We start from the raw sequence: 115343 nt of genomic DNA, 5'->3' as shown, positions 1-115343 counted from the left end.
ACAGTAAATCATACCTATGAAAGTGCGAAGATTGGTTGAATGGGCCAGGTGCGCCATAAAGAGTAGGATCTAAAAATCTCCCGCCAAGAGGAGAAGGCAAAGATGCCGGCTCATAGAAAAATTTTATCTCGTTGAAATCCGCTGGTTTAGAGAACTCTAAACTATGCTTTAATAGAGATGATTTCGAATTATCTTTACTATGTAAGTATAGATTAATCACATTTGTTTCCGCAGTAGGAGGCCAAGTTGTAAATTCACGCCAACTATTTTCCCCCATGATAAAAACTCGGGCACCTCCTTTGACTGGCTTTTTTTCTAAAGCGGCCAACAGCCACTCATGTATTTCATTCATCGTATCGCTAAAAAACCCATCAGCATTAACTCCAAAATCTAGTTGACCCACAATAGGTGAATATAATTGGGTATGTGACCATGGGCCAATGACTAATCTCTGACTTTCTTGAGCATAGCCCTTCGGAAGCTGGTTTCTCATCAAGGAATAATCTTCCAAGCTCCCCTCACAAAAAATATCGTACCATCCAGCTAAGTGAAATGCGGGAATAGACGGTATTTTTTTCTCAATGCTTGGTAATTGTTGCCAAAATGGATCATCGGATGACTTTAACCAATCATTATAAGGTTTAAAAAACTGCCTAAGCGGTGAACAATCAGGCGCATACTCATAGAGTTTTTCCAATTTATAAACATACTCTTGCATCTCTTTAGTCTCTTTATCAGACTTAGACGAAGCAGTGTATGCAAAGCTTAATCCCCAAGATTGTGCGAAAGCATGTCTAAATGCTCCATTTTCAAAAAACCATTGCTTATAAATATCACTTGCTGTTATTTGCGGACTGATTGCCCCTAATCCCGGAATATCTTGATGGGCACAACACCATTGGACATAACCCACATAAGATGTGCCTGACATTGCTATTTTTCCATTACACCATGATTGTTTCTTGAGCCACTCAATAGTGTCTTTGCCATCATTCATCTCTTGCATAAATGGCAAGAAGCTTCCCTCAGATTCGATCCTTCCGCGAACATTTTGCACAACCACCGCCCAACCTAGTCGCGCTAAATTAATCGCATCTATGTGTGACAATGCATCCTGACGCATATAAGGTGTTCGCAACAAAAGCACAGGATGAGGGATACCATCCGATTTAATTAAAAAGTCAGCAACAAGCCGCAGACTATCTCTCATAGGAATATAGAGTTTATCTACGACTAAAGGATAAGAATGTTTTTTATTCAATTTCTTGGAGCCTTTTTAAAACAAATTTAGACGAAATTGAAATAATATCACCCACTTTATTTGCTGGAAGCCCAAATATCTTCCGTAAAAAATAAAATCGTTGTTTTTTATTTCTTAGGAGAAGATCGCAAAAAAAGTATACTAAAAGCAATTTAGATATAGACTTGTTTTTTTTAAAAACATAATAAATATCTTTCCATTGATTTTTCTTAGACGTGATGGAAGTCAAGGAAAATTCATTTAATGACTTAAATAGAACTGATTTCTCAAGAAACTCACAATCAAAATCAAAGGCATGCCTGAATAAACGCAGAGTTACATCTAAATCTTCACCATAAGTTATATTTTCGTCATAAACTACAGGAAATAAAGGTAACGAATTTAAAAAGTCGCCTCTTACAAAAATTGCAGGATGGGCTGCAGCATAGGCGCCTTTTTTTAGCATTCCCTGCTTTGTTCTAAATTTTATTTTTGTTCCATAAAGTGTTGAAACATACGTTTTTTCATCAAAAAATGTTAATACTCCACAAATTATTTTATTATATTTTCCAATCTGCAATGAGTGACTAATGATATATTGATCGACTAAAAAGTCATCTGCATCCAGTCGCATTATCCAGCAAGAATCATCAAGCAAGTAATTTTTTTTAATATAAGCATAACCTGCATTTAATGGCCTGGAGGCACTTGGCCTTTCTTGAGGTATTCTTTTTAATAGGATATAGATAACCCGATTTTCTTGTCGAAAGTTAGTAGCTATAACATCACCGGTCCCATCTGATGATCCATGATTAACAATTATTATTTTTATATCGATTTCTTTTTGATCAAGCACACTCATAACAGAGCGTTTAATGCACTGCTCTACGTTATAAGCGGGAATAATGATATAGACAGTAGGTTTAGCAGGTGGTATTAACATAGTCTCTTTTCTCAGTTTTCTGAGCACTCGTTGTAACTTTTACGCTCTTTTTTATTAGATGTCCTCCAAGATAAAGAATATCAATAGGTACTTGTAGGAATGCCTCAATTGCGTCATCGGGTGTTTCCACTATTGGTGTTCTAATGTTAAAAGAAGTATTTAACACACACCCAACACCTGAGATTCTCTCAATAGTGCTAGTAATTTTTCCCAAAGAAGATTCTTCTGTAACAGTCTGGACTCTAGCTGTGCCATCAATATGTAACCCAGAAGGTATTAATTGCTTAGCCTTTTCATGACTTTTCACAATGTACATCATATAGGGGGATGATTCTTTCGTATCAAAGTATTTTGATAGATTCTTTTCCATAACAACAGGAGCAATCGGGCGAAATGATTCTCTAAACTTAATTTTTTCATTCAAAATATCTTTGCTTCGTTTGGCATGAGGTAATGCTAAAATACTCCTGTTTCCTAAAGCTCTTGGCCCATGCTCTGAACGTCCTTCATACCAAGCAACGATACGCTCATCTAAAATGGCTTTTGAAGCCAATTCAATAGCTTCTTCCTTCTCTATTTTGTTACCAGTCAAATTATATTTTTTTAATGCTTGTAAAATACTCTCTTCTGAATATGAATACCCTAGAAAAGCAAGTTCATTCTTAATGGGTCGCCATGGCATATCGAAAACATGATATGTTGCAAACAAGGCACAACCTACTGCAATGCCACCGTCATGAACAGATGGCGGTACAAATACATTTTCGAAGAAACCACTCTCTCTTATCCGAGTATTTAAATATCCATTAAGTGCGACTCCTCCTGATAAAGCAAGATTCTTATAACCAGAAATCTTTGCAAATTTTTCAACCATTGATAATCCTGCTTCTTCTGTTATGTACTGTATTGCGTAAGCAACATCTTTTGAAATTTTCTCTTTCCATGATATGCCCGCTGATATAAATGGCGGCGAAAAATGATCTGGCCAGCAATTTTTTATGGTAAAGGCTCCTTCCAAAATATTACGAACAGGTGCATAAAAACGCTCTCTAAATTGATCGACCATTACATCGGAACCGTAAGCAGCTAACCCCATTAGTTTTCCTGCCATATTTCCATCGCCAAATAGTGTGTTCGCGTAGGTAAACCAGAGTGAACCAAAATCAGAGTTATCTATACGTTTTAGCCACTCTAATTTGTTATCTTTCCAAGAAGAAATAGTTGTAGAGGAATAAGCATCTTCTGTATAGAAATCGCCGCCTCCATCCCATGTGATAACGGAGGTATTGTCAAAATCGCTGGTATAACGCGCATACGATGCGTGCGCTAAATGATGCGGAATGGATACAGCAGGTAAAATTTTATTGAATATTTCAACTGTATGCATTTCCCACTGCTCAGGGTTCTTGTATTTTTTACCGGTTAATGTCAAAAATCCAGGTTCTGTATTTTTATGGACAGGTTCGCTTGTAGCAATGCAAGCAATATCATTCACTGTCAAGCCAAGATAGCCTAGTGAACGTGCAATGAAGGATACTATTTCGCCTGAATCATGGCGCTTTTTCGTGAAACGTTCCTTCTCAAAAGCACCCAACAACTTTCCATCTTTAACGATACACCAATTAGCATCATGTCCCCCAGAAATGCCTAAAATGATCATCAAAGAGCTCCTATAAAATAGTCAAGCGCATTGAGACGACGCTGCCAAGTATTACTCTGCCTAAATTTATCCATATCAGCCTTGTCTTTTTCAGCGATATTTTGTTTATGCGCTTTCGCAAGGCTCTGAGCAATTTCATCAAAGTTATTTCCTGTATAAACTTGTGGGTACCCTGTAATTTGCGTTAGATTTGGAGAAACAACCGGTAATCCCGCTGCTAAATATTCGAATACTTTTAGCGGGGAGCAAGCTAGTGTTAATTCATTCACTTTAAAGGGAATGATCCCAACATCAGATTTAATTAACCATTGCGCTAAATCCGTATGTAATATTTCAGGTAGCATTGTGACATTAGAATGAGAACCTAACTCTTCAGCTAACTTAACAGTATCAACCCCATCATTTTCATCAATAGTCGATGTTACAGCGCCAATGAAAGTAAAATTATATTTAGGAAACTTCCGTACCAAATATATGCTTAAATCCCAATCAAACCAGGATGGCCAAATTGCGCCGATATATAAAACATTTTTACTGTTGTTATTAATTACCTTTTCATGTTTTGACTCATCGATTCTCTGTATGAATTGATTACTAATTGCATTTTCTAACAGTAATTTTGGTTTCTCTTTCGGTAGTAAATTTATTAAATACTGGCTGATAGTAGTGATATGGGTGGCTGATTGTATGTATTGTTCTTCTACATATTTATCTCCCCATGGCTGAACAGAAAATGCTTCCCAATAGTCCATCTGATCATAAATAAATGGGATATTTTTTTTATTGATGAACTCTAGATATCCCAAGTATAAATCAACGGGATTATGCGCACGTATATAATCTGGTTTAAAAGTGACTGTTAACTCCTCTAATGAAGAAAAGGAATTATTTTCATTTTCCGAAAAAGGTTTTAGACACCTTAGACAATTTCCAGATAAAACATATAAAGAAAGATTTTTATAAATATCGTTAGCATACCATTTGCTGACATTTTCTATATCGGTATCACTTGCACATACAAAAATTATTTGACGAAATAGACCCAAATCCTCAACTAATAATTGATGTGGCCTATGTCCACCCCCTGCAATCCATAAGTGATAATAGCTTAAGACAAGTATTTTTTTTATAGCTAACTTCATATAAATGTTCCATCCTGGAAAAGTTACTTAGGCTGTAATTTACAAGAATATAACTAACAAGCAAAGCATTATTTTTTTTTATTTTGGTAACTAATCAGAGAGAGTGTACTAGCGATAATTAAAAAAACACCTACAAAAGCTATTGATTTTGGTATTTCTGACCAAATAATAAATCCAAAAAGTACCGTCCAAATAAGAGAAGTATAACCTAATGGGGCAACAAGATAAGAAGGGGCATCCCTATAAGATTGCGTCATAAGTAGTTGACCTAAACAATCACCAATCCCTAGCAAAATTAATAGCAATAGATCGTACTCGCTTGGAGTGGTCCAGTGTATCGGTAAAATAGGAAATAAAGCCGCAGTGGTTATTAGGGTGTAATAAAAAGTAGTGGTAATACTATTTTCATATTTTCCAATATAACGAATAGTAATCAAAGCTAATGCGGTAAAAATCGCGCTTAACAAAGCAAATATTGAGTTTAACTGCAAAATGCTTGCGCTGCTACGTACAACCATAAGCGCACCAATTAATCCAACCAAAACACAACTCCCATCTTTAAAACCAACCCTTTCTTTCAAAAGAATCGATGAAAAAATAATCACAAATAAGGGAACCGAGAACAAAGTTGCAGTAACATCGGCAATGGGTAACTTAGAAAGTGCAGTATAGAAAAAAAACATTGCACTCAACCCTAAAAAAGCATGCAAGAAATGCCATTTAAGGTGAGAGCTTGTATATTTAATTTGTTTTTTAGATAGAATTCCCAAGCACATAATGACAGCAATGGCATTTCTAAAAAATATAATCTCAGTAATCGCATACGTTGCGCTTGTCCATTTAACTAATACAGAAGTAAGAGATACAAAAAAAACAGCAGTTAACATATATACTACTGCAATTAGCGACTTTTTTTCCATGGATATAGTATCGCGCAAGTTTGTAATTTTAAAAGCTATTGTCACGTGATCGAATATATTGCTCGCTGTGAGTTCGCATCAAGATTAATCATGGCGCTGAAATCATATTGATCTTTTATAATATTTTTTAAGCTATTAACAATCCGTTGGCTAGCCTTTCCATCGCCAAAGGGATTTTGTAAAAAGCTCGTCTTATTATAATACGTTTCATCTTCTAATAACTTTATCGCCTCGGCATATATTCTTTTTTGACAGGTTCCGACCAATTTTATAGTACCCGTAAGCAACGCTTCATGTCTTTCTGTATTATCGCGCATAACCAGTACAGGCTTTCCTAAACTAGGCGCCTCTTCTTGTATCCCACCTGAATCTGTCAATATCAAGTAAGATTTTTTCATCAAAAAAACAAATGATAAATAATCTTGGGGTTCTATTAAGAACATATTTTTTTTATTTCCTAAGGTTTCTCGCACATAGTGGTTAACGGCAGGATTTGGATGAACCGGATATATCACCTCAACATCATCGCGCGCCCCTAACAAAGCAATCGCCTCACAAATAGATTTAAATTTTTTGATATTATTTTCTCTCCGATGTCCGGTTATCAAAATCAGTTTTTTCTGATTATTCAAATAAAAAAATTTGGCATGTAAACTAGCACGTAACTCACGCTCATTTTCTATCCTGCGTACAACATATATTAAAGCATCAATAACCGTATTCCCTGTAACAATGATTTTTTTATGCTCAATACCCTCTCGTAACAAATTCATCTTCGCATTTTCTGTTGGGGCAAAGTGTATGTCCGCTATCGCTGTCGTGAGTTTCCTATTTATTTCTTCTGGCCACGGAGAATACATATCTCCGCTGCGTAAGCCTGCCTCAACATGAACAACAGGTATTTTTTCATAAAATGCAGCCAATGAAGCAGCAAATGTTGTCGATGTATCACCATGCACAATGACTTTATCCGGCATACAATCTCTTAAAACTATTCTGAGTTTATTAAGCACATTGACTGTTATATCGGTGAGATTTTGACTAATCTTCATTAAATTCAAATCATAGTTTGGCTTTATTTGAAAAAGATCTAAAACTTGATCAAGCATGCCTCGATGCTGTGCCGTTACACAAGTCATGGAGTTACTTCCAAACTCCGTTGCTAAAGCTTTCACAGTAGGAGCCATTTTTATTGCTTCTGGACGTGTCCCAAATATAGAAAGAATTTTCATCGTGGTATCTCTAAGGCTTCGCCCCATTTCATTTTTTTAGCCGTCTTAAAGACACTACCTTGTTTACGACTAATAGTTATTTTTTTTATATTATCTGATGCACAAACATCAAATAGAATGTGACCTGAATGTTTTGAAGGGGACTTTAAAATCCGATCTCCTTCTCTATCGACAACTTCTTTTGTAATAATTAAATAAGAATAGGGTTCATCTTCATAACCAAGAGTTCCTTTTTTAAGGGATTTCTGCCAGAAAGATCTTTCAATCCGCTCAGCAAAATGACACCAATCATCATTATTATTGTGTATTGGGCACCTTCCATGATGTGAACAAGGTGCCGCTATAAATCCTCCCTTCGATAGAAAAAAGTCACGAGCCTCCATGCAATTACTAAATCCTCTTGGAGTTCCAGGCTCAATAATAACTATTGCTTGATTGGCTAACACCCATACTTTCTCAAAAAGGGTTTGTCTCAAATCTTTCTGTTGCTCTATAAGGAAATAAGAGAGAGTTACAAGATCGTGGGAAGGCAGCTCAAGATTTTTATCAATGTTCATATGCTTCCAATTAACTCGCTGCCAAAATGGATTGGTACTATAACCAGCTACTTTTTGAGCAAGTTTAATCATTGCTGCGTCTTGATCAAGCGCACTCACCTTACTAAGGTTTGTGTTTTCCATTGCTGCCCATAAAACAGCTCCTGTTCCTGTACCAAGATCAAGAATACTTTCAATTTTTTTGGATAGCTTAAAAGAAAAAATTTGCTTTAATATTTTATTCGCTACTGCAAAGGTTGCGGGCATACGAGTTCGTAAATAAGCGGCAAGCTCCACTTGAATTGACAACAAAAAAGTGGGAAGTCCCATGGACAAATCTTTTTTTCTTAAAGCAGTATGCTTTAACCCTGCATACATTTTTTGTAGATTTTTATAGGCTTCCGCCAACTCTATGTGGCTATAAGCCATATCACCTTCAGCCATGGTTTTTTCTATAGCGGCTAATAACTCAAAATCGGTCTTATTCATTTTCACGGGAAATCCATTTAAGAATATTAATGGTAAAAATAGGGCTGAAAAATATAAAGAGAAATCTAATTTCAGTAAGCAAAAGCTCTGCTTTGGACAGGAACCTCGATATCCGGCGATAAAAGATCATGATCCCAATCTTCTGCATCACTCCTCCTACTTGGCCCGCTCGTTTCACTGTATGAGCGGATATGAGAAGGATCTAATATATACGATTGATAATGCGCATCTACTTTTTTTAACCACTCTGCTATACAATTTGTTATAAATGGAATATAGAAACTACCCATAGAAATACCACTTGAAATAGCCAGAGTAAACGCCAACCCATATGCTATATCATCCGTCATAAACGATTCAACTTTTTTTGATGCTCTAGCTGTTGCATATGAGGTTTGAAATGCTTCAATGCTAGCAGCAGTGGTCCATGTTACTTGCATAGCGATAATTACTGCGGGTGGAACCAGCTTAGCCAACCTATAACAAATAGTACTTTTAGTATAAGATCCATTACCATCTTCTAAGCTTTCAGTCGTACTTTTCGAGAAAAAATGCGCTTTCAAAGAACCCCAGCAAGTCCCCACACAAGCAGTATAAGAGCCCATATGTTTAAATGGAAAAAGAGTACTTAACCGTTTAATAATCCTTAAGTTATCAATTTTTTTTCCATAGCTTGACAAAACAGTCGGGGCGTCAGAATAGTTATATGTGAGTATGGCCATCGTAAATGCAATGAGTGACATCGGAATAGCATATTTTCTACCTGATGATTTCTCATCACCAGTCGCCATTTCTATCGAAAGTATTTGCACTCCCATATTTGCTAAGGCAGCTACAAAATTAATGCTACTTCCTAACGTCCCCAAATTTCTCTCAAAAAAACCTAGTTTAACATCTACCTCAGCCATCACAATTTCAAAATGATCGTACTTCCCCAAATTCTTTCTATTTTTAGGCGGATCAATTTTTTCAGGCCAATTAAAACAGGGATCTTGACTTAAAATATTTTCAATATGTTCTTTAAGGACAGCGGAAATATAAGACCGCCAATTTATCTCAATATCTTCCTTTTTCTTTTCTATGAGTGGTTGTTCTTCCTCTTTTTTATCAAAAAACGAGTTACTTCCAACACCCGATATACGCATTTTGGTTCTTATTCTAGGAAATAAGTCAAAATTACCAAGCTCTGTGATTAGTAGCTGAGATAATTTACCTTCGGAATTATATCTGACTAGAATAGAATATGTGAACTGCACTGGACACCTTTCGTTTTAGTTATACAATGAACGAATCCCTGGCGAATGAATGTTAAATTTTTTATTACAATTAAAAAAGATAAAATGTAATCAGGTAATATACTATGAACCAATATAGAAAAAACTACAAACAAAAAATTAAATTCATGTCTGGTAGTTGTTCTTCAATTTTTAGTAAAACATAATTCGATACGCAACCACAAATATCTTCAGTAATAAAAAAATCCATGCGTATTTCGACATCTTGGACAAAAAACTCAAAACGAACATATTACACTCGGAATGAATTCAAGATTAGATATTATTCAAGCTATCATTTTAAATAGAAGATTAGAAAATTAAATGATTGGAATAAAAAACGTCGTGAAATTGCAAATAGATACATTTTTGAATTTCAAAATTTACCATTTACTTTTCAAGTAATTTCAAGCCATAGTGAGCATGTGTATCATTTATTTCAAATAAAAACGGTGCAACGTAATCAATGGTTACGCTATTTAATTAGCAATGGAATTGATGCCGTTATTCGATATGCTTATCCTATCCACTTACAAGAATCATTTGCTTATTTAAATTATCAGATTGAAGATTTCCCTGTCGCAGAAAATCTTGCAAAAAACTTATTATGTCTTCCCTTACATCCCTACCTTACAGAAAAACAATTTTTGTGGGTTGTTTCTTGTGTAAAAGATTTTTTTTCATAACTTAATGAAGATAATGCTTGAAGGATAAATGTAACTGATTACGCATAGCAGAAGAGATTAAATCGATTTCTCAGAATGGTTTAGCATATTGTAAAAATCCATCCCAGATTCCTCACGCACATAAGGCTGTGTTTATTTGCACTATCACCGAAGGAATATCTAAAACAAATCATGAGACAAGTGATATAGGCTGGTATAAGATTAACGCCCTTCCAGATCTTTCCTTGCATCGAGTAATGCCAAATCAAATTGTAAGATTGTATGAAAATTCTGCAAAACCTGATATTCCCACAGATTTTGACTAATTATTTGAATTCAAAAATAATCTTCGAGTATGCAAGCTTCAGTCCTTGGCTTGCTAGATGTATTTTCAATTAGGAATTTTTATATTGTTTTACCTGCGCGCTCCCTACTTTGAAAAATGATTATGGGGAATGTTTTTAGGTTCAATAACAATATGCATTCCCATAGCGGAAAGAATTTCACTAGTATTTTTAAAATAAGGATTGCCTTTGGGAGAAAGTGTTTTATATAAGCTAGTTCGGCTTTTATGCGCTTTATTTGCTAATTTGTTAACCCCACCTTGAGCCTTAACAACATTGGATAAGGCCAATAAAAAAACTTTGGTGTCACCTTCGCTTAAAGCAGCATTTAAATAACCGGCGGCTTCTTCAGGCTTTTTGAGAGACTCAATTAAATATTTTTGGTAATCAATCTTTTTTTTCATACGCTACTCAGTTAAATAATCATTTAAGTAACTCATCGCCTTTTTTATATCTCTTTTTTGCGTTGATTTATTACCACCTGAAAGAAGAAGGATAATTTTGCTATCTTCTTCGTAAAAATATATTCTATATCCAGCTCCGAATGTTAATCTTAGCTCGAAAATATCTTTATTAATTTGTTTATAATCACCCAAATTACCTAGAGCAATACGATCTAATCGTTCTTTTACACGGAACCTAATGGGTGGATCTAGGCCTTCTAGCCAATTAATGAACGGGCTTTGGCCAGTGCTTTCAGTATAAACTTCTATTTGCTTTTTTAAAGCTATTTGCATGGTTATTGTATCCTTAAAGAGACTTATTGGCAATAGTTACGAAACCAAGAAACATGCGTGTGACTCAAATTATAAAAAATGTAGTTTTGACACGTCATATTTCAATCTACTCGTTTGATAGTCATTCAAACTCAATGCCTTAAAATGAACGGTTAACGACATTGCTAGGTATTTTTTTATAAGTGATAATTCAGCATGTAATTCATAATAATCTTCTCTCATTGAGCGTTGTATGCCAAACAGTTTATCTTTGTTTACCGTCATATTAACCCCCCAAAATTTAGGTATTCAAAAAGATAAAACACCATAAAACATTACATACATATGATTATTATGAAGATATAAAAACTTAGATGGAAGTCCTTAAATTAGAACTCAAAATACAGGAATGCAAAAAACAGATATTGGCAATTTTAAAAGTGTAGCTAGGGTTTCAAAGGAACAATAAGGAACAATATGGCATAATAAGCAAAGAATATAAGATTGATGCTTATTGAATTAACCTACAAGAAATCCCTTCATGAGTCCAATTTATAAAATGAACTTACCTAAAGAATTGATTAAAAATCTCATCAATATTCACGGTGTACAAGGTAAAAAATGGTTGGATGATTTACCGTCTTTTTTATCTTCTTATGAGAAAAAATGGCAATTTACATTTGAAAACTTTTTTAATAATGCCAGTTTTAATGTTGTTGCAGCAGTTACTTTAACGAATGGAAGTTCAGCTGTTCTAAAATGCAGCATTCCAAGCAAAGAATTTACCAATGAAATAACCGCATTGCAGCATTTTAATGGGACGGGGGCTGTAAAAATACTTCGCTCAGATCATCATGCAGGCATTATGTTATTAGAAAAGTTAACGCCCGGAACATTCTTAGAAGAATCCTCTAATGAAATGCAAAATACGCTCATTAGCGTAGAATTAATGAACAAGCTACACAAGCCAATTCAAGAACAAGAAATTTCTTTATTTCCTAGTTTAGCGAATTGGTTTCAAGGATTTGATCGTCTTTATCAGTACTTCCAAGGTGAAACCGGCCCTTTCCCCAAGGGGGTAATTGACCGAGCCCAAGCTATAAGCAAAGAATTATTAGCCTCTATGGGCTCCCTAGTCTTACTGCACGGAGATTTACATTACGCTAATATATTATCATCCGATAAACACGGTTGGTTGAGCATTGATCCTAAGGGTGTAATAGGCGAACGAGAATATGAAATTCCTTTTCCCCGTATTTCCGAAGCTGGAAACGTTAATAAAATTTCCATTAAACGCCGACTCGACCAATTTATTGAAGTTTCTGGATTTGATAGGCAAAGAATCTTGGGCTGGGCTTTTTCTAAAGCAGCACTAGCCGCGTGGTGGTCATTTGAAGATAATGGAGAAATTTGGCAACCCTTCCTCGATTGCGCAGAAATATTAAAAATTTGAAGAATAGACTTCATATGCTTATCTAGACTAAGCAAAGAGGCATACCTTTAAGCTCATCGAAGTTATTATATGGATAATAGATTAAGGGTTTATTAAGCTGTTGAGGTGTTTTGCCTCTCGGGCAAAGTATTAAAAACATTCCAGATAATAGGTAAAAAATATGCAAAGAACATTATTAAAATCAAAATTGCATCAAGCCAAGGTCACACAAGCGGACCTAAATTACGAAGGTTCATTTAGCATTGATGCCGAAATCATGGCCGTATGCAATATCGTTGGGCATGAACAAATTCATGTCTACAACATTACCAATGGTCAACGTTATATAACCTACGCCATCGCGGCGCCTAGCGGATCAAAAATTATGTGCGCAAACGGTGCTTGCGCGCGGCTCACTGCGGTCGGGGATCGAGTCATTATCTGCAGTTATGTACAACTTCAGGAAAACCAATTAAGCACATTCAAACCCATTATTGCTTTACTCAATGAAAATAATGATTATGAACTTTCACCTCAATCTTTAACTATTGACGATAAACAGGTTTTACCTGCCTATTAAATTAGTTTACGATCAAGATACTAGAGTTAAAGGTAAAAATTTATGCGTTATTCGCTGAACCCAGAGCTAGAAGCACAAATGAAACTTGAATGGGAAAAAATCGGTTTATCCAAGGAAATCCAAGCGGCTTTACTGCAGTTTATGGATGCAGCAGCATTGACAATTTTAACTAAAAAATGTCGCCAAATTGCACAATGCCTTGCCGAAGAAGGGCTTGCCCCAGAAACAATAGAACGTATTACCGGGTGTTCGGTTAATGAAATAGCCACTAACATTACTTACCATTAAACCTAAACTTTTTAACAGCACGCTGTGTAACCTCATAGGAATTATGCGCAGCACCCACTAAATAATCTGGAAAACGACGCTGTACCCTATATATCTGGCAATGAGTGGCGTAAAATAGACCTACCAAGATTGACCCCAGAGGTGTATCTATATGTCTGTAGCATTGAATTCAGATAGCACACACCGCCCTTCTCATTCTCAACAATATACCTGCCCCATGCATCCCGAGATTATTCGCGATCAGCCGGGCAGCTGCCCCATTTGTGGTATGTCACTAGAAGCTCGAACCGTTTCAGGCAAGATAACTGATCAACATGAGCATGAATTAGATGATTTATCGCGCCGATTTTGGTTAGGTGTCCTATTAACACTCCCCATTTTATTCCTGACCATGGGTCTACATATCCCAGGAATCAAAACTATCGTAGGCGCTATTCCTGTTATTTTTTCTTCTTGGTTACAATTCATTTTAACTAGCATTGTGATACTTTGGGGTGGCTACCCTCTTCTAAAAAAAGCTTGGCTTTCTGTTAGACATCGGCATTTAAATATGTTTACGCTGATTGGTTTAGGAATCAGCATTGCCTATATATATAGTATTATTGCCCTATTATTTCCAAATCTATTTCCAGCCGCATTTCAATCAACGCCTGGCCACGCTAATCTTTATTTTGAAACGGCTAGTGTGATAACGGTTTTGGTATTGATGGGACAAGTTTTAGAGTTAAAGGGTCGCGAACAAACCAGTGGCGCTTTGCGTGCTTTACTGGATTTATCACCAAAAACAGCAAGAAGAGTAAACGATCAGATAGAAAAGGAAATTCCTTTAGACGAAATCCAAATTAATGACGCATTAAGAGTACGACCAGGAGAAAAAATTCCTACTGATGGTGAAGTGATTCAAGGTCATAGTTCTGTTAATGAATCTATGATTACTGGTGAAGCCATGCCGGTTGAAAAACAAGTCGGATCAAAAATAATTGGCGGTACGTTAAATATTTCAGGAAGCTTTGTAATGTGCGCCCGACATATTGGAAAAGAAACCATGTTGGCCCAGATTGTCCAATTGGTTTCTGAAGCACAACGATCTAAGGCACCTATCCAAAAACTTGCCGATCACATTGCCAGTTATTTTGTACCTATTGTTTTAGTAATTGCGATCCTTACTTTTATTGTTTGGTCAATTTGGGGGCCCAATCCGGCTATGACGTATGGTCTAATCGCCGCAATTTCCGTTTTAATTATTGCCTGTCCTTGCGCCTTGGGTTTGGCAACTCCGATGTCGATTACGGTCGGTATGGGCAGAGGTGCGCAAGCAGGCATTTTGATAAAAAATGCCGAAAGCCTAGAACGGTTTGAAAAAGTTACCGCCCTGGTTGTCGATAAAACCGGTACGTTGACCTTAGGGAAACCTATCGTCACTTACATCATTGCCATGCCTGGCTTTACTGAAACTGATATTTTAGTATTAGCCGCGAGCTTGGAAAAACATAGTGAACATCCCCTAGCCAGCGCTATTGTTCATGCTGCTGAAAAAAAACAGCTTCAATTAAAAGAAATTGAAAATTTCTCTGCAGAGGTTGGAAAAGGTGTAACCGGCATGTGGCAAGATAAAGCGATTGCTTTAGGTAATTTACGGTTATGTGCGGATCGTAAAATTTTAACCACACCTTTAGAAGATGAAGCTGAAAAATTGCGCCAAGCGGGCGAAACCGTGATGTATTTAATACTGGAAAAACAATTAGCTGGATTAATCAGTGTCAGTGATCCTATCAAAAACTCAACCTTTTCAGCGCTCAATCGTTTAAAAAGCCTAGGCTTAACTATTATTATGGTCACAGGGGATAATCATGTGACTGCTAAAGCCATTGCTAAAAAATTAGCTATTAATCAGGTAGAAGCGGGAATATTACCCTCGCAGAAAAGCGTTATTGTGAAACAGTTACAAAAACAAGGCTATATCGTTGCTATGGCGGGTGATGGGATTAATGACGCCCCTGCGTTAGCACAAGCAGACATCGGTATTGCCATGGGAACGGGGACGGATGTGGCTATGCAAAGCGCCGGTGTCACTTTAGTTAAAGGTGATTTAATGGGAATAGTCCGCGCGCAACAACTCAGCAAGCAAGTCATGAGAAATATTCGTGAAAACTTATTTCTAGCATTTATTTATAATATTATTTGTATTCCTGTCGCCGCAGGTATTCTATATCCTTGGAATGGACGCTTACTTGATCCGATGCTCGCTGCTCTGGCTATGAGTTTAAGTTCAGTGTCGGTCATCGGTAATTCTTTACGATTACGCACACTAAAATTGTTCGATAAAAATTAGTTCTTATAGATTTGCAACGAAAAACTTGACATAATGCCTGCCCCTTTAAAAGCTTTTCTTAAAAAACAGAGGGAATGTTCAATTTCTAACAAGGAATGTCATGGTTTTACCACTTACCAAAAAACAAAACGACTCTCAAACAATTTCTCAGCTCTATCAGCATTTTAAATCCCCAAGACGCTCGTCGCGAGATAGTTTCCAAAAAATGCTCTATCAGCTCAGCTCAAATCCATTTGATATTGCTTTAGCGCTCGCCAATATCCGGGATAAAAATATTCTTAATTTAGAAAATTTTTCTCTTATTCTCATACACCCCTCTCCATTTGAAATATCCATGGCCTTAATACAGCTACATGATGTAAAACTTTTAAATACTCAAAACAAAAAAGCGCTAGAAAGACATAACTGCCCTACAGGAATTGCCTTAGTGTTACGTTTACTTCACAGCGTTAAATTATTAACTCCAGCAAATCGATCCGCTATTCAAGAAAAAAATGATCCACATTCTGTAGCCAACGTGCTTTTTAAACTTTTTTATGCCGATCTTTTTACGCAGAAAAATTTTGAGCAGGTGTTAGCTCATCCTCATCTGCTATCTATCAACAACTTAGTGCGTGCCTATGATAGACAGCATATCCTGACACAAACGATATTTGAAAAACTCATGGGATCTCCACAAGAAAAAAACTTTCTATGCCGTGGCGAAAACCAATTAAAAAAATTCGCTATTCTTCCTAAGCAAATTTCAAACGCATTGATTTATCATTGTGGAACGCATACGGGCTTTTTTCTCACGCACAAACATCAAAGCGACCCAGAATCCCCTACTAAGACTGAATTGCGACAAGTTTGCAAAAATTAGGCTTATTTAGAGGATTGCGAATTAAGCGACAACACAGGCAAAAATTCGAGGGCGAAGAGTTATCAAAATTTTTTACTGACTTCTGAAAAGATGTGTATATCCAATTTTTTTAACTCGGCCAAATAACTTTCCAGTGAAATTAAATTCATAGCAGTGATTGCCCCAGTTTCAACGATTTCCTCTTGTAATATTCTTTTTGCTAAAAGAATGGCTGGAATGGTGGGGATATAAGGGCCATCACCACTTTTGGCTATCATAAACCATTTAATATCCTTATGATTTCCCTTATGATCGGTACCCGACATGAGCATATGCATACCACCTGCATCAGTGCCAAACGAATCAAAATAATGACTGAATTTTAGCAAGGTTTCGGCATGGTTTGCTAATTTAATCGGAAACTTTAGTCGGATTAACCAAGATAAAAACCATAAACCCAGATGTGACATACTACTTTCTATTCCCGCAGAAAATCGGATCGATTTAATAGGAAAAAAGCCTGGTAATAACTCTAAATCTGGAACATCACAGTTTGCCATCCAACGTTTTCCTAACAGAGGATACTCTTGTCGATATAAATCTTGCCATCCATACACTTTTTTGGGTATGCCAGGAAAATCTTGTAAACGGCGCCCAACATAACTTAGGATGCCTTTGAAGGTAGCCAATCCTCTTTCGGTTTTTTGGCCAAGCGTAATTCCATAGACTAAAGAATCTATTATCTTAAACTCATCTTTATAATAGTCTAAAACTGCTGATGACAAACAAGGTAAAGTGCTAGCACCGGTAATAGCGATACAATTTCTCTTGTTCGCTTGTTCATCTAAAATTGAAAAATCATTCACATATTCACGGGCATCCGCTAGATCAATATAATTTATGCCTAAAAGGATACAATTAATTGCTGTGGTAAAATCCGCGGTTTGAAAAGGACCCGAGGCATTGATAACCAATGGTGGCCTAAGCCGTAATAACTCTTGGGATAATCTCTTTTTAAAATCAAAACACAGTATATCAATACAGGTGTCGACAGCCACTTTAGAAAGTTGTTTTTTTAAAGCCAATAAGGGTTCTTCATGGCGACCACTAATAATAATAGCAACATTTTTTTTAACTAATCCTTTTGCTATTTTCCTACCAAAATTTCCAGTAGCACCTAAGATTAAAACTTTATTATCTTCATCAGGTTTCATAAATCATCATCCCTCATATTGGTAGAGTCAATCAATTATCTTTTTATACTAGTGAATTTTTTAATTTTTAAAGCTGCTTGGTTATCATTATAAAAATGTTGAAATTGTAACATTATTTTTTCATAATTTTGCTGATTAATGGAAATTTAATCTTGTATCACTTTAAAAATATTCTCAGCAGGCTTTTCGTTAGTCTGTAGAAAAAAATAATTAAATTAATCAGTAAATCAATTTTTCCAGCGGTTTTTTTCTTGTATCCAGATTCACTCGCCTAGAATTCCTTTATTTTTTTTACATTCCAAACATTTATCTTCTCAAATTTGTTTTAATAAAAATACTGTATTTTTTGATAAATCGACGAACAGACCTAAGGTAAAAATTAATAGAAAGCGAATAGCTTTAAACCAATACGGCTTTAAAAGATTAGAAATAGCACTCAGCATGGAATGAGTAAACGCAACCAAAATGCTTGCAAACTCAGGGGTCGAGTCAGTATTTTCTAAGTTGTTTTTCAGGAAAGCTTTTGCGGTAGCCATTATTATTTTAATAATTATTAAGGACCGTTTAATACAGATTTATATTGTTAACTCATTTAAATAAATTATAACATAAATATCATTTTTGATAATACTCTACTTAGAAATCGGATGATAGGTTATTTAGAATTAAAGTTGATGAGTAATTTTCTAGCAGCACCTATTAAGCTATGACGCTTGAGAAAAAGCTGCCAGCGCGAACCACCCAATTGACGCCATAATACCGCCGAGCGTACGCCGGCTAATAAAGCGGCACGAATTTTGCTGACGGTTTCGGCATGCGCTAAATATTTGCCTTGTCCAATGACATGCAAACGAAAAGGTAATGCACCTAACGTGGTGACATAGATATCCGCTAAACTATCAATAATAAGCTGAGGTGAAGAGGCAAAATAGTTAGCTTGAGCAATAGCATGTTTAATGCGTCGAGTTAAATTTCTTTTGGTTTCGGGAGAGTGAACAAGTTTTCTTTCGAGATGCATTAAACCAATTAAATACCGGGTTAATTCGCGATCCTGTTTAATTTTAGTGTAAGCGAGCAAATTAACTAACTCCTGCAAACCTAAACGTAAACCGCTAATCGTACCACCATAAACTTGCTCCACCGTGCTAACATCTAGCGTGTAGATGCTTTGGATACTGGTATCAAATGCCAGCTGTTCAGTCTTCCCCGTCCTAGCAAGATCGCGAACTAAAGCAGCCGATTGAAAAACACCGGCCAAAGCCAAACTGCGTTCAACATTTTTTTTTTCTTTGTTTTGCATGACACATTAAAATAATTAAGGGATATTTACTCACAGCAGATTTTTGACCATTGCCGCGAAAAAAATTATGCGATCAACGACCCTATTCAAGGGCGAAGCGTACATCAACGTAATTTCAAAGTGGCTAAACCAAATAACACCAATATAAAGGTAATAATCCAAAACCTTACAATAATTCTCGGTTCTGGCCAACCTTTTAACTCAAAGTGATGGTGTATGGGGGCCATACGAAAAATTCTTTTCCCAGTTAACTTAAAAGATGCGACTTGCAGGATCACCGAAATAGTTTCCAGCGCAAAAACACCACCCATAATGAGTAATACAAACTCTTGTCTTACCACGACGGCAATACAGCCTAATGCCGCGCCCAAGCCTAAGGCACCGACATCACCCATAAATACTTGGGCAGGATAGGTATTAAACCATAAAAAACCTAGACCCGCGCCGACTATAGCGCCACAAATGACCACCATTTCGCCGGCACCAGGAACAAAAGGGATCGCTAAGTACTTGGCGTAGGTAATATTTCCAGTGAGATAAGCAAAAATGCCTAAACCACTTCCCACTAATACGGTCGGCATAATCGCTAAACCATCTAAACCATCGGTTAGGTTTACGGCATTACTGCTACCCACGATGACAAAGTAAACCCAGGGAATATAAAATATACCTAAAGGAATCAAGAGATTCTTAAAAAAAGGCACCACTAATTGGGTTTCTACCGGTAACTCTGCATTCATATAAAGCAGTATGCCAATGCTTAAGCCTAATATGGATTGCCATAAATATTTCCAACGTGGGATAAGTCCGCGACTATTTTTTAGCATCAGTTTTAGATAATCATCGGCAAATCCTATCAAACCAAATCCTACTATACCTAACAGCACTATCCAAATCAGATGATTGTTAAGATTAGCCCACAGTAAAGTTGTCATCACTATAGCGATTAAAATCAAGGCACCGCCCATGGTCGGCGTCCCGGCTTTGCTTAAGTGCGCTTGTGGTCCGTCAGTACGTATAGATTGGCCAATTTGTCGATGACTTAACGTACGTATCATCTTAGGTGCTAATAAAAGTGAGATAAGAAATGCAGTGAGAGAAGCTAAAATCGCTCTTAACGTTAAATATTGAAAGACATGAAAAGCGCGATAATAATTTGATAGAAAGGCAGTTAACCATAACAACATGTGTTTCGTTCCCAATTAAAATTAATGAGTCCGTCAGGCGAGGCCGATACGCCAGCGGGGCAATGACAATCCATGGATTGCCATGCACCTACGGTGCTCGCAATGACGATTAATATTTTACGTGTTCGTCAATAGACGATTAAAGTTTACGCGCTCGCAATGATAAAAAATGCTTAATCCGTTAACGCAGCGGCTACTTTTTCCATTTGCGCACTGCGTGAACCTTTAATTAAAATGGTCACATTCTTTTGCAAGTGCGGTTTCAGCGCCAAAATTAATGCTTGATGATTAGAATAATGCTCTGCGTTAGCGCCAAATGCTCGGGCTGTTTCTATACTTAAATCACCGTAAGTAAAAACAGCATCGATATTTAATTCTTTGGCTAATTGTCCCATTTGACGATGATAGTCTTCGGCATTTTGACCTAACTCTCCCATATCACCCATAACAAAAATTCGTTGCCCAGCATAATGCGCCAATAATTTTAAGGCCACTGCGACTGAACTTGGATTGGCATTATAACTATCATCTATTAATGTCGCACCTGTTTTTGTTTTGCTCACTATGACTCTTCCCGGCACCGGCTGCATTTTTTCTAAACCGGATTTAATATGGGATAATTCTATGCCTACTTGACTGGACGCCGCTGCCGCCGCTAGCGCATTCAATACATGATGTTGCCCAGGCAAACTTAAACTCACCATCATTTCCTTAGCATTAGGCGCATGTAACAAAAAGCTCGTTTTTCCATCCGCATCCATTTGCATATTCGTTGCAGAAAAATCAGCCGTATCGGATAAACCAAAACGCACAATGCGGAAATTAGCCGATTTTTTTTGTAATGTATCAGCAAACTTATCATCGGCATTAATGATTGCCACGCCGTTTTTGACTAAACCAGAAAAAATCTCAGCCTTAGCCTCTGCAACACCAGACATGGACCCAAACCCTTGCAAGTGCGCCGGCCCAATATTGGTAATCATCGCAACATTCGGTTGCGTGAGTTGCGTTAAATATTCAATTTCTCCGGCGTGATTAGCACCCATTTCGATCACAGCATAACGGTGCTGCGTATTTAAATTCAGTAATGTTAAAGGTAAGCCAACATCATTATTGAAATTCTTAAAATTAGTTAGCACAGGACCCGCTTCGGCCAAAATAGATCGGATCATTTCCTTGGTTGTGGTTTTGCCAGAGCTACCGGTTAAGGCGATGATAGGAATAGAAAATTGACTGCGGTGGTGTTTGGCCCATTCGCCTAAGGCCTTTCGTGTGTCCTGCACGAGTACTAAAGGCAAATCAGTATCAATAGCATGGTCAACTACGGCAGCTGCTGCACCGCGCTGCTTGGCAAGCTCGATAAAATGATGTCCATCAAATTTCTCACCGCGAATTGCAATAAAAAGCTCATGTGGTTTTACGCTACGCGTATCAATACTCAGTCCGGTATAATTCACATCTGGACCTAAGCATTTACCATTAAGTATGCTAGCGAGTGTTGATAATTTCACTAGATTGGCCATAAAAAAAGATAAATATATAGTAATCGATAGCTATTAATATTGCACTGATAAATAAGCTTTACTTAGAATTGTAATTTGAATTGAATTTACTGGTTTAATAAACGTTGCACTTCGCTAGCATCATCGAAAGGATACTTGACACCTTTAATCAATTGATAGGCTTCGTGTCCTTTACCCGCCACTAAAATTACATCAGACGGCTGAGCAGTCGCTAAGGCGTAGGCAATCGCACGCTGTCTATCCGGTTCACGATATACGGCTTTTTTACCGGTGAAACCGTGTTGAATATCCTGTAAAATTTGCAATGGATCTTCATAGCGCGGATTATCATTGGTTAATATGATACGATCGGCTTCCTGCTCGACAATCTTGGCCATTATTGGCCGTTTTCCTTGGTCTCTGTCGCCCCCACAACCAAATACACAATACAACTCGCCTTGGCAATGGGGGCGTAAAGCACGCAGTACTTGCTGCAAGGCATCCGGTGTGTGCGCATAGTCGACAACCACTAAAGGCTTTCCTGCGACATGCAACGCTTGCATGCGTCCTTTTACGCCCTTTAATTTAGATATCACTTGTGAAATTTCTGCTAAAGAAAAATGTAAACTTTTCAACAGCGTCAATACCAACAGCAAATTACTTAAATTAAACTTTCCCATTAAAAATGGATTTTCGATAAACACTTCGCCCCAAGGCGTATCGATCTCTGCCTGCAAACCTTGTCGATTAAAATTGAATTTTTTTACGGTGACATGCGGAATATGTGACCAGGCCACTTTGGGTTTATGTAAAGAATAAGCATACACCGGTAATTGTTCGGCAAGTTCAGTTAACCATTGTTGCGCATAAGCATCATCCGCATTTAATATCGCTTGCTGCACGCCGGTTAAATCGAAAAAAGAACGTTTAGCCTGCGCATAAGCCTCCATGCTGCCATGGTAATCCAGATGATCGCGCGTCAAATTAGTAAATGCTGCAACAGAAAATTCCGTTCCATTTAAACGCTGTTGGGCTAAACGATGTGAAGACACCTCCATCACCACTGCTTGTGCTTGCCGATCCCGAAAACCTGCCAGTAATTGTTGTAACTCTATAGCATCGGGTGTCGTTAATTGACCTGGCTTTAAGTCGCCATAAAAACCATTACCTAAGGTGCCAATGACACCACAAGGTTTTTGTAATTGCTGCAAACTATCCGCTAAAAAATGCGTACAGGAAGTTTTACCATTCGTGCCGGTAATACCTACCACCGGCATATAACGACTTGGATAATCATAAAATCGCGCCGCAATCGGTCCTAATTGTGCCGTTAAATGACGAATAGGTAATAGTGGGATAGGTGTTGTAGTGAGATCAATAGAACTCTCCACATCCGGTTCAAATAAAATAGCCGCCGCTCCTTTGCTTATCGCCTCCGGTATGAAGTGACGTCCATCACTACCCAATCCTGGATAAGCAAAGAATAAATCTCCCGCTTGCAGTTGACGGCTATCTTGGGAAAGTCCTTTAATGACCGCGTCCGTCGTTACCGGAACGTCCAAACCCATTAATAATTGACTTAACTGCATAAAAAATACTCGCCGAATAATTTTATTTTATCCTCCACTAAGGCTTGCTTCGTCACTAAAAAACCTCTATCATAAATAGTAATGATTCTCATTTAAAACATTTATGTTAAGCGCTATACCACTGACGCAATTGCGATGCGGACAATCTGCTACGGTACAGGGTTTTAGTCCAGACATTGCACCTCAATGCCGCAAGTTACTCCAACATTTAGGCATTACCCGACAAACCACTATTACTTTAATTCGTCGTGCACCCCTCGGTGACCCTTTACAATTACAAATATTAGGTAGTCAATTTAGTTTACGTTCCAGTGAAGCCTGTCATATTTACGTAGAATATTCAAACTAAACTCAACAACTCATGCAAAAAAATAAGATTATTGCCATAGCCGGCAATCCAAATTGTGGTAAAACCGTCATTTTTAACGCGCTCACCGGCGGCCGACAAAAAGTCGGTAACTGGGCAGGTGTGACCGTGGAGCAAAAAAGCGGTTATTTTAATGTCGGTGCAACAAATTATGAAATCGTTGATCTTCCTGGCACTTATTCCTTAAGCGTAGTCGCTAATAATTGTGCCATGGATGAATGCATAGCCTGCAATTATCTGGTCAGTAATCGTCCCGACGTCGTTATTAATGTATTAGATGCCAGCAATCTGGAACGTCAACTCTATTTGACGACACAACTCTTGGAAATGCAGATACCGGTTATTATCGCACTTAATATGATGGATATTGCTAAACGCCGCGGTAGTCATATCAATATTCAGAAGCTGAGCCGATTATTAAAATGCCCGATCATTCCCCTGACCGCCACTCGCGGTATGGGCATTCAAGAATTACGCCAGGCCTTATCCAACACTATTCCAACACATTCTACTTTCCCTTATGCTCTTGAGCCCTTATTAAAAAGCGCTGTACAAACACTCGCAGAAAAATTATCCACAAAATCACTCCCTAAAAATTGGTTAGCCTGTCGACTATTAGAAGATGATGCACTTGCGCGCAACTTTGTCACAGCAGAAGAACTTAACTTTGCACAATCACTGATTGAGATAGTCAAAACACAACACGGCGAAGAAGTTGATTTACTGATAGCCGATGCACGCTATGCTTGGATACAGTCCATTTTAAAGCAAAGTTTAATCACACACACACCGGGTATAACTTTCACCGCGCGCATCGATCGTATTATTTTGAATCGTTGGTTGGGTATTCCTATTTTCTTGTTAGTGATGTACTCACTTTTTTTATTTGCCATTAATGTCGGTGGCGCTTTTCAAGATTTTTTTGATATCGGCAGCACCGCATTGTTTATTCATGGCACTATCAATGTCTTAACGCACTGGCATTTACCCATTTGGCTAATTGCATTAATTGCCAATGGTTTAGGTAAAGGTATTAATACCACGATTAGCTTTATACCTGTCATTGGTGCGATGTTTTTATTTTTATCCTTATTAGAAGACTCCGGTTACATGGCGCGCGCTGCATTTGTGGTCGATAAACTAATGGGAGCCATCGGCTTACCGGGAAAAGCCTTTGTTCCACTAATTGTTGGTTTTGGTTGTAATGTCCCGACAGTAATGGCGACACGCACACTTGCCTCACCGCGGGATCGTATTTTAACGGTGATGATGGCGCCTTTTATGTCCTGTGGCGCGCGTCTCACTGTCTACATCTTATTTGTCGCCGCTTTTTTTCCACAAGGTGGAGCCTTAATTATTTTCGCCTTGTATGGCATAGGCATACTAACAGCCATACTCACGGGTTTATTATTACGTTCGACGCGCTTAAAAGCAGAAACAACACCCATGATCTTGGAATTACCGACCTATCATTGGCCGCATTGGGGCACTATTTTTCGCAGTACTTGGCAGCGTTTGAAATTATTTTTATTTAAAGCGGGTCGTTTTATTATTCCAATTTGTATATTAATAGGTTTTTTAAATACGATTAGCATGCATGGCAAACTCGTCACCGGTGAAGCCAATCAACATTCCGTATTATCCAGTATTGGAAAAAGTATTACTCCGATATTTGCGCCGATGGGTATACAAAGTGATAATTGGCCAGCCACAGTGGGTTTAGCGACCGGTTTATTAGCCAAAGAAGTGGTAGTCGGAACTTTGAATACTTTATATTCACAAGTCGGTCAGCTGACAGAACAAGCCGAACAGTCCACAATAAGCGACGAATTAAAAACCGCGGTATTATCTATCCCTAAAAATTTACGTGAGTTGGGCAAGACGCTAAGTAATCCCATGGCGCTTAAAGCCGAGGCACCTGAAGTCACGCAAGGGGTTTATGGTGTGATGTCGCATTATTTCGCCGGCAAACTGGGCGCTTTTGCTTATTTATTATTTATTTTATTGTATTTTCCCTGTATCTCGACCATGGCGGTAATGCAGCGTGAAATCGGCAGGGGCTGGGCTTATTTTTCTATGGCATGGAGCACCGGAATTGCCTATGCCGTCGCTACTTTATTTTATCAAACAGGCACATTTAGCCAACATCCTCTAACGACCATGGTTTGGTATCTCATCGTTGCTACTGCGTTGTTTGTAACGCGTATTGGCTTATCTTCCCAAGCAATTACACTCACTGCATTACCTCTTCCTACTTCATCCAGTCGAGACAACTGTCATGATTAGCTTACTCACTTTAAAAAAATTTATTGCTGAAAAAAAATTAGTGAATCTATCACTAATTTTACAAACCTTTGGCACCAAGCAAGAAGAAACCTTAGCCCTCTTAGAACTTTTAATACACAAAGGTTGTGTAAAAAAATGTCTTAAAACTCCGAGCTGCGCGACACGCTGTCTTAAGTGTACACCTGAGTCTTTCGCTTTATATCAATGGGTAGAACCAGCGAGCTATTAAATCCCGTCATGGCGAGCGCAGTCATTCGCGTCGCCACCACAATTGATATTCCTAGATTGCCGCGCACCTACGGCGCTCGCAATGACGTTTAAATGCTATGGTGCTCGCCATGACGTTTAAATGCTACGGTGCTCGCCGACGATTAATATTTAATACCGCAATACGATCAATACATTTCTTGCACGATCTCTTTTATCCTTAACGGATTCCCGAGCTGTAAGATTTCACTTAATTTTTGTCGCCAGCGTCTGCCGCCCGCTACGCCATGAAATAAACCAAATAAAGGTTGCATTAAATGCGTCAAGTTTTCATCTGACATGAAAGCACGTTCTAGATAAGGCAAATAGTGTAAAACGATAGCGAGTCGACTAGGAATAATTAATGCTTCCTCTGGACTGAGAAATTGATCGAGTTCAGCAAACAGATAGGGATTATGCCAAGCAGCACGACCTATCATGACCGCATCGACGTGTTGTAAATGTTCCTGCGCTATGCTTAAACAAGTTATTCCGCCATTGATAACGATATTTAAATGCGGAAAATCGCGTTTAATACGATACACCCAACTATAATTTAAAGGTGGAATTTCACGGTTTTCTTTAGGACTTAATCCTGATAACCAAGCTTTACGCGCATGAATAATAAACGTTTGGCAGCCTGCTAAACTCACTTGTTGGATAAATTGCGCTAAATAGTCATAGCTTTCGTAATCATCGACGCCAATTCGAGTTTTAACCGTAATAGGTAATTTAACTGCCGCACACATTTCAGCGACACAATCAACGACCCGCGCCGGATCTTTAAGTAATACCGCACCGAAACAACCGGATTGCACTCTATCACTCGGACAACCGACATTCAGATTAATCTCAGAATAACCATAAGCTTCGACTATTTTGGCCGCCTGTGCGAGATCGGAAGCGATGCCACCGCCCAATTGTATCGCCAGCGCTTTTTCGCTGGGATCAAAACTTAATAAGCGTTCGCGTTGCGGACTATTTAAAATAGCGCCTGTAGTCAGCATTTCCGTATAAAGTAAGGCTTTTTTACAAATTAACCTGAAAAAATAGCGGTAATGACGGGTGGTCCAACCCATCATGGGTGCTATCATATACGAACTGATCGACTGTTTCTGCGGCTTTAGCATGATTTATTTCTAATAAGGGGGCTTCCATGCTGGTTTTTTACTGGTATGATAGCCTCACTAGCTTTGTTACACAAAGCCTGTTTTATAATAATAACAATTTGGAGTCCTCGTCATGAAATTGAAACAAGCTCTCGTCATCGGTTTAAGCAGTGCGGTCTTAGCTATCCCTGCTTTCGCAGCGACTAGCACATTTACGACTATGAATCCTGCTACTGATGCAAACCAGCCAGCGGCAGTAACCCCTGCTAAAAAGGAAGCTGTTCATCATAGAAAAGGTCACAAAAAAGTTTCCTTGGAAAGAAAAACAGATCCTAAACAAGCAAAAGACACCGCTAAACTGGACGAGCTAAACACGCTTAATTCAGCAGCAGAAAAAGCCCAAACAGAAAAAAACACAATTAAGGCTTAATTTATATAGCTTAATTTTGTTAAATAGAAGGCCGATTGCATCGGCCTTTTTTTATACTCTTCGCCCTTGAATTTTATATAGGCTCTAAATTCTCAACCATCAACTGTAAGGTTTTGCGACCTTGATAATAGTTTACGCCTAAACGATAGCGCGCATTAATACGTTCGACGCGGTGATTGGGCCAATGACTTAGATTGACATTAAAAGCAATGGCATCCATTTGTTTACTACCCGCATCTTGACTGGCTAAGGTCATCTTTAAGTGTTTATCGCCCACCAAACGCTGCGCAAGTAAACGAAAGCATCCTTCAAATAACGGCTCCGGAAAATCTTGACCCCATGGGCCGGCGTCATAACGTAACCGTTCGGCTAGATCTAAAGTTAACTCTTGCTGGGTTAATTCACCATCGGTATAACAAGTGGCCTGTAGCATTTCTGGGCGCAATTGCTGTTCGCATTCATGCTGAAAAAGTTTAGCAAACTCAGCAAACGAATCTTTTTTCAAACTCAAACCCGCTGCCATCGCATGTCCGCCAAATTTATTGATTAAATGTGGATGACGCGTTGCAATGCTTTCCAATAGATCACGAATATGCAAGCCGCTAATAGAACGCGCTGAGCCTTTTAATTCATCGGCTTGATGGCCCTCAGCAAAAATAATCGTCGGTCTATGTAAACGCTCGGTTAATCGCGAAGCCAACAAACCGATGACACCTTGATGCCAACGCGTATCGAATAAACAAATTCCTTTTTCCAAAGGCTTCTTTTCGATCAATTTTTCTAAAATGATAAAAGCTTCTTGCTTCATGGTGTTTTCTATCGAACGACGTTCCTCGTTCAATTGACTAAGCTGCAACGCTAGTTCATGCGCATGATTACGGTCTGTTTCTAGCAGACAAGCTATACCTAACGACATATCGGCCAAACGACCCGCCGCATTTAAGCGCGGTGCAATACTAAATGATAAATCACTGGCAACCAGATACTCTACTTCGCGTTTCGCCAACTTGAGTAAAGCATAAATCCCTGGCCGCGCTTTACCGGCTTTAATCCACTGCAAACCTTGGGAAACTAATAAACGATTATTCCTGTCTAAACTCACTAAATCAGCGACCGTTCCTAATGCTACCAAATCCAAAAACTGCAACATATTCGGTACAGGAATGCTAGCTTTTTCAAACCAAGCTTGGCTACGCAAATACTGTCTGAGTGCCAATATCACATAAAAAATAACACCCACACCCGCTAAATTCTTACTCGGAAATTGATCGCCGTTTTGCTGCGGATTAACCAATGCATCCGCGGCTGGCAAAGTCGCCGCCTGCAAATGATGATCAGTAATTACGACTTTTAATCCAGCAGCTTTTGCTGCAATTACACCCTCATGACTCGAGATGCCATTATCAACAGTGACAATAACATCCGGTTTTTTTGTACGTAACGCTAGCTCAACAATTTCCGGTGTTAAACCATACCCATACTCAAAACGATTCGGCACTAAGAAATCTACCTGCTGCGCGCCAAAAGCGCGTAACGCACTCACTGCTAACGCACTACTGGTTGCGCCATCACTATCAAAATCACCGACTATCAGTAACCGTTGTTGCTGCATCACCGCATTGCCCAGACACTGTGCCGCTGCTTCAATACCGGATAAAGATTGATAATGCAGTAAATTTGACAAGCGATAATCCAATTCTTGCGCGGATAGTATGCCACGTGCCGCATACACACGCTGTAAAATCGGATGCAAATGCTTTAAGGTTTCAATGAGTTTGAATTCACGACGGTGGATAGTTTTATTCATGATATTAAATATATTCTTCACACTTGAATTTTTCGTCAGGCGATGAAAATGAAGCAACCGAAGTGTATTTTAGTATATGAGGATTACCAATTGAGCGGCCACTTATTCAGCTTCAAGAGTATATAAGTATTCTTTTCATCGGTATATAATTTAATACAAATATTTTAACTTGCTAATCCCTTATGGAATTAAACTTAGACACCGGCGCAGGCCGTTATCAGATTCTTGCTTATACCAAAGATTATATCCAAGTTAATGACCAAAAAATCCGACATAGCCTGATTGTAATGCCAAATCAGCTGGTTGATCCTTGGCCACCGCATTGCATCGCTGACTTAACCACCGAAAATCTACAAATAATTGTCGATCTACGGCCTAGTATCGTATTACTCGGTAGCGGCGAAGACTTAGCTTTTCCGGATGCTGCGTTATTAAATGTTTTTTATCAGCAAAAAATCGGCATCGAAGTCATGAATAATGGCGCTGCCTGTCGCACTTATACGGTGCTAATGTCTGAAGGACGCAACGTAGCCGCTGCTTTGTTGATCGCTTAGTTTATTTAATTAACAAAAAAATTCCCTATGTTCGTCATAAACATAGGGAATGTGTGTGTGTGTGTGTGTGTGTTGGTATAACAAATTAGTTATCTTTTAAAACTAGGGTTAATAACTTTTTTATTATCAACTGCTTCCTCTGGCCCGGCCTGACTAACTACAAATAATTGGCTATAGACAACATTGCCTTCAGGTGATTGATCTACCACTTTTGTTACAGAGTTAGAGTTACTTTGATTGCTATTAGTTGTTTTTTGCGTTTCATTTTCAGGTTTAAACGCACTTTGTTCATTTAGTTCCTTTTCTGCTCGATCAAGTCTTACTCCAGTTATGAAAGAATTAGTTATATTGCTGACCGCATGAGCTATTTTAGAAAGAAACATCGCAGATAAAGCAGATAGTATTAAAGCCGCAGGCCAGACAATGCTAGCAACAGCTGTAAGTACCACTAATGAAATAACAAATGCGACTAGTCCAAATACAAATTGAGATTTAGTTATCTTTCGATCATAAAGATCTTCATTCAACTGTAATTGTTTAGCTTTCAACTTTTGAATTTCTTCATTCAGTTCATTTAAACTTTTTGGATTACTCATAATTCTTACCTCTTATTCTTATAATAGATAAAATCTATTTATATACTTGATTCGATTAACAAAAATAATAATACAGAAGTTAACTTAAGAAAAGCTTAAGTGTTATAAATTTATGTTCTAAGCAGAATAAAAAAATAACGTGATCGAACTTAAACAAAGAAACTAATTTTTGTTTACCTTGGTAAGGTTCTTCATTGCAAGCGCGTAAAAACAATCGTCATTGCGAGCGCGTAGCGCGCGGCAATCTATTAAAAACTAATTTTTTCACTGGATTGCCGCGCGCTACGCGCTCGCAATGACGGAAATTGTATGTGCTCGCAATGACGAGAATTGGTATATGCTCGCAACGACAGGCATTGTACGTGCTTGCAATGACAACATTTAGGATGGAATTTAATAAAGTCTCCATAATGAAGATGGAGACTATTGATTAAGGATTGATTTAATTAGATTGAATTGGAGTGGAGTGGTGTCGAATCTAATGTAGTTGTTTCCTGATTGGCGGATTGTTCGGAAAACATAGGTCCGTATTTGTTAAAGTGATTATTTTTAGCATCATTGCTCCTTAAATTATCTGTCATTTCTTTCTCGCTCATAGTATGAGTTGAACTGACATCTTCAAGCCCAAGAAGTTTACTGTTAATCGATGCATCTAGCTGGCTTTGCTGTTTGTCTAATTTCTTTAATTCAGCAATAGTTTTTTTCAATTGCGCATATTGTTTATTTTCGGCTTTGATTTCAACGGAACTAAATAGATCGCGCATGCCTAAATAAGCCGCATGTAATACACTACCTATTATGACAGGAATAAGAATAATCAAAGCAAAGATACCCTCAACAATTAGTAGCCCCGGGAAAATAGGGCCCAGTAATATAGCGGGGGGTCCTCCCATCATCATAATAAGAGCCACTGCATATAAGCCCATTCCTGCACAGGAAGCCATAAATGAATAGGTAAAAATTTTCGCCCAATTTTCTTTGTCCTTTTGCCTTCTCGAATAAGCGGGAAGTTTTTTCTTTTTTTGTTCTAAGTAGCTTACTTGGCTACTGAAGTCGCGTTGCAAAAAATCTGTCTCTTCTTGGCTAGATAGGTTAGGTGGCAAACATTGAATAGCATTTTTAAGGTGGGCATTAATTTTTGTTATTAAATAGTTTTTTTCAGCCACTAATTCTTTTAATTCAAGCAGATTTTTATGACATCGATCATAATCTTTATTTTGGCTTTTTATCTTCTCAGAACTAAACAAATCGCGCATCCATAAATAAGTGTTATAGACAGGCCAGGCGCTAAAACCCATAGCAAGCGATGAAAATAACCCCGATTCTACAATAATTAAGCTTAAAAGCGTTCCTGATGCAGCAACTGCCAACCAGCCACCTATACCAAAAATCATGGTCCCAGCCAGGGCAATGAAGACGGAAACCGTAAAGAAAGTCTCCCAATTTTCTTTATCTTTTTTTCTTCGCGCATGAGCTGGATGTGTTTTAAGTTTCTTACCCAATAGCTTTATTTTTTTAGCGATATTACTTTTAATAGCAGTTGTTTTTTTCTGTTCAAATTGTTTCATAAAAACCTAACGCGGTGAAAAAAATTAATTCACCAAATCTTAACACACACTATTTAATTTATTAAACATGCGTTAAAAACTTTTCATGGATTGTCACGCACCTTCGGTGCTGCAATGACAATTAATATTTTGCGTGCCCACATTGATGGTTAATATTTTACGCGCTTGTAATGACAAAAAATGCTTGGCCCCAAGTAAATAAGATTTCCTTAAGTTTGATCTTGTATAAATTATTGTTCATAACATTTAATTCAAACGCTAAGGATGGCTATCTTTATTGAGGAGTTTTTAATGGCATCCAAGAACGTCGCATTAGCGAAAGAAATTCTTAAAAAAAGTATAAATTCAGAATTAGAAGGTAAACTCTATTCACTGTGTATGCTAAAAGTAGAAGCTCATATTAAACCTATAGCCTTTAGCTATGCACTATGCGCGCTAAAAAAAACTAATCTCTTAACATTAGCAAATATAAATAGCTTAGAAGCATATTTTAATCCACAGCATATTAGCAGTGCTTTGAATGCAATGGGTAAACTTGCAACACAAGAAAATTTAAATACCTTATTAGCTTTAAAGAATTTTGAATTTACAGAACATAGCGGATATTTGTTCTATCGAATTCCAGAGAAAAAATTTAGCCAATCTGTTTTTGATCAAATCATTGAATTTTCACAAACAACGGATTCAATAAGACAAATAAATCGATTTATTGATCAATTGTTAACTAAAACAATTTCCATTGATAAAAGGCAATCCACACTATTTTTATCATCAACAACTCCAGATAGCGGAATAATAAACGATCATTCGCAAAACAAATTAACACGCTGAGCAAATGTATTTATTGCTAAGAACCTATCTTAGATAGGTTCTGGCAGATCATTGGCTAATTGCTCTTTATTGACGGGGAGCACGGGATCGCGACCATACACATCGTCCCAAAAATGTAAGAAATCCTGTTTATCCACCCACGCGGTAATGTAAGTCAGATGTATGGGGATCGGTGTTTTCAAATTAATCACCGTAGTACGTCCCGACTCCAAGGCCGCTTCGATGCGCGACGCTGCTTGTTGCAAGTTAGGATCGAGTTGTTCTAGGGCTTCGAGAAATTCAAACGGATCTTCTAAACGCACACAACCCGAACTAAACAAACGTCGTTCAGCATCAAATAAGGCTTTGGATGGCGTATCATGCAGATACACTAAATGTGGATTTGCAAATTCAAATTTTATTTGCCCCAATGAATTATGCGGTCCTGGATCCTGACGTAAAATATAACGTCCAGGATTTTTTCTCACAGCCAACCAATCCACTGCGCTAGGATCTAATTCTTTATTCGGTTGATTAACCGCATAGATGCGGATGTGACTACGACGCAAATAATTAACATCCCGCATCGCTTTAGGAATTACATCTCTGCGCGCAATTCCAGGCGGCACGGTCCAATAAGGATTTAATATGAAGCGTGTCACTTCAGAATTAATCTCTGGTGTCGGTCGCGACGGTTTACCGACAATAACGCGGGCGGTTAAAATTGCATGATGGTCTTTAACTAAACGTAAACGGTGATCGGGAACATTAATCCAAATATAAGTAGGATTAGCTAAGACTATCAATCGTGACCATCGTTGCAAATTAAATTCAATCTGATGCAAACGTTGCGCCGCGGAAACATTCAGCGCTTGTTGTGTCGTCACGCCTACTACACCATCATCTTTTAATCCATGCCGTTCTTGAAACAAAGCCACTGCATCTTCGACTTGTTCATCAAAATCATTCGGATTAGGCATGTTAGTACACGCACTGGCAGCTAAATCTTCGCTAGCACATAAACGCTGACGCAATATTGCCACCGCTGGAGCTTGCATACCTAACGATAAAACTTCATTGGTTTGCAAACGCGGCCAAGGATGTTGTGCGGCCTGCTGATAAAACGCTAACTTTTTTTCGAGACGCGAATAAGCAGGAATCGTTACCGATGGAGTCTGTGCCTGCACAGAAAAGCTAGTTAAAGAAAACAAACCCAATAATACGCTTGCTCTAATTCGATTAACTTTGCGTTGCAACAACTTGTTCTCTTTTTGCATAATGACTTACCACATAATCTTCTATAATAGCTTGAAATTGTTGAACAATATTATCTCCACGCAACGTAGCGACTTTACGTCCATCGGCAAATACCGGCGCAATCGGATGTTCGCCGGTACCGGGTAAACTAATACCAATATTGGCATGTTTACTCTCGCCCGGCCCATTCACAATACATCCCATCACCGCCAAGGATAAATTTTCTACGCCCGTATAGTGTTGTGACCACGTCGGCATACGTTCTTTAATATAGGCTTCTACTTGATTGGCCAATTCTTGAAAATAACTACTCGTAGTACGTCCGCAGCCGGGGCATGCCGACACCGAAGGCATAAAGGCGCGCATCCCCATCGATTGTAAAATTTGCTGGCAGACCACTACTTCGCGACTTCTATCCCCACCGGGTTCCGGTGTTAATGAAGCCCGAATCGTGTCACCAATACCTTCTTGTAATAAAACCGCTAGCGCCGCCGTGGTCGCCACTATCCCTTTCGAACCCATCCCTGCTTCCGTTAAACCCAAATGTATCGCATAGGTACAACGCGCGGCTAGATTACGATGGATAGCAATCAAGTCCTGTACGCGACTTACTTTACAGGATAAGACGATGAGACTCGCTGGCATGCCAATTTTTTCAGCCAATTCAGCACTCAACAAAGCCGATAGTACTAAGGTTTCCTGCAGCACTTCCGCTGCAGACCGTGGATGCGCTAACGCTGCATTTTTATCCATCTCACGCGAACTCAGGTCTTGATCCAAGCTCCCCCAATTCACGCCTATCCGTACCGGCTTATTAAATTTCAGCGCGACCTCAATCATCTGTGTAAATTGGGCGTCACGTTTTTCGCCATAACCCACATTACCTGGATTAATACGGTATTTATCTAGGGCCTCGGCACATTCGGGATACGCCTGTAAAAGCCGGTGACCATTGTAATGAAAATCACCGACGATCGGCACCGAATAGCCCGCCTCGCGCACTTTATCGCGAATAAAAGGGACTTGCTGCGCCGCTTGCTCGGTATTGACGGTAATTCTGACCAACTCTGAGCCGGACTGAGCTAATTCAATGATCTGCTGAGCCGTAGCGGCGGCATCTTCAGTGTCGGTGTTGGTCATGGATTGAACAATAATAGGCGCCCCGCCGCCCAGCTGAACCGAACCTACTTGAACCGGGGTACTGATGCGACGTACGATGGGGGAAGGCTCAGATTCGGTCATAGAAAATTTTCCTTTATTTTTTAAGTACGGATGAAAATAGGAATCTATTGCGGTATACTCTAGCACATTATGAAGTCAAGTGAACATACTAAAACAAGTCTAAAGACAAGGGGGATGGTTATGAATACTCACTTACAAACACTTTATCAATCACTACCCATCAACAGCACCGACGCCTATATTGCGCGGTTAAAACAAATTCCCGTATTAAGCGCTGAAGAAGAAACCGCACTCGCCGAACGCTATTACCAACATCAAGACTTAGTCGCCGCCAAAAAGCTTATTATTGCCAACCTACGCTTTGTGGTACACATTGCACAGACTTACATGGGTTATGGTCTGGCACTCGCCGACCTGATTCAAGAAGGAAATATTGGTTTAATGAAAGCGGTCAAACGTTTTGACCCCAAAGTAGGCGTGCGTCTCATCTCATTTGCTGTGCATTGGATTAAAGCTGAAATTCAAGAATTTATCTTACGCAACTGGCGTATTGTCAAAATCGCCACTACCAAAGCACAACGTAAATTATTTTTTAATTTACGTAAAATGAAAACTCATTTAGGTTGGTTTAACCAAAAAGAGATCGAAGCGGTTGCGCGGGATCTCGGCGTCAAACCAGAGACCGTGCGCGAGATGGAATCGCGTTTGGCCTCTAACGATATGAGTTTGGATATCAGTGACGACAGCAGCGACTCCAAGTCCAGCAGCTATCCGCTAATCGATATGCATTTCGAAGATAATCGTTACGATCCCGCACGTTTACTCGAAGCCAGTAACACCACCGAGTCCAGTCAAGATCATTTGCATAAAGCGCTCGCCAAATTAGACGAACGCGAACAAACCATTATCCGCGATCGTTGGTTAACTGAACCTAAAATTACCTTGCAAGAATTAGCCAATCGTTATCAAGTATCGGCTGAACGCGTGCGTCAACTCGAGCAAAAAGCCATTAAAGAGCTACGTAGCGCTATCGAACAACAAGCGGCATGAAGACTATAAAAAACCAACTTAAGCCAGATAGAAACTTTGTCAGCGATATTGATCAATTTCTTGCCGCTTTTGATAAGCGCCATCCTGAAAAATCAGCTTCACAACAACAAGAAATCGAACAATATCAAGCATTGATGACAAAACGCGATACAAAAATCGATAGCCACTCTTGAATATACTCACAGCAACTGGATTTTTGACAAGTGCCGTGAGGAGGATTGCGAATACTTATGTTTCTCGAAATTGAACTTAAACTCAGCATTGCCCCCGAAGATGTAAATCTATTACACCAGCATCCTTTATTACAGCTCCCCAGCACGCAAATTATCTCCGTAGAACAACTGATTAGCCGCTACTTTGATACCGCTGACCTCGCCTTGTGGCAGCAAGGACTGTCGATGCGCGTACGTGAGGCCGGCGGTCGCACCATACAAACCCTAAAAACAGCCGGCGAACAAATCGGCGATCTACAACATCGGCATGAATGGGATCAACCGGTAACGCAAAACATTCCCAATATTGAGCAATTTACCGATTCCAGCTTAATAGCCAAACTTAAAACCATCCTTGGTGACAAGCATTTGCTAGAATTATTTCATACCGATTTTCAGCGCAGTTCATGGAACTTAAGCACAGAGAATGGAACTCACATCGAATTAGTTTTAGACCAAGGCCAAGTTAAAACCGCAAGCCATCAAGCCGCGCTCCATGAAATCGAGCTGGAATTAAAGCATGGTGATAGTCAAGAACTGTATAAGATAGCCGAATTTCTAAAGTCAACGATACCGCTTAACGTAGAAACGCGCAGTAAGGCAGAACGCGGCTATTTACTCTATAATGACAATAAAATGTCATCTAATTATGTATAGTTAATCCCCCGTAATTAGAGTAATATCACACCAACTTAATAAGAACTTTAAATGTATGTTAGAAAATACCGTCACACACAAAAGCCAAAGAGAAAAACTCATTCTAATCGAAGGAGTTACCGAAACTGGCGAAAAATTCAGACCCAGTGACTGGGCTGAGCGTATGTGCGGTTGTTTGGCCAGTTTTACTAATCGGCGCATGGTGTATTCCCCGCAGCTACGACCGATGATCGATCAAGAAAGTCGCACCAAATGTCTAGTTCTCGATCCCAAGCTCAAAGAAACCAATCCGGATATTTTTGACTGCATTATGAAATTTGCTGGCGAAAACCGTTTAAAAATCCACGAATCCTATACAGAAGCTGAAGAAACCAAATAGTTATCCCGCCGATTTTATTTTCTCCTTAACAAAACTGGAACTTTTGTCATTGCGAAGGCGTAAAATATTAATCGTCATTGCGAGGTACGGAAAAATTAATCGTCATTGCGAGCACCGTAGATGCGTGGCAATCCATGGTGGCCGCGCTCATTACATTCGCTCGCCCTGACCCGTTTATTTTAAAACTATTTTTTTGCTGTTTCAAGCGCAAAACGCTAGCAAACAATCCTGTGCTAGTTGGCAGGAATGGCAAACCGGTTTCGTTTTTCGACAATGTTGTTTAGCGTGTATCACTATTAGCGCATGGTATTGTTTGTATAGATCCACACTTTTGGGCAGCTGAGTTTCGAATAGTTGCCGACATTCCTCATACTTTTCCTGACCTTGTATCAGATCCAAACGTTGCAATAAGCGCCGCGTATAGGCATCTATCACAAACACTGGCCGATTAAAGGCATATAATAAGATATCATCCGCCGTTTCGGGACCTATACCCTGGACTTTGAGCAATCGTTCACGCAACTCGCTGGTGCTTAATTCATCTAAGCCTTGGTAATTACCCTGTTCCAGGTACCAACGGCAATAATTTTGTAGACGCTGCGTTTTAATCCGAAAATAACCACTTGGTTTTAAGTAGATCTCTAAGTCAGGTGTGGATAGGCTTAGTAGTGCTTCGGGCGTTAGGTTAATTTGCTCCTTCAAAAGCGCTAAAGCTTTTTCGACATTCGACCAATTAGTATTTTGCGTGAGTATCGCGCCGACCATTACTTCGAAAGCACTGTCGGCCGGCCACCATTGCTGGCGGCCGTACATACTAAGTAAGCGCGCATAGATATTTAGCAATTTTTGTTGGCTAACCGACATCGCTTGAAAAAGTAGCTATTGTATGCCTAAGACTGCAAATAAGCGATACTATATAGGGTTAACAAAATCTAATGAAAAAATTAGGCAATCCTTGGTTTTTCAACATTGATTATCCCCATCTCCAGCAATTGTTCTTTGGTAGGAGGTGCTGGCAAATCAGATTTTATTTTAGAAAATAGTGAAGAAATTCTCCTCAGTTTAGAAGACACCTGGTAATGAGGAGTTCCATTATTATCCTGATAATTTTTGTTTGTATGACCCGTATTATTAAATGAAGACATTAAAGGTAGGTTGGATTGTTCTTCTTCAATAGTCACACTGTTTCCATGATTGACGACGAAATCAGGGCGAGAATTCACTTGCAGAGGGGGAAGAGGATGAATTTCAGATACGAGCGGTAATATTTTGGTAATTTGATCCCATAAAAATTTTATTTCAGGTTTCGATTTTCCCTTGTTCAGTAGTACTTTCAAATTCGTTTGAATGTTAATTAAATTCTCTTTAAAATCATTGAAATTGTCTCTATCCAACTCTTGATTATTTTCGCTATCCCTAAGTAGCTCTAAAAGATTATCCTTAGTCTTTGTCATATTATTCTCAAAACTTAATATGTAAGCTTGTTTATCGACATGTTTTTTTAATGTTGTTTCAAAATTATCTAATTGTCCTTTTATTCCTTCTAATTTTTTTAGATCAGAAGACATATCTTTTGGTGTGCCACCTAATGAATAGCCTAAATAACTTCTTTTACTATCGTTAAAAGAGATAGGTGAATTTACCGGAAAAAATTTCCCTATAACCTTTTGTGTAGCCCATTCGCCGGCTTGAAAAAAAAATCCACCCACAATCATACTGAGCATCGGCCATAGTACTAAGGAATAAGTTTCTGCTTGTATCCCTTCATATGTAAGATGACCCAACAAACTCGGATTAGTAAAAAAAGTATTTAATAAACTCTGTAAGAAAAATTTACTATAGATATTTTGAATATTTTTAGTCGCTTTTTTTCCGAATTGATTGGACAGCATCCCTATGTAATTCATCCCTAAGTAATAACAAAATACTAAGGAATCTTCAGAACTAATGTACGAAAGTCTTCGGTAAAATAACATATTCATGATGGCATTAGTCATTGCCATTGAGATGGGTTTTAATGCATAAAAAATAATATTGTCTAAGCGTGGAAATCTTTCTGCTATTTGATTCCAAATTCCGGATAAGGATCCATTTATCGTAGCCAATATCGGGATAGTCATGTTAATAACCAGCGGATATTCTTTGGGTGAATAAGGGATCAATCCAGTTGCCTTATTTTCAGTCGTTTTTTTCAAATTTTCGATTTGATTATCAAATATAGCTTGGATCTTCGGCCAATTATCACAATTCTCAGCCATCATATAAGCCGTTTCATTTCGATTATCGATAAGATTTGGTAATGCTCCAAAACGGCAAAATTTCTGTATAATTAAATCTGGACAACTTTTCCTATAAATGGCAAAAAGAAAATGTAAAGGCGTTTCCAAACCTCTTTTCGGATTCTGATAATTTACAATGTCACTAGCCTGATAAGTATTATGCTGTAAAATCCTATCAATTTCAGTAGCATTTTTTGCGTGTATAGCATGCATTAAAGACAAATAATCATCATAAAATGCGGGTGTAGTAGAAAGCACGGGTGTTTGCTTAGTTGACCTTACGGTAGCTGTAGTTCTTGATGTTGTTTGGGGCATTGTTTTTCTCAATGTAGGCTGTGAAATTTTTATAGTTGTAGCTTTCAATTCAACAGAAGGTAGATAGTCTTTTAAATAAAGACTTGGCTTACTATGTTCATTGAATTCCGTAAGAGCATTTTTACAATTTTCTTTTAAATTGCTTGACCAATCTGAAAAATGCCATTGATTCTGATCTAAGATAGGTGTCCATCGAGCTTTAAATTCATCTTTATTAACACTCAAAAGCTCGCGATAAAAACCTGGGTAATGTTGAACTAAATAATTATTGTATAGCCAAGCAAGAGTATAACCAACATATCCAGTGTTTAATAAAGTAGGTAAATGCAATGCGGGAGTATTTTTAAAATCATGTCCAACATGATCCGGAGCACAAGCGCCTAGAGAAAATAACTCTGCTAGTCCTTCGTTAAAATTAAGATTAACAAGTCTAGTAATGTTTTTATTGACAGATAATGCTTCTCGATTTATTTTATGAATATAGTGATGTATAAATTCATGTCCAGCTACATGAAAAACTTGATGATCGGAAGGGCTAAAATAACTATAACCATTTCCATAAAATGTATTATGCTTAAAATCAGTTGAACGATAAAAACCATCTGCTCTTGGTAATTCGCCGTAGGCGTAAGTAAACGAATATTTTTTAAAACTATCGCCGATTCGAAAAATATAATCGCTTTGATAGTTTGGAATGTTTAAACCTAAGGATAATTTCCATTTTTCATAAGATTCAAGCGCGCGTCGCATGCCAATGCAAGCCAACTGTATTTTATCCTCGGACAAATTTGCATATTCTACACGCACGCTGTCATCAATAGGAAAGTTTGAACATATCAAGCTATTCGGTAATGCAACATAATCAAATGTTACATAGTCAGATAAAGATCCATTGGTCTTTAAAGCTTCAAGTCTGTCAGGATATTCTTTATAAATAACCTTAAAAAAATGCACATACAGATAATGTTGTAATAAGGGTTTATCGATATCATCGCGTTGTTTTAAATGATCGAAAAAAAATTGCTGTAAATTTAGAGCATTTTGATTTAAAGTATGCTTCGCCTGGGTTAATAATCGATCCGTAATATTAAATCCAGGTGCATTTTTATAATAATCTAATATTTGCCCTTGATATCCTAATAAATCAAAAAATTTGGTGCTTATAATATGGGTACTTATATTATTATTTAAGAAACAGGCTTCGGCTAAAGGATTAATTCCGAGACCTAAGTCATAGTTAGTCAAAAATTTAGGTATATCAAAACTTAATTTTAGCAAGGAAATATATTTTTCAATTAAATTGTCATTGATAGATGCACTATTATTTTTCAGCATGCCGGCAATTGCTTGCAAATCAGCACTTTTCATACTAATTTCAGATCGATTAAATATACTTCGATGTTGAACTTCCATGAGTTCACCTAAAAATGCGATGTATTTACTGATAATTTGCGACTGAAATGTCTCTACAACGGCTGTATGACTAATAATTTTTTCGTGTAAACTTTCAATTATTTGATTGAAAATTTGTAAGATATCGGCACTGATAGTATTTAATTGTTCTCTGCTTAAGTTTGCTTTTATATAAGCTTTTAAAAAATCTAGAAAGGTATTGATTGAATAATCCAAAATAAAAAAATTATGATTTTTAATTTGGCACGCTAATTTCTCAAGAACCTCTTTAATTCTGTGCGGTTCAAAAAAATAATTCCATTCATTCGGCTCTGTATTTAAAGCATCCTGTAAAACTTTTTCTAATTGATTTCCATTCTCTCTTATTGTTTTTATTGCTGGCACTTATTCCTCTCTAAAGAATAAACATTACAGGACTGGAGTGATCATGGATCATAGGTAGCGAAACTTAAGGAATGCTTAAGCTTGTGCTATGTATTAAAAAAATTGATAACAAAATTACTTTAAATAATTTCTTTTAATATTACCTTAATATTACCCTATTAAAATCGCCCGGATTAGGTTTCTTAAAGCACAGATTAAAGCTAGAAAAAGAAACCAGAATGCTTGGCTTTCTCATACTTACAAAAAAACAGTACGAGCGTTGAAGCATTTTTCATTAAAAAGCATCAATGCCAATACAAGGGTATGCAGGATTTTTTAATTTTTAAGAGGAACGACAAATGGTAGCCATTATCGACGAAAACAATCTCTTCCAGCAAAATTTAGATTTAGTACTGAAAAATCCCTCGCAAAGCTTGGAAAAGTTAATCCAAACAAATTTCCTGCAACACTTTATCGAAATTTTCAGCAGTTACTTAAATAATAATGAAATTACCAGCGATAATTTTAAAAAATTAATGGCGTTTAGCTCGTACTTTTTAACAGCCTATTGTCCGCGACTAGAAAATTTGAACGCGGCTGACCCAACTCTACCAAGTTATTTTGGTTTCTTAGCCAGTCTACGAAATACTACGCACAATATTAGCGAGCATGCGCTTGATTCCGTTTATCCATCTTTACATGACAGGAACTTAACTGATTTTATAAACAGTTGCCGTCAACTGAATGAGACTTCTTCAATTCATCATTTAAGCCCTAGTCTTAATAATTATTATTTTAGCCCTACTTTTGCAGACAATGTAAAAAAAGCTGCTGCATTAAACGCAGCAGCGGGTGTGTTCGAAGTTTTGAGTTTTATGCTTACGCATATTATGCAAAGGTATCAATTTTCCAATCCGGCCATTAAAGTGACGAGAATTATATTAGGCTTGATAAGTTCATTAGGCATTTCGGTATTACCTTTTGTTTATAGCCTTTTAACGCTTACTGAGCAAGAAAACCAAGCGCTAAGTCAAGAAAAAATATTACTAACGGCTTTATGCGCTTATAGTACTACTTTTTCTTTTCATATCATTAAGAATATTGCTCTTCAGTCTGAGCGCGTTAAATACTATTTAAACCATTGTTCTCCACTTAAATTATTGGCAAATAACTTACCCTTGTTCGGTTGTTTATTTATCGTTGCCAACGGTAATGAAAATAGAGTTGAAGGATTGTCAATTGCAATGCTTAGTTACTTAGCTGCACTTATTCCTAATCTTGCGACGCAATACGCTGTTGGCTTTTTCCCAAACAAAATTGAAAAAACTCATGTTGATAATCTAGAAAAAATCAATTTAGATCGTATCAAAGGTGTCATCGAAGGCCTTGAGGTCCCCAATATCTTCACATCTGATAATCAAGAAGAAACGACTTCTACTCTCACTCCAAATAATCCAGTTAACCCTCAGTATGTGCCTTGGACAGATAAATTATCCGCACCCGCTAGCACCTCTGCAAATCCTAGCGTTAGGACGGAAAATGAACTTACAGTGAGCAATGCGCATAAACAATCACCCTCATCTACAGAGATCGAAACCAGAATAAATCTAAACGCACCTATAACAAAACTTTTTACCCCTAAAATTTCTTTAAGTGGTGGACTTGTAACTTTCATCAAAGGAACAGCTACGATTCAACCAGCAGCACCTACACCTTAAACCTAAAGCCTAATCCTGTGTATGCATAGGATTAGGTTTATAGATTGATGTTTGTTATAAACGAGAACTGGAATTACTGCTCACGAGTAACGACAACTACCCTCTTTCTCCGCAAATAACCATTAAAGATTCATAATTCTCTTTTCCGTCATTGCGAACGGGTTACAGTCGTCATTGCGAACGCGTAGCACTTATTCGCTATAGCGAGCACGCAGCACTTATTCGTTATAACGAGCACATAACACTTATTCGTCGTTGCGAGCAATAGCATTTATTCGTCATTGCGAGCGCGCAGCGCGTGGCAATCTAAGCATTCGTTCGCCATGAGCGTAATTTTTTTAAATTCTTTCCTCTATTTATTTCATTCAATTTGCGAAGCGCCCGTTAATTTATACATAAATCAAAATTATTTATTAAATTTTTACATTGATATATGAAAAATAAATCGATTTTTTTGTTAAGGATCTCTTAAGCTTCGCCGCCTATGCTGAAGATCATTTTTTAATTTTTTTGTAGGTGTTTAATGCCAGATTTAACTGATTTCGAGGGATTATTGAATAAACTTGTTCGGCAAGACTTGGGTGAAAACAACAATTTAGAACAAGATTTTACCAAGCTTGAATTGTTTTTAAAATCTTTTAGTGAAGGACAAAGTGAGCTAATAAAGGAAAAACATATTAATAAATTGATAACACTGCTTGAAAAGTTAGGAGATTTAACCTTAAAACGCAGAAGTGATGATCATTATGCCAATTTAGATGATTTAGAAACCCATGCAACACAGATAATCAATTCAATGTCCTCACTCACGACAATTGATAAGTCAAGCAGTGCAAGATATGCATTTCTCAGTCAATTTCATACTAATGCCGATATATTAACTGAATGTGAACGGTTGTTTAATACAACTAAATGCGACCCTTACGAGCTTAACACTCAATTCAATTATATTATCCAAGGAAGATCCGTCAATAATTTTTCTATAGCAGAAACACTAATAAAAAAATTATTGTTTAGCTCTCAAGAATACATAAATTTACGTCTAAAAGATTTAAGCAAAACAGTTGATAAAAATAATCCTTTAGCTAATTTTTTAGACTATTTTAAAGCAAGCGTTAAAGTAACTAATAAAAATACACAAGTTTTATCTATTGATTTTGTAAATGATCTATCCAAACTTGCTTTCTATTTAACCGATGTGTTTAAAGAAACTAAACCTAAATCTAGAATTTACGATAGCTTATTTTCTTTAGTGTTGACCCTATTAAAAAATCCGTCGATAGGCGACCATCATTTGCATATATGGCAAGCAATAAAAGCATGTTCAGATCAAATGCTAGTTAGATTAACAGATCAAACAGCGGCCACATTAAAAAAACCTCAAGCAGGCATAGATTCTTCAATGAACATTCTTGCTGATATTTTCCATCAAATCATTAATATCGCTGCTGTATCACCGGCTGATAAACAAGAGATTGGAGAAATAATCAGTAAGCTCAGCATAGCTTGTCTAAAAATAGATACCTGTGATTCTTTTTCTGCATTAAATCAATTTAGTAAAACCTTAGGCAATTTGGTCCGTAGTTTATCTAAGAGAAATCAAACCCAAATAGAAAGAAACGCAACTCAAGCAATCGAAGCAACAGCTCAAAAAATTATTCAAAATGCAAGTAGTACAATTTCAGAATCGGAATTAGCAGGCTTTAGATGGTCATATCTCAAAGGGCGTTATGATAATAATGTTATTGCAATTCATAATGGTTGCGAAAGATTATTTAATACTAGCAATTGCCAAGAATTTATTCCTACTAATCGAACAACTGAGCTGGATATCGATATCATTACCATCGTTCCTGAAACAATAACAAATAGCACAACAGCTATTTCAACATCAACGTCGACTGCTGTTCCAGCTGTAAATACAACCATTGCACCAGCAATTAAACAGACAGCTCTTGTAGAAGATTCAGTTATTCAAAATATTACTTCTCCAGTAATTGATGATACGTTCACCAATCAAACGAACTCAATTTTAGATACTCCTGCATTAGAAAATGCTCATTTCGCATTTGCCAATAAAATACTTACTTCAATGGGACTCGGTGCATTCAGTGGTTTCTTGAACGGCGTAAGTCAAATAATATTGCATTTTGCTGAACAAAAAAATTGTTCATTGCCGACGCAACGCTTCCTGGCAGTAACCTTAGGGATAGCTAATTCATTTGCCATCTCGACTTTGCCATTGATTTATTCCATCATAGAAAATTTGGCTAATGATGAGACTGATTCTTTAGTAAATTCACAAAAATTACTTACTTGTACCTATGCCTTTATTACTAGCATCGTTTTACAAAGCATTAACGCAGGTGTGCAGTATGCTTTACCGAAAAAATCCATATTAAAAAATCTTTTTAATATGCTACCGCTATTTGCCAGTTTATGGATGCTCGCTAATAGTGATGAAAGCACTATAGAAAGTCTTGCTATTTTAGGGGCTAATATATTAACAGCACTTGCAACAAGTTCACTCACTTATTTTGCATTTAATCCTACGGTTCCTACGAGAAATCGGCGTGAAATTTTAGCACCCGAAAATCGAACTACTTTAAACTTTAATGGAGCTGAGACTGTAAACTCTATTAATGATGTAAATACAGAAAGTATAAAAATGATTAACTTTAATATTCATGAAGAATCTCATGCTATGAACGATACCACCGAATTAGATATAGTATCAGATACTGTACCCCTGCTAAATGAAAAGCAAACTAATGGCTTCCATCACAGAGCTTTAAATATGATGGTTGCAAACCCAGAATATGACACGCCTAAAAGTAATAGGCCAGTCACAATCATTGAAATTAAAGACGAGAGCCCTAAACATACCGAACGAGATATCGATTCTGGATATGGAGCATCTGATAAGTCTGATACTAAATCCAATACATCAAACAGAAACTCACTTGAGGATCCAATTTATGAAGCTATCGCTGGTACCGATAAAATTCCAGAGAATAACTATGAAAATAGACCTCTTCCTATCATACCTTCTACATCGGAAAATTCATTGGTAATCTCCGCTGGACTTTATAAGCCGTCTAATGGAACCATGAATAAAACTGTAGTGGTAACCGAACAACATACAGTAACAACAACTGTTCACTATAGTGTTTCTTCAACTAACTAATTGGAAAAAAAAAGCCTGCTTCTGCAGGCTTTTTTTGAGCCTGTAAATAAAATTGTGTAAGTGCTTATTATTAACTAAGCTAGCGACAAAAACGCTAGAGCTAATTGAGAAATAAGCAATGAAACAAGAACAAGAAATAAACCTAGACCCAAAATTAATAAATGAATTGGCTAAATCTATAAAAATTGAAAAAGATATCTCTGCTCTCAGCAAGCAGCTATTAAAACTCACCGTAGAACGTGCCATGGATGCTGAGCTAGACGAGCATCTTGGCTACGAAAAGCACGCGATAGCAGGCAAGAATACGGGAAATAGCCGCAATGGTTATTCGCCGAAGCGATTAAGGGGTGATTTCGGCGAAGTTGAAATTAACACGCCTAGAGACCGAAATAGTACGTTTGAGCCCCAACTTATTCGCAAAGGCCAAACGCGTCTCACAGAATTTGATGAACAGATTTTGGCGCTTTATGCCAGAGGTATGACCACACGCGATATTGCGGCTACGTTCAAAGAAATGTAGAGTGCCGAGGTATCGCATAGCTTGATTTCTAAAGTCACTGAAGCGGTTATGGATGAGGTTACGGTGTGGCAGAATCGTCCCTTAGAAGCAGTCTATCCCATCCTGTATTTAGATTGTATCGTTGTTAAATGTCATCAAGATAAACGGGTCATCAATAAATCCATTTATTTAGCTTTAGCCATTAATGCTGAGGGGAAAAAGGAATTACTAGGCTTGTGGATAGCCGAAACCGAGGGTGCAAAATTTTGGCTCTCTGTATTAACCGAATTAAATAATCGAGGGGTTAAGGATATTTTTATTGCTTGCGTTGATGGATTAAGCGGATTTCCAGAGGCGATAAATGCGGTATTCCCAAAAACTAAAATTCAGTTATGCATTGTGCATCTTATCCGGCATTCGTTACGCTACGTACCGCATAAGGACATGAAAGCCGTTGTAGCGGATCTTAAGGTTATTTATCGTGCTATTTCTATTGAACAAGCGGAAGAAGCGCTTCTCCTGTTTAGTGAAAAATGGGATAAAAAATATCCAGCCATTAGCCGTTCATGGCATAAAAACTGGAGTAATATTGACCTTATTTGATTATCCTGACGACATACGGAAAATTATTTATACTACCAATGCCATTGAATCACTCAATAGTGTTATTAGAAAATCGATTAATAATCGTAAAATTTTTCCTAATGACCAATCGGCATTAAAAGTTGTATATTTAGCTGTACAGAAGGCATCACAAAAGTGGACTATGTCTTTACATGATTGGAGAGCTGCTATGAATCGATTCGCTATCGAATTCGAGGGCAGATTCTCCTAACTCGGCATTTACACAAAATGGTTTACAGGCTCGGAAAATTTAATTCAGATGCTCCTGTACCGGCCGCTATTCTCCGTAAAAAAACCAACGGAACTCTAACCCACCGTGCATATAGTTTTCATAGCGATCGCACTCGTTCCTCTGAATCCGATACATCAAATAACAGTAAGTTCGACCCATTAGTTCCACAGCAGAAACGCGAACTGATTCATGCTAAAACCTAAATAAGAATATAGTGTGAGTTGTCGCATTAACCTGAAAAGCCTGCTTTTGCAGGCTTTTTTTCGTGCAAGGTTTAGCCCTGTAAAATATTTCGGTAATCGATGGCCAATTTATTCAGATCCAGTTGATTAAAAAATAGCGAATAACACATCCAACAGCTTAATGCCGCTAAATCGCGGAATTGATGTGGCATATAATGTGGTTTTACCAGCAATCCTTCTTCAAACAAATGCGCTAATAAACGTTGATCTTCTAAGCTAGTTTTACCGACGAATAACAAGTCAATTCTATCCACTAAACCCTGTTCCACCGCTAAACGTAGATAATTATAGATTAAAATAAAGCCTTTACTGTAAACCAAATCTTTAGTAAACGGGCCTAAATTCGGTAAACTGCCGCGAAAAATACGCACACTACTTTTATAACTTTCTTCCGGCGTATGCTCTTGTTCTTGAAAAAAATTAAATACTTGCAGAAAATCAGCGCCCTCTTCTGCCATGGCAATGCCAGTGACACGATCGGTTAATTTTTTAATGCGCATCGGCGAGGAAACAAAATGAAATAATTCCATAATAATCGCGAGACCTTCTTGATTCGCAATCGCCGAAGGCGGACCTTTACTCAGAAAAGTACAGATCGGTTGCTGCATACCATTCAATGTCGTACCCATGTGCACCCACCCTTCGTGCACTTCTAGAATACGTAGATCACGCTCACTAAATAAAGCGTCTTTACGTATCTTGATCCATTCGGCACCCGCTGCCGCATCCGCCACAATACCATCGCTAACTTTTACCCAATTTTTCGCTTTACCGGAGTGTTTAAAATACAGTGATAAACGCTGATTCAGAATTTCTGCGGCTTGTTGGCTATCGTAACGTTTTTCATCGAGTTCATTAAGTGTTTTATCTTTAATATTCGCTAATGCTTTTGACACGATCGGTACTAAATCTTTCAAACGCGGCGCATTCACATAAAAAGCATCGTCGGCACTCCCATATAATTCTTGGGATAAAGCACTGAATTCCGGCTTACCGCGCGCGCTTAACAAGCGTAATACATCCTGATATTCACGACACATACGCAACATAATGCTACCAATCGAACTTAATTGACCAACTTCGCGACTAATATCACGTTCTAAGCTCTGAAATTCTTCGCGTTTTTTGTCTATATCAAATGCCAAACTATTTTTTTTATAATAATCGACATCTACTTTAGGTAATTGTTTGCATTTATTTTTAAAAAAATCCGCTTGTATTTCTGGTCCCCATTTAATACTGTCTAAAATCTTTATCGATTCCTGCGCTTGCACGATGCGATCCGATAATTCGCGTAAGCGTGCGCGATAAGCCTTTTCGTAGTTTTTCATGTATCGCTACTCCATTAGCGGGGGTGAGTGTAAAGCCAGGACCGTCTATCCAACATTTAGCTTAAATTAGCTTAATTAGCCTACTTTATTTCGAGTTAAGCTTGAATTATGCGCAAAATTTCACGCTAAGCACAAAACTTAAGTGTTTATTAAATGCCTATTCATCAAAAAAATTGATATTAAATTATATTTATATAAATAATTTAATTTTACCTTAAGCTTATAAAACTACAATCAAGCTGTTCAAAAAGAATACAGGGATTAAACAAGCCCAGGGACTAATCTGCTAAGCATAAATTTTCAGGCACACACCGCGAAAATTTCTAGTGATTTAAAGCTTTTTTTAATTAAATTTTCGCAGGTGAATTATGCCAGCTATACACCCACACCCCACGTTATTAGTAACTGCTGCAGCAGACGATGCGCATACTGATAAATTAATTACTGCTGTAGCAGACAATGCACCTACTAATAAGTTAGACACTAATGGGTTAATTACCACTATAGAGAGCACTGATGCGACTGATGACATTATAGAAAGCAGCACTGAAGCATTAAACATTACTTCCGATGACGCCCCGTCAATGCATGAATCAGAAATAAGTCTTAACCAAACCGCGGTCACTTTGACCACGAGTCCAAGCACCGAAATATTTAGCACTCGTTACAATATAACTAGCGCAGAAATAAACAATTCTACCGACTCTAACCTCACTAACTCGACAGATTTAGAGAGTGGAAATGGTATAAGCCTAACCGACGTTCCGACTTTTGCTAATACAACTGATATTATTGATAGTCTGCGTAACGGCCGTAATATTGATACTTTTCCAGGCGAATTAGCAATTCTTTTACATAATAATCCTGTAGAAAATATTGCAAAATTTAAATTAGATATTAATCGGTTTGCCGATGAGCTCGTTAATCACCAACAGCATTATGGTCTCTCCGAATGCCTATTTGAGCCATTAGAAAAAATTGGGGCCGCTTTTAGAGAAAGCTATGCTCAAAAAGGTCTAAATCCAACCCCTGTTGATCGTTATATTCAATATATTTCAGATCTCAAGAATGTCAGCAGTATCACCACGCTAAATTGTTCTGATATTAATAATTGGAGCCTATCAACTACAACTGAAACTCCTCTTTCCAGTACCGAGTTGACCACTCTAGACGAGTCTGTTAACGAAACCGTCAACCTATCCAACGCATCAACGACAGAAGTTTATTCATCGACCTTTGCATCGACTGCTTCAACTCAGTATGTAGCTGATTCTACCCACACATTAAATTCATCCGCTTCAACTACGACACAAATAACTGAATCAACCGCTGCGTCAACAACTCCAATTAATAGTTTTAACGTAACTCTCGATAGCACAGACACAATCGATAATAACAGCACCATGAATAACGGACAAAAGCCCGTTTCGACAGGATTGTTTAATTCTAAATTGCCATCTTTAGGCTTAATTTCTTTGTTTCAAGGAGCCATAGCAGGTGTGACACATGCCATTACTGGAAATATTTATAATTACTATGAATCAAAAGGCAGCTTAACTGCCTGGCGTAAACCCGCCGCTCAAGCGGGCGTTATATTCGCTAATGCAACGATTGCTACGCTGCCTATATTGTTATCGACCGTTGAAGATGAATCCGAACAATCTAATTCCCTGACTAAGGTACTGCAATCTACCGCTTATTCTTTAAGCAGTAGTTTAATTTTAAACAGTGTGAATTATGCCGCACGTGGGGCTTATACTTATTTTAATACAACGCCGATGAATAAAAACTCCATTGCCAGTAAAGCTTTAGAGGCATTACCACTGCTGGCGAACACAAGTTTACTCATTAATAGCGGATATAACTTAACCGACGCCGCAGTTATTGTAGGTTCTAATACTGTAGCCGCAGGCCTATCCAATGCAGTAACACAAAGTGGCATGAATTATTTTTTTAATAGCAAAAAAAATAACAACGCTGATGCTGAAAAAGGTCTTGAACACAACTACATCAAAATGGTCGACATTGAAAAAAATCCTTTTGATCAAGATGATTTTAACCTCGATAGCAAATTTCAAAAGTCGGCCGAAGCCTATACTTTAGAAAACACATCAAGCTTAGATAAATTTCTTGAAAATCTAGATAAGCAGGAAGATTTTAAGATTGAAAAGACAGATACCAAAGTCTTAGTTGAAGCTGCAGAAAAGGCTTTGCATGAAGCTAGCGAGAAGGTTAACTCCTTACATGGAGCCTTAAAGGCAGCTAAAGACGAATTTTCCAAAAATGCATTTCTAAACACCCTTAATCAAATTAAAGCTGTGCAGAACTTAGCTCGCGATCAAGCTTTTATAACGGCTTTGCAAGAAACTAACCAGCAAATTACTAAAGGATTTGAATATTTTCTAGCTATTAAAATTGAAGAAAAAGAATTGGCTGAAATTGATATAAAAATTAATGCCGCAAAGCAACTTTTGAATAGTATTGCAAACTCAAAAAACTCTGAAAAAAATACTCACGAGGTCCATACTAAGCTGCAAAAACTTCGCCACACAAAAAAAGAAATAAATGATAACAACAAAAATAACCTCTTTCTTTTAAATGAAAGCTTAGCCGCTTCAGAAAAACAATTATTAGAACTTTTGATTAATGAAATCAAAAAAGAACAAGCTCACAAAAAAGATTTGAATGCTTCAGAAAAATCCATATTAAAACTTTTGATTGAGGTAACCCAACGTAAAGAAGAAATTTCCCAAAAAGGTTTAGACACTTTAGAGAAACAAATATTAGGTCTGAAGGATAAAGCGCGTAAAAAAGAACCTTCTAAGGAAGATTTAGAAAACCTAAAAAAACAAATATCAGAACTTTTGATCGAACAAGCCAAGCGTAAAGATATGTCTTTCAAATCAGCTTTGGAAGCTTCAGAAAAACAATTATTAGAACTTTTGATTAATGAAGTCAAGTCTAAAGATGCCCCCAAAAAGCACTTAGAAACTTCAGAAAAACAACTATTAGAATTTTTGAAAAAAATATATGTGCACATAAAAAAAATTAACGATCCTGATCTTCGATCTTCCCAAAATACTAACCCCATTGAGGAACAAGTAACTGAATTAAAAAATGCATATTCAAGTGCATGCGCAGCTAAAACTGCGGCCGAAGATAAATTAAAAGCCGCTGAAATAATAGATAACAAAATGATTAATATTCAAGCCTTCCTCTTGAAGAACTTTCTCGCATTAAGCGAGAAAGATCCAGAAATGGCTAAACGAGTTTTTGCTTATCTTCACGAAAGATTAGTGCCGACTAAGAAAAATTTAGAATTAGACTGCTCGATCATTCCATTCACGACTGAGAATGCAAAATATAAACCACGAGATGATAAAAAATCTATTACTACAGCAGAGCTTAAAAAATTGCTAGGAAGCTTTACTACAGGCTTAGCATTAAATATTAAAGATGTTAAATTCGAATCGAAAATTGTTACGGAAGATAACTTCTCTTTCGAAAGAATAGATATTAATTTTGGAATTAACAAGTTTTTGAGAGTTTATATTCCTGAGAAAATCGAGCAGGATCCTGCTAACGATAAACTTTTAGATGCCATAAAGAGTTTGATGAATAAATTACATCCATCTAATGATAATTATTTTAAATTTTTATTTTTATTACCTAGCCAATCAACGACTAGTGTAGTTGAAATTGTAAGTTATCCAAAGAATCAAGGTAATCATAAGCAAATATCCGTTCATAGTCCCGATAGGTTATTAAAAAATGGACTAAAGAAACTTACTAATTATGCAAAAAAACTTGGTTATACTAGCCTTGAGAAAAAATCTTCACAATCTGAACGTGAACAGTCTAACCCATCTTCGGTTTATTATTTTATAAAGAATTCCGTCAAAGTTTATTTGAAAGATTGCCAAGTATCGAATAATGCGCTTACTCATATTGATAAAACTTTATTAACGAATACTTCTGACCTGCGCCAAGCTATAGCATCTGAAATAGCGAACAATGTACATTTAATAGACGATTATAACACTTGGCGGGCAGAAGACTCCTGTGTGCTAGAAATAAGCACCTGGAACAACGTTAAATTTGATCAGTGGCCAAAATTATTTTCTACTACAGCAATAACATTAACCGATTTGGAAATCGAACACGCTTATTATCGGGTAAAATTCCCTTCCGACTCTATGTTTAAAACCAGTAAAGTGATAGTGCTTGCTAAAAAAGAAAATGATGAACACGTTTTGCTTTCAGTTATCAGAAATTTTTTATTGGTAACTGATAAACCAGATAAACCAGTTAAAAAATCATTAGGTATGGATGGTTTACGAAAATTAATCTTAAATTTTGCAACCGTAACAAAAACCAATCAAGAAACTAAGCTTTATTCAGCTGATCTTCGTGCTAATTTCTTTAGCAAACCAGACTCGACAGCAGCTGCACCTGCTCCACAGAATCATTTAACGCGGGGATATAAGTAAAATTTTCGCCACCAGCGGCTAAAAACAGCTCTCGATAACGTTTAGAAATCTCTTCTAAGGTTTCTAAACAATCGACAGCGAATCCTGGACAGATTATTGTGACATTCTTTATGCCGCGCGCTGGAAGCGCTTGTAATACGGCATCGCAATACGGTTGTAACCACTGCGCTGCGCCAAAACGTGATTGAAATACCACTTGGTATTCATCCTCAGATAACTGTAACTTTTCTGCCACTAATCGCGCGCTAGTAAAACATTGTTGTTGATACGGTTCGCCTAATTCAATATTGCGTTGCGGTAAACCATGAAAAGAAAATAATAAATAATTACTTTTTGCTTGTTCTATTCGAGATTCTTTAATCTGATGAGCAAGCGCCTGTATGTAGAGCGGATGATCGAAATAGCCTGCAATGAAACGCAGATTAGGAATAACGCGCGATCGCTGCAATAATTGACTGATTTTATCCAAACAACTGGCGGTAGTAGCCGCAGAATACTGCGGATATAAGGGTAAAATTGTGATGGATGAAACTCCTGCAGCGAGTAATTGCTTGAGTCCGGCCTGAATACTTGGCTGGCCATAACGCATAGCCAGCACTACTTGGTATTTGTCGTCTAAATTGGCTTGTACTTGTTTGGTTAAGCGCTGTGTATAAACGGCTAAGGGTGAACCCTCTTCCATCCAGATGCTTTGATACAGTTTCGCCGTGCGTCGCGCACGTATTGGCAAAATAACTAATCTAAGCAACGGCTGCCAAAACCAAGCGGGCAACTCCACGACGCGTCTATCACTTAAAAATTCAGCTAAATAATCACGCACGGCGCGCGAGCTCGGTGCTTGCGGAGTACCTAAATTAATCAGTAATACACCGGATTTCACGTGCGGATGCCTTTACCACGATTCAGTAAATACAGATTGATAAAAAATAACACCACACAACTTAAAAAAATGATGCTTAAAGCAATAACTACCGGAATATCGCTAATACCGAGTAAGCCATAGCGAAAACTATTCACGATATATAAAATCGGATTAAATAAGGAGATATGCCGCCAAAAACTTGGTAGTAAATCGATGGAATAAAATATTCCACCCAAATAAGTCAACGGTGTGAGCACAAACGTCGGCACAATAGACACATCATCAAAGGTCTTAGCAAACAAGGCATTAGTAAAGCCAGCGAGCGAAAATAAGATCGTGGTCATCGGTACTATCGCTAACAATACAAAAATATTGTAGACATGTAATTGTGTAAAAAATAAGGCAAGAATCGTGACTAATACGCCAACCAATAAGCCACGCGCTACACCTCCGGCAACAAATCCCGCTAATAATAAATAATTCGGCAAAGGCGCAACGATCAGTTCTTCAATACTACGTTGAAAACGCATGCCAAAAAAAGAAGTAACGACATTGGTATACGCAGCAGTAATTACCGACATCATAATTAAGCCAGGTGCAATATATTGCATATAGCTATAACCTTCTATATTACCTAAGCGTTGACCGATCAAATTACCGAAGATTAAAAAATACAGCGTCATCGTCACCAAAGGTGGCAATAAAGTTTGCACCCAAATACGCAAAAAACGTTTAATTTCTTTGCGCAACAGACTAATAAACGCGATCCAGTAGACTTTTGCTTGCATAGAGTTAATCTTTTTTTATCTCAGTTATAAAAATTAGGTAACTTTCACAGATCCTTTACATTCGTGTATTCCGTCATGGCGAGCGAATAAAATGAGCGTGGCCATCCATGGATTGCCGCGCACCTACGGTGCTCGCAATGAAGATTAATATTTTACGCGCTGGCAATGGCGGAAACATGAAAATCATTTATTTTTGTTCGCAGCAATCAAATTAAGAAATAATTCTTCTAAACGATTGGCTTTATTACGCAAACTCGTCACCTCTATATGATGCCCTTCTAAAAACCCAAATAAATTATTCAACGATTGTTCTTTAGCGACATCGACTTCTAAGGTCACATCATCTAGTAAACGCATCGCAAATGGCGATTGTGGTACTTCCACCAGCGGTTTTTTTAAATCAAACACAAAGGTTTCCATATTTAAGGTCGCTAATAAATGTTTCATACTAGTATTTTCTATAATGCTGCCTTTATCAATAATAGCGATGTTTTTACACAGATATTCGGCTTCTTCCAAATAATGTGTAGTTAAAATGATGGTAATACCTTGTTGATTAATGCTGCGTAGAAACTCCCACATTGAACGCCGTATTTCAATATCGACACCGGCAGTCGGTTCATCTAGGATCAGCAATTTCGGTTGATGTACTAAGGCGCGTGCTATCATCAAACGGCGTTTCATACCACCCGATAATTGCATAGAAATGTGATTACGCTTATCCCATAAATCCAGCTTTTTTAAATAGATTTCTGCGCGCTGTTTAGCCAAACGTCTCGGTACACCATAATAACCGGCTTGATAAACGATAACGTCGATAACCCTTTCAAAGATACTAAAATTAAGTTCTTGTGGAACGATACCAATACAGGATTTAGCGGCTTCTAATTCGCTATCGATACTATGTCCAAAGACTTTCACCGTTCCAGCGGTCTTATTGATCAAAGAAGCGACTATGCCGATGGTCGTGGATTTTCCGGCGCCATTCGGACCTAACAAAGCAAAAAAATCACCCTCCTCCACATTGAGATCAATATTCTTAAGCGCAATAACGCCGTTCTTATAGATTTTACTGAGACCTTGGATGCTCAATGCTTGCATAACTTTAATAGCGCTTTAAAATGAATAAAATTCTAGCTGATAAACTATGACTTCTGACAAGAAGCCGTTTCTTAAGCTCAAACCATGAGTATAACATGACAATGACCCTACCATTCCCTACTGACCCATTAGGCAAGCTGTTGTTACCCGGCCCAGCCGGTCAGCTTGAAATCATGACCAGCTCACCCGAAACACGCCGCAACCCATCTACCATTGCGGTTATTTGCCATCCGCACCCTTTGTTTGGTGGAACCATGCACAATAAGGTTATCTACACCTTAGCGCGATGTTTCAACAGCATGGGGCTTGCTACAGTACGTTTTAATTTCCGTAGCGTTGGTCTCAGCCAGGGCGAATATGCCAAGGGCATCGGGGAAACCGATGATCTTTTGGCAGTACTAACCTGGTTAAAAGCATGCTGTCCTGAGTCAAGCATTTGGCTGGCAGGTTTTTCATTCGGTGCTTATGTAGCCGCTCGTGCTGCAAAAGTTTGGCCAGCAAAACAATTGATTTGTGTTGCACCTCCTATAGAAAATTTTCCCTTTAAAGAACTTCCGCCCTTTCCTTGTCCTTGGATATTGGTACAAGGTGATGCAGATGAAGTGGTATCACCTACAGCGGTATTTACTTGGGTAAATTCCTTAGAACATCCGCCAGAAGTCATTAAAATTCATGGGGCGACACATTTTTTTCACGGCCATCTGATAGAACTACGTGATCGGTTAACCACAACACTCAACAAAGCTTTTTAAACCATGATTCCATTAGCCGCTTATCAACAACAACTACTCAATCAATCCTTGCGTAACGATGCGCAACAAGCTTTAGCCATGCAGCAATTTCAAGCGGTGTATGATGAATTAATCGCACCCCAAAAATGGCTAGCTGCTAAAAAAAATCGTAAAGGGTTGTATGTATGGGGCGCTGTCGGTCGTGGCAAAACCTATTTAATGGATTTGTTTTACAATCATCTACCGGTTGCTAAATCACGTTATCACTTTCATCAATTTATGCATCACATCCATGCTGAGCTCGCTCAGTTGCAGGGAATATCGAATCCATTAAAGCATATTGCGAAACGTCTGCGTAAAGAAGTCGAGGTGATATGTTTAGACGAGTTTTTAGTGCACGAAATCGGCGATGCGATGTTGTTAGCACAATTATTAAAAGCATTATTTGCCGAAGATATTGTATTAGTCACTACTGCCAATACTCCCCCAGACGATTTATATGCTAATGGTTTGCAACGCGGACTGTTCTTACCGGCAATTACTTTAATCAAGCAACATCTACAAATTTTTCATTTAGACAGCGCGATTGATTATCGACGCGCGCATTTAATCAGCAAAGAAAATGAACTCGTTTGCGTCATGAATCCCGCACAAGTGCAAGCTGTATTCGATAAATTAAGCAAAAATACAACGGTTAGTTATCAAGCGCTTAAGATTAACGATCGTTTGATCACGCATTTAGGCTGTACTCAACAGTTAGTTTGGTTTGACTTTAGTTCAATTTGTGCGATACCGCGCAGCCAATTAGATTATTTGGTCATCGCACAACAGTTTTCGACTATTTTAATCAGCGACGTCAAACCCATCGGCGAATATGAAGATAATCTAGCGCGGCTGTTCATTCACTTAATTGATATCCTTTATGATGCGAACACACGACTGATCCTCACGTCAACGCTACCTATCGAGGATATTTATCCTAAAGGTCGACTCAGCGTTGAGTTTGAGCGTACAAAAAGTCGCTTAGCCGCTTTTAAAGAAAAATGGCAGAACACACACTAACGTTTTTGATGATTTAAAAATCTGTCATGGTGAGCGAATGTTCATTCGTCTGGCCATGCATGGATTGCCGCGCACCTACGGTGCTCGCAATGACGATTAATAGGTTACGTGCTCGCAATAACGAGTAATACCGGTCCTTGCAATGACGAGTAATACCTAGAGACAAAAATTCAAGTGCGAAGAGTAATGAAAAAAAGGCGCTAAACGCGCCTTTTTTATTGAGTCAATTAAACAGCTGCTTTCAATTTTTTCAATGGTTTTATTTTCACCACTTTTCGTGCAGGTTTTGCTTTGAAAGTAGTCGGCTCACCGGTAAATGGATTAATACCTTTACGCGCTTTAGTCGCTGGTTTTTTTACAACCGTAATTTTATACATGCCTGGATGCGCAAAAGCACAGCCGGCTTTTACATGCGCATGCATAATCATCTGTAAGGTTTCTAAAACCTCAGCAACTTTTTTCTTAGGTAATTCAGTGCTTTCTACTAAACATTGGAGCAATTCAGTTTTAGTAAAAGACTTTTTCACAGCAGCTAGTTTTTTACTAGGCGATGTTACTTTAGTTTTTTTACGCGCTTTAGCTGCCGGAGACTTTTTTTTAGCTAACTTTTTAGCCATGGTTCATATTCCTCTAAATTATATAAGGAGTAAACAGAAGGTTAGGATTCTATAAAATAGCATATTTCTAGTTTTTTGCTAGAGGTCGTTATAAATATTTTATGTTTATTTTTTATTTGCATACTCACAACAATTGGATTTTTTGACCAGGCGCCGCGAGAATGGAGCAACCGGAGTGTATTTAAGATACATAAGGATGCAAATCGAGCGGCAACACAGTCCATGTCAACTGCGAAGAGTATAAGGAACATTTTCAAACATGTTGAAGTATTTGCACCACTATCTCGATAAAAATTAATAAAATGATCACGAATTCTAAGATACTGGAATAGCGATGTTGTAGCTGACTATTTAACATTTCTAAAATTTCATGCGCTACATCCAGCTTATGGTTCAAAGCTGCTACTCTTTTTGGAATATCTAAAAATTTTTCAGTCATCTCATAATAGGATTCGAGATTCGAATAGCGCCAAAAATATTCAGGAACATCTAAATATTCGCTGCTGAGATTGACCGAACTGCGCGTCAAAAAAATTTCACCAATACGTTTAGAAATTTCCGAGCGCGATAGCGAAATTTTCCCAAAACGTGCTAATTCTTTAGGAAAATGGCTATTTGCAAGCACAGTTTTATTGACCGATTCCTCATACGATTCTAGTTTTATTGATTGTGCTAAACCATAAGAGATCGCGAGTTTAATTTGTACATTATCCGATTCGTCGCTTTCTAAAGTAATCACATCCACGTTAAAGCGTTGGTGTGGAAAAAGCCGAGTTTCTTTGTCCAGATAATAAATGAAGCGATCCATTTCAATTTTTTCTAAAGGATCAATAGAAAAAGGCTTAATATCCTCAATTATTTTTTTCTCTTGTTTTTTACTGAGATTCCAGGTTACAAAACAGCCATGATTAAAGAAAAAGATATCGATAGGCTTATCAAGCTTCGTGACATACAGCACATTCCGAAACAACTTAGCTGTATAACGCTTCGTGCGAAAAAATTCCGCGAGTAGACTTAATTTATAATTAGCTGCTGTACAAAAAGAAACACAACGCATAAAAATTCACTGTCATATTAAAAGTAGGTTTGGGTTTAATGCCAAAGCGATCAAGTCGATTTTTTGTTTTTCTGATGAGCATGTGATGTAACATGCTTTAGTGATGTATCAGGATATCCGACGACTTGTGGTATTCCATTTTCTCGAAAACTAATGCGCTCAACCGATTGCCACTGAATTTTAGCAGCTTTTGTAGTATTTGCTTGAATAAGCCTTTCCATTGCTAAACGATTAAATAATGACTGTTTTTGCAATGGTACGTGCGCTTCTAAAAAAAGTCTATGCTTTTCCCAGCCGAATTTATAAGGTAAATCAATAATCGTGACTTTTTCTTTTCGTGCCACTTCTGCAAACAAGCTTTCTATATCTTCTGGAAACAACCGAATACATCCGGCACTACTACGCCGTCCAACACCTTGTGAATCATTGGTGCCATGAATTAAGTAAGTAGCCTGCTTAAGCCGCATGGCATAACCACCTAAAGGATTATCCGGACCCGGCGGAACTTTTACCGGTAAGTGTACACCCTCTTTAGCGCGATCTTTGCGGATAGATTCCGGCACTGTCCAGATAGGATTACGCATTTTTTCAGCAATCCAGGAAGGCCCTAAAGGCGTATCCCATCCTTCTCGACCTATTCCTACTGGATAAGTAATCACCACATGGCGATGCGGCGGATAGTAATAAATGCGTAATTCAGCTAAGTTAATGACTAAACCATGCCGCTTGGGTGGTAAAATAAAACGGCTGGGAATAACGATAATGCTTCCGGTTTGCGGGTGATCCGGATTGATCATCGGATTGGCTTCTACCAATTCAAAATAGCCCATATCATAGCGCCGACCAATTTTATTGAACGTATCACCGGGTAAAGCTTGCGTCCATTGCACATGACCGACAACATCATCGCCATGCGCGGGTAACACAAACGTTAATGCAGTAGCGGGCGTAACAACACTCCAATAGAAAAAAAAAGCTATTGTCAAACGCATTGCTCGTTTTTTAAAACTTTCAATCATTGCAATAGAAGATGATAGTGTTGACATAATTATCAATAAAAAAGCAGCTTTTCTTAGAATTGGGTATTGTACATCGAATCAGTGATTACGCAACCGCACTCACCTATTAACAATAGACTAACTCTCCAAGCAATAGTTTACTCGTCGTTGCGAGCGCGTAGCGCGCGGCAATCCATGAAACCCTAGCCTGGTGGCCACGTTCATTACATTCGCTCGCCATGACGGTAATTTTTTACTTGTTTCCACTACACGCTTATAATTCTATGACTAAACAGCTATATCAGTAGTTTAGCGTAAGTCAGGGGATTTTATCCTATACTACAGCTATTTACTTTTACTAGGGCTGCAACTATGCTCGCGATTAGCAAACAGCGTCGACGATTTTCATTACAAAAAATATCGCAATTTTTTCGAGTCGATAAGCCCCTATTAATAGGTTTACTCAGTCTAGTCTGTATCGGTTTGATTATACTTTATAGCGCAAGCAATCAAAGCTTAGTCATCATCAGCAAACAAGCGTTGCGGATGTTGATTGCTTTTTCTGTCATGTTGATGCTTGCGCAAATTTCACCTGCTACTTATCGTGCCTGGGCGCCTTGGATATTTATTTTTAGTTTTACGTTGTTGCTGGCGGTATTAATTTTAGGCGTTGTCGGCAAAGGTGCGCAGCGCTGGTTGAATCTGGGACTATTAAAATTCCAACCTTCTGAGCTAATGAAATTGTCCGTGCCGATGATGTTAGCCTGGTATTTACATGATAAATCCCTACCTCCTTCCTTGTTCAATTTATTCGTCATATTAATCATAGTTGCGGTACCAACTTTATTAGTGATTAAACAACCGGATTTAGGCACTGCGTTATTGATTGTTGCTTCAGGTTTTAGTGTTATTTTATTAGCCGGCATAAGTGGCCGATGGTTATTACTCGGTGGTTTATTAATGCTCGTCATCGCGCCGCTAGGTTGGCATTTTATGCATGATTACCAAAAATTGCGCGTACTGACCTTCTTAAATCCAGAAAGAGATCCACTTGGCGCTGGTTACCATATCATTCAATCCAAAATTGCTATTGGTGCGGGTGGACTTTTTGGTAAAGGTTGGTTACATGGCACGCAATCGCATTTACAATTTCTACCGGAACATACCACGGATTTTATTTTTGCGGTTTGCGGTGAAGAGTTTGGCTTACTAGGTGGTATGGTGTTATTAAGTCTTTATCTGTGGATCGCGGCACGCGGACTTTATATCAGCATGAAGGCGCAGGACACTTTTTCACGTTTACTCGGCGGAGGATTAAGTTTAAGTTTTTTTATCGCCGCCTTTGTTAACATCGGTATGGTGAGCGGATTATTGCCCGTAGTAGGTATACCCTTACCTTTGATCAGTTATGGTGGAACCTCATTAATTACTTTAATCGCCGGTTTTGGTATCCTAATGTCTATCCAAATGCATAGAAAATTAGTCGGTAACTAAGGAAAGCAACATGATGGAAAACAAAAACTTGCGTAGTAGCTTAAGCGCATTGCTGTTATTGATTACACTCTGTCTGACTTCATGTACCGCCTATGCGAATAAACCCGAAGTACGCTCATTTATTGATACGATGGTAGAAAAATATCATTTTGACCGTAAACAACTGCAAATACTTTTCAATACCGTTAAATCGAACCGTTCGATTATTAGTTCGTTTATTACGCCTAAAGAACGTTTAACCTGGTCAGAATATCGGCCGATTTTTGTTACCAGCAAACGAGCCCAGCTCGGCGTAAAGTTTTGGGATGCACACGCTAAAACCTTAGCTGAAGCCGAAAAACGTTATGGTGTTCCTGCCTCAATCATCGTGGCTATTTTAGGCGTCGAAACACGCTATGGTGAGGTCACCGGTAAATATCGCGTCATTGATTCTTTGAGCACCTTAAGTTTCAATCACGCACGGCGCTCGGATTTTTTTAAACATGAACTGGAACAATTTTTGTTACTCAGTCGAGAAAATCCCGCTATAAACCCAAAAACCACAAAAGGTTCTTATGCTGGCGCTATCGGGAAAGTACAATTTATGCCTAGCAATTACCGTCACCTCTCGGTAGACGCAACGCATAAGGGTTATAGCGATCTCATCAATAACTCGGATGACGCTATTCTCAGTATTGCCAATTATTTACATTCGTTTGGCTGGGCTAAATCGGGTCCGGTGGCCGTACCCGCGCGTTTTTCACCCCAAGCATTATTACACTTACCTAAATCTCAAGAGAATTTCACCGTAAAAGATTTTGCAAAGTATCACATTTATCCCAAAAAACAGGTATCTTCGCAACTCAAGAGCTTCCTGATTGTACTACCACTCAAGCACGGCAATGAATACTGGTTAGGATTTAATGACTTCCAAACTATTAAACACTATAATTCCAGCTCACTGTATGCAATGGCGGTTTTTCAATTAAGTGAATTAATCCATCATCTTCACCAACAAGAGCATCAACCTCATGTCAATAAAAAATAATGCTGAGCAAGGAAGCTTATTTTTTGAAGTTATTTATGGATTTACTTTATGTTTACTCACGCTCAGTCTAGGAGCTTGTTCTTCTACTTCCAGCAATAATTATCGTTACCATCTGCGACAAGATAAAGCGCCTTGTTTTAGAGTCAACGCGAATCGGATCCCTAATGCGGTACCGAAAGCAGAACCTTTAAGTAAACATGGCAACCCAAAATCCTACGTGGTTTTCGGGCGTCGTTACTATGTCATGAAAAGCGCAAAAGGATATCATGCTCGAGGAGTCGCCTCCTGGTATGGTATGAAATTTCATGATTTTAAAACCTCGAATGGCGAGATTTATAACGTAGCTGGCATGACTGCAGCACATAAAACACTTCCACTCCCCACTTACTTACAAGTAACCAATTTGCGTAATGGGAAAAAAATTATCGTTAAAGTTAATGACAGAGGCCCTTTTGTTAACAATCGCTTGATCGATCTTTCTTATGCCGCTGCAAAGAAACTGGATATGACCGGGACTGGCACAGCACCGGTTTCGGTGGTCGCTATCACACCTGGCATTACACGTCTCGCTAACAATAATACGTCCATACGCAGAGAAAGCTATAACGGTTCCCAGCAAACTAAAAAGCCTGCTCCGTATATTCAATTAGGACTGTTTAAACAACGTGCTGCTGCACAAAAACTCGCTTTATTAGTTAAACAATGGACTCGATCCCCGGTCAATGTAAAAACAACCTCTATCCATAAAAGATATTATTACCAGGTAGTCATTGGGCCTTTACCCAATAATAAAAGTTCACAACAACTCACACATAAACTACAACTCGCTGGGTTGAGTCATCGTTATAAGGAATTTAAATCCTGACCCTCTATACTTTTGCCATTAAATTTTTGCCTAGGTTCAAAAAATTCAATGGCTGCGAGTATAAAAGCTGATTTTTTATATGTCATTTAAACAAAGCTCTCATTGTTTACGTCTACTGTGTGGAATCATTCTACTCGCAATAATAATCATCCTTAATTTTGTTTATCCGCTGACGCTAGGAAAAACTAATATTCTGTACAGTGATTTTGGAAAATTTTATCATTCTCAGCAAATGTTCATTCAAGGAAAAAATATCTATACGCCGATTTACTTTGTTAAAAGCAAACTGAATTCCTCTACTACAAAACCTACTCAATCAACACACTCCAAAGTCTTTAAATTAGGTAGCAATTTAAATCCCCCTTTTTTTACGCTGATAAGCTTTCCACTGGCCTATCTTAGTTATCCGCATGCATTATTGCTATGGACTTTTCTTTCGCTATTGGCCGGAGCATTAGGAATTTTATTATTACAACAAAAACTGGATCGACAGACTTTTTCAGCATCCTGTGCCGTATTGTTGTTAATTGCCTTACTCAGTTATTTCCCTAGCTTTATAACTTTACAGTTTGGCCAAGTCAGCTTATTGCTGCTGCCCTTACTGGTATTAGCATGGCGTGCTGCACGTGATAAAACAATGATACGCGCTGCGATTTTTTTAGGGATAGCGACAAGCTTAAAACCTTTTATCGGTTTATTTTTATTTTATTTTCTTATGCGCAAAGAATGGCCTGGCCTATGCGCATTTTTTGTAACGCTGCTCAGTTGCGCCTTAATCGCTGCGTTATTTTTAGGCCTAAATAGCTATGCTGACTATTTTCATGCCTGCCAGCAAATAAAATGGGCGGCTTCAAGTTGGAATGTCTCAATTTATGGCTTTTTATTACGCTTATGGGGCGGCGTAGAAAGTAATGTCGCTGTGTTACCCGTTCCTGGACTCATTAGCTATGTTTATCCATTTCTAGCTGGGGTTTTTTTTCTAGCAATTATTCAATTCTTGCGTCCAAGCGCTGATATGCTAGCGGAACAAAAAGTGGATCTTGATTTCTCAGTCATTATCGTTGGCATGTTATTACTATCACCTTTAGGCTGGATATACTATTTCCCGTTGCTGAGTATTCCGATATTAATTCTCTGGCAATTTGCCAGAAAAGGAATTTATCCTATCGCCTTGCCGATAAGTTTAATGGCTTGCATTTTTTTCAGTAACATTCCCATCAGCTTATTTGATAGCGATCAAATCACGGCAACGAATATGCTGCGCGTATTTTTTGGCTCCTCGCTTTATTTTTTAGTCCTGCTTGGCTTAACCAGCTTAATATTTTGGCTGCGTTATCGTTTATCAAAGAATTTTGAATTATACTCTCAACAGAAGCGTGTACATTTTGAAAGAATAGCCCCTTCCCTGTTATTATTAATCGGCATCGTGGTTTTTTTACCCTCTTACCAAGGGATAGGCAAAGCCACTCATGATTGGATACTTCACAGTACGCATTATAGTAAGCAATATTTAAGCCTTACTCATCATCAGGATTAAACTATGTTGATCTACCCTACGATGAACCCGATTGCATTTAGCCTAGGACCACTCAAGGTGCATTGGTATGGCCTTATGTATGCAATTGGATTTATAGGCGCTTGGTTACTGGCTATCTATCGAGCTAAAAAACCGAATAGTGGTTGGAGTATTGACGAAGTGAGTGATCTGCTTTTTTACGCCGCACTCGGCGTTATTTTGGGTGGACGCGTCGGTTATATGTTGTTTTATGATTTAGGCAACTTCCTAAGCCATCCTTGGATTATTTTTCAAGTTTGGCAGGGTGGCATGTCATTTCATGGCGGCCTGTTAGGTGTTTTATTAGCTTTGTATTTATTTAGTCGAAAAACTGGAAAACATTTTTTTGATATTACCGATTTTGCTGCCCCTCTCGTACCGGTTGGACTAGCCGCTGGTCGGATTGGTAATTTTATCAATGGAGAATTATGGGGACGAATCACCGATGTGCCTTGGGCTATGGTGTTTCCACATGCCGGAGGTCTACCCAGACATCCTTCACAACTTTATGAGTTCTTTTTTGAAGGCGTGATACTATTCGTCATACTCTGGATTTACTCGAGTAAAAAAAGACCGCGCATGGCCGTTTCAGCATGGTTTGCCATTTTATATGGCGTTTTTCGTTTTGGACTCGAATTTTTCCGCCAACCGGACGCACAATTAGGCTTCATTGCATGGAATTGGTTAACCATGGGCCAACTACTTTCTATTCCGATGATCCTATTTGGTATATTTTTATTGGTCAAAATACATAAAACGAATTAAGCACGTAAAAATATTGATTGTCATTGCAAGGGAAGGTTCATTCGCGTGGCGCCATCCACAATTTTAGTCCCCTGGATTGCCACGCACCTACGGTGCTCGCAATGACGAGTACTGCCTGGTATGACAGGTAAAACAATCTTTCCATTGACTCCTAGACTTTAGGTTTAAATCTAGCCAAAATGGTAGAAAGCTTCATCAACATGTAAATTCTTCAACTCATGCCCGTAGTTCATTATTACAAAGCTTTTTTTTCTGAAAGCAAAATTCTATTAGTTTTAGCTATTCCGCTCATTATGAGCGGCGTTATTGAAACGTCAGTGGGGTTTTTTTCAAATATATTTCTTGCGCACCTCGGAGCAACCAGTCTCGCCGCCGGAGCTTTAGTAAACTGGGTATTTATGACATTGATGGTGATTATTTGGGGAACACTTTCAGCGATTACTACCTTAGTAGCCCGTTATTACGGCGCAAAAAAAAATGATGAGATATCCTATGTACTTTACGCAGGCCTGCTACTAGCTTGCGTATTAATGTTGCCCGCCATGCTATTATTATGGAATCTTTCACCGATATTTTTATTTTTTGGCCAAGCACCGGCCGCCGTTAAATTGGCGCAATTTTATTTGCATGGACTTACTTGGGCGATTATTCCTGACTTTATTATTACGGTATTATTACAATTCGTGGCAGGTTTAGGCCGAACCAAAACCAATTTAAGCTTTAGTTTGCTGTTTGTTCCGCTGAGTATTTTTTTCAACTATAGCTTAATGTTTGGAAAATTCGGTTTTCCCAATTTAGGAATTGCAGGAATTGGTTGGGGTGCTGCGCTAACCTTTTGGATTATTACCCTAGGATTTAGTTTTTATTTTTGCCTAAATAAAAGTTATCGAATCTATTTTAAATTTCCACGTTGGCAAAAAATAGTGCCGCAATTGCGTGAGATTTTTCAAGTCGGCTTGCCCTTAGGCTTAACCTTTTTCTTCGAAATTGGTTTCTTTCTAGCCATGAGCATACTGATGGGCCGTATTAGTGCGGATACGCTGAGTGCTAATCAGATTGCGTTACAATTTTTTTGGCTATTTTCGATAGTGACCTTTGCACTCGCGCAAGGGATTACCATACGCGTCGGCCATAGCGTGGGACAAAATAATAAAAAAGCGGTCAATGAAGCAACTTATGTGGGTGTTTTTTATTCGAGTATTTTTATGCTATTGGTTGCCATCGTTTATTGGGGATTTCCAGAAAAACTGATTGCTATCGACTTTAATTTGCACGATCCTAATAATGCTAGCATTGTGCGTCTTGCAAAAGAATTTTTAGCCTTAGCCGCTTTAGTGCAACTGTTTGAAGCGCCGCGCTTTGCACTATTTGGTGCGTTACGCGGCTTAAAAGATACTCGATTTACTTTGTTTACTTCCGTGTTAGTTTTTTGGATCATTGCTTTGCCCTTAGGCGCTAGCGCGTTATCCTATGGTTTTGCCGGCTATGGGATTTGGTGGGCAACCATCTTAGCGGAAATCATCGGTATATTTTTATTGATATGGCAATATCGGCGTAAAGTAAAAGAATATCTTTTTGAACCCAGCATTCCGCCAGCTCCATTAAAAACTAGGTTTTAAATTATGTTAGATCAAAATCCACGCCCTATCCTATTACTTATATTAGATGGTTGGGGTTATCGTACAGGAAAAGAACACAACGCCATTGCCATGGCTAATACACCGCATTGGGACCAGCTGATGCAGACCTGTCCACACACACTACTCGATGCATCCGGTTTAGCCGTAGGATTACCCGCCGGTCAAATGGGTAATTCAGAAGTCGGTCATCTCACCATGGGTGCCGGCCGTGTGCTTTATCAAGATTTAAGTCGTATTAATAAAGCTATAGAAACGGGAGAGTTTTTTAACAATCCTTGTTTACTCGGCGCATTTAAAAAAATCCAAGCCAGTCAAAAATCGGTACATATAATAGGACTTTTATCGCCAGGTGGTATCCATAGTCATGAACAACATTGGTATGCCTTACTCGAACTCGCTGCTCAACAAGGAGTTCAACAATGTTATTTACATCCGTTTCTCGATGGTCGAGACACACCGCCGAAAAGTGCAGCAAGTTATCTAGAAAATCTCGAAAAAAAATGTCAACACTTAGGTCTTGGCAAAATTATTAGTCTAATCGGTCGTTATTACGCGATGGACAGAGATAAACGTTGGGAACGTACGCAAGCTGCCTATGATTGTTTAACTTTAGGTGCTGCCCCTTACCATGCCGATAACGCTTTACAAGCTTTGCAATTGGCTTATGATCGAGGTGAAAGCGACGAATTCGTTACGCCCACTACCCTACATGCTGTAAATAAATCACCGGTAAAAATTCAAGATGGCGATCTGGTTATTTTTATGAATTTTCGTGCTGATCGCGCACGTCAATTGAGCCATGCTTTTCTTGATAAGCAGTTTTCAGGTTTTGATCGACACCCACCACCACACTTAGCTGAGTTTATCTCTTTAACGGAATATGCCAGCGACATTCTTAGTCAAATTGCTTTTCCACAACAAAGCTTACGCAATGGTTTAGGTGAATATCTCGCCGAACATCATTTGACACAATTACGCATTGCTGAAACTGAAAAATATGCGCATGTCACGTTCTTTTTTAATGGTGGAAATGAAGTTCCCGCGGAAAATGAAACGCGCGTTTTAATTCCTTCAAAGAAAGTCAGTACCTATGATCTGACTCCCAATATGAGTGCTATCGAAATTACGCAACATTTGCTAGAAGACATTAAAGAAAAAAAATACGATGTTATCATTTGTAACTTTGCTAACCCTGATATGCTCGGTCACACGGGAAATTTATCCGCAACTTTACTCGGCATTAGCTGTATTGATGACTGTATTGGAAAAATCAGCGCTTGCTTGCAAGAGTTTGGTGGTGAAGCCATTATTACTGCCGATCATGGTAACGCTGAATGTATGTTTGATGAAAAAACCCAACAAGCGCATACCGCACATACCAATGAACCCGTCCCATTTATCTATATCGGCCGCCCTGCCAAAATAAATACCATCGAACACCCCAGCTTAGCTGATATTGCCCCTACTCTTTTAAGCTTACTGAATTTACCTAAACCCAAAGAAATGACTGGTCAAAACTTACTCACGCTCGAATAACTTTCACGCCTAGGTATATTGGTCAATAATTTAGCATTTTTCTGTGCGCTACCTCGCAAATTAATCAAAGTCAATTACACTATAAAGAGTAGTTTCGCGAATATAATTAAAATAGTAGAAAAAAATAGTATAAGAAAAACATCGTCATGGCGAGCGAATGTAATGAGCGTGGCCATCCATAATGTCGGTTTCCTAGATTGCTTCGCGCTCGCAATAACGAGGGTTGGTACGCAGCAATGACGACGTACGTCATTATCCTCATGACGCGAATCATAGCTTTTTGTGCAAACAAATACTAAATAAAAGGATAAGCTTATATGAAACTAAAAATGTTATTTTTTTTCTTCCTTACCTGTTCTTTATTAGGGTTTAGTACCACACCTTTTTCTGGCCAAGCTAAAGTGACCCCTTCCCCAGAAGATAAACTTTCTCAAGATGTATTACGTTTCAATCGCGAGCTAGACATTATCAAAAATGAGTATGTCAAAAAAACTTCCGAACATGAACTGCTACAAAATGCCATGCAAGGCATGGCGAGTGGACTCGATCCACATTCAAGTTTTTTAGATGCCGACGATTTAAAAGATTTACAAACCGCCACTACCGGAGAATTCAGTGGTTTAGGACTTGAAGTGGGTATGGAAGAAGGCTTGTTACGTGTCGTAACACCCATCGATGATGGACCCGCACAAAAAGCCGGGATAAAACCAGGAGATTTGATCATACGCATCAATAATGCGTCTATTCAAGGACTGAATTTACGCGAAGCAGTAAGAAAAATGCGTGGCGAAAAAGGTAGCTCCATACAATTGACCGTCCTACGACAAGGCCTACATAAACCACTGTTGGTTAATTTAAAACGTGGCATTATCCGCATCCAAAGTGTTAAAGGACGCTTATTAGAACCAGACTATGCTTATATTCGCATTAATAGCTTTCAAGCTAGCACGCGTCATGACTTAGATCAGATGATCGCAAAACTACAACACCAACAAAAAACACCGATAAAAGGTTTAGTACTGGATTTGAGAAATAATCCTGGTGGGTTATTAACCTCTGCTGCAGAGGTCACTAATGCTTTTCTAGATACTAAGAAAATGTTATTCAACCAAGTGCTCGTCACCACACAAGGTCAATCCTCCGAAGCCAATATGAAAATTACTGCCAAAGCGAATGATCAAGTCTATGCCGGTACATTGATCGTTTTGATCAATCAGGGTAGCGCTTCTGGGGCTGAGATCGTTGCCGGAGCATTACAAGATAATAAACGCGCCATCATTTTAGGAACCAAAAGCTTTGGTAAAGGATCGGTGCAAACCGTTATTCCGTTGGATGAGACAACTGCACTTAAATTAACCACTGCTTTATATTACACACCTTCGGGTCGATCGATCCAAGCTTCAGGTATTTCTCCTGATATCACCTTAGATGAATTAAAGATAAATTCTTTAAGTGAAAATCCGGCTGAACCTATTTATCTGCATGAATCAGAATTAAAAGGACATTTAAAAAATGGTAATGTGACAGAAAAAACTATGTTTTCTCCTGCAACTAGCAATAACAATGATTTAGTAAAAGATGATTATCAATTATTTGAAGCGTTAAATCTTTTAAAAAGCATGGTGGTTTTACAAAAAAGCGACCAGGTAACTTAAAAAATTTACTGTAAACTATTTAGCTATTTATCAGCTATAAAAGCACTCTTACGCAACATACTTATCCGCTATCCTTTCGGGTGCAAATGGCCGCTATTCTCGTAGCTATTAGTGCGTGATCGGAATTCATAACTTTCTTGAAAAAAAACATTTACATTAAGTTTAGGTGAAAAAGACACCGTTTTCTTTACACGCTCAGAGTCCCCAAGCGTATTATTCGCTAGTGGGGCATCTGCGCAATCACAAACATCATGGCCGACGTTCAATGAGTATTTATTAATTAAATCATCTTTTAAATTATTCAAGTTATTCTTTAAAGCAAGTAATTCATGTTTAAAATCATCATGTACACACGTTATTTCAAACGGATAGGTCCGTATATTAATTAGAAAGGTCGATATAACGAGACTGGCAGCAAAAATTAAAAGCAATGGAGCAAAAATAATTGGCAAATAAACACAACCCACACCAGCAAATAACAATAAGGAAAAAAATATAACGCTTAAAATCAAATATTTTTTATTATATTGCTTGGCAAAAAAACTAAAGGAATCTCGAAAAACCCGTTTTATCTTTTGGTTATCTTCTAAACTCAGTTTTTTATTTCTGCGCAAAATATAGATATGGCGCAAAGGTACCATGATAAGCGAAGAATTAAGCATGACAGGAAAATATTTTGGGTCAATTCTACATCCCGAAAATTTATTGGCCATCGTCATTAAGTCTCTGATCTCAGGCTCCGCTGGCATATTATTTCCTCCCGAAATTACAACGTCTTAATCCTCAATATTTAATTATTATGCATCAAATATAAGCAATATTGAGGATAGTCCTTTCAGTACACGATCGATAAAATCTATCTGATTTTTTGACTGTTGTCTATCTATTTAAAAGTTCTCTCTAAACTCTAAATTAGATACCTAAAGATGTTCCCTCACTTGAATTATTTATTATCGCATCTTGCTCAGAGGAATTTATTTCTCTAATAGTAGAAGAACGAAAAAATTGACTCTTTAAAACACGATGTGTTACTTGGTTTGCTAGCTTGGCTTGGATCGCGAAAGAGCAAAAATTAAGTAAGCGGGTTACTTTTTCTTCAGCACTGTCTTCAGAGAAGAAAAAATTAAACATTGCGTACATGAATAGCATTGAACTTATAGCTTGTATGCCTTTTTGTGCCGATTTATGCCAAAATCCATCGCTATTCGCTAAGCCTATGGATAAGCCTTGAAAAATTGACATACAAAGTAAATTGAATCCATTGCTCGGTAACGAAATTTGAGTTTCTTCTCCGCTCCAAATATCTAAATTTTGGCTTAAGGTAAATTGGCTGTATTGCATTAATAGATCCAAAGCAACCTTTAGCATTATGATGGATCCGATACTACTCTCTTTAGAGTGACTATATACTTCTACAGCCCCACTAATAATACCCGTTGGTACTCCGGATAATCCGCCATAAAAAATCTGATTCGCTCGGTTAAAAAAGCTAGGTACTTTGATGACACGAGTACTTAATTCGGTTTTTTTCAGTATAGTTTTATCCAATTTAGAATTTGGAATTTTTGATAAAGATTGACCGAATTTTCGTGCAGAAATTTTTAACTGTTCTAAAAGATCTGCGTTTCGAGTTTGATCATTAATCATTTCCCCTATTTCTTTTATAGAATTTTTAATGACTTGAAAAATACCTTTACTATGTAGCGTTGAGCCTGAACTGAAAATTTTTGCTTCAAAATTGAATTGCAATGGCAAAGAACGTTTATTCCTCGAAATATCGTTGCTTGAAATTTCCTGCCGCATAGTATTATTCATTAATGTCGTAGCGAACGTCGGCATAGTTTGATTTTGAGTATTATTTAATCCTAACAAACTATATCGATCCCATATTTTTTTATATAAGCTCAAGCTTTGATTAAAATCCGCTGCTAATTGAAGTTTGGCTAATTCTTCGCCCACTATTAATTTTTGATCCAGAAATTTAATTCTTAAAGTTTCAAACTGCTTTAATTGAGGTATTTGATTAAATTTTTCTAATAACAGCGTAAAAGGAGCGATTATTTTGGAAAAAGTATTTAATAGATTAGTAAGTAATAAATTTTCTCCATCTCGATAATAACGAAGTCCTGACAAGTTTCGATGAATATTAAGTGTGGTATTAAGCTCAATATCTCTGGGACTAACCGTAATTAATTGATATTTATTCGCAAATTCTAAATTAATAGGTTCTAAGTAAAGCTTATTTGAAGGACCCATGATGCGCTGTGGTGCCACATTTAAAATAACATGTAAAGTTTTATACCAATTATTTTCAATACTATCTTTCAGGCGTATCGTCATGATCTCTCTAATTCGTGGTCCTGGTATATCTAAAGCCACTAATAAAAGTAAATCTTTTCCTGCGTGGTTGACTGCATTCGGCGGAACAAACAGCAATTTACAATTTTTTCCAAATTGTGTTTTTACAAAATTTGTTATTGCACGTAAATCTAAAGTATCCATCTGTGTATAATTTATATCACCAATGCGGTGTATAATTACTTCAGACAACGGTAGTTGCAATGAAGACTCGGAACTTGGCGTAACGACATAAAGCTTGGAATTTCCGGTACTCACTAAATGCGTTTTTTCCGCCTTAGGATCATTCGACATGATTTGAGCGCGATCATCACCGATAACCACTAATTTGTTTTCTAAGCTATTTTCGATAAAACAGGTAATTTTCAAACGCTGCGCAACTGGCGTATAGGTTTTAATTATTTCCTCTACACTCTGCTCTTCGGTATTATAAAAAAGATAGAGCTGGTTTTGAACATCCATCTTAAATTCAATACCGTTGGTTAAATAGAAAATGCTATTAGTACTGGTAACCCCTCTAGCATTCAATATGTCATTAGCATATGGGGGAGCTTCGACTTGTTGTAAAAGATAAGCCATAACACCACGCACTTGTTGCGTGTCATTGAATGTAAAATTAAAGCTCTCGGCATCGATGCTTTGTGGATAAGCACGCAGTATTTCTTGAAACGCAGTTTGATCGAGCGAAACAGGCAACGTCGAATTAGATAAATCAGATCCTGTTGATTGATAAGCTACATTAACTAAAGATTCATTCGAGCTTTTATAAAAAGTGATATGCTCGATATTTCTCGCAGTCTGTATTAGCGAATAAGGGAAAAAATTAAATTGAATATCCTGTACCGTAGTTTTTGCACGCTCAGAATTTAAACCTTCAATCGAGGATAATTCTGATAGATTACTATCAATAATAAAATTATGTCGGCCGCCTTTATCCATTAAGAAAACCGTCATATTGCCTTGTTTAGGTGAAATAGCATAGGTAAAATTCCCGGTCTTTGCTTCATTAGTTATTACTGTGTTGGCCGTTAATCCTAGTTTAAGATTAAAATCGCAACTGAGCGGTGGTATTAAAATTCGATCCGGATTTTCCGGTGTTCCACCTTGCGTATCAACCACTTCAGTACCACAACCGACGTTTACATTATCACATTTATTTGCTCTACCTTTAAATTGCTCAATAGATTGGATATAAAGTCTATTCGGGCCATAAACGAAATATTCTTTATGAAAATCAGCTTCTATGCATTCTACCGATGGATAAAAATTGGATGCATCTAAACTATCTGAGCCTGCAAAGCCACGTAATTCACCGGTGGCATTCCCATTCAAAAGAAAAATATCTGGCATATTGCTACCAACAAACTGTTTGCGGCCTTCACCCACGTAAAATACATTGGTCTCATTTGGAAAACCAAAAATAGAATGATGTCCATTTTCAAAAGCAAAATAGTTAATTCCGCTCTTGCGATTTGCATGTTCAAGACCTATAGCACCTTCACATTGGTAAGCGCCAGCTGCGGGCACGGGCTTGCTATTTCCGGTGGGTAAGCAAGTAAATTCGCTGTCGTCCGGTTTAATAGGTACATCATTTCTTAATTTAATGTTGTGCTTCTTTTCTAAAAGATTAATTCGACTAGTGTTTACATTAGGAAACGTTTCATCACAGACTTCACGGTATTTAGGAGAACCACAAATTTGTCCAAAATCTGAAACCTGCATGCACTGATCTTCTTGATAGACTTCTACATCATGGCAGTTTCTAACCACTTCTTGGATATCGGGGAAAAAATAACGTCTAATTTCAGTATGATTCTTTAAGATTTCAAATTTTTGCTGCAATACATGTTTATATTGCTCAACCAAATCAGCCTTCTCTATGAGATCTTTTGAGAAAGGGATGCCAATAAAAGCATACACACCCTCTCTAAGTTTCTGCCAATTGTTTAAATGGAGTATCTCATCTAAACGACCAACGGATCGTACCGCATGATAGATTTGTACACCTAACAGTGTAAAAGCGCCGATTAACTCCCCTGCGGGTCCAGTAAAATCAGAAACTCCGGCAATCACTTCGCTGAGTTCAAGCACCTCGATACCGGCTTGTCCCAGCTCCATACCTAAAGTCAGGCTATCACCAATAATATTGGCCAGGGCTTCTTTATCACCGCCCTTTAAAGCTTTAATTTGCTCGTACAAATCCCAACCTATAAATAAAGAGGTTCCACGTCTAACAAAAGCCTTACTAGTCCCGAGCAAAAACTTACCTAAATATTTTTGTCCTTTATTAATTAAACCTAATGCATGAATTTGTAACAGTGTCGAAGCAACTTCTGTGCCATATCCCAATCCTAACAAACCAAAATTAATTGCCACAGTTTCTGCATCACCACGCAACAAAGCAACCAAGGTATCCTTAGCAATTAAGCCGTGCATTAGGCTGGCAGAAACACTGCTAACCAAGTTTAATTTTGGTCTTATTTGTTCAATGTAGATGAGTCGACGTAACGTTTGTGCATCTTTACCAGAAATTATTTTAGCTTTTGCTGCCACTTCTAATAGCAATTGTGATTTTTTTGCTACATCCATACCATGGATATATTTTATAAATGCAGTACTATCGATATGCATTTCATCAAATTTATTTTTATTATCCGCAATATTAAATTCATCAATATCGGATTGTGAATATAAACAAGCTTCACCTGTAGAACGTTTTTTTCTATTTCCTGAACCTGAAAAACACGGTTTTTTGGCCGAAAAATTTTCATCATCATCATGATCACCGAGATTTTTTCTTTTATTATCCGTTATCTTCGGAGCTAGATTAAGCTTTTGAATTTCTTGCATATCCATATTGGTAATAAAGTCAGCAAAACTTTTAAGATTTTCCTGGTTCAAATACTCTGCCAATTCAAGATTTTGTGTAGCAGGGATTTGTGGTGGAGGCAATGCTGGATCCTGAGAGAATAAAGATAAATCGAAGTCGAACATTGACTCTTGTGATGTTACTCCTGGACTAAGCATATCCATTAAACCAAGATTTTCTGCTGAATTTACCATCGAATCTTGCGTATCATGTGCTATTACGGGTACATTTTGATTAATCATCGGCACTGGGAAATTTTGTAACAATCTATCATTAATAATAGATGGTCGATTTTCTATGTCTCTAAGAACACTGCTCAGTGGATAATAGATCTGATCATGAAACCAAGCTTCGCAACTCGCACTAGATTTAGTGTCACTTTTTAGCAACTGCTTCAGCTGATTAATCTCATCAGGATGAAATATTAATTTTTTTGCTTGCTCATCAACTTTAAATTCAGGTAAAAAAACTTCTATGCTTAAGGGCCTTGCATAGTCTTTATGATTTTGCAGCCTGCGTTTTACCGTACGATAGTTTTGACCGATATCTGGTTTGGTCGGCATTGCATGAACCAATTTTTTAGTCAATCTATCAAAAACGACTGCTTGAGGAGATATTTTATCACCCAGATCCGTAGCCATAATTTGGAATTTATGGGCGGTTGTTGGATTATTTTTTAGGGCATGAAATTGTTTGAGAACAAAATCAATATTATTATCCGATATTTCCTGGTTCTGCATACTTCGGTCTCTACCGCCCGATAACCAAATATGAACAGGATTATTTCCAGGAAATTGCGCTAAAAGTTGGTCTCTAAATATTAATGGACTACTGAATCTATCCACATGATATAAGCACGTAATTTCGGCAAGCGGATCGTGAGCGACAACTACAACGCATTGTTGAATATTGTAAGTACCTATATTTTCATTCCGAGCTATCCCCACTTCCCGCTGTAATATAAGCCGCGCTGATGCATCCGTGGGACCTTGCCCGAGCTGGTAAACTTCACTGTAATGGTAGGATGCTTTAAATTTTAAATCCTCGCGATTAACGCCATATAGTTCAGGGTCGGAAAGTTGATTAAGTTCTTGATATAAGCTCGCTAAGATCAAATGCGCAACTAAGCGTTCTTTTTGAGTGAGGAGACTATTTATTAAGGTATTGATATTTTTTGATTCATAAACTGAAGCTTGTTGGTTTTTAATATAAATCTGTACTAATTCTTGTGCCGTGCTTTCAAGTAACCAATAATCTTTTTGTTGATAAGCAATTTCAATAATTTTCTCTAAAATTCCCGGAATTTTCGTCTCTTGATTAGTATTTTGGTAAGAAAATTTTAATAGCGTAAAGGTATTAACCAGTTCATGAGAATTTGGCGCCGCTTGTTTATACAGTTCAACGGCATGTTCTAAACTAGGTACCACTAATGGATCGGCAAGCTTTTGACTATACTGAGTTAAAACCACATTATAAATCCCGGTAGCTATTTGATATTCTTGAGAATTAACATCAATAATAGGCTGAGTCGTTTGCAGCTCTGGAAAACTAGAGTCTAGCTGTAGTTGTGCTTCTTTCCATAGTCTAGATTCAGTTTGCTTTAATGATTCACTATTTTTTTTCAAATCACTAACAATATCATTAAAAAATTCCTTGGAGGGTAGCTTAATCGTGTTTAACTTTTCAGATAATTGTTTTGCTAAGTTTGTTTCACTATGATAATTGGGATTTTCATTATCTTCTAGGTCATAAAATTCTTCTAAATTTTCTATTAAATCTTCTAGATTTGATTCCACATTATCTTCATCAATGTTTATAGGTATAATAGAGGCCGAAAGTTCCTTAAATTTTCCAATTAAAATTTCGACACTCTCAAAAAGTTTTTGACGAGCATCTAATCGGGTAGCTTCGTTAATTAGCTGGTTATCGAGATTCCTAATTGATCTTGCTAAATGCCTTAAGTCTTCGGACGATAGTAATTTAGGAATTTGTTGAATTAAATCTTCTGCCATCTGCAATGCGGTTTGACCGGCATTATTCACGACAGCTAGGTCTTTGGGTGTAGAAACTGAAATTAAAATATCTAAACATTTTTTTCTACCATTTAGCACCGCTTCATGTATAGCGGTCATCCCTTCGTTGTTTTGGATCGTTGAGATCTTAATATCTTTAAAAGAGAAATCACGTTTTAATAAGAAATCAACGATATAAAAATTGCCATTAATAACCGCTGTGTGTAATGCGGTATTACCTAAATGATCTCGATGTGTAATTTTATCCAGATGAAAATACAATGACTGAGCCAAATCCAGTTCATTGCGCATCATATGATCTTCATTGGATTGTTCCTGTCGCGTTCTGAATTCTGAAAGCATATGTAAAGCGGTTTCTCCATAGGTATTGACGTGGTTAATATCCACTTTATACGAATGAGCGATGGTTTCAGCTATTAATTTTTTATTATACATGATGGCCAATTGTAAAGATGAATCTCCCTTCTCTGTCTGCCACTCCCCACCGCCTCCATTAATTAATTTTTCAGCAATGTTAGCCTCTTTTCTCTCATCAACGGTTTCTGCTTCTATCAAGGCACGCAACGGCGTATTTTTAGCATAATTTCCGCCTAATTTAGGATCAGCACCATAACTAAGCACTAAGTCAAACGTACCTAATAGATTTTTCCTACAAGCTTCCGTCAAAGGCGTTATTCCTGCAGAATCTTGCATGTTAATATTATGTCCAGTATTTTTTAGAAAAGTAATCACGTGATTATTGCCTTTAGCTGCCGCCTCATGCAGTAATATTTTTCCATCGACTTGATTTTGGATGAGTAGCGGATGAAGATCATCCCTATTAAATTCTTTATTAATTTTTTCGTAAAGTTCATTTTTCCATTGATAAAGATTAACCATACGCGCGTCATTTAATCGTATTCGAAGATCATTAGAGTTGATTTTAGTTTCAATAAAATCCGCTAAAAAAGTATAGACTTCATTAAAATACTGCTGATCTACAATTTTATAAGCAGATTTTGAATAAGACACAGCAGAGGATGCAGGTTGAGTTAAAACAGGCATAGTTATTTTATTTTTTATAGTTTATGAAGCGGCGCAATATATAGAAAAAATTTAATATTGAAAAGGATTAAATTTAAAAATATAACTATTGATCTTGTTTATAAATAAATCTTATCTAAACCAGATCATCTTGCATTATTTTTATTTTTCATCTATACTTTTTCGGTGTGATAAGCGCCGATTTGAGCTACAGCTTGCTGGCGCTATATTAAGTTTAGCTAAAGCGTCATGAAAACCACCGCAGCTTTAGCCAGGTGGTTTTTTTTCGCTACTTATTTCTCGTCGTAAGACCAACTAAGAGTGAATTGTCATGGATGATTATTATTGCCATTTCAAAGATTTCATCGCTATCCAGCATGTCTCGCAGGTTCTACTTTTATTCTGTCTATTTTTACCTCCTATAACCTGCCTGTTTTAATGCACTAGAGTCTCATTACTCTAACATTAAAGCAGGCTTTAATATTTTTTATAATTTAAACAAGGATTTTTTTAACTTTTTTAGGGAATTGTTATGTCTATTCGTTCAAATCAATCACATGTACTTGGTTTACCGCGCATCGGTGCCAATCGAGAAATGAAAAAAGCGGTTGAGCACTATTGGCGCAAGGAAATATCTCTTACGGAACTACAACAAATAGGTCAACAAATTGAAGATAAAAATTGGCAGATGCAAGCTGAAGTGGGTCTCGATTTTATTACCGTCGGCGATTTTTCTTGGTACGACCATGTCTTAGATCATTCTGCGCTGTTTGGCGTTATTCCCGAGCGCTTTATAGATAGTTCAAAAGAAAATAAAATCGATCTGAATACGATATTTTGTATGGCGCGCGGTCAAGCTCCTGATGCAAAAGAAACTACCACGTGTGAAATGACAAAATGGTTTAACACCAATTATCATTATATCGTTCCTGAATTTAGCCCCAATCAAAACTTTCAATTAAGCACAAATTATTTATTTGCATCCGTCGATCGAGCGATAAGCAAAGCTTATCGAATAAAACCCGTGTTACTCGGACCCTTAACTTATCTTTGGTTAGGTAAAACTACTTCAGAATTCGATAAGTTAAGCTTATTAGATAATGTAATACCTCTCTATAATCAAATTTTTGCCGAATTTCGTGCTAGAAATATTGAATGGATCCAATTAGATGAACCTATTTTAATATTAGATCTACCTGAAGCTTGGCAACAAGCTTATCTTAAAACATATCAGCAATTAAATTTTGAAACTCTACACTGTTTATTTACAACTTATTTTGGTTCGGTGAGTGATCAGCTAGAGATATTAAAACAATTACCTATTGATGCTTTACATATTGATTGTTGTACCGCTCCTGAGCAATTGGAGCACTTTTTAAAGCATTTTTCTAAAGATAAAATTCTTTCTCTGGGATTGATAAATGGACGTAATATTTGGCGTGCCGATTTAAATGAAATATTGACTAGAGTCCGACCCATCAGAGAAGTTTATGGTGATAAATTATGGATAGGCAGTAGTTGTTCACTACTACACACGCCGGTAGATTTGGATAATGAAACGAAACTGGATCCAGAAATAAAAACTTGGCTTGCTTTTGCCAAACAAAAATTATCAGAAATTTCTTTGTTATCGCATGCTTTAAGCTCGAATGAACCAACTATTACTGATTTATTACATGAAAATCAAATCGCGTTGCAAACACGTAAAACTTCTAAACGCATCCATAATAGCTTGGTACAGAATCGCATTAAATCAGTCACACATGATCTGAGCAGGCGTAATACTGATTATACTTCACGCGCCCAACAACAAAAATTATCCTTACAATTACCTTTGCTACCCACGACGACTATTGGTTCTTTTCCACAAACCTCTGATATTAGAAAAATTCGTCAAGAATATAAATCAGGAAAAATGTCGCATGAAATTTATCAACAAAAAATAAAACAACAAATTGCCGATGTAATCGTTCAACAAGAAGCCTTGGATTTAGATGTCTTAGTCCATGGCGAAGCTGAGCGTAATGACATGGTTGAGTATTTTGGCGAATTGCTCAATGGATTTGCTTTCACTAAAAATGGCTGGGTACAAAGTTATGGATCCCGTTGTGTCAAACCACCGATTATTTATGGAGACGTTAGTCGCCCACAAGCAATGACGGTAGCATGGTCGGCTTTTAGCCAAAGCCTCACTAAACGTCCCGTCAAAGGCATGTTAACTGGACCTGTGACGATATTAGCCTGGTCTTTTGTTCGCGATGATCAATCACACCAAGCAACAGCTTTGCAAATTGCTTTAGCATTACGTGACGAAGTAACCGATCTAGAAAAAGCCGGTATCACTATTATTCAAATTGACGAACCGGCTTTTCGTGAAACCTTGCCTTTACGTCGTAAAGATTGGCAAAATTATTTAGATTGGGCGGTATTTTCGTTTCGCATTGCTGCCTGTGGTGTCAAAGATAGCACGCAGATTCATACACATATGTGCTATTCCGAATTTAATGATGTCATAGCAGCGATTGCGGCGCTTGATGCGGATGTTATCACACTGGAAAGTTCACGTTCAAAAATGGAACTATTACACGCATTTGAAAATTTCTCTTATCCGAACGAAATCGGACCGGGTATTTATGATATCCATTCACCACGCGTCCCCTCACGAACTGAAATGCTCGAGCAACTACGACATGCATTACGTTATATTCCTATTGAACGTCTATGGGTAAATCCTGATTGTGGCTTAAAAACTCGCAATTGGCCTGAAGTAACGGCTGCATTACGTAACATGGTAGGCGCGGCTAAATTACTGCGTGAGAAAACCTCGCTTATTGACCAACCCTTAGCGAGGAAGGAGTCCTCACATGTCATTTTGTCAAAAATTTAGTTTTAGTGTTGAAGTATTTCCTCCAAAAACCAAAAAAGGTTTAGATGATCTAAATCAGGCACGACTAGAACTATGTCAACTTAAACCCAAGTATTTTTCGGTAACGTTTGGTGCTGGCGGTTCCATGCAGCAAAAAAGCTTGGATGTGGTGCGACAATTTGTAGCTCATGGAATCGCCGCAACACCGCATATTTCCTGTGTCAATATGACCAATCAGCGCTTACAAGAGCTGCTTAGTGAATATAAACGTTTAGGCATACAACAATTATTGGTCATTCAAGGTGACTTACCTAGTGATGCTACACAGAGAGAAATTGAATTTAACTATGCGAGTGAATTAATTACTGCTATCCGCAAGATAACCGGCAATTTTTTTCATATCATTGTAGCCGCCTATCCTGAATTTCATCCGCGCGCTATCACCCCAACGAGGGATATTGAAAATTTCAAACGAAAAATTGAAGCCGGCGCTAATAGTGCTATTACGCAATTTTTTTTTAATAGTGATGCTTATTATCGTTTTTTAGAAGCTTGCGATAAATTTTCTATTCGAATTCCGATTATTCCTGGCATTACACCGATTATGAATTATCAAAAATTGATGCGATTTTCTAGCGCATGTGGAGCAGAAATTCCTTTATGGTTACATAAGCATCTTAAAACCTACAGCAATGACCCGATTTCTTTACAAGAAATTGGCATAGAATTTGTCAGTAAGCTTTGCCATAGTTTACTGCAGAATGGCGTCAAGGAATTTCATTTTTATACCTTAAACCGCGCCGAACCCACCTGTCGTATTATCCAGAATCTAATCCATTAGAGGATCAATATCAGCAAATTCATTAAATTTAAGCGATTTCTTTGACGGGTATTTCGGTGATTGCTGCCAATTTGTTAGTTTTTTCAATAGCAATTTGCAATACACCGCGTTTCAAATTCGCACTCATTTTTTGCGGGTTGGCATTGTCTGGTAGAGCAACATGATACGAGAAATAATATTGATTATTTTCATTGTGCTTAGGATTATCCCCATTCGTGTCTCTCGCTTGGACAAATAAGATGCCTTGAGAAACAGAAACTTTAATTTTGCGTGGATCAACGCCTGGCAAATCAAAGGAGATTAGAAACTGTTTGGCATTTTCATGCATCATAAAGCGATTAAAATGCGCTGAACTAGCAAAAAATTGCTTAGTCATTGCTGAATCTAATTGCAAAAAATTATTAAATGCTTGCTGAAAATTGGTCCAATCCATCGGCATTGACTGCACAATTTGAATGTTATCTTTATTTGGGACTGCGGTATTATCTGTAAGTGCATTAGGTTTAGATAAAGCCAAACTTTGGCTAGAGAAGGCTACTAAACTCATAGCAAGCAGAACAGAAACTTTTATTACAGGTTTTAGCATAGCTTTACTCCTATAAACAATTTTTAGTTCATTTTAAAAGATTTTATTCTCCGTTACCAGACTAGCTCAAAAAATAATCAATTATTCTGTTGCTGTTTTTGCATTTGGGTAAGCGCCTATCCCCCTAGTTTAAAATTTAGCCATGCTTGCTGATAGGCAAACTCCATAAATTTTCTTTCCGCAGCCTTTAGCTTAACCATAGGATACTTCCTTAATAACCCATTAAAAACTCACATCAAGACATCTCAACTCTTTACATTTCTTGATTAACATTTAGCTATTTTTTGGAATAATTTCTTTTAATTCGTTGAAAAAATTTACTGTATCATCAGAACGCCCTTTCACTAGCTTAAAAAAGCTACCCTGTGACGTTTTTTCTTCCAATATTTTTTTTATTTGTTGTTCTGCTTCTTCCCAGGTGCAATTAAAATTACCTGATTGTTTTGATTGGAAAGCGTTATTTACCACCCTGACAATAAAGGCAACGGTATTGGGTACTGGCTTATTATTTATATGGGTGCGGCTTCCAAACAAACCCAGCTGCCAATTATTTCTATTGAATGCTTTATTTAAAATAGTTAGAACATTTTCTTTACTTATTTGCTCACGCAGAGAACATACTTTTTGATTTTCTAGCCAAGCGTGCTGGTCATCTTGTTGCTCGTTTAAACTATAATACCGTAAAGATCGGAGTGACGAAGTATAAAAGATAATAGGTAAATCAATAGAAAATTTTTCCATAATTTCTGCATGACGTTCGATGGCTTCGCGTCGAGCTTCGGGTATATCTTGGGCAATGACAATGGCACACATCGCTTCTTTATTTACTTTGGCCAACACTTCATTATGGTGAGATCGATCTCTAACCTCTTTTGCAAATAGGTTCCAATCGGTTTGATTAACATTTGCGATTAACCGCTTATAATCGGTCACTTGATCTTTATTACCTAACCAAGCGTGCTCTACTGTTCCGGAATCTTTGAGTAGCATCGCTTTTATTGCACATTGCTCTTGGTCAAACAATACGCCCACGAGCAAACGCGTGTTAGCAGCATTTTCTCCAAATACAGAAGTTGCCATTTGTGGAGAAAGTAAGGTGGTCGAGGTTTTTTTGGTGTGCGTATAACTGGTTTTTTGTCGTCGCTTTTTTTGATAGGGAACTATCTTATCTTCTAAGTGAACATATTTATAGGTAGATGTATCGATTTTATTACGTAGTTTAGGACGTCGGTCTAAATTTTCTAGTTGTTCAACAAAAAGCTGCCAATCCTTAGGTTTGATAATTTTTATCAGACCCTTAAATTCCTGGATACAAATCAAAGCACGTTGCAGTGCATCATAATCATTACGAATAGTATTAGCCGCTGGAGTATTATCACTAAAAAAATCAGTAAACGCTGCACGGCTACCCGTAAAGAGTAGATCAGCTCTGGAAAGTTGATCCAATACCGATTGCAGCAGAATATTATATGATTGCAGCCTCAGCTGCCGGTAATAATGCCAAGACAGAACTCCATATCTCCATATGGTTTGTGGATCGGGATTCAAGTATACAGTGTTGGAAGTCGAGGGCATTTCAGAATCTGAAACTGCGTACACTGAAGTCGTTGGAATAGCGTCTTGCAAAACCTCCAAAAAAGCTTTGGCTTTTTTAGATAGGTTAATTTTAGCTTGCAAGCCTTTAATAAATGCGGGCCTTAATTCCAGTGCTATATTACCTTTCCCTTCAAAATAAAAATCGATACAGTTTGATAACAGCGGATCATAATGAAAAATTAATTTATCGGTTAATGGCTGATATTCTTTTAAATAACTATAAAAAGCTTTAGAAGATGCCAAATTGGAACTTTTAGATAATAAGAAATAAGGCAAACGTTTTTCTAATTCCGGAAAATCTAATGGTAAAACAATCTCAGATATCTGTTCCTTAGGAAGTTTAGCAATAAATTCAATCAATACCTCCGGTGATTGATACAGAAATAGATTTTTCAAAGCACCTGTTAACCCACGTGCTATTATTTCTAATTTTGATTTGTTTATTCCTACTGAAATAGTATTAAACGGACTAAAAAATATATTCATAACTTTGGACAAATCAAAAGGAGAAAGCCCAAAGTTTTTGGCATAGATAGCCTTTCTGGTTTTTGAACTCAAAGGGGTATTAGGAATATGATCAATTTTTTTCAGCAATTGTTTACAAGCCAATATAGATTTGAACTTTAAGACAGTATTTAATTGATCCGCGGATAATTTGTCTAAAGTTTGTTGGAGCGCCGCTGAGCTTACTTTATTAATTAAAGCCAAAGTCACTTGTAACGGCTGATGTATTAGAACGTGAAGTAGAAAAAATGTAGCGCGGGAATTTTTAATAAAAATTTCATCCCATTCTGCAGAACTTATTTTTTTAATTAAATCTAAACGATCCTGCGCCAATCCTTCTATAAAAACCGTATTCAGTAAACTAACCCAATTCGGTGACTCTTCCTGAATATCTGCTTCGCCAGAAGCTTCATCAACAAAATAAAATGTCTCGGCTAAATATTGTTTAATTAATGCCTCATCCAGCACATATTGCTTACCCATCCAGATACACCTTTCTCCTAGATAAGGCGTTAAAAGGTCATAAGCTATCGCAAAGGCATTTTCACTATTATTTTCATCCACTGAAAATCCACATTTTGCCATTAGCTCATCTAAATTATTTAATGAATCACGTGAGGCGGATCGCTGGATAAGATCGCTATTTTGAGGACACATACCGAAACCTCCTTTAAATTTACTTATTTTTAAAATAACTAAAGCTTAAGAGTGTCTGTACGCATCGATTATATCGAAGAATTCTTAAGGAAAGATTTACTATTAAAAATTCTGTACTAGATTTATCGATAAAATTTGTGGAATTAAGTTTAAATAGTAACCGTTACCAGAGCAGCTCAAAAAATAAACAATTACTCTATTTTGTTTTGCTTCTACCCAGGTATAATTAGGCTGTAATGAAACGTACTAGGAGTAGTATGCAGAGAAACAATATGCTTTGGACCCTCATTGCTGGGCTATTGGGCTTCCTAATAGGACTAAGCATGATGCTGGTTATTTATCCTTTCATTTTTTCTCCTCCCGTACTAAACGAAAAAATTTCCAATATCGAGACTAAAACAGTAGTTGCAACGGGCGAGTTTATCCATCCCAATCCAAGAGATTTTATCCATTATGGCCAAGGAACCGTTAGCGTTTACCGATCAAATAAGCAATATGAAATTTTTCTGAATAAAAATTTCAAAGTCGGTCCTGGGCCCGCTTTTCATGTTTTTTTATCCGATGCTAAAAACATCAAAACCAATAACCATTTTCAACACTCAAAAAAATATGACTTAGGTAAGCTAAAAAGCTTTCAAGGAAGCCAAGTTTATGTTATCCCCAGTCAGGTTGATATGTCGAAAATACATTCTGTAGTAGTTTGGTGTGTTGCATTCTCTCAACTCATTACTTCGGCTAATTTAAATAAATAAAATAAAAAAAATTTACTAAGCATAATTTAAAATTTATTTTATTAATTTTTTTATTTTCTAAATAAAAAGTATTATAATGAATATAGTAAAAATCAAAGGGGAAAATTATTGTGGAAAAATTTAATGAAATAAGAAATAAATTCGAACAGGGATTTACTCCTACAGAAGAGGAAGTTAGTGCTGCATTTAATGCAACTGATCATGCAGATACAAAGAACCTAACTCAGCAAACGCCGCGTAAACGATCACGCTCCAAACCACTTAGGCCCTTGGCTGATCCTGAATATGTGAATATTGATTTTTTAAATGAAAAACCACTAGAACCACCTCATTTAAATCGCTCTACTCGAAAAAAAAAACCTAGAAGGGTCAGGGCCAAGCAGCTTGAAGTATTACCAAGCATTTATGAAAATTTATCTGAAAATTTCTCTAATCTTGATTTATCCCATCATGAATATGAAAATATTCAGGCCGTCGCTGTAGAGCCCACCGAATATTTTCTCCCTGATAGCACATCTGCTACAAACTTAGACCGAAATGAATTGCTTGCTCATAAAGATTCCACTGAAGACTACGAAGAATTTGTAATCAATAACGAACTGTACGAAAGTTTTTTCCAAAGAATTGGAGAATCGCCAACCGATTATTTTACCTCAAGCAACACTATAGCAACTTCTCAGCCATTCGCTAATAAAACTTCTCCTACTGCAAAAGAAAATTTTTCTGAAATTCAAGAGTCAACCACTAATTCCGCGTCCGATTCCGTCATCGCAAAAAATAAATTTAGAAAATTAAAAAAATTAAAAAAAAATCGAGCGGCGCCTCTACTTATCTCACAAGAAAATGAAGAACCCATATTTGGGGATATCACTAAAATAAATCCTGACGGCACGATTGAATGGCAAACCTGGTACCCACCCACCTCGCAATCAGATTCGCTGAAATCCAAGCAATCGGGACTAAAGCTTTCTAAGTTTTTACCGGACAAAATCTGTTTTTGGCGTGCACCCGACACAGCAGACTCAGAAGAAAAAGAAACCAGGCCTGCGCAATTAAGGAAATAGCGCTTATCCTATCAGCAAGGGTTGAATAGCCTAGATTAAAAGGCTAATACTTTAATGGTTACTTATTAAAAAAACAACACCCCTCTCAATGCGAGAATAAATTTTTAAATCAGTAATGATTATCATAAAAACGAAACGTTTAATACTTAGAACTTGGCAAGAACAAGACCTTGATCCCATGTCGACAATTAATCAAGATCCTTTAGTCTGTGAATTTCTACCTAAAATTGGAGATCGAGCTGCGACAAAAGCTTTAATTCAACGTTTTATTAATCACTATGAAAAATATGGTTTTACAGCATACGCTGTGGAATTAAGATCAAAGGGTAAATTTATTGGTTTTGTAGGGTTATTGATTCCTTCATTTGAGGCGCATTTTATGCCCGCTGTTGAGATTGGTTGGCGATTAGGCTCTCAACATTGGAGGAAGGGTTATGCTACCGAGGCTGCAAAAGCGGTAGTCGATTTTGCTATTACCACACTGAAGTTAGAAGAAGTTGTTTCATTTACCGTAGAAAAAAATATTCGATCGCGTCGGGTGATGGAAAAGATCGGTATGCATCATAATCCTCATGACGACTTTGATCACCCAAAGCTACCAATAAATCACCCTCTTTGTCGGCACGTGTTATATCGACTAACCCAGGGGGAAAACAGAATATGATTAATCCAAATAGTAAATTTCCCATGCCTAATATAGATCGGCTGTGTTTTTTAAAAAATATTGTGAACAACCCAAACGTTATCGTAGGTGACTATACCTACTATGATGATCCTGAAAATGTTGAGAACTTTAACAAAAACGTGTTGTATCATTTTGACTTTATTGGCGATAAGCTAATTATCGGCAAGTTCTGTCAAATAGCGACTAATGCACGCTTCATTATGAATGGAGCTAATCATGCAGCCAATGGATTTTCGAGTTTCCCGTTTCGTGCGTTTGGTAGCCAATGGCAAGCTGTGCCGCTTACACCCAATTATAAAGGCGATACTATTATTGGCAATGATGTTTGGATTGGCTACGACGCTATAATTATGCCTGGAGTAAAAGTGCGTGATGGAGCCATTATTGCATCGCGAGCTGTTGTAAGCAAAGATGTAGAACCCTATTCAATTGTTGGTGGGAATCCTGCGCAATTGATTCGCAAACGTTTTGACGATGAAACAATTCACAAATTAATTAATCTAGCCTGGTGGAATTGGTCGTTTGAAAAAATTACCGTGAACGCAAAAGCAATTGCTGAAGGCGATGAGAAATTGTTTGATAAATTTGAAATTACCTAGTGCAAAAGTTGTTGGCAGTTATGGTTAAATTATGCTGATAAACGCGCACAGAAATTTACAGCATGTATGTCGATAAAGAATTAAGCCTGTTGCGCACTTATAATCTAGAAAGTATTTTTCGCAACAGTCGTAAACTGGAGCTCTCTGCACCCTGTTACTATACAATAGAACAACATAAAGCTATTCCTTATACACATCTTGCAACAACGTTAAACGCATACGGCATAAGTGTACTTACTTTAAAATATCAAGACAATAGTGCTACGTTTAAAAAAATTATCCAAAAATTAGGCGTACTGCATTTTCATAAAGAAAAAACTAGTTTTATATGGGATATTAAACTAGCTGTGGAAAATAAAGCGGCCCAACCTATTGCTCGGTCACATAAAGATCATGAATTTCATTTTCATACCGATTGTTCCTATGAAAAAAATATACCCGATTATTTTGCACTGTATGTATTACATGCCGATCAAAAATCGGGCGGGAAAAATTTAATCGTCGATGCTAAATTGTTAATTGATGCATTATCTAAAGAATCCCTTACAATACTGCAAAACTATCCGATAACGATAAAAGTGCCTAAAGAATTTTTCAAGGGAATTGATTTCATACGTGCTTGTATCATAGATCAGAATTTCAATATTCGTTATCGACGCGAGATTATTGATTTTTATGGCTTAACCATTAAACAGCACCGGGCAATAAAAGAATTAGAACATTTAATTTATTCTCCTAAATTTTGTCGGGGAGTACTTTTAAAGAATAATCAAATACTTATTTTAAATAATAAGAAATTTCTTCATGCGAGAACTCAAATAAAGGATCCAATGAGGCATTTGCAACGAATTCGATTTTTTTTACACCCTTCTTATTAGTAATTAATTAACCTAAAAATCTTTGTTTTTTAAAAAAACTAGCATATTTATGATACCTATAGAACATTTTAGGACAAAAACCTTAATAAATTATGCTCAATTTCAAAAAGACAAGCGTAGTTTAATAAAAAATTTAAATAAAAAGTATAAGCCTATTCGTTTCGATGAATTTGATATTAATCCTTATCCGTTACGATTTGATAAGGCGTTGATCCACCAGATTAATGATTGCCATAGCTTGCTCATAGAAGCGATACACAAGATTGTAACTAATTTTTTCTGTGATCCTGCATTGCAACAGATTATTTCATTAAATAATAAAACACTCAAATTATTACAACACTTAAAAGATAAGCCCTATGAAATAGGCGCTATTCGTCCCGATTTTCTTTTTGATAAACGATACCAGATAAAAATATGTGAAATAAATGCTCGATTTCCTTTGAATTCATTTATTCTTTTGCACTGTTTATATAATGAAATGCACAAGGATTTTGCAGGTAAAATTTCCTATAATGCGAAAATGCTCAAAATTGTAGAAGTTTTCACGAAATTTTTTGATAATAAACAGCCTATTCATATTTATTTTTATAAAGAAAAAAGCTTTGATATTTTTTTACTAAAAAACCTATTGAGAAAAACTTCACCTAACTTAAAATGGAAACTACCTATATCATCTGAATTTCTTTTTACAAACAAACTGATTAAAGGAAATAATTATTCCCAAATTATCCTTAATTTACATCAAGAAGAATTATTAAATTTAGAGCCAGATTTGTTTAACGAAATAAATGCCTCGACATATTTTAATGATATAAGAACGATATTCATCGTACACGACAAACGCCTATTATCTATCTTATCGAATAAGACTATTATGTCTAAATATATTTCTTCTGAAAAATGTAATCGATTAGCCTCTTATATTGTACCCACTTATCTCTTAAGTGATAGTACAGTACAAACTATAAAATCTAACCCCAAAAATTGGGTTTTAAAAAAAAATTCTGCAGGTAAAGGAGAAGGTATGTATATTGGAAAAGAAACCCCTCTTACTGAGATTTCGACGGTACTCAATGAAAAAAAATCTGACTATATTGCGCAACCATTCCTTGGACAACCACTTTTTCTACTTTTAAATGATTCTTCTAAAAATAGGAACGCTAACTACGATGGATATCAAACTATTTATTTAGTGGGTTCCATACTGAGTTTTAACAATGCCTTATTAGGACCGGGTATTTTAAGAGGATCTCGTAAAACGATTGTTAATGTAGCACAAGGCAATACCACTATTTTTGTACCCATGTATTAAAAATAGACAGACTCACAGAAATCAAAATAGTATTAATTAATAAGGAAGCTTAGTGAGTGTTTGATTTTACGGGTGGGCTGCGATGGAATCGAACCATCGACTAATAGATTAAAAGTCTTAATCATATAACAAATACTAACACCACAAAACAAATAATTACAGTTAAATCAACAAGTTAGGTAATTTTGCTTATTCCTACTTATTGCCATTTATGGTAGTTTTTTATTTCTAAGTGCCCCATCAGTGCCCCATGCATATCTTACTCCATCCTATTGTCTTTTATAACAGAATCTGCACTATAGATATGTGCTGATGGAATAGTTATTCTGTGCGTTTCGTTACCCGATTTGAAAACAATATAATACTCACCTGATCGCCATTTTACATTAACATTATGCAGAAAATATTTTGATCTTTTTTGGTTACATTTTATTGGATACTGCGCTTCTCGGAGTGCTTGGCAAGCCACATTATCTATCTGAAGCGTGTCATTCGAAGAGGCTAAATTTAAATCAGACAGTAATGTAGACAAAATAAAAGGTAGATTACATGCAAAACAGACTATTGCACTAAAAAAAATACCTACGCCTAATATCCATGTTGTGTGAGAAATCGATTGATTTTTAGGAGCAACAATACAAACTCCCGAAGCAAAGACGAACAATATGGCAATAAATAATAGATAGCTTTCATGTTGAGTAAATTCATGAAACGACGGATTTTTTAATAAAGACAATAAAAAAAAACATATACTTAATATGAGAAAAATACAACTCGTTGAGGTAATACATATAATTTTAAAATAGATAATTATTTTTTCTTTCAGTGTAAATAAAAGATCCTTACTAACTCGTTTACCCATATGAGGGCAGCAAAAAATTCCAGCCCCAACTAAAATAATATTTATACTGGTGACTAGCGACATTAAAGCGCCCTTAGGTTTAGCGTAAAAAACTATGCCAGCAATAATTAATATATTTAACGATGAATAGACAACATATCTTGCAATAATACGCAACTTGATATTGAAATCAAAATCAAAATTTCCAGCATTAAAGGCATCTAAAGCTGAAGAATTTTTTTTATTCCACCAATAGAAAACATCTGGCATTGATACCAGTTGTTTCCAAATTATAGGAGGAAAAACAAACAAAGCGAGCATTGTCATAAAAATATAAATAATAGCAAATGCCATTGTTGATATAAGATGAAATATAATGCTGTAATTACTTTCTATCGGAAAATAACCAATCCCAAAAAAATAAAAAGTGACGCCAAAAAATCCTATGGCAAAGCTTATTTTTGTCACTAATATTAAAATTTCTAAGGCTTTTTTTATTTCTTTAATCTTAATATTCATCTAAAGTTACGAAGTTAATGACTTAACTAATTTTTTGGAAACTACTTGTGCTGCGGTATTCCAAGCTACAAATAGGTTATGTGGATCTTGTAATAATTCTGACGCTTCAAAATCGGGCAAATTTTCGAAAGCTCGAATACTTTCACTGTCTTGCCATAAGACCTTACCCTCATGATTAATGAGTCTACCCACAACAGTTAAAACTGGCTTTAATTTATCTGTGAATCCTGTTGGAATAGTCAAACCATATCCACGTATTTCTAAATAGATTGTGGCATCTGAATATTCTTTATTTGCAATTTTAAAGCGATTATTTAGTTTTAATTGGTTGATAAATTCATTTCTGACGATTTCTGTAATTTGAATTTTTTCTTTAAGCGCTGCTTCTTTGATCTGTTGTGCATCATAACAAGGGATTGCACAAGCAAACACACCTATACAAGCCCTTGCCCATATTTGCTTTTGATCTAAATAATACATTTTTTTAGCAGGAATAACTTTTTGGCTCACTTCTATCGTTTTAATCGATTTTGCTTCTTCAGGCGTCATTTGAATCGTTGATACGCAACCAGCCAAGAAGAAACATATATACATCGCTACTAGACTGTTAAATATTTTTAAAACCCGGTTATTAAACATTGATTACTCTATTATTATTTTTTTGAAGGCTTGGGATGTATTAACATCCCAAGTGATTGAAAGATAAAATATTCGAACAATTACGAATTTTATTGATCTTGAAATTTAATGGCTGGAGGTAAATCACCACATTTTTTCTTGGTATAAAGGGTTCGTAACCAATTATCACGTAGCTGATAGGACTGAATTTCGATGCGCTCAGCATCAGAGAAATCCATAAAGAACCAAGGCACAAGAATAAACGCACCGGCAACACCTAGAGCGATATTTTTCCCCATTTTGTTTTGCTGTGGAATGAGATTGGTAATTTTAGATTGGTTATTCATTAATTCCAGTTTCAAAGCATTACAGGTAAGGCTTTCATCACCAGGTTGATGCTGAGGAATGGGATTTGGAGTTCTTCCCGCGCAAGCAGAAAGTAATACAACAGTAGACAATAAACAGATTAACTTTTTCTTCATGGTTTAACGTTCCTTTTTTATTGTTATTTAAAATAATAAACGCGCAGATACTACTATTAATTTAATCTAAATTAAAGTATGTTTTAAAAAATGTATTAAATAAATATATTTTCGTAAAATTTAATTATCTGCCTAATAATATTCACTGATAAAGCGATAAGTCTATATTACTACTGGGATTTAGTTTTAATAAAATAACATCATAAAAGTGACGCAATAAAAATAAGACAAAAGCCAAACCAAGCGCCGACAATCTTGCAGTCCATGGCAAAACATCAAATATGAGTGTCACAAAAAAAAATAACATCAGTATAACTCCAATGAAATTGCTCACATTGATAAACAGCCCTCTTACGAACAACATTGGATAAAATAAAATAGCTTTGAGTACAATCATGTTGTCTCCTTGTTTTTATATTGAAAACCCTATAATAAATGACTAAAAAATACTTTCTCTACAACTTATGTCTTGAGTTTTAAATTAAATATATTGTGGCAGTGTTAACTGCCACAATAAAACACAAAACTATTTATGAAAGCCTGTTTGCTCAGCTTCACCTTTGTCAGGATCAATTTCATATGTAAAACCTGAGGAACGGTCTGCGATAATTTTTCCATTAGCATCTTTACCAAGATATACAAACATATCAAAATCATTTATTGGCTTAGTTTTGATTTCCTTTATTTGCCAAATAATATTGTATTGATTATCTACACAGTAAATGTTGAAATTGTTTTCATCAGGAGGTATCGTCTTATCCTCAGAAACATTAATTCTTACTATTAATCTCTCGTTATTTAAATTAACTTTTTGCTTAATTTTCGCAATCTGATTCTTACTAAGCTGCATAATAATTCCTCAATTAATAACTCATATTTAAATTCAAGCTAGGACGTAATATTGGACGTGTATTAACAAAACTTGATTCAGGAAGCTGTTCAACAGTCTGATATTGAAACCCGGATTTATCTATCAACCCAAACGAAGGCTGTGGCCCAATCCGTCCAACATAAAGTTCACTTCCTGCTGGCACATTAACTTCGGTAATATAGACAGGCACTTCACGCAAACCAAGATGGATACGTAAAGCTTCTGGATCACTCAGAAATGGCGCAATCTCTTTTTCGCGCGCCAAAAACGTTCCCTCCACACGATTTGGATCTGTGTGAACTCGATAGAGTTTTATTTCTTGAGCTGTGGTAATTTTACGAAGACTTACATTGTCAGGATACGGTTGTTTCCAACCTGCAGCAAGCGCTTTTTCAGTAATAAATGATTTATTAACTACATTCGATGGTACTCGTTCAATGCTTGATAATAGACGTGAACTCTCTGTAGTACTAATTTGTTTATTACCAAACAATCCCCATCTTTCTAAGTTACTTGCCACACTACCAAAAACTCGTTGACCTCCTTGGTATACACTCTCTATTGCTCCTACCGCTTCTACACCCACTCTCTCTCCAGCCATCACAATCTGGGCGCCAATAGCTAAAGGTACTCCTATGTCAAACCCTGCTTTTTGCCAGCGATTCTTAGGAACTTCATAATGTCCCGTAAAAATTAAATCCGCAGCTTTTCTTGTGCCTTCTTGCATCTCCAGTACATCATCAACTCCTCGCCAAAATCCAGTTGGATTTCTGGGCGGTGGCGGTGTTGGATGGTAAAAATGACTCACTTCTTCGCCAACGCGTTGGCCGAGTTGTTGTGATACATAGGAATCGTTTACATTAAAAGTAACTGACGGTAATGGTGTATTCGCAGTGAATTCTGCATCGTTAATTAAGTGTGCATCCCATTGTTGGTCTATTGTAGTTTGCGTGATATGTCCTTCACCACGGCTCGCCTTTTTACTTTGATGATATTCATCTGAAACTGGTTTTGTTTGTCTTTGTTGCATTCCTACTGCAGCTGCATCAGTAATGAGTTGTGTCGCTAGATTTTCGACATCGAATCGTCCGCGCACCACGCTGCTCATAGCCGCGACCGCAACATCGGATACCAAACGTTGTGCTAAGGGATTTGCTAGTTTTATTTCACTACTTAATCCTGCTGATCCCATAGTTTGCATAATGCCATTATTAAAGTTCTGGAGCTTATTTTTTAAAAAAGTGACGCAATAAGAAAATTAAATCATACCTTCTTCACGATATATTTGTTCAATTTCTTTATTGAATAGCTCTATCGCCTTAAGTTTCTGGTTTTCCACATCCTCGAAAAAACCATCATGACTCCAACTAGCAGGTAACATAGTTACAATTTTTTCGTCACCAAGCTCTTGAATCTTAGTAACCCATGAAGAAGGTATTGTTTGAGAAATAAATTCAAAGCCATTTAAAGAAATAAAACGAGGCTCTTTATAATGTTCAGTCTGTATGTAGGCTTCGATTCCACCTTTATTGCTCCAATCTAATGCGAGTATTACATACTCGTTTCCTTTCGCAAGCCAAGGACTTTTATCACCGAGATCTTCTTTTGTGACAAAGCTAATAATTTTATTACATTTTACAATCATTACATTTTCTCCTTAAAATTTAAAACCATATTGATTCAAAACTGACTGGGGAGAATCAACACCTATAAATACATCAACTGGTTTTTTAACTTTAAAGTCAGAGTGGGTGTAATTGATTTCTTTCGTAAATCTATTTTTATAGAAATGAACTTGAACTCTTTGGCCAGTACGTAGCTCAATTGATTGAGTAGACAATTTTCTCCAATCTGTTATTTGACTTCCATCTTTAGTAAGTTCCTTAACAAATTGTTGGATTTTCTAAAACTGTATCTCGTTCGCGCATCATTTCACTATTAGCGGCTGCGCGACCTTCGGCTATTAATGCAAATTAAATTAGGTTATATCATTTTTATCTTTATATATTTCTCCCCATCCAATTAGCTCAATATCCGATTTATTTATAAAAAAAATATCCTCTATATTATCAACTACTGGTCTAGCAACATGCACATATGCCGGCCATTCCTTTATAGGAAATAAACTATGATCTTTATGGCGACTAGCTAAGACTAATTGTGAAATATTAACTTCTCCTAGTCCGAATTTTTGACCAAAAAGCGGAGGAGTTATATCACATAACATATAGCCATCAAGATTTTCACCAATAAGTTTTTTCTTCTTATAGCATTTTCTTACTGTCTTTAAATCGTATCCTTCACTTGAAGTTAAATAAAAATCTGGCGACGTAATTTGATAACCTTCACTCGTATAAAATGGACAACTAACTTCTCTTAATTTTTTCTCTTCAAACTTATCAATAAAAATAATATCCACATGTTCATTAACACCAAAAATATTTTTAAAAATCTTAGTAGAGTTTTCTAATAAAAATTGATGATTACTTTCACTTCTAAAACACAACGCAACGTTAAATTTATTTTTTTCATTTTTATAGACTACCCGAGCCAAATACGCCCTAACTTGGGTAATTTTCTCATGAAAAAATGAAAAAATAGCTGATTTAAATTCACATTCAGTTTCACCATTTTGTTCACACAGAAATTGAATATTCTCTTTCTCCATTGCTCTTATCATAAGTATTCTCCTAGACTAATATTGTGGATTTATTCCAGAAACATTTTCAAGCTCAACCTGTTCACGTGAATTAGGTATAAGAAGCTCATCTAAGCCACCAGGATGTTCATGCAAAGGTAAAGCACTTCTTGCTTCCACACCTTTAATATTAGTTAAACTTCCCTCACTAATAAATCGACCCGTATTTTGATTCGGTAATCCTGCCTTACTACGATAATCAGATATTGTACTTGGATCTGTACGCGTCCAAGACTTACCATAAGAACCCGCTTCACCTCCCCATACACGATATATCTTCTGACCAATTTGAGGAATACCAGTTTCTAAGCTCTGTACTTCACCGCTGCCAAACAATCCCCATCGATTCATTAGGCGTGAAGCTTGCATTAATCCCTTGCCAAGCTGTTGACCTCCTTGGTATATAATTTCTACCGCTTCTACACCCACTCTCTCTCCAGCCATCACAATCTGGGCGCCAATAGCTAAAGGTACTCCTATGTCAAACCCTGCTTTTTGCCAGCGATTCTTAGGAACTTCATAATGTCCCGTAAAAATTAAATCCGCAGCTTTTCTCGTTCCTTCTTGCATCTCCATGACATCATCAACTCCTCGCCAAAATCCAGTTGGATTTCTGGGCGGTGGCGGTGTTGGATGATAAAAATGGCTGACTTCTTCGCCAACGCGTTGGCCGAGATGTTGTGATACATAAGAATCGTTAACATCAAATGTAACCGACGGTAACTGAGTATTCGCAGTGAACTCTGCATCGTTAATTAAGTGTGAATCCCATTGTTGTTCTATAGTCGTTCGCGTAATGTATCCTTCACCACGGCTAGCCTTTTGACTTTCTTGATATTCATCTGAAACTGATTTTGCTTGTGCTTGTTGCACTGCATAACCCGCACTATCAGAAATCAATTGTGAAGCTAAGTTTTCGACTTCAAATCGTCCGTGCACCGCGCTACTCATTGCCGCGTTACCGATATCGCTTACTAGACGTTGCTCTAAAGGATTATCTAGTTTTATTTTGGCACTCAACCCTGCTTCACCCATGGCTAGTGCAACGCTGGTAAGATCGAATTGCTGACGTATGCCTATCGCCATTTCTGCTAGTTGTTCTTCAACATTCACCATACCTACTTTCAATATATAAACCATTAACTGCTTAGCGCCAAAACCTTTAAAGGGCCCTAGTCCAGTAGCGAAACCAGCAGTAATCCCTGCTGTTATTGCTTCTGCAAGAGAAAAATGATCTTTTAATCCTAGCCCGACACATAGACCTTGCGCTGAAGCTTCTGCTAAGCCAACAAACACCCCTGTCACAACATCGACAGTAACTCCACCAGCAGCAGCAGCGGAAGCCCCCAATAGTGCAGTACAAACCTCGGGTGCAACAGCTATAGCCACCACCACTACAACAGCGCAGATCAATATGCCAAAAAAATCATCATCGTCGTCAGGTGGTGGTGGTTGCGGTGTATCCAGATGTGGCATGAAACTGCCTTGGATGATACTTAAAAACTGATAATATGGACGTGCCATGCCGGCTTTGTTATGTACCGAAATGAGTTGCGGTATGACGATGGTTTGCCCTGCTATGAGTGTTCCACCGCCATTCGCCGCATCAATATAACTCGCTAAACTGCCATCGCCATAAATTTTTTCTGCGATTGCTTGGTAAGTATCTCCTGCAACGCAGATGTAGGTTTTAGGAATATCTGAAAAATAATCATGGCTACCATAAGAATGGTCATTGGGATCATTTGCCTCTGTCAAGGGATCAAAGCTAATCGCACGTCCAGGATTATTCCCTTGCAATATTCCTAGCTCTCTTCCTGCTCCACTTCTTTCTCCATGCCGTACCCAATTGAGTAACAGGTTAATCTCATCACTAAGCTCTTCGCCATATGTATAACTTCCTAGGTATTGACCATTAACCCGATAAAAATAATAAGTCTCCTGTTTACAAATAAAAAGTCCGGTATGGGTATTGTTAATGAATTGATCGGTTAAGTTCATTCGACTAAGTATCAATCCATCAGGTGTGGTTTCAAAATATTTATCTTCCGCGCCCGTACCATCCTTACTTTGTGCACCGCTTATAGCACTGGACTCGCCATTGGGACCTAAAAAGTTTTTAACTGATGAATAATCACTGGTTCCATACTTATTAGCTCGATAACCCCCGATACTCGCTACTCGCCAACTATCCCAACCTACATAGTTATATTGGAGATGATCTTGATTATTTGCTTCGTCGTTGTAAATAATAGTTTGCTGTTGTGGTAAACCAAGAGCAGTAAAACTTTGATAGTCCGTTTTAATTAAATTACCTTCATCTACTATCTGCGTAGTTGAGGTTAGCCAACCGTTTTCATTATAGTAATCATCATGTTGAATATGAATTTTTTCTTTTATCCACCATATTAAAGGATCATTTTGGGGGACAATATCTGTATAACTGCAATGTTGCCATCCACCGAGTTCCAATTGGCGCTCAGTTCTTTCACCGGTATTATATAAAGAACCTGTAAGTCGACCATCGACATCGTATTGCAATGTAGCAATTACCACAGCACTGCTTTCATCAACTTGTACTAATTTTTTTTCTGTGATGCGGCGATCATCTTGATAAGTAAATTCTGAACCTTGGCGAGATGTAATTTTGATTTGCTCATTCTCCAAAACGCCTTCTGCTAAAATTACGTTATCTTCAACATCATATTTCCACCACACTTCCTGAGTAAGTTGTCCAAAATATGCGTTTACTACTGCTTTGATAAAACGACGATTACTGACGGAATCATAAGCGGTAGTAAATATAGCCTGCTTATCTCGAGTTAGAATTTCTCGACCCAAGGCATCGACTTGGCTGGTGGTTTCACGGAGAATTTCACCTGCTTGACTGACCACGCTGATAGCAAAACGTCGGCCTTCGGAATCATAACTATAATAGGTTTTTTTACCGGTAGCGAAGTCGTCTATTTCAGTGACTCGACCAGAAATATATTGATAGTGTAAACGTTGTCCAGGGACTGGGAATATCTCTTGTTTATAAAAAGCTATGACCGGTATCATTTTCATACACTCGCCATGGTTGCCTTCCTCGGACATGACATCGACTAATTGTGCTTTGTAGTCATAACCATAATGATAAACAGCACCACTCAGATCGGTATGTTGTAGCGGTTTGCCAAACGTATCACGTTGCCACGTTAAACGACTGCCATCGGGGTTTATCTGCTGGAACTGTTGATGGTAACGTCCATAGAACATTTGTGTGCACTGACCTAATGGCTCATAGCGTTCAGTTAGATTACCTAAAGCATCAAAATTATAATGGCGGGCGTTTTTAGCGAAATTAATCACACTGTTTCGCTGCTTTTGTTCGTTGTAAGTATAAACTTGAGTTCTACCCACAGGATTATAAAATTCTAAAAGATTGTTCTCTTGATCATAAAAATATTTTGTGATTTGACCTGCACCATCACGTGATTCACATACATTATTAAATTCATCAAAGAGTTGTATTTTTCGCTTAGTGCCTTTTGCTAAAATTTCAATAATCTTATGACCTGCTGCATCAAGAATATAGCCGCTAGTATTACCATTAGCATCGCGTTTAGCTATTTGCAGACCACGAATATTGTAAGCGAAGGTTGTAGTAGGACACAGTGCTTTAGTATTGCCTTGCTCATCAACCACATCGACTAAAGGCTCTATTTTTTGAATAATTTGGTCCGAATCATTATAAATAAATTGCGTGGTATGGCCTAAGCTATCGGTTTCAGTCAACTTATTATTCCATAAATTATAACTGTAACGACGCGCCGGTTGCACGAGATGTTGTCGATCTGGTTCGATCATATCTTGTGTAGGAAATACTAGACCACCGAGCGTAATCACTAAGTTCCCGGTATAGCCATGGCAACGAAAAGGATAAACACCCGCATTAAAACTGGTTACATCCACCACAAATCCTTGTGCGGTCAAGTTGATGCTTGCAAATTGCGCCCAACGACGCATTCTATCTAAGCTAACATCCAAGTATTCTAAAGTAGGTGGGGTTTTTAATTCTTTTAGGTCGGGAACGGGCGTTACCATCACTAGACGTTTATCGCTGAAACTCAGATCGTTAATGATGGTAGGATCAAACGACGGTGGCGCAACAGCAGGCAGAATGGGAAGTTCATTTTGGTAAACAGGAATCCAATCATCCTTCTCATCATTAGCGGCTAATGATGCGGCATGCGGAATCATTTCCCATTCTTCTTCATCACTAGAAGCATCTGATGTTGCTGCCAGTAATAACCAATGATCTTTTACATCGGCAAGCTTATGCGTTACCTGTCCGATCGGACATTTTATAGCTAAAGAAATAGATACTATGGATTTAATCGCTTGCGCAAACGTGACATTACTTTGAATCTGTTTACCGTTTTTATCGGTATAAGGGGTTCTTTTTTCGTTAGGACTTAACTCGCACTCATGGATTTGTTGCTTATCTTGCACATCCACATAATGACATTGCAATTTAACCGGCTGTGTTTGCAAGAAGGGTGACACTTGCCAATTAATTTCAACATGATTGGCTAAAAAATTAAACTGTAACGTGGTATTTATTTCTCTAGATAGCGGCTCTATGGCGGGCACAGGAGTATAAGTGGTAAACGCTAAACTTAAGGCTTGTGGAGTTTTATCTTGCTTTTGTGGTTTTAATTGATATTCACCCGACGTGTAACGACTTAGACCCACAGAATACTGATGTGTTTTCGGATCCAGTTGTAAATCCAGTGTCGCTATTTTTTCTAGATCTTGCCATAATTCAACACGCGTGATATCGCCTGTATTACCGGCTAAACGAACTATGGAGGGTTGTTGTTGGTCGGTTAATGCGACTAAGTGTTGACTTTGTGCGACATTATTCGCTGCAAACTGTATAATCCCAGAGCTTTTATACAGTAATTTTTTGAGTTCATTGCCATTAGTAAAATAATATAACACTTCATACTGATACACATCGGTTGCTAAAGAAGACACATCCACACCACAACGTCCCTCTTGCGTCACAATTGGCAAGGTTTGTTTTTGTGCAGGCATATCTTTAGGCCATAAAGAGAACTCTGCTACCGCATTCTTTTCTTGTGGAATCGGCCAACTCAAACTTTGGATCTTGCCCAACTTAGGATAACCATTACTCGCTAATATACTTAACGGAATAATTTGTGGTTGCGACATGTCAACCTGATAATTAGCCGGTAACGTGCGCGTAATAACACGTCCGGCTAAATCACGCTGATTTTCTGTGCGTTCAACATCGACAATACTCCAACTGAGTACATTGGGTAATTCTCGATAAGTCATAAAACCAAAATCTTGGGTTGCCGATTGCATACGCAGCACACAGAGTCCGGTAAGATCATGAAGAAATAAAGTTGGAGCACCATTTTCGACATTGGTACACCACATGCGACCTAATTGATCAAAGCGCCGATAAATATGCATTTTATCAAGCTTTTCACCTTCCATGATGGCTTGATCAAACGCATCATAGGCCGTGCAATTGGTTTCTATCGTTTGTGAATCGCGGCGCACTTCAACAGTGATCGCTCTATTTTGCGCATCATATTGAAAATATTTTTCATCCAGATGAACTCGTTTTTCGTAAACCTGATTAACTACCCAATTACTTAAAGTCCACCATTGACGCGCCGGTTTACCATTAGCGTTATAACTAAAGCCGCGCGGTATTTGTTGATTTGATTGTTTCCACTGCAATTTGCCGCGTCCATCAAACAATCGTAGTTCTTGTTGATCGGCGGGATCGGTGGCTAAAGGTTTTGGAAGGCTGCCGGGTGTAACTGGTAGTGTTCCTGTTTTAAAACGTGTGGTTAATACTGTTTGACCGTGCGCATTATGCTCATGATAGGTTAATGGTACGATGACGTTAGTAAAACCATGATTGTCACGCGGCATATCAGTTTGCGCGTTCTTACAACCGCGTCGATCATAAAAACTCCACTCCATGCTGCCATCTTCAAGTGTCTTAGAAATTATCTGGCCATTGCCATTATATTGATAGCTGACACTAATATCTTGAGCGGGCGCATCGGTAAACGTAGGTAGTAATCCACCGGTTAATTGTAAGGTTTGACGAATGGCTTGCAGACGAACTTTTTTTACTAAACGATTCGCCTTATCATAATAAAATTGATCGGTGCGATCCTCTTTAGCAGCAATTTTGTCAAATGCATTCTTTAGTTCAACAAAAGGTAAATGAGCATTTATGGAAGCATCTAGTGATTTGGCATAGGCAATACTCTTCGCCATTTGACCAAAACTATCATTCTCAAAACGTTGGCAACGATACTGGGGTGTTTGATTATCTAAACCCACGCTATCCACTTCGGCGAGACGCAAGCCATTGCGATCAAACCAATAAAACTTTTCTTTTTTGCGCGTGGGATCAATTTTTTCGGTTTGCGCAATGATTTGACCCCAAGCATTATACGATTTGCGTATTTCAGCATACTCTTCACTGAGTTTTGCTATCGGTGCACTAACATAACAATGTACCGGACCTTGACGTTGTAAAACGACGCGTCCATGTTGATCGCGATGATAAGTGATGATGCGATCGGCTGATAATTCACGGGTTTGGTAATAATCATCCAATACGGATTTTGGAATTCCGGTTTGCGTATAGGCACTCAGATCGAGCGCGCAAGGCGTAGCAAACGTAATTTTACGTTGAATTTTACCAAACGCATCGCGTTCTTTTTTTATCGTCACACCGAGTGGCTTAACATAATAAACCAAGCGTTGTTGTTGATCGTACACCCAAAATTGCCAATGACCTGCTGCATCTTGTTCAGCCACTTTAAGTCCTTTGGCATTGGTGGTGCGCGTACTAGTTAAGGTTTGTTTGGTTTCAGGACGATGACGCCAATCATCGGGTTTTAATGCAGTCGCATTGTCAACCGCTATGTCCGGTAAATGTGTCATTTGCCATTGATTCAATCCATTGTATTCCGCCTCAAACACACGTGGCTCTGTGGTGTTAGCCGCAGTAGTAATACGCGCAATATTGCCAACCTTGTCATAAACTTTGTGTTTTTCTATCGGGATAATCTGGCCGGTCCAAGCTAATGCTCCAAATGCATTCGGAGTTACCTCAACAATATAAACAGGCGGGGTTGTTTCAATGGTCGGTCGTTTAGCTCGATCAAACACGGTTTTCCAAATCGATTGTTGCCAATCGCTATAAGTGGTTCGATTTCCTAATGCATCATATTGATAGGTTTCGACAAAGCCTAAAGCATCGGTATGTTTTATCAGACGATTCGCCGCATCATAAGCTTTTTGTGTGATGCGATCTTGTGTGGCATCAGGTTTTAAGATCTGCAGTTGTTGACGTAACAATGCATATTCTTGAGGAACAATGAGACGTTGATTAAAATGAACTTCTTCGGTCAAATTACCCTTGGCATCATGCTGATAACTTATTACCTGACCTTCAGATTTCACCGTATACAGCGGTTGGCCTAAGCTATCAAAAAAGAAAAACTGATATCGATCCTGAGTATCATCTTTATTAATATGGGATAGCACTTCTGCTATCGGTAATTTGATTAATTGTGCCGGATCTTCAATCGAATTGGCATAACTAATTTGAGCAATCAAATGTCCTTGTGCATCAAAACGTTGTTCGTGTACATAATTTTGTGGATCAATCGAAAAACGCAACTGACCGACTTCATCGCGTAAAAAATAGTGACCGCGATCTTGAGTAGGGTTAGTAAGTCTAATAACTTGGGCTGCCAGTAGTTCAGTGGTGAACTTTTCTACACTTTTAATGTTGATGGCAGTGGCATACTGTATAGTTTGTATTTCACGTTGCAATGCATCGTAGCGTTTTTCTTTGACATAACCCTGTTGACCATTGCAGCTAACAGCAAAACGTTGATTACCATTCGCATCATAGAATTGATACGTGAGTGTATCTTCTGCGTTAGGCTTAAGCAGCGCGCGCAATTGTTCAGGCGTGGTCTCGTCATTAATGGGTGTAACTTCATTTCCCGTGATCGCTTGTTGGTATTGTCTTTCTAAAATGATTTGATCGGCTTGGTTATATTTCCATTCCGTCACGCCACCTAAAGCATTGATCTGGAAACAACGTCGTCCTGCGGTGTCCAAAATGAATCGTGTCACCTGACCATTAGCATCAATTTCAGCCAGCACGCTATTTTGGCCATTTCTATGGTGTTGGGTTTGGATATTTAATGCATCTTTACGGGTTTCAGTTATTGGATCGATGGTGGTTTTGCATTGTCGATTTAAACCATCATAATCAAGTTGACGTGTATATTGATCGGCAACCGTCTTATCACCCTGCGTTTCGCTAAGGAGTTGTTTTTGCCCGTTATACTGTCGTGTGGTGATTAGGTTTAAACCAGATGCTTGTGCATCTAAACATTGTTCAATGACTAATCCGCGTCGATCATATTTATTTTGTTGTACTATGCCTTTTGCATCAATGGTCTTAACACAGTGTCCTAAAAGGTTATATTGATACTGTGTTTGTCGTTTTGCGCCCTGTGCATCTTGTATTTTTGTGATGAGATGTCCGATAGCATCATAAACATATTGTGTTTTAATGCCATTAAGAATCTGTCTTTCGGTTAAAGATCCCAATAGATTGTAAACAGCTATATAGCCTCTGCCGAGTGCATCCGTGTAGCGACTAATCTGTCCATCGGCGCTGTGTTGCCAGGTTTGAGTGTGTAGATCGGCATCAATTTCTTTAATCTTTTCTGCAAAAATATTGCGAATAATGCTGCGTTTGTTGCCTAAGGGATCAACTATCGTCTCGCTGCGTTTGCTCAAGTCATAAAGATGTTGCGTGCTTAGTCCTAAGGCATTGGTAATTTTTGTTGGTTTATCCCAAGCATCATAAGCAATGTTACTACGCTGTTGTTGCACGGGATTTTGTGTCCAAATCAAACGGCCTTTGCGATCATATCCGCGCTGATAATCGCCTTTTAACTCATCTGCGAGGTGAGTCAGCTTGCCATAAAGATTACTGTAAGCGCGTTTTACTTTACTGCTTAACGCATCGGCTTGATGCTGCGTACTTGTCTCTAAACCGCGTGCATCATATTGATGTTGGATAATTAAGGTAGGTTGTTTAGTTTGAACCGGTAAACTCGTTTGACTAATTTCAGAAAAAGCATTTGGAAGATGTTGCGTTTCAAAACCTTCCGCATCGATAAGCTTGATAGCTTCGTCGCGTTTGTTATAGAACTTCTGCGTGATCACATCCTGCGTAGCATCTTGCAGTGCGTCTAAGGCTTTGCGCAATGCCTCAGGAATAAAACCACCAGTGAGTGGTAGCTTAAATTTATCCGCTAATGTTGCTTTAACTTGGCTGTAATCGCGAGTTTTAACAATATTATTAAAATTATCGCGCGTATATTCTTGAATCTGTGTTTGTTTATCGCCAACAACTTGTAGTGTTAATATCAACTGTCGTTCAGCGTTATAATAGAAGTAAGTTAATTGATCGCTGGCATCTTTACGCGAACGCACTGCGGTCGATAATTTTAAACCGCTGGCATCATAGACATGACGTCGCGTATTTTCATTCCATATTTTTTCTTTTTGTTGCTGTTTTTCTTCAGGTTTTAGAGAACTATCGGCATCGATACGCGCCAGCAATTCACAATTCTGTGCCGCTGCTTCGGCAAGCGTTTGACCCCATCCATCAACACGCGATTCATTTGCACGATAGCTATCGCCGCTTATCTCCGTAGTGAGCGCATCACGCACGCCGTGTGCGATAATTTCTCCCATATTGTCGTAACGGGTGAATGTTATCTTGCCATCGGACTGACGGTTTTCTATTTCACGGTTCAGTTTATCGTATTGGTAATTGATGCTTTGATCGTTATCTGACATTGCGGGCAAATTCGGCATGACCTGCGTGTTGCTATACCAAGTCGCATCGACTGGATTTGCATAACGTTTTTCGCTATTAACAACACCGTTCAGTAAATAATCTTTAGTTGTAATATAGCCTTCAGCATCGACGCTTAAAACCAGCCAACCGCGCGGATCATAAAAGCGATACTCGTGCGCATCATCAGCATTTGCATCAGGACGAATCTTGTCGAAGCTCTGTGTATTGATACTGATCATTTGCTTTTGCGCATAGCGAATGATTTCAGTCACCCAATTTGCACCATTACGTTTATATTCAGTCACGTAACCTGCGGCATCTTGCAAACCAATCTTATTCCTGTCGGCATCATAAAAGATGTGTTGTGTTCGATCCCGCTTAGCATCGATAGCAAGAGCAATCTTTTTTCCTTTGAGTAATGCCGCCAGCTGCTCGGGTAATAATTTTGTATCGTGTTTGATATTGACGATGAGCTGATCATAATCGTTATAGATATTTTGAGATACATAAGCTTCTTCATCGACTTGGTAACACAGCCGTTCTGAGGTGTCGTAAAATTCATAACTAATTCGATCATGTGTCGGATCGCTTATCGACATCTTAGTCATTAATGTCAATAAATCATTAACGGAAGGTTCAGTTCCTTGCGCGGAAGTCGAAGCGAGTTGCAGTTTGTCTATGGCTTTTGCATAACGAACCGTGGCTTTATAACGACTTTGTTGGTTGTAACGAAATTCAGTTAAACTACCGCTGGGATGTACAATAAATCCTAAACGATTTTGCTTATCATAAAATCGATAACTAAATTGTCCATCTGCTGTCGTGCACTTTTCTGTTGTACAGCCTGCGATGTTTCTGCTGTAGGTCGTTTCCCGTGTAAGCGCTTGATTATTAACTTGTATGGTTTGTTGCTGTTTAGCTATCCATCCTTGTGTATCCAATTCAGTGATCTCTTTTCGACTATTAGGCCGCGTAATTTCGACACGTCGATCAGCATAAAGATAGGATGTTTTTTCTTCAGCAGCATTTTTTAATGATATCAACCGACGCAAGTTATCAAATTCTGTATTGGTATCCAGTGTAGGCTGATCTTTTTTGAGAGTTTCGCTGTGGTAACACAAATCGCCAAAAATATTATAGTCAGTATCGAGTTGACTCATATAAGCATCGCTTATGCCCTGTCCTTTAGCATCGATCGTAGCGTAGCGATAAGTATGTGAAGGTAGACCTGACTGATCATTAATTCGCTGGGTTAAGCTCACGCGTTGTGGATTTTGTTGGGCCACCCATGACGCCATGTCCGCTAAACTAGGTGCAGTATTTTTCGTATAATTATCAATCGGAAAACGTCCATCTAAATAAACCACGGTGAATTGGATAAAGTTTGCATCTCCGACACGGTATTCAGTCACTCGACCTTCTGGACTGATTTCAAAGCGTAAATACAATCCTTTACCACTATCTCCATAGGCTTGATCATAAACTTTGCGAATGACTTGAGCTTTATTATTAATATAACTGACTTGCGTGATTAAATTATTTCGCGCACCGGTTTGGTCATAATAATATTCCTTGGTTTGACCATTGGCGTTTTGCTGTTTAATTAAGCGGCCATCATCACTATATTGAAAGCTTTGCTTGCCTTGTTCAGCTGAAGTCAGACTGGATAGTTGGCCGTTCTCATTATAGGTGTAATAACTACTATCGACAGGTAGACTGCACACAACGGAAGGATAGCCTTGGTCTCGATCGATCTGCGTGATCGATCCTTTTTGATTAAAGTATAATTTCGTAGAAACTTGGACATTATTTTGGATAATGGTATTTCCTTGTCCGTACTGAAAGTTTGCCGATAGGCTGCCAACATCGCTAGGATTCTGATAACTAAAAGTAGTAATCGGTCTAGGCACCGCACCACTGGTCGTACCATAGTTAAAGGACACGCCACTGCCATCGCTTTGTTCAAGCTTATCAAGGTAGGCTAATGTATAAACGTCCTTATCCGATAATGTCGCTTTACTTTTGGGAGGAGCAAGATATTTATACTCTATACTTGGCCATTTCGAACGATCGGGACTATCTAATGCGATAGTAGTTTTAGTTAAACGGCCGTCAATATCAAAACTTGAGAATTTTAATAGCGTAGCCTCTTCCATTTTGACAGAATAAATGGATTCCTGATGACTGCCATCGGCGAGTTGAGTGCGCCGAATTTCATAATTACAGCCTGGTGCTTCTATAGTGGTCAGTTGCCAAGGGGTGGTTTGATCATATCGATAAGTCGTCGCCTCATTTTTACTATCGAGCCGTTGAAGCAAATAACCACTTTCATTATAAATTTCTGTGATCTGAGTTTTTGGATCAAACCAACTCCATTTTTTTTCTGTCGCATCATGAGAAAGATAAGCTCGACTATCTGACCAATACGGAGACACCCATCGATTAGTTTTACTATCAAATTGATAGGATGTTTCATGACCATCTTCTTCAACTAAAACCGCTGGAGATGCCGTGGATGCAGGAATAGTTTTAAAATATTTATGTGCTAAACGCCAAATACCAGAAACTGTTTGCGCGTGACTGTTATAGACATAAGACAATTCAACCGGAAAATTTCTTTCCTGTAACACGAGTTTATGATCAAAAAGCGTAAGATTTCCGGTATTAACATTCACAAAACTTTGGATTTTTAAGGGCCCAAAATCTCGGCTAGCTAAGGCAGCACCCAGCTGAGTAAAGGAAGAATAAGAAATTCCAAGACCGAGGCCTGAAACAAGATTAAAAGGATATGCTAAATTCATAGGAAACTTTCCTTACTTTTTAAATTTTTTATCAACGAAAAACCTTCTGACAAATCCCTTCAAGGATGCGATGATGGTCGACCGTTATCATGGTTTATTTCAGCGGATTCAGCCTCAATTAATGGTAATCTTGGCGGCGCTGGACGAAAAAATCGATACGTTGATTGGCTTGCACGATAACCTCCGTATAACAAAGCAATAAAACATAAAATGCCTCCTGCACACAGCAAACTCATTAAAAATGGGCTCCCCAGTAACAGAGTACCCTTCATGGATGGGGATTGATTAGATTGCGTAACATTGGTTTGGTCTAAGCGAACAACCGGTATGCTATTAGTTGGCAACATGTCACAGGTTTGCCAATCGAGATATTGCAAGCGCTCAGATTTTATAAACTGCATGTCTGGCAACGATGAAGCAACGCGACAGAAACTTCTTATCGTAGGCGTGTCCAAATTATTATGAATAACATTAAGTTGCTTTAGTTTGGTATTAGCTTCCATTGGATAAAAAACGCGTTTTTCCTGCCTTGATAGCTGATCCGTACTCAAATCATTGGCATGACATGACACCTTGACCAATTCTTTTGCAAAATTATTCAGCGATGCATCTTCGACACGATTGTCGTTCAGTATTAATTGTTGTAAGTGCGATTGATGTATTACCGGTGCTAATGCGTTAAAAAAGTTTCCATCCAGAAGATTGCTGCTTAAATCCAGCACGGCTAGCTTGGTTTTAGTCAAAGCTTCCGCCAAATCAGGCGCCATGTGATTACTGATGTGATTTTTGTAAAGATGTAATTCACGTAAATGGGTATTAGGAAGTACATCTAACCAATTCATTAATGTGGTATGAGTTATTTGGTTGTCGTTTAAATTTAACGACCGTAGTAATAAACTGTGATTAGAAAAAACACTGGTTAAATCAATAACGATATGATCATTGAGTCCAGCTTCTTTGCAAGTAAAGCTCAGCAATTGTGTATCAGGAAAAACGTTTACCAGTGCTGAAAATCCATGCTGAGTTAATTCACATCCTGAAATATCAAGATGTTGCAACGGGGTAGCAGGCAAGTGTTCTGCGATCATCACCCCATCTTGATCTGCCAATTTATTTCCGGCAATATTCAAAGTCGTTAAGCGACTATCGCGAGCTTGCGTTATCAAAAATTGGACGCCTCTATTGCTTAATTTATTATTTGAGACATCTAAAGACTCTAAATTTTTTAGACAACCCTGCAGCGCGGTGACATGCTCACCTTTTAATCCAGCGTTACTTATTTTCAATACTCTTAAAGAGGAATTTCCTTTCAATGTTTCACTAAAAACTTGAAGTGCATTTGCTGAGAAGTGTTGATGGGATAAATCAACTGTATGCACAAAACTTAGTTGAATTCCATCTGCAAGTTTTTCCAGACCTAAATCAGAAAATGGATTCTTGGCGAGATTGAGTATGAGTAATGAACTATTAGAGAGTACTTCACTAATATGCTGTACCCCCAAATCAGTTATTTGATTACCTGCTAATTGCAAATTGTTTAGAGTTTGCAAGCCTTCGGACATTAAGTTAGCTAATGTTGTCGCACTAACATCAGTCATATGGGTATTAACTAAGTTAAGTTCACTCAGATTTGTCTCAGCTAAAGAATTTAATAATAAGTTAAACGACTCATCATTTAATGATTGATTGCTGATATCAAAATGAGTGACATTGATGTTTGTTAAGAACCGAGTTAATGCTTGAATATGTTGTTGGCTAGGCACTACACCATTTTCAGGGCCAGAAACATTGACTAACTCCAGTGGCGAAGTCACCATAGATTGCAAAGTAATCAGCAATTGTTCCCAATCAGCCGCTGGCCAAGTTGGCCAAGCTTGTTGCGATAAATCAATGCGTGTAATTCCACCTGCGCTTGGAAGCTGAACAAGATGATGAAGTAATTCTACAGGCGACATTCTTTGTTTGTAGCAAGCTGTCTAAACACGTTTGCGCGGAAAACATATTTTGATAGTTTACAAATGACCAATCACACGCAACACACTCATACTGTTCATTTTGTTGTAAAAAAGTAAAACTATTACCCTCTGCTTCACAATTTGCTTGAGCCTGATGATGTCCCAGCTAAATCCGTTGCTTTTTTGAATAATTAGTTGTAGATATCGACCGACGGGCATACAGTGTGTAAAGTGAAGATAGCAGCGATGGAATAAAAAAAATAAGGGTCTCAATGGACGTTGCAGTTTTCACCTAAGGTCCAAGTAAAAATAACGATTCAATCTGCTCGACGTAGGAGTTTCGTTTCAATAAGAGGCGCAAAATGCTTGATCCTCTTCGGCTACCGAATCATCAATAGGCGCTTGAATTCCCTCAATAGGAAGAAAAAGCCAATGATGGTTTCAGCCAAAGATTTCTGATTTTTAATGCGCTTAAAATAGTTTTCTCTAAGTTTGCAATAAATTAGTTTTTTTTGCAATGGATCTTCGATAAAAAACATTTCTAGATTATCTGTATGGAGGCTTGCTGCAATTTGTGCGAGCAAAACGCAAACACCTGAAAAACGTAAAAGGAAAAACCCCGCGATGGATGCGCTAAACTCAATCAGTTTTATCGACTAATGCTTGTTTTTAAAGCAAAGGAAACCAAGGGGAGTATTTTTCATCGTGTTTTTCTACCCTCCCATAAAAATTAAAAAATTTTTGCATGCGCTAAAGCTCCGCGCAATGAAACTCCATGGGAGACAGTGCAGCAAGCATATCGTTATAAAAAGCTGGGCTCACTATCAAGTACTGAAAAAAATTATCTACGCTCACTGCATAATTCATATCACGCCAAAAGCTTACGTCGCTTATCTTTAAAAAACAGCGCTTATAAGACTTGCGATTGGCGGCAATAATAAGGTGCCCGTCCAAGTCCAATACAACAGCTTCATGCAAAAACATCACTACCAAAAATGGTTTGGTCCAGGTTATTTTGATTGTTTTGCTGTTTCCACCCAAAAATCGCTGAAAAATGAAAGTACCACAAACGTTTCTTCAGGAAAAAAAGCCATAAACTAGTGAGATCATGCAATAATAACCCAGCTAATATCGCAGGCCTCTAAAACCACAGATGAAGAAAACTAGCATGATTCAAAAAAAGTCTTTAAACAACATGCGCAAGCCGAAATCTTAGACCCAGGTTTTTCTAATGGAATTCCCTCGCCGCTTAACCAAAAATAAGCGTACCGGTGGTTTACTTATCGAAGGACATTTCAGACTTATGTTTTTTATTCCCCACAAAGCAAAAACGCGCTGCAAAAATTGCTATAATGCCAATGTCCTTAATAAAGAGTTTTTGTGTTTGCGGAGGGTGTTTGCTTGGATGGGATTTTAAATTAACTGAAGCTTCAGGACGTATCATCTCTCACTAAATCTTCGATTGACCGATAAATTAATTTTGATTTCCACCACGAATTCGGTGCATGCGTATCATCCATTTTTTCCTTTTTTTTTCTTGTTGTAAAAAAACTTTTTAAAATTACTTTAAATTCCATAATAAAAAAAAATAATTTTTTTTTATTAGCAAA

At 37.7% G+C, this 115343-nt stretch carries 84 protein-coding genes and 1 pseudogene (1 of these 85 running past the window's edge); 38 read left to right on the top strand and 47 right to left on the bottom strand.

Annotated elements, in window-relative coordinates; all coding sequences use genetic code 11:
• The 8 genes from AAHF87_RS00425 to AAHF87_RS00390 form a co-directional block, all read right to left on the bottom strand.
• Window positions 1–1261, bottom strand: partial view of a CocE/NonD family hydrolase gene (locus AAHF87_RS00425; RefSeq protein WP_342146234.1) — the 5' portion only. The gene continues 401 nt to the left of window position 1, outside the view; only the first 1261 of its 1662 coding nucleotides appear in the window; its start codon is at window positions 1259–1261; its stop codon lies off the left edge, out of view.
• Window positions 1254–2183 carry a glycosyltransferase family 2 protein gene (locus tag AAHF87_RS00420; protein WP_342146233.1) on the bottom strand — a complete coding sequence of 310 codons (930 nt, stop codon included), beginning with the start codon at window positions 2181–2183 and terminating at the stop codon, window positions 1254–1256. Before AAHF87_RS00420 ends, AAHF87_RS00425 begins: the two co-directional genes overlap by 8 nt.
• A complete protein-coding gene (locus AAHF87_RS00415; protein ID WP_342147848.1) occupies window positions 2164–3843 on the bottom strand; it encodes a carbamoyltransferase C-terminal domain-containing protein in 1680 nt (559 codons plus the stop codon). Before AAHF87_RS00415 ends, AAHF87_RS00420 begins: the two co-directional genes overlap by 20 nt.
• On the bottom strand, window positions 3843–4985 hold the full coding sequence (locus AAHF87_RS00410) for a glycosyltransferase (protein WP_342146231.1): 1143 nt from the start codon (window positions 4983–4985) through the stop codon (window positions 3843–3845). The genes AAHF87_RS00415 and AAHF87_RS00410 overlap by 1 nt, the downstream gene beginning before the upstream one ends.
• Window positions 4986–5053: 68 nt before the next feature.
• Window positions 5054–5905, bottom strand: a complete 852-nt coding sequence (locus AAHF87_RS00405) for a DMT family transporter (protein WP_342146230.1) — start codon at window positions 5903–5905, stop codon at window positions 5054–5056.
• A 41-nt stretch (window positions 5906–5946) separates the two neighbouring features.
• Entirely contained in the window at window positions 5947–7137 is a 1191-nt protein-coding gene (gene wecB, locus AAHF87_RS00400; protein ID WP_342146228.1) for a non-hydrolyzing UDP-N-acetylglucosamine 2-epimerase, read from the bottom strand.
• On the bottom strand, window positions 7134–8162 hold the full coding sequence (locus AAHF87_RS00395) for a small ribosomal subunit Rsm22 family protein (RefSeq protein ID WP_342147847.1): 1029 nt from the start codon (window positions 8160–8162) through the stop codon (window positions 7134–7136). The genes wecB and AAHF87_RS00395 overlap by 4 nt, the downstream gene beginning before the upstream one ends.
• Before the next feature lie 71 nt (window positions 8163–8233).
• Entirely contained in the window at window positions 8234–9307 is a 1074-nt protein-coding gene (locus AAHF87_RS00390) for a hypothetical protein (protein ID WP_342146226.1), read from the bottom strand.
• A gap of 440 nt (window positions 9308–9747) precedes the next feature.
• Between AAHF87_RS00390 and AAHF87_RS00385 the strand changes: the two genes are divergently transcribed.
• Window positions 9748–10122: a DegT/DnrJ/EryC1/StrS family aminotransferase gene (locus tag AAHF87_RS00385; protein WP_342147846.1), complete on the top strand. Its 375-nt coding sequence runs from the start codon at window positions 9748–9750 to the stop codon at window positions 10120–10122.
• Between the two features lie 409 nt (window positions 10123–10531).
• On the opposite strand, the gene AAHF87_RS00380 is transcribed toward AAHF87_RS00385, so the two are convergent.
• The 3 genes from AAHF87_RS00380 to AAHF87_RS00370 form a co-directional block, all read right to left on the bottom strand.
• The gene (locus AAHF87_RS00380) at window positions 10532–10849 is read right to left on the bottom strand and encodes an addiction module antidote protein (protein ID WP_342146225.1); all 318 of its coding nucleotides are present in this window, start codon (window positions 10847–10849) and stop codon (window positions 10532–10534) included.
• A gap of 3 nt (window positions 10850–10852) precedes the next feature.
• On the bottom strand, window positions 10853–11182 hold the full coding sequence (locus AAHF87_RS00375; RefSeq protein ID WP_342146224.1) for a type II toxin-antitoxin system RelE/ParE family toxin: 330 nt from the start codon (window positions 11180–11182) through the stop codon (window positions 10853–10855).
• 69 nt (window positions 11183–11251) lie between these two features.
• The gene (locus AAHF87_RS00370; protein WP_342146223.1) at window positions 11252–11446 is read right to left on the bottom strand and encodes a hypothetical protein; all 195 of its coding nucleotides are present in this window, start codon (window positions 11444–11446) and stop codon (window positions 11252–11254) included.
• A gap of 256 nt (window positions 11447–11702) precedes the next feature.
• Between AAHF87_RS00370 and AAHF87_RS00365 the strand changes: the two genes are divergently transcribed.
• The 5 genes from AAHF87_RS00365 to AAHF87_RS00345 all read left to right on the top strand — a co-directional run bounded on the left by AAHF87_RS00365 (window position 11703) and on the right by AAHF87_RS00345 (window position 16655).
• Window positions 11703–12614 carry an aminoglycoside phosphotransferase family protein gene (locus AAHF87_RS00365; protein ID WP_342146222.1) on the top strand — a complete coding sequence of 304 codons (912 nt, stop codon included), beginning with the start codon at window positions 11703–11705 and terminating at the stop codon, window positions 12612–12614.
• Window positions 12615–12774: 160 nt separating this feature from the next.
• Window positions 12775–13173 (top strand): aspartate 1-decarboxylase, encoded by a 399-nt coding sequence (gene panD / locus AAHF87_RS00360; protein WP_342146221.1) that lies wholly within the window; start codon window positions 12775–12777, stop codon window positions 13171–13173.
• Between the two features lie 42 nt (window positions 13174–13215).
• Window positions 13216–13461, top strand: coding sequence for a hypothetical protein (locus tag AAHF87_RS00355; RefSeq protein ID WP_342146219.1), 246 nt, complete (start codon window positions 13216–13218; stop codon window positions 13459–13461).
• A gap of 151 nt (window positions 13462–13612) precedes the next feature.
• Window positions 13613–15793 carry a copper-translocating P-type ATPase gene (locus tag AAHF87_RS00350; protein WP_342146218.1) on the top strand — a complete coding sequence of 727 codons (2181 nt, stop codon included), beginning with the start codon at window positions 13613–13615 and terminating at the stop codon, window positions 15791–15793.
• 100 nt (window positions 15794–15893) lie between these two features.
• A complete protein-coding gene (locus tag AAHF87_RS00345; protein ID WP_342146217.1) occupies window positions 15894–16655 on the top strand; it encodes a hypothetical protein in 762 nt (253 codons plus the stop codon).
• 62 nt (window positions 16656–16717) lie between these two features.
• Here the strand turns inward: AAHF87_RS00345 and AAHF87_RS00340 are convergent, their stop codons facing one another.
• The 6 genes from AAHF87_RS00340 to AAHF87_RS00315 all read right to left on the bottom strand — a co-directional run bounded on the left by AAHF87_RS00340 (window position 16718) and on the right by AAHF87_RS00315 (window position 23426).
• On the bottom strand, window positions 16718–17848 hold the full coding sequence (locus AAHF87_RS00340) for a saccharopine dehydrogenase NADP-binding domain-containing protein (protein WP_342146216.1): 1131 nt from the start codon (window positions 17846–17848) through the stop codon (window positions 16718–16720).
• A gap of 314 nt (window positions 17849–18162) precedes the next feature.
• Complete coding sequence (locus AAHF87_RS00335; protein ID WP_342146215.1) at window positions 18163–18384, bottom strand: hypothetical protein; 222 nt, start codon at window positions 18382–18384, stop codon at window positions 18163–18165.
• 119 nt (window positions 18385–18503) lie between these two features.
• Window positions 18504–19148: a high frequency lysogenization protein HflD gene (hflD, locus tag AAHF87_RS00330; protein ID WP_342146213.1), complete on the bottom strand. Its 645-nt coding sequence runs from the start codon at window positions 19146–19148 to the stop codon at window positions 18504–18506.
• A 104-nt stretch (window positions 19149–19252) separates the two neighbouring features.
• Entirely contained in the window at window positions 19253–20335 is a 1083-nt protein-coding gene (gene mraY / locus AAHF87_RS00325; RefSeq protein WP_342146212.1) for a phospho-N-acetylmuramoyl-pentapeptide-transferase, read from the bottom strand.
• 173 nt (window positions 20336–20508) lie between these two features.
• Window positions 20509–21858 (bottom strand): UDP-N-acetylmuramoyl-tripeptide--D-alanyl-D-alanine ligase, encoded by a 1350-nt coding sequence (locus tag AAHF87_RS00320; protein ID WP_342146211.1) that lies wholly within the window; start codon window positions 21856–21858, stop codon window positions 20509–20511.
• 86 nt (window positions 21859–21944) lie between these two features.
• A complete protein-coding gene (locus AAHF87_RS00315; protein ID WP_342146209.1) occupies window positions 21945–23426 on the bottom strand; it encodes a UDP-N-acetylmuramoyl-L-alanyl-D-glutamate--2,6-diaminopimelate ligase in 1482 nt (493 codons plus the stop codon).
• A 103-nt stretch (window positions 23427–23529) separates the two neighbouring features.
• Here AAHF87_RS00315 and AAHF87_RS00310 point away from each other — a divergent pair, with 103 nt between their 5' ends.
• The 3 genes from AAHF87_RS00310 to AAHF87_RS00300 are packed head-to-tail and all read left to right on the top strand — an operon-like array spanning window position 23530 to window position 26308.
• A complete protein-coding gene (locus AAHF87_RS00310) occupies window positions 23530–23775 on the top strand; it encodes a FeoA family protein (protein ID WP_342146208.1) in 246 nt (81 codons plus the stop codon).
• 12 nt (window positions 23776–23787) lie between these two features.
• Entirely contained in the window at window positions 23788–26079 is a 2292-nt protein-coding gene (gene feoB / locus AAHF87_RS00305) for a Fe(2+) transporter permease subunit FeoB (RefSeq protein ID WP_342146207.1), read from the top strand.
• Entirely contained in the window at window positions 26072–26308 is a 237-nt protein-coding gene (locus AAHF87_RS00300; protein WP_342146205.1) for a FeoC-like transcriptional regulator, read from the top strand. Before feoB ends, AAHF87_RS00300 begins: the two co-directional genes overlap by 8 nt.
• Window positions 26309–26474: 166 nt before the next feature.
• On the opposite strand, the gene dusA is transcribed toward AAHF87_RS00300, so the two are convergent.
• Window positions 26475–27455 carry a tRNA dihydrouridine(20/20a) synthase DusA gene (gene dusA / locus AAHF87_RS00295; protein ID WP_342146203.1) on the bottom strand — a complete coding sequence of 327 codons (981 nt, stop codon included), beginning with the start codon at window positions 27453–27455 and terminating at the stop codon, window positions 26475–26477.
• A 112-nt stretch (window positions 27456–27567) separates the two neighbouring features.
• Between dusA and AAHF87_RS00290 the strand changes: the two genes are divergently transcribed.
• Window positions 27568–27864 carry a hypothetical protein gene (locus AAHF87_RS00290; protein ID WP_342146202.1) on the top strand — a complete coding sequence of 99 codons (297 nt, stop codon included), beginning with the start codon at window positions 27568–27570 and terminating at the stop codon, window positions 27862–27864.
• A gap of 73 nt (window positions 27865–27937) precedes the next feature.
• Here the strand turns inward: AAHF87_RS00290 and recJ are convergent, their stop codons facing one another.
• Window positions 27938–29671, bottom strand: a complete 1734-nt coding sequence (recJ, locus tag AAHF87_RS00285) for a single-stranded-DNA-specific exonuclease RecJ (RefSeq protein WP_342146201.1) — start codon at window positions 29669–29671, stop codon at window positions 27938–27940.
• A 182-nt stretch (window positions 29672–29853) separates the two neighbouring features.
• Here recJ and AAHF87_RS00280 point away from each other — a divergent pair, with 182 nt between their 5' ends.
• Window positions 29854–30225, top strand: a complete 372-nt coding sequence (locus AAHF87_RS00280; protein ID WP_342146200.1) for an Mth938-like domain-containing protein — start codon at window positions 29854–29856, stop codon at window positions 30223–30225.
• An 89-nt stretch (window positions 30226–30314) separates the two neighbouring features.
• On the opposite strand, the gene AAHF87_RS00275 is transcribed toward AAHF87_RS00280, so the two are convergent.
• Window positions 30315–30821 carry a hypothetical protein gene (locus tag AAHF87_RS00275; RefSeq protein WP_342146199.1) on the bottom strand — a complete coding sequence of 169 codons (507 nt, stop codon included), beginning with the start codon at window positions 30819–30821 and terminating at the stop codon, window positions 30315–30317.
• A 446-nt stretch (window positions 30822–31267) separates the two neighbouring features.
• Window positions 31268–32389 carry a hypothetical protein gene (locus AAHF87_RS00270; RefSeq protein WP_342146198.1) on the bottom strand — a complete coding sequence of 374 codons (1122 nt, stop codon included), beginning with the start codon at window positions 32387–32389 and terminating at the stop codon, window positions 31268–31270.
• A gap of 291 nt (window positions 32390–32680) precedes the next feature.
• Between AAHF87_RS00270 and AAHF87_RS00265 the strand changes: the two genes are divergently transcribed.
• Window positions 32681–33220 (top strand): hypothetical protein, encoded by a 540-nt coding sequence (locus AAHF87_RS00265; RefSeq protein ID WP_342146196.1) that lies wholly within the window; start codon window positions 32681–32683, stop codon window positions 33218–33220.
• Between the two features lie 29 nt (window positions 33221–33249).
• Here AAHF87_RS00265 and AAHF87_RS00260 read toward each other — a convergent pair whose 3' ends face one another.
• The gene (locus AAHF87_RS00260) at window positions 33250–34476 is read right to left on the bottom strand and encodes a L,D-transpeptidase family protein (RefSeq protein WP_342146194.1); all 1227 of its coding nucleotides are present in this window, start codon (window positions 34474–34476) and stop codon (window positions 33250–33252) included.
• A complete protein-coding gene (gene ispG / locus AAHF87_RS00255; RefSeq protein WP_342146193.1) occupies window positions 34439–35698 on the bottom strand; it encodes a flavodoxin-dependent (E)-4-hydroxy-3-methylbut-2-enyl-diphosphate synthase in 1260 nt (419 codons plus the stop codon). Before ispG ends, AAHF87_RS00260 begins: the two co-directional genes overlap by 38 nt.
• 120 nt (window positions 35699–35818) lie before the next feature.
• Between ispG and rpoH the strand changes: the two genes are divergently transcribed.
• From rpoH to AAHF87_RS00235, 4 genes are read left to right on the top strand one after another with little or no spacing between them, the layout of a single operon-like run.
• Complete coding sequence (gene rpoH / locus AAHF87_RS00250; protein ID WP_342146192.1) at window positions 35819–36688, top strand: RNA polymerase sigma factor RpoH; 870 nt, start codon at window positions 35819–35821, stop codon at window positions 36686–36688.
• Complete coding sequence (locus AAHF87_RS00245) at window positions 36685–36861, top strand: CBU_0585 family protein (RefSeq protein WP_342146191.1); 177 nt, start codon at window positions 36685–36687, stop codon at window positions 36859–36861. Before rpoH ends, AAHF87_RS00245 begins: the two co-directional genes overlap by 4 nt.
• Window positions 36862–36918: 57 nt before the next feature.
• Window positions 36919–37557: a CYTH domain-containing protein gene (locus tag AAHF87_RS00240; RefSeq protein ID WP_342146189.1), complete on the top strand. Its 639-nt coding sequence runs from the start codon at window positions 36919–36921 to the stop codon at window positions 37555–37557.
• A 55-nt stretch (window positions 37558–37612) separates the two neighbouring features.
• Window positions 37613–37936, top strand: coding sequence for a DUF3579 domain-containing protein (locus tag AAHF87_RS00235; protein ID WP_342146188.1), 324 nt, complete (start codon window positions 37613–37615; stop codon window positions 37934–37936).
• A 201-nt stretch (window positions 37937–38137) separates the two neighbouring features.
• Here AAHF87_RS00235 and AAHF87_RS00230 read toward each other — a convergent pair whose 3' ends face one another.
• A complete protein-coding gene (locus AAHF87_RS00230) occupies window positions 38138–38800 on the bottom strand; it encodes an endonuclease (RefSeq protein WP_342146187.1) in 663 nt (220 codons plus the stop codon).
• An 80-nt stretch (window positions 38801–38880) separates the two neighbouring features.
• A complete protein-coding gene (locus AAHF87_RS00225) occupies window positions 38881–42327 on the bottom strand; it encodes a hypothetical protein (RefSeq protein ID WP_342146186.1) in 3447 nt (1148 codons plus the stop codon).
• A 338-nt stretch (window positions 42328–42665) separates the two neighbouring features.
• Between AAHF87_RS00225 and AAHF87_RS00220 the strand changes: the two genes are divergently transcribed.
• The 3 genes and pseudogenes from AAHF87_RS00220 (at window position 42666) to AAHF87_RS00210 (ending at window position 48545) form a co-directional block, all read left to right on the top strand.
• The gene (locus AAHF87_RS00220) at window positions 42666–44024 is read left to right on the top strand and encodes a hypothetical protein (protein ID WP_342146184.1); all 1359 of its coding nucleotides are present in this window, start codon (window positions 42666–42668) and stop codon (window positions 44022–44024) included.
• 523 nt (window positions 44025–44547) lie between these two features.
• Window positions 44548–47211 carry a hypothetical protein gene (locus tag AAHF87_RS00215; RefSeq protein ID WP_342146182.1) on the top strand — a complete coding sequence of 888 codons (2664 nt, stop codon included), beginning with the start codon at window positions 44548–44550 and terminating at the stop codon, window positions 47209–47211.
• Between the two features lie 118 nt (window positions 47212–47329).
• Window positions 47330–48545 (top strand): annotated as a pseudogene (locus AAHF87_RS00210) (IS256 family transposase).
• Between the two features lie 295 nt (window positions 48546–48840).
• Here AAHF87_RS00210 and AAHF87_RS00205 read toward each other — a convergent pair.
• Window positions 48841–50139, bottom strand: a complete 1299-nt coding sequence (locus AAHF87_RS00205; RefSeq protein ID WP_342146181.1) for a flavohemoglobin expression-modulating QEGLA motif protein — start codon at window positions 50137–50139, stop codon at window positions 48841–48843.
• A 368-nt stretch (window positions 50140–50507) separates the two neighbouring features.
• Between AAHF87_RS00205 and AAHF87_RS00200 the strand changes: the two genes are divergently transcribed.
• Complete coding sequence (locus tag AAHF87_RS00200; RefSeq protein WP_342146179.1) at window positions 50508–54629, top strand: hypothetical protein; 4122 nt, start codon at window positions 50508–50510, stop codon at window positions 54627–54629.
• Here AAHF87_RS00200 and hemH read toward each other — a convergent pair.
• The 3 genes from hemH to AAHF87_RS00185 all read right to left on the bottom strand — a co-directional run bounded on the left by hemH (window position 54562) and on the right by AAHF87_RS00185 (window position 57380).
• The gene (hemH, locus tag AAHF87_RS00195) at window positions 54562–55509 is read right to left on the bottom strand and encodes a ferrochelatase (RefSeq protein ID WP_342146178.1); all 948 of its coding nucleotides are present in this window, start codon (window positions 55507–55509) and stop codon (window positions 54562–54564) included. The two genes, AAHF87_RS00200 and hemH, sit on opposite strands and share 68 nt — an antisense overlap.
• Entirely contained in the window at window positions 55506–56279 is a 774-nt protein-coding gene (locus AAHF87_RS00190; RefSeq protein WP_342146177.1) for an ABC transporter permease, read from the bottom strand. The genes hemH and AAHF87_RS00190 overlap by 4 nt, the downstream gene beginning before the upstream one ends.
• Before the next feature lie 183 nt (window positions 56280–56462).
• A complete protein-coding gene (locus AAHF87_RS00185; RefSeq protein ID WP_342146175.1) occupies window positions 56463–57380 on the bottom strand; it encodes an ABC transporter ATP-binding protein in 918 nt (305 codons plus the stop codon).
• 95 nt (window positions 57381–57475) lie between these two features.
• Between AAHF87_RS00185 and AAHF87_RS00180 the strand changes: the two genes are divergently transcribed.
• Both AAHF87_RS00180 and zapE read left to right on the top strand, forming a co-directional pair.
• Entirely contained in the window at window positions 57476–58132 is a 657-nt protein-coding gene (locus tag AAHF87_RS00180; RefSeq protein ID WP_342146174.1) for an alpha/beta hydrolase, read from the top strand.
• Window positions 58133–58135: 3 nt separating this feature from the next.
• Window positions 58136–59173, top strand: coding sequence for a cell division protein ZapE (gene zapE / locus AAHF87_RS00175; protein WP_342146172.1), 1038 nt, complete (start codon window positions 58136–58138; stop codon window positions 59171–59173).
• 227 nt (window positions 59174–59400) lie between these two features.
• On the opposite strand, the gene AAHF87_RS00170 is transcribed toward zapE, so the two are convergent.
• From AAHF87_RS00170 to AAHF87_RS00160, 3 genes are all read right to left on the bottom strand, one after another.
• Complete coding sequence (locus AAHF87_RS00170) at window positions 59401–59790, bottom strand: HU family DNA-binding protein (RefSeq protein WP_342146171.1); 390 nt, start codon at window positions 59788–59790, stop codon at window positions 59401–59403.
• A 253-nt stretch (window positions 59791–60043) separates the two neighbouring features.
• The gene (locus AAHF87_RS00165) at window positions 60044–60847 is read right to left on the bottom strand and encodes an RMD1 family protein (RefSeq protein WP_342146169.1); all 804 of its coding nucleotides are present in this window, start codon (window positions 60845–60847) and stop codon (window positions 60044–60046) included.
• A gap of 50 nt (window positions 60848–60897) precedes the next feature.
• Window positions 60898–61893 (bottom strand): L,D-transpeptidase family protein, encoded by a 996-nt coding sequence (locus AAHF87_RS00160; protein WP_342146167.1) that lies wholly within the window; start codon window positions 61891–61893, stop codon window positions 60898–60900.
• 324 nt (window positions 61894–62217) lie between these two features.
• Between AAHF87_RS00160 and rodA the strand changes: the two genes are divergently transcribed.
• The 8 genes from rodA (at window position 62218) to AAHF87_RS00120 (ending at window position 72382) form a co-directional block, all read left to right on the top strand.
• Window positions 62218–63339: a rod shape-determining protein RodA gene (rodA, locus tag AAHF87_RS00155; RefSeq protein WP_342146165.1), complete on the top strand. Its 1122-nt coding sequence runs from the start codon at window positions 62218–62220 to the stop codon at window positions 63337–63339.
• Window positions 63340–63349: 10 nt separating this feature from the next.
• Window positions 63350–64366 (top strand): lytic murein transglycosylase B, encoded by a 1017-nt coding sequence (gene mltB / locus AAHF87_RS00150; RefSeq protein WP_342146164.1) that lies wholly within the window; start codon window positions 63350–63352, stop codon window positions 64364–64366.
• Window positions 64350–65231, top strand: coding sequence for a septal ring lytic transglycosylase RlpA family protein (locus AAHF87_RS00145; protein WP_342146162.1), 882 nt, complete (start codon window positions 64350–64352; stop codon window positions 65229–65231). The genes mltB and AAHF87_RS00145 overlap by 17 nt, the downstream gene beginning before the upstream one ends.
• 79 nt (window positions 65232–65310) lie before the next feature.
• Window positions 65311–66768 carry a glycosyltransferase family 87 protein gene (locus AAHF87_RS00140; RefSeq protein ID WP_342146161.1) on the top strand — a complete coding sequence of 486 codons (1458 nt, stop codon included), beginning with the start codon at window positions 65311–65313 and terminating at the stop codon, window positions 66766–66768.
• A 3-nt stretch (window positions 66769–66771) separates the two neighbouring features.
• Window positions 66772–67551, top strand: a complete 780-nt coding sequence (lgt, locus tag AAHF87_RS00135; RefSeq protein ID WP_342146160.1) for a prolipoprotein diacylglyceryl transferase — start codon at window positions 66772–66774, stop codon at window positions 67549–67551.
• Between the two features lie 293 nt (window positions 67552–67844).
• On the top strand, window positions 67845–69170 hold the full coding sequence (locus AAHF87_RS00130; RefSeq protein ID WP_342146159.1) for an MATE family efflux transporter: 1326 nt from the start codon (window positions 67845–67847) through the stop codon (window positions 69168–69170).
• 3 nt (window positions 69171–69173) lie between these two features.
• Window positions 69174–70727 carry a 2,3-bisphosphoglycerate-independent phosphoglycerate mutase gene (gpmI, locus tag AAHF87_RS00125; RefSeq protein WP_342146158.1) on the top strand — a complete coding sequence of 518 codons (1554 nt, stop codon included), beginning with the start codon at window positions 69174–69176 and terminating at the stop codon, window positions 70725–70727.
• A 317-nt stretch (window positions 70728–71044) separates the two neighbouring features.
• Window positions 71045–72382 carry a S41 family peptidase gene (locus AAHF87_RS00120; RefSeq protein WP_342146156.1) on the top strand — a complete coding sequence of 446 codons (1338 nt, stop codon included), beginning with the start codon at window positions 71045–71047 and terminating at the stop codon, window positions 72380–72382.
• 68 nt (window positions 72383–72450) lie between these two features.
• Here the strand turns inward: AAHF87_RS00120 and AAHF87_RS00115 are convergent, their stop codons facing one another.
• Both AAHF87_RS00115 and AAHF87_RS00110 read right to left on the bottom strand, forming a co-directional pair.
• Window positions 72451–73131, bottom strand: a complete 681-nt coding sequence (locus AAHF87_RS00115; protein WP_342146154.1) for a hypothetical protein — start codon at window positions 73129–73131, stop codon at window positions 72451–72453.
• Window positions 73132–73294: 163 nt separating this feature from the next.
• Window positions 73295–80686, bottom strand: coding sequence for an ankyrin repeat domain-containing protein (locus AAHF87_RS00110; protein WP_342146152.1), 7392 nt, complete (start codon window positions 80684–80686; stop codon window positions 73295–73297).
• A 511-nt stretch (window positions 80687–81197) separates the two neighbouring features.
• On the opposite strand from AAHF87_RS00110, the gene metE reads away from it, so the two are divergent.
• Entirely contained in the window at window positions 81198–83552 is a 2355-nt protein-coding gene (metE, locus tag AAHF87_RS00105; protein ID WP_342146150.1) for a 5-methyltetrahydropteroyltriglutamate--homocysteine S-methyltransferase, read from the top strand.
• Complete coding sequence (gene metF, locus AAHF87_RS00100) at window positions 83530–84372, top strand: methylenetetrahydrofolate reductase [NAD(P)H] (RefSeq protein ID WP_342146149.1); 843 nt, start codon at window positions 83530–83532, stop codon at window positions 84370–84372. The genes metE and metF overlap by 23 nt, the downstream gene beginning before the upstream one ends.
• 28 nt (window positions 84373–84400) lie before the next feature.
• Here the strand turns inward: metF and AAHF87_RS00095 are convergent, their stop codons facing one another.
• Together AAHF87_RS00095 and AAHF87_RS00090 are read right to left on the bottom strand one after the other, a co-directional pair.
• A complete protein-coding gene (locus AAHF87_RS00095; RefSeq protein WP_342146148.1) occupies window positions 84401–84958 on the bottom strand; it encodes an Hsp20/alpha crystallin family protein in 558 nt (185 codons plus the stop codon).
• Window positions 84959–85231: 273 nt separating this feature from the next.
• Window positions 85232–87715, bottom strand: a complete 2484-nt coding sequence (locus tag AAHF87_RS00090) for a hypothetical protein (RefSeq protein ID WP_342146147.1) — start codon at window positions 87713–87715, stop codon at window positions 85232–85234.
• Between the two features lie 272 nt (window positions 87716–87987).
• On the opposite strand from AAHF87_RS00090, the gene AAHF87_RS00085 reads away from it, so the two are divergent.
• The 6 genes from AAHF87_RS00085 to AAHF87_RS00060 all read left to right on the top strand — a co-directional run bounded on the left by AAHF87_RS00085 (window position 87988) and on the right by AAHF87_RS00060 (window position 93008).
• Window positions 87988–88467 carry a DM13 domain-containing protein gene (locus tag AAHF87_RS00085; RefSeq protein WP_342146146.1) on the top strand — a complete coding sequence of 160 codons (480 nt, stop codon included), beginning with the start codon at window positions 87988–87990 and terminating at the stop codon, window positions 88465–88467.
• Window positions 88468–88577: 110 nt separating this feature from the next.
• Window positions 88578–89531 carry a hypothetical protein gene (locus tag AAHF87_RS00080; RefSeq protein ID WP_342146145.1) on the top strand — a complete coding sequence of 318 codons (954 nt, stop codon included), beginning with the start codon at window positions 88578–88580 and terminating at the stop codon, window positions 89529–89531.
• Window positions 89532–89646: 115 nt separating this feature from the next.
• Complete coding sequence (locus AAHF87_RS00075) at window positions 89647–90195, top strand: GNAT family N-acetyltransferase (RefSeq protein ID WP_342146144.1); 549 nt, start codon at window positions 89647–89649, stop codon at window positions 90193–90195.
• Complete coding sequence (locus AAHF87_RS00070) at window positions 90192–90815, top strand: CatB-related O-acetyltransferase (protein ID WP_342146143.1); 624 nt, start codon at window positions 90192–90194, stop codon at window positions 90813–90815. The genes AAHF87_RS00075 and AAHF87_RS00070 overlap by 4 nt, the downstream gene beginning before the upstream one ends.
• Window positions 90816–90877: 62 nt before the next feature.
• A complete protein-coding gene (locus AAHF87_RS00065; RefSeq protein ID WP_342146141.1) occupies window positions 90878–91693 on the top strand; it encodes a TauD/TfdA family dioxygenase in 816 nt (271 codons plus the stop codon).
• Between the two features lie 49 nt (window positions 91694–91742).
• Window positions 91743–93008 carry a hypothetical protein gene (locus AAHF87_RS00060; protein WP_342146139.1) on the top strand — a complete coding sequence of 422 codons (1266 nt, stop codon included), beginning with the start codon at window positions 91743–91745 and terminating at the stop codon, window positions 93006–93008.
• 259 nt (window positions 93009–93267) lie between these two features.
• On the opposite strand, the gene AAHF87_RS00055 is transcribed toward AAHF87_RS00060, so the two are convergent.
• The 11 genes from AAHF87_RS00055 to AAHF87_RS00005 form a co-directional block, all read right to left on the bottom strand.
• Window positions 93268–94368 carry a hypothetical protein gene (locus tag AAHF87_RS00055; protein WP_342146137.1) on the bottom strand — a complete coding sequence of 367 codons (1101 nt, stop codon included), beginning with the start codon at window positions 94366–94368 and terminating at the stop codon, window positions 93268–93270.
• Between the two features lie 6 nt (window positions 94369–94374).
• Window positions 94375–95007, bottom strand: a complete 633-nt coding sequence (locus tag AAHF87_RS00050) for a hypothetical protein (RefSeq protein ID WP_342146135.1) — start codon at window positions 95005–95007, stop codon at window positions 94375–94377.
• Between the two features lie 89 nt (window positions 95008–95096).
• On the bottom strand, window positions 95097–95468 hold the full coding sequence (locus AAHF87_RS00045; RefSeq protein WP_342146133.1) for a hypothetical protein: 372 nt from the start codon (window positions 95466–95468) through the stop codon (window positions 95097–95099).
• A 142-nt stretch (window positions 95469–95610) separates the two neighbouring features.
• A complete protein-coding gene (locus tag AAHF87_RS00040) occupies window positions 95611–95865 on the bottom strand; it encodes a hypothetical protein (RefSeq protein WP_342146132.1) in 255 nt (84 codons plus the stop codon).
• A gap of 129 nt (window positions 95866–95994) precedes the next feature.
• Entirely contained in the window at window positions 95995–96318 is a 324-nt protein-coding gene (locus AAHF87_RS00035) for a hypothetical protein (protein WP_342146130.1), read from the bottom strand.
• A gap of 13 nt (window positions 96319–96331) precedes the next feature.
• Window positions 96332–97540 carry a hypothetical protein gene (locus AAHF87_RS00030; RefSeq protein ID WP_342146128.1) on the bottom strand — a complete coding sequence of 403 codons (1209 nt, stop codon included), beginning with the start codon at window positions 97538–97540 and terminating at the stop codon, window positions 96332–96334.
• Between the two features lie 57 nt (window positions 97541–97597).
• Window positions 97598–97984: a hypothetical protein gene (locus tag AAHF87_RS00025; protein WP_342146126.1), complete on the bottom strand. Its 387-nt coding sequence runs from the start codon at window positions 97982–97984 to the stop codon at window positions 97598–97600.
• 333 nt (window positions 97985–98317) lie between these two features.
• Entirely contained in the window at window positions 98318–99019 is a 702-nt protein-coding gene (locus tag AAHF87_RS00020) for a hypothetical protein (RefSeq protein ID WP_342146124.1), read from the bottom strand.
• 15 nt (window positions 99020–99034) lie between these two features.
• Window positions 99035–111778, bottom strand: a complete 12744-nt coding sequence (locus tag AAHF87_RS00015; protein ID WP_342146122.1) for a hypothetical protein — start codon at window positions 111776–111778, stop codon at window positions 99035–99037.
• Between the two features lie 59 nt (window positions 111779–111837).
• Window positions 111838–113733 (bottom strand): hypothetical protein, encoded by a 1896-nt coding sequence (locus AAHF87_RS00010; RefSeq protein WP_342146119.1) that lies wholly within the window; start codon window positions 113731–113733, stop codon window positions 111838–111840.
• Between the two features lie 1430 nt (window positions 113734–115163).
• On the bottom strand, window positions 115164–115343 hold a 180-nt coding region (locus AAHF87_RS00005), incomplete at its 5' end, for a hypothetical protein (RefSeq protein WP_342146117.1).

This window comes from Rickettsiella endosymbiont of Aleochara curtula (assembly GCF_964030935.1).
Classification (GTDB): Bacteria; Pseudomonadota; Gammaproteobacteria; order Diplorickettsiales; family Diplorickettsiaceae; genus Aquirickettsiella.
This window is presented reverse-complemented; position numbering and strand designations above follow the sequence as displayed.

Excerpts from the sequence above, each read along its gene's own strand:
- AAHF87_RS00420 (WP_342146233.1), bottom strand. The coding sequence starts at position 2,183 with ATGTTAATACCACCTGCTAAACCTACTGTCTATATCATTATTCCCGCT.
- AAHF87_RS00415 (WP_342147848.1), bottom strand. The coding sequence starts at position 3,843 with ATGATCATTTTAGGCATTTCTGGGGGACATGATGCTAATTGGTGTATC.
- AAHF87_RS00410 (WP_342146231.1), bottom strand. The coding sequence starts at position 4,985 with ATGAAGTTAGCTATAAAAAAAATACTTGTCTTAAGCTATTATCACTTA.
- AAHF87_RS00405 (WP_342146230.1), bottom strand. The coding sequence starts at position 5,905 with ATGGAAAAAAAGTCGCTAATTGCAGTAGTATATATGTTAACTGCTGTT.
- wecB (WP_342146228.1), bottom strand. The coding sequence starts at position 7,137 with ATGAAAATTCTTTCTATATTTGGGACACGTCCAGAAGCAATAAAAATG.
- AAHF87_RS00395 (WP_342147847.1), bottom strand. The coding sequence starts at position 8,162 with ATGAATAAGACCGATTTTGAGTTATTAGCCGCTATAGAAAAAACCATG.
- AAHF87_RS00390 (WP_342146226.1), bottom strand. The coding sequence starts at position 9,307 with ATGCGTATATCGGGTGTTGGAAGTAACTCGTTTTTTGATAAAAAAGAG.
- AAHF87_RS00380 (WP_342146225.1), bottom strand. The coding sequence starts at position 10,849 with ATGAAAAAAAAGATTGATTACCAAAAATATTTAATTGAGTCTCTCAAA.
- AAHF87_RS00375 (WP_342146224.1), bottom strand. The coding sequence starts at position 11,182 with ATGCAAATAGCTTTAAAAAAGCAAATAGAAGTTTATACTGAAAGCACT.
- AAHF87_RS00370 (WP_342146223.1), bottom strand. The coding sequence starts at position 11,446 with ATGACGGTAAACAAAGATAAACTGTTTGGCATACAACGCTCAATGAGA.
- AAHF87_RS00365 (WP_342146222.1), top strand. The coding sequence starts at position 11,703 with ATGAGTCCAATTTATAAAATGAACTTACCTAAAGAATTGATTAAAAAT.
- panD (WP_342146221.1), top strand. The coding sequence starts at position 12,775 with ATGCAAAGAACATTATTAAAATCAAAATTGCATCAAGCCAAGGTCACA.
- AAHF87_RS00355 (WP_342146219.1), top strand. The coding sequence starts at position 13,216 with ATGCGTTATTCGCTGAACCCAGAGCTAGAAGCACAAATGAAACTTGAA.
- AAHF87_RS00350 (WP_342146218.1), top strand. The coding sequence starts at position 13,613 with ATGTCTGTAGCATTGAATTCAGATAGCACACACCGCCCTTCTCATTCT.
- AAHF87_RS00345 (WP_342146217.1), top strand. The coding sequence starts at position 15,894 with ATGGTTTTACCACTTACCAAAAAACAAAACGACTCTCAAACAATTTCT.
- AAHF87_RS00340 (WP_342146216.1), bottom strand. The coding sequence starts at position 17,848 with ATGAAACCTGATGAAGATAATAAAGTTTTAATCTTAGGTGCTACTGGA.
- AAHF87_RS00335 (WP_342146215.1), bottom strand. The coding sequence starts at position 18,384 with ATGGCTACCGCAAAAGCTTTCCTGAAAAACAACTTAGAAAATACTGAC.
- hflD (WP_342146213.1), bottom strand. The coding sequence starts at position 19,148 with ATGCAAAACAAAGAAAAAAAAAATGTTGAACGCAGTTTGGCTTTGGCC.
- mraY (WP_342146212.1), bottom strand. The coding sequence starts at position 20,335 with ATGTTGTTATGGTTAACTGCCTTTCTATCAAATTATTATCGCGCTTTT.
- AAHF87_RS00320 (WP_342146211.1), bottom strand. The coding sequence starts at position 21,858 with ATGGCCAATCTAGTGAAATTATCAACACTCGCTAGCATACTTAATGGT.
- AAHF87_RS00315 (WP_342146209.1), bottom strand. The coding sequence starts at position 23,426 with ATGCAGTTAAGTCAATTATTAATGGGTTTGGACGTTCCGGTAACGACG.
- AAHF87_RS00310 (WP_342146208.1), top strand. The coding sequence starts at position 23,530 with ATGTTAAGCGCTATACCACTGACGCAATTGCGATGCGGACAATCTGCT.
- feoB (WP_342146207.1), top strand. The coding sequence starts at position 23,788 with ATGCAAAAAAATAAGATTATTGCCATAGCCGGCAATCCAAATTGTGGT.
- AAHF87_RS00300 (WP_342146205.1), top strand. The coding sequence starts at position 26,072 with ATGATTAGCTTACTCACTTTAAAAAAATTTATTGCTGAAAAAAAATTA.
- dusA (WP_342146203.1), bottom strand. The coding sequence starts at position 27,455 with ATGCTAAAGCCGCAGAAACAGTCGATCAGTTCGTATATGATAGCACCC.
- AAHF87_RS00290 (WP_342146202.1), top strand. The coding sequence starts at position 27,568 with ATGAAATTGAAACAAGCTCTCGTCATCGGTTTAAGCAGTGCGGTCTTA.
- recJ (WP_342146201.1), bottom strand. The coding sequence starts at position 29,671 with ATGAATAAAACTATCCACCGTCGTGAATTCAAACTCATTGAAACCTTA.
- AAHF87_RS00280 (WP_342146200.1), top strand. The coding sequence starts at position 29,854 with ATGGAATTAAACTTAGACACCGGCGCAGGCCGTTATCAGATTCTTGCT.
- AAHF87_RS00275 (WP_342146199.1), bottom strand. The coding sequence starts at position 30,821 with ATGAGTAATCCAAAAAGTTTAAATGAACTGAATGAAGAAATTCAAAAG.
- AAHF87_RS00270 (WP_342146198.1), bottom strand. The coding sequence starts at position 32,389 with ATGAAACAATTTGAACAGAAAAAAACAACTGCTATTAAAAGTAATATC.
- AAHF87_RS00265 (WP_342146196.1), top strand. The coding sequence starts at position 32,681 with ATGGCATCCAAGAACGTCGCATTAGCGAAAGAAATTCTTAAAAAAAGT.
- AAHF87_RS00260 (WP_342146194.1), bottom strand. The coding sequence starts at position 34,476 with ATGCAAAAAGAGAACAAGTTGTTGCAACGCAAAGTTAATCGAATTAGA.
- ispG (WP_342146193.1), bottom strand. The coding sequence starts at position 35,698 with ATGACCGAATCTGAGCCTTCCCCCATCGTACGTCGCATCAGTACCCCG.
- rpoH (WP_342146192.1), top strand. The coding sequence starts at position 35,819 with ATGAATACTCACTTACAAACACTTTATCAATCACTACCCATCAACAGC.
- AAHF87_RS00245 (WP_342146191.1), top strand. The coding sequence starts at position 36,685 with ATGAAGACTATAAAAAACCAACTTAAGCCAGATAGAAACTTTGTCAGC.
- AAHF87_RS00240 (WP_342146189.1), top strand. The coding sequence starts at position 36,919 with ATGTTTCTCGAAATTGAACTTAAACTCAGCATTGCCCCCGAAGATGTA.
- AAHF87_RS00235 (WP_342146188.1), top strand. The coding sequence starts at position 37,613 with ATGTTAGAAAATACCGTCACACACAAAAGCCAAAGAGAAAAACTCATT.
- AAHF87_RS00230 (WP_342146187.1), bottom strand. The coding sequence starts at position 38,800 with ATGTCGGTTAGCCAACAAAAATTGCTAAATATCTATGCGCGCTTACTT.
- AAHF87_RS00220 (WP_342146184.1), top strand. The coding sequence starts at position 42,666 with ATGGTAGCCATTATCGACGAAAACAATCTCTTCCAGCAAAATTTAGAT.
- AAHF87_RS00215 (WP_342146182.1), top strand. The coding sequence starts at position 44,548 with ATGCCAGATTTAACTGATTTCGAGGGATTATTGAATAAACTTGTTCGG.
- AAHF87_RS00205 (WP_342146181.1), bottom strand. The coding sequence starts at position 50,139 with ATGAAAAACTACGAAAAGGCTTATCGCGCACGCTTACGCGAATTATCG.
- AAHF87_RS00200 (WP_342146179.1), top strand. The coding sequence starts at position 50,508 with ATGCCAGCTATACACCCACACCCCACGTTATTAGTAACTGCTGCAGCA.
- AAHF87_RS00190 (WP_342146177.1), bottom strand. The coding sequence starts at position 56,279 with ATGCAAGCAAAAGTCTACTGGATCGCGTTTATTAGTCTGTTGCGCAAA.
- AAHF87_RS00185 (WP_342146175.1), bottom strand. The coding sequence starts at position 57,380 with ATGCAAGCATTGAGCATCCAAGGTCTCAGTAAAATCTATAAGAACGGC.
- AAHF87_RS00180 (WP_342146174.1), top strand. The coding sequence starts at position 57,476 with ATGACAATGACCCTACCATTCCCTACTGACCCATTAGGCAAGCTGTTG.
- zapE (WP_342146172.1), top strand. The coding sequence starts at position 58,136 with ATGATTCCATTAGCCGCTTATCAACAACAACTACTCAATCAATCCTTG.
- AAHF87_RS00170 (WP_342146171.1), bottom strand. The coding sequence starts at position 59,790 with ATGGCTAAAAAGTTAGCTAAAAAAAAGTCTCCGGCAGCTAAAGCGCGT.
- AAHF87_RS00165 (WP_342146169.1), bottom strand. The coding sequence starts at position 60,847 with ATGCGTTGTGTTTCTTTTTGTACAGCAGCTAATTATAAATTAAGTCTA.
- AAHF87_RS00160 (WP_342146167.1), bottom strand. The coding sequence starts at position 61,893 with ATGTCAACACTATCATCTTCTATTGCAATGATTGAAAGTTTTAAAAAA.
- rodA (WP_342146165.1), top strand. The coding sequence starts at position 62,218 with ATGCTCGCGATTAGCAAACAGCGTCGACGATTTTCATTACAAAAAATA.
- mltB (WP_342146164.1), top strand. The coding sequence starts at position 63,350 with ATGATGGAAAACAAAAACTTGCGTAGTAGCTTAAGCGCATTGCTGTTA.
- AAHF87_RS00145 (WP_342146162.1), top strand. The coding sequence starts at position 64,350 with ATGTCAATAAAAAATAATGCTGAGCAAGGAAGCTTATTTTTTGAAGTT.
- AAHF87_RS00140 (WP_342146161.1), top strand. The coding sequence starts at position 65,311 with ATGTCATTTAAACAAAGCTCTCATTGTTTACGTCTACTGTGTGGAATC.
- lgt (WP_342146160.1), top strand. The coding sequence starts at position 66,772 with ATGTTGATCTACCCTACGATGAACCCGATTGCATTTAGCCTAGGACCA.
- AAHF87_RS00130 (WP_342146159.1), top strand. The coding sequence starts at position 67,845 with ATGAGCGGCGTTATTGAAACGTCAGTGGGGTTTTTTTCAAATATATTT.
- gpmI (WP_342146158.1), top strand. The coding sequence starts at position 69,174 with ATGTTAGATCAAAATCCACGCCCTATCCTATTACTTATATTAGATGGT.
- AAHF87_RS00120 (WP_342146156.1), top strand. The coding sequence starts at position 71,045 with ATGAAACTAAAAATGTTATTTTTTTTCTTCCTTACCTGTTCTTTATTA.
- AAHF87_RS00115 (WP_342146154.1), bottom strand. The coding sequence starts at position 73,131 with ATGCCAGCGGAGCCTGAGATCAGAGACTTAATGACGATGGCCAATAAA.
- AAHF87_RS00110 (WP_342146152.1), bottom strand. The coding sequence starts at position 80,686 with ATGCCTGTTTTAACTCAACCTGCATCCTCTGCTGTGTCTTATTCAAAA.
- metE (WP_342146150.1), top strand. The coding sequence starts at position 81,198 with ATGTCTATTCGTTCAAATCAATCACATGTACTTGGTTTACCGCGCATC.
- metF (WP_342146149.1), top strand. The coding sequence starts at position 83,530 with ATGTCATTTTGTCAAAAATTTAGTTTTAGTGTTGAAGTATTTCCTCCA.
- AAHF87_RS00095 (WP_342146148.1), bottom strand. The coding sequence starts at position 84,958 with ATGCTAAAACCTGTAATAAAAGTTTCTGTTCTGCTTGCTATGAGTTTA.
- AAHF87_RS00090 (WP_342146147.1), bottom strand. The coding sequence starts at position 87,715 with ATGTGTCCTCAAAATAGCGATCTTATCCAGCGATCCGCCTCACGTGAT.
- AAHF87_RS00085 (WP_342146146.1), top strand. The coding sequence starts at position 87,988 with ATGCTTTGGACCCTCATTGCTGGGCTATTGGGCTTCCTAATAGGACTA.
- AAHF87_RS00075 (WP_342146144.1), top strand. The coding sequence starts at position 89,647 with ATGATTATCATAAAAACGAAACGTTTAATACTTAGAACTTGGCAAGAA.
- AAHF87_RS00070 (WP_342146143.1), top strand. The coding sequence starts at position 90,192 with ATGATTAATCCAAATAGTAAATTTCCCATGCCTAATATAGATCGGCTG.
- AAHF87_RS00065 (WP_342146141.1), top strand. The coding sequence starts at position 90,878 with ATGTATGTCGATAAAGAATTAAGCCTGTTGCGCACTTATAATCTAGAA.
- AAHF87_RS00060 (WP_342146139.1), top strand. The coding sequence starts at position 91,743 with ATGATACCTATAGAACATTTTAGGACAAAAACCTTAATAAATTATGCT.
- AAHF87_RS00055 (WP_342146137.1), bottom strand. The coding sequence starts at position 94,368 with ATGAATATTAAGATTAAAGAAATAAAAAAAGCCTTAGAAATTTTAATA.
- AAHF87_RS00050 (WP_342146135.1), bottom strand. The coding sequence starts at position 95,007 with ATGTTTAATAACCGGGTTTTAAAAATATTTAACAGTCTAGTAGCGATG.
- AAHF87_RS00045 (WP_342146133.1), bottom strand. The coding sequence starts at position 95,468 with ATGAAGAAAAAGTTAATCTGTTTATTGTCTACTGTTGTATTACTTTCT.
- AAHF87_RS00040 (WP_342146132.1), bottom strand. The coding sequence starts at position 95,865 with ATGATTGTACTCAAAGCTATTTTATTTTATCCAATGTTGTTCGTAAGA.
- AAHF87_RS00035 (WP_342146130.1), bottom strand. The coding sequence starts at position 96,318 with ATGCAGCTTAGTAAGAATCAGATTGCGAAAATTAAGCAAAAAGTTAAT.
- AAHF87_RS00030 (WP_342146128.1), bottom strand. The coding sequence starts at position 97,540 with ATGCAAACTATGGGATCAGCAGGATTAAGTAGTGAAATAAAACTAGCA.
- AAHF87_RS00025 (WP_342146126.1), bottom strand. The coding sequence starts at position 97,984 with ATGATTGTAAAATGTAATAAAATTATTAGCTTTGTCACAAAAGAAGAT.
- AAHF87_RS00020 (WP_342146124.1), bottom strand. The coding sequence starts at position 99,019 with ATGATAAGAGCAATGGAGAAAGAGAATATTCAATTTCTGTGTGAACAA.
- AAHF87_RS00015 (WP_342146122.1), bottom strand. The coding sequence starts at position 111,778 with ATGAATTTAGCATATCCTTTTAATCTTGTTTCAGGCCTCGGTCTTGGA.
- AAHF87_RS00010 (WP_342146119.1), bottom strand. The coding sequence starts at position 113,733 with ATGTCGCCTGTAGAATTACTTCATCATCTTGTTCAGCTTCCAAGCGCA.